Origin of the sequence: Exiguobacterium sp. s101 (genome assembly GCF_018617835.1) — a bacterium.
Taxonomy (GTDB): domain Bacteria; phylum Bacillota; class Bacilli; order Exiguobacteriales; family Exiguobacteriaceae; genus Exiguobacterium; species Exiguobacterium marinum.
Genome location: NZ_JACSKX010000011.1, coordinates 1 through 115,343 on the forward strand (window position 1 = coordinate 1; position 115,343 = coordinate 115,343).

The window sequence follows — 115,343 nt, forward strand, 5'->3', positions numbered from 1 at the left end:
GTCCAACTCAGTGTAGACCATCCAGGGCTTTTTCTTCGGCCGTCGAGGCCTCAGAAAAAGACAAACGGCCGCCAGATGACGACCGTTTGTGTTGCTCGCCCGACGGCGCCCCGACTCCTGCAGGAAAGCAATCCAACGGAGACCCAGCAGCGACCCAAGTCGCGATGCGGCTCCGGAATTGCCTGCGGAAAGCGTGGGCGCCGGAAAGGCGAGCGATATGATTCATGTTAGTCAACAGCCTGATGTCCCTCAAAAAGGGACATCTTTTTTTAGTACAGTGTATGGATTGCTTTATGACAGGTCGGACATATCCATATACCATGCTCATCTGAAAGGTGATACTCCATCAATTTTGTCGCATCACTCCCGTAACGCACTGCGAGGTCAGTTTGACAAATCGAGCACATGGTCGATTGAGGCAACGGTGCGAATTGCTTTTCTCGGAATATATGCGCTTCATAAGTCTCTTTCGTCCATTTAGACGACGGTACGTGATAGCCGTCATTCCACTTTTTCCGCATCGACTCGTACGGTTCATCCACCTGATACATGCCAACCTTTAATAGCGGATGATGAAAGTGAAGTTGTAGCAGATCCACCAAGCTATACGTTGCCAAGCCTTCTACCCCACCACCGAGCCAATATAGATCATCCGGTCGCATAATCTTTTCTTCTAACAAAATCTCCGCTTCCGCCACAATCCCATGTCCAATCACTTCGATAAACGCTGTCGGAGTCGTTACCTTCCCATTTACATAAACCGGACTTTGCTCAAGGAAATAAGTCGGGAATGCGTTCCAGACGTCGTATCGATTCGGGTCGACCTGAAGGACGTTCATTACTTATTGATGAGCTAGCGTGAATTGATCACGCCATTCAGAATCAAATTGATTCGCACGGAACATCTCAATCTCTTGTTTGTATGGAGCAATTTTCGTTTTTTCACTGATTGGGATATATGGTGTCTCTAAAATTTTTGGTAGATGTGCGAATGCCTCATGATGAACAATACGATTTAATGTATCAAATCCAATCTCGCCATATCCGATGTTTTCATGACGGTCTTTTTTCGCACCGCAAACGTTCTTCGAATCATTCACATGAAGTACGCCGAGACGATCGATTCCAACGATGCGATCGAATTCTTCGATTACACCGTCTAAATCACCGACTAAATCATACCCAGCGTCATGAACGTGACACGTATCAAAGCAAACGGACAGACGATCATTATGTGTTACGCCGTCAATGATGGTCGCAAGCTCTTCAAACGTCTTTCCGAGTTCGCTCCCTTTTCCTGCCATCGTCTCAAGCGCGATTTTCACTTGTTCGTCACCCGTCAGTACCTCATTTAGTCCTTCAATGATTCGGGCGAGACCGACTTCTTCTCCTGCGCCGACATGTGCTCCAGGGTGGAGGACAACGTGACGAGCTGCTTGTAGTGCTTCAGCCCGTTTTAATTCCTGTGTCAAAAAGGAAACGGCCAACTCGAACGTCTCTGGCTTTGTCGTATTTCCGAGATTGATGATATACGGGGCATGTACGACAATCTCCTCGATGTCGTGTGCCGACATATGCTTCAGGGCCGCTTCGATGTTCAAATCTTCAATCGGTTTACGTCGTGTATTTTGGGGGGCACCTGTATACACCATCATCGTATTCGCCCCGTACGACACGGCCTCTTCACTACCTGCAAGTAACATCTTTTTACCTGATACCGAAACGTGTGAACCTATTTTTAACATCATCATCTTCCCTTCATATGCTTCTTTCTTTAGTTTACACAAAAAGAAGAACCGACTCCAAGAAGTCGATTCTTTAAATGATTAACGTTTGTTTTTTTTGCGTGCAGCCCGACGATCCGTGCGCTGTTGTTGCATATGCTCGCGTGATGCGGTCTCTTTTAACTTATACTTAAATTTCTTCTTATAGCCAGGCTTCACTTTTTTCTTCGCCTTTTTAATTTCACCAGCCATACGGCTATGTGCCGTATGCGAAACTTTCATTTTCCGGTCTGTTTGGCGACGACGACGTGTTTTAATCGGTTGAATCGAACCGTTACGCAAATCGACGTGTGTGAATTCGAACCCACGCTCTTCGAGACGATTGATTGGCCCATTTTCATGGTCCTCGTATAGCGTATATGCCTCACCTGATGCGCCCGCACGACCAGTACGACCGACACGGTGCGTGTAGAAATCAAGATCTTTCGGGATGCCGTGGTTGATGACGTGAGAAACTCCTGAAATATCAATTCCGCGAGCCGCCAAATCAGTCGCAATAACATATTGATACTTGGCATCATTAATATCTTTGATGGCTTGTTTACGGCGACGGGCTTGCATGTCTCCATGTAACGTACCTACATTTAATCCTGCTTCACGGAACGATGTTTCCAATTCATCCGCTTCTTGTTTCGTATTTGTGAATACAAGACAAACAAAAGGATTAATTGCTTTTGCAATTTCAACAGTCAAGTCTTTGCGGTCACGGTGACGTACCGGAATGACATGGTGTTTGATTTTTGGTGCGACACGATCTTCAGGGCTTGCTTCAGCAAAGCGCGGATCGTGCAAATATTTCTTCAAGAACGGCTCAAGTTTCTCAGGGATTGTCGCTGAGAAGACCATCGTTTGAAGTTTTTCCGGGAGTGACTGCGCGATGCGGTCAACTTCCGGTAAGAACCCCATATCGAGCATTTGGTCGGCTTCATCGACGACAAAATGCGTAACTTTGTGCGAGAACAAAGCCTGCACTTTCATCAAGTCAAGGATTCGTCCAGGCGTCCCGACGATGAGTTGTGGTGGATTTTTCATCTTATCGATTTGACGTTCGCGGTCTGTTCCTCCGACAATCAAACTTGATTTAATGTAATCCGGATTTTTAATAAGAATCGATTTCAATTCTTCATGAATCTGCCAAGCGAGTTCACGTGTCGGGGCGACTACGATAGCTTGAACTGATGCTTCTTCTGGGTTGATCGCTTCGACGATCGGTAACAAGAACGCAAGTGTTTTACCCGTTCCTGTCTGTGATTTTCCAATAATATCTCGACCATTTAATGCAGCCGGAATAATCCGTGCTTGTATATCGGTCGGTTTCGTGATGCGCTTTTCTGTTAAGGCATCAATCATAAACGGTAGCAATTTGAACTGTTGGAAGCTGTTCAATCGATACACCTCCTGTTTCTTTCCACTTTTCCTAGCATAGCGGAATCAAATGATTTGTCAATCAATCTTTTGCCACACCTTCGTATAAATAACTTGCTGAATAATAGTGTTTGGCAATTTTCTTTCCATTTAAATGTAGTTCGAGCGCTTTGAATCCGACTTCCATCATCTCATTCGGTGACTGCACGACAGTCGCATTGACTTTCCCATTTTGAATGAGGGGATAGATATCTGAGATGCCGTCCACCGATACGATGGTCTTGTCAGTCAAACCGTGACTTTCTAAAGCTCGGACGACACCGAACGTATTATCGTCATTGTGCGAAAAGACGGCATCAAAAGGGATATCTTCTTCTAGCCAACGAGACATCTCAATTTCTGCTTGAAACGTATCGTAATTCCCAGTGATCGATGCGATGATTTGAAAATGATTGGCATTTGCCTTCTCATATTCGCGAATCCCGAGGCTGCGGTCCATCGTGGAGCGGACTTTCGGGGTTCCCCTTACCTCTACCACGCGAATCGGTCGTTCGAGATCACTATACTTCGCAGCAATCTGTTCTGCTGCCATTCGTCCGATATCGACATTGTCAGATACGACCGATGTCAAGACACTCGAATGATCAATCATACGATCAATTGCAATAATTGGAATGTTTTCACGTTTAGCGCGTTCTAATGAAGGTTGAATAAACGTATCATCTAACGTCGTTAAAAAGATTGCCTCGACGCCTCGGTCAATCAAAGAATCTAGCTTTTCTTTTTCAAGGACACGTGAGTCCTCACTCGTCGTCGGAATCGGAGTAAACCCTTTTTGATTGGCCGTATGCACAAACGAGTCTAATAATTTGTTCGCATGTTCATGCTTATCACTGACAAACACGAAACCAACTTCTTTTTCCCTTATTTTTTTCTCCGGTAACTGTATCGATGTAATGAGAAGAATAGTCATCGCCCAAATAATCGGCAACCAGAGCCAATAATGTTTAAGTCCCTTCATGAAGCTTGTCTCCTTGGGATTTTGATTAAAATCGCCGTCCCCTTGCCTAACGAACTATCAATCTCCATCATACCGTTCACACTTTTCAAGTACTCTTGAATCATATAAATCCCTAATCCGTTTCCGCTTTCTTTTGTCGTATTAAATGCAGAACCGATTGTATTGAGTTGTTCCTCACTCATTCCAATGCCATTGTCTTCTATTAAGAAACGATATTCCTGTTCAGTAAAGAGAACGGTCACGACCACGCTTCCGTCTGCACCTTTTGATTCGACAGCATCCACGGCATTTTTGAACAAGTTGTAAATGATTTGTACAAGCATATCAAATGACGCATAGAATGGTGGCATATCGTTTGGTACAAGTAATTCCCATTTTGTAGGACGTTTATAACACTCTGCATCCATTAAAAATTCAAGTCGTTTCGCAAAGTCTAGCATGTTGATCCAATCTTCGTTTTTTCCGGCTTGAGCCGGTTTTGCGAGTGTCAGCATCGTCGAGATCAAGTCGTTCGCCCGCTCTAACTCCTGGATTGCGACGTCCACCATGTCTTTACTCCCTTGACCCTCTCGCACCATCTGCAACGTGATATGCACCGGGGTCAGAGGATTACGAATTTCATGGGCAATCCCTGCGGCCAATTGACCGAGTGAGGCCAGCTTTTCTTGATGTAAAATCAATTGCTGTTGACTCAACTGTTCACGCCGTGACGTCTCCATTCGCTGTGCATAATCGTTATAGGTATCGAGTAACGTTTCCACTTCTTTTGAACCAGTTCGTTCCAATGAAATCGTTCCAAGGGATTGTTGCTTTTTGATGCGGTTGACCAGCTCAACAAGGGGGTTTGTCAACGTACGGGAGAGTAACAACCCAACGAGAATACTCAAGAAAAATGTGACGAGTGCGATCATCAAGTATTGCCAACGCGTATCATACACTGTCTCGTAAACCGAATTATTCTGATGTTTCGCGAGCATGCTCCATCCACTGACACGGGCATCTGGTTCATACATCAACGTGTCTTCATCCGTACTTAGAATGGTCCGCGTGTTTCGGCCTAACGTTTCGTCAATGACTTCACGCGAAACACGACGCTCCGCATCTGTGACCAGATTGAATGAGGTAGTCAATACTTCGCCTTGATTGTCTAACAAGTATAAGATCATATCATCATTCGCAGACTCTAACGAACGACGATACAAATCAGAGTTCAAGACACTGATACTCCCGCCAAAGATTCCGACCGGTCGATTGTCTTCGATGACAGGAACATATAAGAAAGTACCCATATCTCCACTGATCATGATGGGGTCACTCATATATAATTCTCTTCCACTAGCAGTCAACACTTCCATGAATTTAGGATCGCGTTTAATAATAGATGAAGAGACCTGCCGTTCGGAGTACCATTTAAACGAATCTTGCCTAGCATCATAATAAAAGATTGATGTAAAACTCGTCCGTTGATTCAAATAACCTGTCCGGATTCGTTCTTCAATCCATGGTTCGTTTCCTACATAAGCGCCAAGGTAAACTAAATCTTCATACAATTTCCCGATTCGGGACTCAATATTTTCAATACTGTCATCAATCGCATAATCAAATTGTTCTTTTGCAAGTTCTTCTGCTCGAGACACCGTGACGCGATCAGCAGAAAAGGCAAGCGATGAAATGACAAGTGCTAAAATAATGATAATAATGAACGTTATTTGGAAAAAGTAAGAATTTCTAAGCTCATGCAATTGTTTCATGCGATTCACGGCGTCCCTCCTTTCTAACCTAAAAATTATAGCATGAATACACGCAAATCTTTTCGTATTTTCGAAACAATGTTAGACTAATACGTATGAAAGCACTTCGAAAGGAGCCTTCGTCTTCATATGAAAGTTAAAAAAATTAGTCCACGCGGATATTGCTATGGTGTCGTCGATGCCATGAAACTCGCAAATGAGGCGGTCGCAAATCCAGATTTGCCACGCCCGATTCATATACTAGGAATGATTGTTCATAATCGTCACGTCACACAGGCATTTGAGGATCTCGGTGTCAAAACGGTCGATGGTGATGATCGGATGCAGGCACTCGAAACAATTGATTGTGGTACGGTCGTCTTCACGGCACACGGAATTTCACCACTCGTTCGCAAACGGGCCATCGAGAAAGGGTTGACGATTGTTGATGCCTCGTGTCCAGACGTACTTGTCACACACGATTTGATTCGTGAAAAAACAGCAGAAGGATATGATGTCATTTACATCGGAAAACATGGACATCCAGAACCGGAAGGCGCAATCGGGGTTGCACCTGACCATGTTCACTTGATTCAATACGAACATGAAATCGATCAGTTACCGAGTCGATTGTTTGAACGAAAAATTCTTGTGACAAACCAGACGACGATGAGTCAATGGGACGTTTCCACATTGATCGAAAAAATCCAGACACGTTATCCGCATATTGAAGTGCATAACGAAATTTGTAACGCGACACAAGTACGTCAGGAAGCCGTTGCTGAACAGGCTGGTGACTGCGATTTACTAATTGTCGTCGGAGATCCTAAATCAAATAACTCGAATCGCTTGGCACAAGTATCAAAAGAAATCGCCGGTACGAATGCGTATCGCATCGGTGACTTGAGCGAACTGGATATGGATTGGCTCGAAGGTGTGGAGACCGTTGCCGTGACGTCCGGTGCATCTACACCTACTCCAATTACTAAAAAAGTGATCGACTTCTTGTCACAGTACGAACCTGAAGATTTGAGCACGCACGATAAAACGCCGTATCTCGAGCTTCGAAGTATCTTACCAAAAGTTAAAGCATTGCGGAAGTGAAGGAATCCCCCATTCTCTTATATGAGGATGGGGGATTTTAGGTTATCTAAACTTAAACGGGTTCGTGTTTACTTCGGAAATCATCAAGTCGACATCAATTTTTGCCTTCAAAAATTTCTCGCTAAGCATATCGACGACTCCTCGTTTCATGACACTCTCGACATGATGACCTGGATCTACTACCGCAAGCCCTAAAGCCATCGCATCATGGGCCACATGGAAGTATAAGTCACCTGTCACATATGCATCCGCTCCTTTAAAATGAGCTGCTGATACATATTTATTCCCATCCCCACCTAATACGGCTACTTTTTCAATTGACCGCTCTAAATCACCAACAACTCGCACGCCTTCTACGCCAAAGCTTGCCTTTACATGATCAGCGAACTTTTCGAGTGTCAGCGCTCGTTCGAGTCGTCCGATTCGTCCTAGACCATACACATGTCCGTCAATCTCATCACGGACCAAGTCATACGCGACTTCTTCATAAGGATGTGCATCTTTCATCGCTTTCAAGACACGCTTTTTCTGACTTTCGCGAACGACTGTTTCAATTTTCATTTCATTCACTTGCTCGGTTTCATGCGAACGCCCAATGAACGGGGTCGTTTCATCAAGCGGAGTAAATTGTCCTGTCCCAGGAACCTGAAACTGACAATCCGCATAGTCTCCGATATGTCCTGCCCCTGCCTTTCCTAGGGCACGGGAGACGTCCTGGGCGTGTGTTTCTGGCACGAATACAGATAGTTTATAGACCGGCTCTTCATACGTCGGAACGAGCACTTTCGTGTCACGCAACCCGATTGCTTCACTCATCCAGTCATTGACACCACCGACACACACGTCTAAGTTCGTATGTGCGACGTAGACCGCAATGTTATGCTGAATGCACTTCATCGTAATTTTTCCTGCCGTGGAGCGATCATTAACTTGAGATAACGGGCTAAAAATCGGGGGGTGGTGCGCAATAATCAAATCGATTTCGTTCTCAATCGCTTCGTCAACGACCGATTCGAGAACATCGAGTGTCACCATAACCCGCTTAACCTCTTTATTTAGCGTACCGATTTGCAAACCAATTTTATCACCTTCGACTGCCAGATGTTTCGGTGCAAACTCTTCAAATAATTGAATCACTTGATTGCCATTCGCCATTACTGACTCACCTCTCTCATCTTGTCACGCATTTTCTTAAATTCGACTTGCTTTTGAATCAGTGCCTCTGACTGAATCCCGTCTGCCATTTGACCGAGAACGTACTCCAACTTATCTGCTTCTCGACTCCATTTGAGCTTGAATGGTTCTGGTCGTTCCTGAATGAGAAAGGGACCGAATAACAATTGCCAATTCCGTTCATTCACTTCTTCACTGTAAATCGTTTCTATCCCTTTTTCGCCCACAAGAATCTCATATACCTTATCGTTCTCTTCCACAATCGCCTCTTCGACAAGGACATAGCCATTCTCAAGCAACCAGCTTCGAACGTGCTGCCCGTCGACGTTAGGTTGAAGAATGAGACGTTCGACCGCACCCAATTTCTCTTTACCTGCTTCAAGGATGGAACGAATCAAACTCCCTCCCATCCCGCAAATCGAGATACAAGTTGCCTCATCCTCTTTCAATACTGCGAGACCATCACCAAGTCGCACATCGATTGCATCAAGGGATTCAATCAGGTCCACTTGTGCTCTTGCAGCCTCCATCGGACCTACATTCACTTCTCCTGCGATTCCTTTTGAAATGATTCCTTGTTGAAGGGCATAACATGGTACGTATGCATGATCCGACCCGATATCGGCGAGCACACTTCCTTTAGGGATATAATCGACAACCTGCTTCAAGCGGCGGTCTAAGATGATACGTTCTTGCATTCAAGACAACTCCTTTGTTCTACTTCTTCCTTAGCGTATCGAATTCTCCGCACTTCGACAACAAAAAACGCACCCCATTATGGAGTGCGCAACCTCTTATTGTTCAATCAACCAGTTCGCAAGCACTTCTGCTTCTTCAGCCGATGCAAGACCTGCTGGCATCGACCCTTGTCCATTGACGATGATGTTTGCGATTTCTTCTGGCGAAAGGCGATCACCTACTCCAGTAAGCGCTGGACCTACGCCACCTTCAAGGTTTCCGCCGTGGCAACCTGTGCAACCCTTCGCTGCGTATAACTCTTCTGGGTTCATTTCAGTGACTGCTGGACCTTCAGCCGCTTGTTGCGCCTGATTCACACCAAAATACGATAATGATACCATGGCAATAATTGCGACGATTGCGATTGCCGCAAACGGTAACAATGGATTACGCATTGTAGTTCCCCCTCATGTTCATTCCAAATTTCTATCCAACACTATTTTACTCAAAAAATAATAAAGAAGGAAGGAAAATCACTCATTTTCCTTCCTTTCTTCTAAAACTTCACACTTTATACAAATATGAAATTAATCGAGGAAGTCTTTCAAGCGTTTGGAACGACTAGGGTGACGTAATTTACGAAGAGCTTTCGCTTCGATTTGACGAATCCGCTCACGTGTGACGCCGAATACTTTTCCGACTTCTTCAAGTGTACGTGTGCGACCATCATCTAACCCGAAACGAAGGCGAAGGACATTTTCTTCCCGGTCCGTCAACGTATCGAGGACATCCTCTAATTGCTCTTTCAACAATTCATATGCAGCCGCATCTTGTGGTGCCATCGCGTCCTGGTCTTCAATGAAGTCCCCGAGATGTGAATCGTCCTCTTCCCCAATCGGTGTTTCAAGTGAAACTGGTTCTTGAGCAATTTTTAAAATCTCACGAACTTTTTCAGGTGTGAGCTCCATCTCTTTGGCGATTTCTTCCGGAGCTGGTTCACGACCGAGATCTTGAAGCAATTGACGTTGAACACGAATCAACTTGTTGATCGTCTCGACCATGTGTACCGGAATACGGATCGTCCGGGCTTGGTCAGCAATCGCACGGGTAATGGCTTGACGAATCCACCACGTTGCGTACGTCGAGAACTTGAACCCTTTCATATAGTCGAACTTTTCGACTGCTTTAATGAGTCCCATGTTTCCTTCTTGAATCAAATCAAGGAAGAGCATCCCACGACCGACGTAACGTTTCGCAATCGATACCACAAGGCGTAAGTTTGCTTCTGCGAGACGTTTCTTCGCCTCTTCGTCTCCTTGTTCGATTCGCTTAGCAAGCTCTGTCTCATCTTTCGCGCTGAGAAGATCGACACGACCGATTTCTTTCAGATACATGCGAACCGGATCGTTGATTTTAATCCCAGGTGGTACTGACAAATCGTTTAAATCAACTTCCTCATCCTCTTTTTTCGCAGGGGTTTCTTCTGCGTCAGCTGCATCTTCTGTGACGCGGATATCTTTCGCTTCTAAATCTTCAATGAAGTTATCGATGAAATCCGAATCAACCTCAAAATGACTGAGGCGATCTTGAATCGCTTGCATTGAGACGACGCCCTTTTTCTTTCCTAACTTTTCAAGCTCTTCTATGGCGTTAAATAAATCCTCTTTCTTCTTCTCTGCCATCTAGCAGTTCAACTCCTTCCAAACTTCATCCACGATCATCGTTCTCGAAGACGACGACTACGGGCAATCAATTCTTGTAGCTTGGACGCCTGGTCTACTATACTTTCGGCGTCTTGAGCGATTTCCCTTTTTGCACGCTCGATTTGACGTTGCTCCTCATAACTGTTTATGACCCGAATGTATTCGTCTAAAACCTCTTCAGACAGTTCATCCGGTCCAGCCATCAGTTGAATTTCCGCAAAGCGCATCGCATAATCGGGGCGTTGATCACAATAACGCTCCATAAAAGGAAGCGTAACTTGATCAAATTCATCTTGTGTCATCGTTTCGGATACAACTTCATACAATGCAGAGCCAAGCATACGATGGGTTTCATCTTGATAACGAAGCCCTAAGCGGTCACGCACGAAACGAACCTGCTCCGGTCCCGTCAACATCGCGCGCAACAAGTTCTTTTCAGCTTTCATCCAACGAGGCTCACCTGTTTTACTCGAACGTTTTCGTATCGGTTCCACAGCGTCAACTGTGCGAGTTGGATTTGATTCGCTTGACGTCGGATGAGGAATTCTCGAACGAAGCGTCTCTAGCGAAATTTCAAACTCATCCGACAGCTTTTTCACATACATATCTCTTCGAATCGAATCATTCGTCTTACCAATCTCTTCAAGCATAGATTCAATAAAGCGAATCCGTTCTCCTTCTCGATTCAAGTTTTTCCCTCGCCTGAGCATCCGATTCATAAAATCAAGAACACTCAATTGTTCAGTTTCGACAAACTGTTGCCAGTGAGTTGCCCCATGTTGACGGATATAATCGTCCGGATCGGTCTTTTCTGGTAGCGGCAAAACTTGTACATCAAGTGGAGACGTTTCTAATAGGCGAATGACTTTTTGAGTCGCTTCTTGTCCCGCGTGGTCCCCATCATAACAGATGACCACTTCTTCCACGATACGAGACAGGGCTCTTGCATGTTGTGGAGAAAATGCGGTACCGAGTGATGCCACGACTTCTTTTGTCCCCGCTTGTGCCACTTGCAAAACGTCAACGTTTCCTTCGACGAGGAAGACACGTTTTTTCTTTCGCATCAATGCCCTCGCCTGGGAGAAACCGAATAACAGTTCACTTTTATTGAATAACGGTGTTTCAGCCGTATTCACGTACTTTGGCTGTCGATCATCAATCGCACGGCCACTGAAGCCCACGATGGTGCCGTCTCGATCCGCAATCGGAAAGACGACCCGTCCTTCAAATCGGTCAAAATATTCACCGGATTTAGACTTCGAAATCAAACCTGCTTCAACCATCACTTCTAAATCGAACCCTCGTCGCTCCAACAACTCGACAGTAAAGCGTCGTTGGTCTGGGGCAAAACCAATCTTATATTGCGCAATCGTCTCTTCGTTTAACTCGCGATTTCGCAAATATGACAATCCCACTTCGCCAGCTTCCGTTTTCATCAATACTTCATGATACAAGTCAGCAACGAGTCGATGCGCATCCCGCATCTGTTTGCGCCATACTTGTTCACGTGTCAATTCTTCGTCACCTTGGATGCCGTCTACTGAAATGCTCGCTCGCGTTGCTAGGCGCTCGACCGTTTCGGGAAAGGATAACCCTTCGGTCTCCATCACAAATGTAAATACATTTCCTCCGGCACCACAACCGAAACAGTGATACATCCCTTTTTCGGGCGAAACGGAGAAGGACGGAGAGTTCTCGGAATGGAAGGGACATAATCCGACCAATCGATGTCCCTGTTTCTTTAATTCGACACGTTCGCCAATCAACTCCACGATATCGGTTGCCTGTTTCACTTCTGCGATAACTTCATCTGGTATCCGTGGCATCTTGACCACTCCCTGTTTCCAATCTCGCAACGAAACGGAACGCTCATCACGTTCCGTTTCACTGTACTGTCAATACTTTATTATATCCTCTCGAAGCAACGAATACTAATTGAAACACTTATTTACTTCAGACGTCTTTAGATTGTTCGAGGTGACGCAGAATGATTCCCGCAGTCTCTTCGACAGCCTTGTTTGTCACGTCGATGACTTCACAACCGACTCGTTCATAAATCCCGCGTGCATATTCGAGCTCACGATTGATTCGCTCGAGTTGTGCATAATCCGCTTCCGGCTTCAACCCGAGTGACTTTAGGCGTTCCATTCGAATTGAAATCAACTTTTCTGGCGAGATGATCAATCCGATACATCGTTCTGCAGGTAAATCAAACAATTCCTCAGGTGGTCGTGATTCCGGGACGAGAGGCACGTTTGCGACTTTATATCGTTTGAGTGCTAAATATTGAGATAACGGTGTCTTTGACGTCCGGGAAACCCCGACAAGCACGATATCGGCTTTTTTCAGCCCGCGTGGATCCCGACCGTCATCATACTTGACGGCAAATTCCATCGCTTCGATTTTTCGGAAGTAGTCGTCATCTAGTCGATAGATGAGCCCCGGTTTCTCTCGCGGGGCTTCTTTCAATTGTCCTGATAATACGTCGAGTAAATCACCGAGCAAGTCGACCGTCTTTACTTGATGCTCTTTTCCGAGTCTCATGAGAAGAGCCCTGTGTTCCTCATTGACGAGCGTATACGCGATAATCGCCTGTTGAGCTCTCGCTTGTGTGACCACATCGATGATTGTCTGTTCATCTTCAACGAACGGGATGCGAAGTGTCTCAATTGCATTCTCGTGAAATTGGATACTCGCTGCTCGGACGACGAGTTCACATGTTTCTCCGACCGAGTCACTTACAACGAACACGAGTTGTTTCATAGTCAAATCGGTTTCCTCCTCAGATTGACTCATCGTTCGCTAACGCAATGAGCACCTTCGTCATGTTAGTTTTCGTCATTCGACCGAGAACAATCAATTTTCCATCCTTCTCTTCAACGACAGGCATGGCATCAATTTGTTTTTCAATCAATTTCATACCTGCCCGAATTAACGTTTCACCCTTCTCACATACTGTAATATTCGGCATACGCGTCATGATGACGTTGACCGGTAATTGGTCCAAATCCTGATTTCCAATCGCAGCACGGAGAAGGTCTTTACGAGATAATACACCGACCAACTCTCGATCACGTCCAACTACGAACAAGGACCCAACATCTTCCAAAAATAGTGTGACAATTGCATCATATACTGTCATTTCATCCCGAACGACTTTTGCAGACGACATGAAGTCCCCTACAGTCAAGGAATCTAGCTTTTCTCGGAGCATTGACGAGTTTCGTTTGCCAACGAACGTGTAGCCGACACGAGGTCTTGCTTCAAGTATTCCTGTCATCGTCAAGATGGCGAGGTCGGGTCGCAGGGTTGCGCGCGTCAATGACAATTCTTGCGCAATTTGTTCCCCTGTAATCGGTCCGTTCTCCTTCACAATCTCAGCAATCTTTTGTTGGCGTTCATTCAGTTGCATAGCCAACCCCCTCTAGTTTGTTTAGAGTACGAGCGCGTTGAAGTCTGCGACACTCTTAATCGTCGTAGCAAGTCGGTTCATTTCATGGAGACGGTTTTGGCGTACTGCCTCGTCCTCACTCATGACCATTGTATGTTCAAAGTACATCATAATTGGTGATTCAAGCATTTGAAGGAGCTCTAACGCTTTTTGATAATCTCCCGCCTGAACAGCATTGTTCGTTTCAGGAGCTATTCGTTCAATCGCTTCATGTAAGGCAATCTCTTCATCATTTTCAAATAATGAAGGGACGACATCTCCTGGCTCACCTTTTTTCGAAATGTTGACGACGCGCGACAATTGCTCAATCAAAGATTTTGCATTCGTCGATACGAAGTGTTGAATTGCTTGTGCACGAGCATCAAGGCGATTGATTGTCAATGTCGTCGTCAATACCGCGTCAATCACATCGTAGCGGACCTTCTGTTCTTGTAGACGGTATTTCAACCGGAGTTTGAAGAAGTCCACCAGCTGATCCTTGACTTGTTCTTTATCGGCTTCGAAGAGTCCTGCCTTCAGCTGTAATTCGACAATTTTTGAAAGCAGCTTGTCGAGTGAGAGATCAATTTTCCAATCTCCAAGAATTTGAACGACCCCTTGAGCTTGACGACGTAGGGCGAACGGGTCTTGCGAACCACTTGGAATCATGCCGATTCCGAAAAATGCTACAATCGAATCAAGCTTGTCCGCTAGAGCAAGTACAGCACCTGTTGCCGTCTCCGGGGACTGATCTCCCGCGAAGCGTGGCATATAATGCTCACGAACAGCTGCCGCCACTTCCTGATCCTCACCTTGCTGAAGCGCGTACTTCTCACCCATGATTCCTTGAAGCTCAGTGAACTCGTATACCATCTGACTGACGAGGTCAAACTTATGAATCGCACCGGCACGGCTGACTTTTTCGATATCTGCGTCAAATAAAGGTGCGAGCATCTGCGCGATTTCAGTCACGCGACGTGCTTTCGCTCCAGTCGTCCCCAATTTTTCATGGAATACGATGCGATCGAGACGAGCGAGTTGGTCATCAATCTTTGTCTTTTTGTCCTCCTCATAGAAGAAGACGGCATCTGCAAGACGAGCACGGATGACTTTTTCATTCCCGCGCGCCACGTTTTCTAGGTGCTCTGCATTTCCATTTCGGACCGTGACAAAGTAGTTTTTCAACGTTTCGTCGATATAAACTGGGAAGTAACGTTGATGCTCTTTCATCGTTGTGATGAGTACTTCCTCAGGGAGGTCGAGATACGCCTCCTCAAATTCTCCGAAGAGGGCAGTCGGCCATTCGACTAAGTTTGTGACCTCTTCGAGTAAGTCAGCATCAAGCGGAACTGTCCATCCTTGTTTTGTGGCAAGTTCCTTAATTTGACGTTCGATTTCAGCTTTACGAGTCTCGTAGTTTGCCATGACAAACGCAGACTCTAATGTCTCTACATACGCTGCTGGTGATTCGACGACAACGTCTCCTTTACTGAGGAAGCGATGACCACGCGTCACGTTGCCGGTTTTCACGCCTTCGATTGTAAAATCGATGATGTCCTTACCAAATAGAGCAATCAACCAACGAATCGGACGCATGTAGCGTAAACTACTCGTTCCCCACTTCATATTTTTTGGGAACGTCAGGCTACGAACGACGTCTTCGAGACCGTTTAACAATGAGCTTGTTTCCTGACCTTCTTCATGACGTTCTGCGAAGACATACTCGACCCCTTTTTCTTCTGCGAAGTACAGGTCCTCGACTGTCAATCCACGACCGCGAGCAAATCCTTGCGCCGCTTTTGACCAGTTCCCTTCCGCGTCCTGAGCAATCTTCTTAGCAGGTCCACGGAGTGTTTCTTTCAAATCCTGTTGCGTTTCGGCTACATCACGAACGATGACGGACAAGCGACGCGGTGTAGAATAAACCTCAATCGACCCAAATTCAACACGAGCTTCTTTTAAAAACGCATCAACACGTTCTGCCAATTGTTTCTCCGAACGCAAGACGTATTGAGCCGGTAGCTCTTCTAATCCAATCTCTAGTAAAAGGTCACGCATTCAAGTCACCTGCTTTCTCTTGTTTCAAAAGTGGGAAACCAAGGCGTTCCCGTTCTTCAATAAATTTAGCAGCACATGTACGTGACATGTTACGTACTCGTTGAATGAATCCGGTACGTTCCGTCACCGAAATGGCGCCTTTCGCATCCAACAAATTGAATGTGTGCGAACATTTCAAAATGTAATCGTACGCAGGGAAGACAAGATTCTCTTCAAGAGCACGTTTCGCTTCTTTCTCATATGTGTCGAATAACGTGAACAGCATGTCGACATCCGATAATTCAAACGTATATTTCGAGTGTTCGAATTCAGGTTGGTAGAAAATATCACCGTATTTGAAGCCGTCTGTCCATACGAGATCGAATACACTCTCCACTTCTTGAATGTAAGAGGCGAGACGTTCGAGTCCGTACGTGATTTCTACGGCAATCGGGTCACACTCGATTCCACCGACTTGTTGGAAATACGTGAATTGCGTGATTTCCATCCCGTTTAGCCAGACTTCCCAACCGAGACCAGCTGCTCCGAATGTCGGGTTTTCCCAATTATCTTCAACGAAACGAATGTCGTGCTCAAGCGGATTGATTCCGATCAACTCGAGACTTTCTAAGTAAAGTTCTTGAATGTTGCTTGGAGAAGGTTTCATGATCACCTGGAACTGATGGTGTTGATACAGACGGTTAGGGTTCTCACCATAACGTCCATCAGCCGGACGGCGTGATGGTTCTGTGTAACAAACGTTCCAAGGTTCTGGACCTAGAGTTCTTAACGTAGTCATTGGGTTCAGCGTTCCTGCCCCTTTTTCAACATCGTACGCTTGCATCGTCAAACAACCTTTTGATGCCCAAAAGTTTTGTAGCGTGAGAATGATTTCTTGCATAGTCATATGCTTCATAAATGACACCTCCAATAGTATTGAAACGACAAAAAACGCCCCTATGTGCCTAGCACATAGGGACGGGATTGATTCCCGCGGTTCCACCCTACTTGCCCCAACATCGGGGCCACTCTTAAAGATGTGGGCGCTCTGGAATCGCCGTTCACCCTTCTCATGACGTTCGGCTCACACTATCCCGAACTCGCTTAACTCATGACAGGAAGAGTTACTTTTTTCCTTCATCGCGCACGCTATTTCATTTGTCTAATCGTAACTCATCGTATCGAATTCACTATAAAAAGTCAATCCTCATTCAGATGAAGTCGAATCATTTGGTCGAGTACACGCTTTGTCTTCAATCGCAACCCACTATACGATTCCATATATGCATCAAATAGCTGACGTAAAAGAATTCTTGACTCGTCTGATAGCGGTACGTTTCGAAATTCTGATAGATTGTGCTTACTCATCAAATAGAGAAGTTTCGCCAGGCGTTCCGACAGCCGAATCGTTCCTTCTTCTTGATGCCTTGCACATAAAAAGCCACCAGATGCAACAGAGAAGTACATCGGGTCCGTTACGTCCCCGCATCGCACACAACCCGTTAATACAGGGGAAACACCTAACAGATGTAAAATGCGTAATTCAATATGATGGGTGATTACGTCTGCATCCATCCCCGCATTCAACGCTTGGAGAGCATCTTGTAAAATTCGAAACAGTGGACGATTCTGCACCCGATCTTCCACAGAGCGGTCGACAAGCTCTAACCAATACATCGCGTACGACATCCGCACAACATCTTTTCGAATCTCCGGGTAGGAGGTGACGACATCGGACGATTTTAACTGAGCCAGTCCCCGGCTAGACGGAAAAATATATATACCTTCTACGAACGGCTGACTCGAAGCGTGAAATCGGCTGCCCGGTTTCTTTGCGCCTCGTGCCATAATCGCAACTTTGCCGAGTTCTTCTGTAAACAATGTCACGACTTTATTCGATTCACCATAATTGACGGTACGAATGACGACTCCCGTGACTTTTTGTAACATGGCTTAATACTCGTCGTCGCGGAAACCGAGGTCACGTAGCTGACCCATCTTGTTACGCCAGTCTTTCTGAACTTTGACCCAAAGGTTCAAATACACTTTCGTACCGAGAAGAGCCTCGATATCGTGGCGGGCATCTGTTCCGATTTCGCGAAGCATCGTCCCTTCTTTCCCGATAATGATCCCTTTTTGAGAATCCCGTTCCACCATGATCACGGCTTCGACGTCGATCATCTCGGAGTTTTCACGTTTCTTAATCGATTCGATGGCCACAGCGATTGAGTGTGGCACTTCATCGCGTGTCTTATGCAACACTTTCTCACGAATCATCTCAGAGATAATAAAACGCTCCGGATGGTCGGTCACTTGATCGGCAGGATAATACATCGGTCCTTCCGGCAATAACTTTTTGATTTCACCTAAGAGCGGTTCGACGTTATTGCCTTGTAGCGCCGAAATCGGGACGTACGCTGCAAAATCCAGTTCATTCGTATACTGTTCAATCACCTTTGGTAGTTCGTCGGGATGAATTAAATCAATCTTGTTCATAACCAAGATGATTGGTGTATCGAGCCCTTTAAGCTTCTCAATGATAAAATCGTCCCCGGCACCACGAGGTTCAGTCACATTCACCATGAAAAGAATCGCATCGACTTCGCGAAGGGCATTCGTCGCTACTTTCATCATGAAGTCACCGAGACGATGTTTCGGTTTATGGATTCCCGGAGTATCGATGAATATGATTTGTGAATCATCCGTCGTGTATACGCCTTGTACTTTATTTCGTGTCGTTTGCGGTTTATCCGACATGATGGCAATCTTTTGACCAATCACGTGATTGAGGAATGTTGATTTTCCAACGTTCGGTCGGCCAATGATCGACACGAATCCAGATTTAAAATCTTCTTGATACATAGTGCACCTGCTTTCTCAATTTCAGAACTCTTAGTATAGCACGTTCCATAGCCTTGGACCGAATATAATGAGTGCCGTTACGCCAGCACCTATAGAGGCGACTAGTACGGCTCCTGCGGCAACATCTTTCGCTTGCTTCGCGAGCGGATGGACATCTTTCGTGACGAGATCGACCGCTCGCTCGATGGATGTATTCATCAGCTCTAAACTAATGACTGCAACCACCCAACCGAGCAGAATCAAATTTTCACGCACCGACGTTTGTAACCATATCGCAAAGGTGAATACGAGTAGGGCCGATATGAGATGAAGCCGCATATTCCGTTCTGCGCGAACGGCATGCAGAATTCCTTCGCACGCCACTCGGAAGGGTCTCACACGTTGCCCCGCTTCAATTCGAAGTGAGTGAGGACTGCCTCTTGCCTTGTAGTCATCTCCGCTTCATCCTCCGCTGTCATATGATCGTAACCTAATAGATGAAGGAATCCATGGATAGCCAAGAAGCCAAGCTCTCGCTCGAACGAATGACCATAGTCAGCGGCTTGCTCCCGGCAACGTTCTACCGAGATGACCAAATCACCAAGGAGGTGCGGCTCGTCTTCGTCGAGTGTGAAGTCCAACTCATCTTCGCCCATCTCATCAAAGGCAAAGCTAATGACGTCGGTCGGGGCATCTTTCCCTCTCCATTCCCGGTTCACCTCATGAATTTCCGCATTTGTTAAGTAAGTGACCGATAATTCGCTCGGCTCTTCCACCTCTTCTAATTGAGCGGCATGTTGTAAAATCGATTCAACGAGCTCAATTTGAGATGTTGTTAACAGTTCATGTTCATCGTTCGAGATGATTTGCATGTAGTTCTCCCTCTTTCTTTAATTCTGGATATTCAATTCGTTCATGGAACAAACCGGTCAATGTCTCACACGCACTTTCTCCGACAAGCCAAATCTCCTTTGTCGTTAACTCGCATTCTTCAAATTGTCCATCCGCTAACTTATCACGGATGATGGAGCGGACGAGCATCCGAATTTTCTCCGGTGTCGGCTGTTTTTGCGAACGGACGGCTGCCTCAATCGAGTCGACAATCATGACGACTGCCGCTTCACGAGTTTGAGGTTTCGGACCAGGGTATCGGAAGCGAGACTCCAAAGCGTCCTTTTCTTGATCTTCTTTCGCCTTCACATAGAAGTATTTCAATAAAGATGTTCCATGATGCTGTTCAGCAATATCGATAATTTCTTTCGGTAACTTATAGCGCCGCAACAAATCGGCCCCATCGTAAGGGTGAGCCATGATGATATCCGCAGATTCTTCAGGTGTCAGCCGGTCATGCGGATTTCCTCCACCTTGCTGGTTTTCAATGAAGTGAAGCGGTCGCTCCGTCTTCCCGAGGTCGTGATAATAACTTGCGACCCTCGCGAGCAAGCCATCTGCTCCAATTGCTTCACAGGCAGATTCCGCCAAGTTCGCCACCATCATACTATGATGATACGTGCCCGGTGCTTCCATTAATAATTTTCGTAATAATGGATGCGTCGGGCTCATCAACTCGATGAGTCGACTAGACGATAAGACCCCAAACCACGGCTCTAGAAAAGGTAAGAACCCGAACGTCAAGACTATGGATAAAAGGGCGCTGATTACGGCAAATCCCGATAGATACATCGCCATTTCCCATGAGATTTGCACGTTCCGCAACAAGAGCAAGGCAATCACCATGATGATGTTCACGAGACCGAGCAACACACCTGACAAGAACAAACGCTTCCGCTGAATTTTAGGTTCGACCAAAAAGACAGCTAAGAAACTTCCTGTCGCAACGTACACCAAGGTCATGAAATTCGTACTTTGTCCAAAAGTGACAACGATACTCCCGGCAATCATCGTTATAAATGCCGATGCGAGCGCCACTCGTTCATCGATGAGAATCCGCAACAATAATACGACGAACGCGGTCGGTGCCAAGATATATGCGTATGTCGTATAGTCGACCCCGATGTATCCGACACCAAAGAAAATGCCGAGTTGTAAGAGTAATAGCCCATACACCGTTACTAAGATTTTTGGACTCAGCAATAGATCTTTAATCTTTGAACGGATGAGCATAAACAAAAATCCACCGGTCAACAACGCACTGAGTAAGAATGACCCAAATAACGGTGCAAGCGAACGGTTCGGATCAATCGCTCCAGAGAGTTCAAGCTTTCGATACACCTCTCGCGTAACGACTTCTCCTTGGTTTACGAGAAGTTGCCCTTCCTGAATGATGACTGGATCGACCGCATCGACGGCTTCCTGTTCCTTTTGACGGGTCGCCTCGGAATCGAATACATAGTTTGGCACGATGAGTTCATCGCTTAATGTTTTTGAGATGGCCCGGAATTCAAACGAGAGCGGCGATTGATCGATAATCGCAGCCGCTCGGTCCCGAGCCTCGGCAACCGCCTCGGAACTCGTTTCAATCCGATCGTCCATCACTTGCTGTAGTGCGGTCACCGTCACATCCTCGACCGTTTGACGGGTATTTTTGTCGGCTTCAAGAAGCGAATTTAATTCTTCATCAGCGAGAGCCCCATTTGCCTCAGTAGAATTCAGACGATTCTTAATATCTGCAAGTTCCGTCTCGTCATCGGTTTTGTCAAAAGCTGCGAACAATTGCTCGACTTTTGCAATTTGTTGATCAGCGAATTCCCGTCTCAGCGAGAACTGGCTCCCCACACCGTTCGTCACTTCCTGCTTCAACCGTTCGGTCGCCACTCGATCCTCGACAGTGATAGGAGACCGAATATCTTGTTCGGCAATCCCTAGCGGTTCCACACTGATGATGGATGGTCGCACTGTGAAATAAAGAATGGCACCTAATAGTAGGAAGAAAATAAGCGAGATGGTCGCGACGGTCCAGTTTTTAGCTTGCTGCATTCGTGCCCCCCCTTTCACGATTTATGACCTCTTTTGTCTGCTTATGTGATATCTGTACTATAAGCATTGATAATTTTCTTGACGAGTGGATGGCGAACTACGTCCGAGGCACTGAAGTGTTCGAAATGAATCCCGTCCACGCCTTCTAAGAGGTGTAGTGCTTCTTGTAATCCCGACGCCTTCCCTTTTGGTAAATCGACTTGTGTCAAATCCCCTGTGACCACCATTTTTGATCCAAAACCAAGTCGTGTCAAAAACATCTTCATTTGTTCTTTTGTCGTATTCTGAGCCTCATCTAAGATAACGAACGCATCTTCTAGCGTCCGTCCACGCATATAAGCGAGAGGAGCCACTTCAATCGTTCCTCGTTCTAACAGACGGTTCGTCTGTTCAACCCCGTATACATCAAATAAGGCATCATATAATGGACGAAGATATGGATCTACTTTTTCTTTTAAGTCTCCTGGTAAAAAACCTAGGTTTTCACCAGCTTCAACGGCAGGGCGTGTCAGGATGATTCGTTTGACTTGGCCTTCTTTTAACGCTCGAGCGGCTAGAACGACCGCCAAATACGTTTTCCCTGTCCCGGCAGGTCCGATTCCAAAAACGAGGTCCCGTCGTTCAATCGCACGAACATACCGACTTTGCCCAACAGTTTTAGCACGAATCGGTTTCCCTTTGTTCGTCGTGAAGACGACCCGCTCATAATGTTCGAGCAGTTCATCCCCTTTTCCGACTTGGATATGTTGGATGACACTAATGGCGTCACTTTCATTTAGACGCGCACCTTTTTTTACCAATTTTTGCAAAGTAAGAATAACTTGTTTCGTCACCTCTAACGCTTCACTCGAATCGGCTTGGATAATCAACTCCTCACCTCTAGGGATGAGCGCTACTTTTAATTCTGTTTCAACCGCCTGGAACACTTCATCTTTCGGTCCGAGTAAAGCTTGCGCTTCATTCGCTTGTTCCATTACGAATGGTATTTTATCAGTCATAATCAATGGATGCATTGCCCCCTCATAAAATCAGATATTCCTCTTTTACTTTAGCACTATCACGCCTATCGTGAAAGAAAGACCGCGTAATTTCCACATGCAAAAGGCAGTAACATCACGTCACTGCCTTCCTGTTACTTTTTTCGTTTCGAGACTGGAGGTTGTAAAACCTCACTCCAAATGACAGCTTCCCGCATCCGTTTTTTCGAAATTTTCGTTTTTCTCGGTTTTATTTCCTGTGGAATCGGTGGAATTTTAACCGCTTGCTCGAACTGAGCACTCACTTTCGGCATCTCGACTTGACGTTCACGAGGAAGTTGTCGCTCTTCCGTTCGCGCCACTCGTCGTCTCACCTTTTGTGATACAGGCTTCTTCTCTGATTCGGAGTCATCAAACGACGATTCAATTTCTTTCATCACGTCCCCGACCGAATCCAAGTAGCGTTTCAGTTCACTGCTTTGAGGACGGTCGTCAGAGGACGATGACTTTTCAAGCCGCTTCATCACTGCCGAGGCAATACCGAAGGCGGCTAACAAAAGTACCCAAAGTCCATCCATATCAATCACTCGCTATCTGATTCAGAATCGACAGGTGATCCAATCGCTTTTCGCATTTCTGTATCCGCTTGAACGTTCAAGTAATTCACGTAATCCATGACACCTAGCTTTCCGTGACGCAATGCTTCGGCCATCGCGAGCGGGACTTCCGCTTCCGCACTGACGACCTTCGCGCGCATCTCTTCAACAGAAGATTTCATTTCCTGTTCGCGGGCAATCGCCATCGCACGGCGTTCTTCCGCCTTCGCTTGCGCAATCTTTTTGTCCGCTTCGGCTTGGTCAGTTTGTAAAACCGCACCGATATTCTTACCGATGTCGATGTCTGCAATGTCAATCGATAGTATTTCAAACGCTGTCCCCGAATCTAATCCTTTTGTAAGAACGGTACGCGAAATCAAATCTGGATTCTCTAATACATGTTTATGATTGTTTTGAGAACCAATCGTCGATACGACACCTTCTCCGACACGGGCGATAATCGTTTCTTCCCCTGCACCACCGACGAGACGGTCGATGTTGGCCCGTACCGTAATGCGTGCTTTTGCCTTCACTTCAATCCCGTCCATCGCTACACCTGCGATAAATGGTGTTTCAATGACTTTTGGGTTAACCGACATTTGTACGGCTTCAAGTACGTTCCGACCTGCCAAATCGATGGCTGCAGCGCGCTCAAATGATAATTCGATATTTGCACGGTGTGCGGCAATCAACGCGTTCACTACGCGGTCGACGTTACCACCTGCCAAGAAGTGACTCTCTAGCTGATTTGTGTTTAACTCGATTCCCGCCTTGACCGCTTTAATCAACGGGTTGACAATCTTTGATGGAACGACGCGACGAAGGCGCATCCCAATCAATGTGAAGATTGAGACATGAACGCCTGCAGCAAACGAACTGATCCATAATCCAACTGGTACGAACGTGAAGAATATGGCAAGTGCAATTAATCCTCCACCTGTAATGAGTAACGTCGTCAGTAATTCTGGTGTCATTCTGTTACATCCTCCTTCGGTTCTACAAAGTTTCGAACGACAATTCGCCCTGAGTCCACTTTATATACCTGAATTTTTGTCTGCTGATCGAGATAGCTACCTTCTGTCACGACGTCGATTCGTTCTCCGTCAATCTCAGCAGTACCTGCTGGGCGAAGTGGGGTCAAGGTGACACCCACCTTTCCGAGAAGTTGTTTTCGGTCTTCATGGGACAGGTAACCTTTTTCGGTAGATGTCGAATCGGTTAAGATCAACCCTTTATAAATGAGCGGACGATTCGTACTCAAGCGGCGATACGCCCAAAATCCAAGTCCTGTGAGCACCGCTGCCGCCAGACCAACCGAAAGCCACAGCTGACCAATTGTCGCACCAGCCATAATCAAACTGGCAACAACCGCCCCAATACCAAGCAAACCGAACAATCCAAAGCCTGCTACGAACACTTCAATTCCAAGAAGGACGACTCCGACGAAAAAGACTGTCAGAATCACTCCGAGACCAAATGTCATCGTCTTGCTACCCCCTTCCAAATTCAAAGCTATCTCCTATCTCTAGTGTATACGAAACAAGATTGAATGTGGTTTCAGAATACGCAAAAAAAGCAGAAACTTTCGGTTTCCCAAAAAGTTTCTGCTTTTTCATCAATTCGTCAACTGTTGTTTGACGATTCGGTTCACAAGACCACCGTCTGCCTTGCCTTTTACTTGCGGCATGACGACGCCCATCACCTTACCCATATCCGATGGAGCAGATGCGTTCGTTTGAGCAATTGCTGCTTGGACGATCTTAGTCACTTCATCTTCTGAGAGTTGTTCAGGCATATAGGCTTCTAGGACGACAATTTCTTCTGCTACTTTGGAAGCAAGGTCTTCACGACCAGCGCTTTCGAATTCTCGGAGGGAGTCTCTGCGCTGTTTCATCTCTCGGTTGAGCACCGTGAGTTCCTCTTCCTCGGTAAGATCTTGACGGCCTAGTTTGATAGCCTCATTTTGGAGCGACGCTTTCACCATTCGGATCGTCGTAAGACGATCTTTTTGTTTAGCGCGCATGGCTTGCTTCATGTCGTCCGTCAAGCGTTCTTGAAGACTCATGAGCCAACACCCTCTCTACAAATGAAACTGGAATCAGAATTTCTTACGCTTACGCGCAGCTTCTGATTTCAATTTACGTTTTACGCTTGGCTTTTCGTAGTGACGACGTTTACGAACTTCGGCAAGTGTGCCATCTTTCGAAACACCGCGTTTGAAACGACGAAGAGCGTCTTCAAGCGATTCGTTTTTACGGACACGAGTTTCCACTAGTTTTCCCTCCCTCCGAATTACACGACTAAGGAAACGTGTTTCACACGTCATATCATATTATAGTGAAATTAAGTCGTGTGGTCAACCACTTATTAATAGTCGCTGTCTGAACGTCCACCAGTGACAATCGCAATACCTGCTGATGCACCGATTCGTGTAGCTCCAGCATCAATCATCGCCTTTGCACCTTCGAAGTCACGAACACCACCTGAAGCTTTTACGCCGAGGTCTGGTCCAACTGTTTCGCGCATGAGGCGAATGTCTTCGACAGTTGCTCCACCAGTTGAGAAACCAGTTGATGTTTTCACGAAATCTGCTCCAGCCTTAACTGAAAGTTCAGCAGCTTTCTTGATTTCTTCTTTAGTAAGCATGCATGTTTCAAAGATGACTTTGACAAGTGTACCGTTTGCCGCTTCAACAACCGCACGGATGTCACGCTCTACGAGATCGTAGTCGCCGTCTTTGAGTGCTGCGATGTTGATGACCATGTCAACCTCATCTGCACCATTTGCGATCGCGTCTTTTGTTTCGAACGCTTTCACCTCAGGTGTGTTCGCTCCAAGCGGAAAACCGATGACCGTGCATACTTTGACGTCATCATCTGATTTGAGCTCTTGCGCAGCATACTTGACCCAAGTCGGGTTGACACAAACACTCGCGAATTTGTACTCGAGCGCCTCTGCACATAGTTTTGTAACCTGGTCTTTTGTTGTTTCAGCTTTCAATGCTGTGTGATCGATATAACGGGCTAATTCCATTATTCATTTCCTCCTCTGACATATAAGTCTGACATCTAACATATTACCATGTTTTTTTGAGATGTAACAGCTTTCAAATTCAAATTAACTGACGACGTTTACGGGCAACGACCCAACTGTTCCAACTGAAGAAGAAAATAGCGAGCCAAATGCAGGTGAAGGCAAAGATATGATACGACGTAAACGGTTCATGGTACATGACGACCCCGATAATCAAGCTAAGTGTCGGTGCGATAAATTGAAGAAACCCGACGAGAGTGAATGGAATCTGTTGTGCCCCATACCCGAACAAAAGAAGTGGTAACGCCGTGACTACGCCCGTCCCGAGGAGCGCAACCCAAATCACAGGAGACACATCAAAAGCGATGTTGTCGGTGACGACTTGATTCCCGAGGAAGAGCAGCGCCACAGGGACGACTGCTAACGTTTCAATCCCTAGGCTGACTGTCGAGGCAAGGGGGCGTCGTTTTTTCACCATCCCATAAAATCCGAACGTACTCGCTAAAACGAATGAGATCCAAGGGAACGAGCCGTATCCTAACGTCAATACGAGTACCCCAACCGAGGCAATTCCGACAGCTATCCATTGGACTCGGTTTAATGATTCCCGAAATACGAGCACCCCTAACACCATACTGACAAGTGGATTTATGTAATACCCAAGAGACGCTTCGATAATATATCCGTGATTGACTGCCCATATGTACACAAACCAGTTTGCGCTAACGATGAATCCGTTTAACATGAATGCGTTTCGCGTAGCACGATGTCGAAGGGCGTAACCGAACTCTTTCCACTGATTTGTCCATCTCAGGACGAGTAAGATAAATAAAAATGACCAAACGATTCGATGCGCCAAAATTTGACCGCTCGGCACTTCTTGTAAAAATTTCCAATAAATCGGAAGGACGCCCCACATGACGTAGGCCCCGATTGTCGTCAACACTCCCTTATTCACACGTTCACCCGCTCTCTTTCAAGTTAAAAACAGTTTAGTCGATGAAAGACTTCCGATACAATACTTTTTTCTCATGAAAAAAGGACGCGAAAACGCGCCCTGACTGTTTATTGCTTCACTTGCTCGATCGCCGACAAAGCTTGCGCCAAATCTTCCATCAAGTCATCAATGTCTTCGAGTCCGACCGAAATACGAACGAGCCCATCGGTGATTCCGAGTTCCGCTCGACGTTCAGCCGGAATCGACGCATGTGTCATGCGGGCCGGAACACTGATCAAGCTCTCTACTGCACCTAAGCTCTCAGCAAGCGTAAAGTATTTCGTCTTCGCGACCATCATTTCCGCCGCTTCCGCTGAACCAACATCGAATGCAATCATCCCACCGAACCCGCGCGCTTGAGATAAATGTATACGTTTCGCTTCTTCACTTGAAACACTTGGGTGGAGCACACGGGACACGCTCTTTTTAGATTGTAAAAATTCGACCAATGCACGAGCATTTGATTCAATTTCCTCCATCCGGACGGCCAGCGTCTTGATGCCTCGAACAACAAGGAAGCTGTCTTGTGGTCCGAGTACTGCCCCAACAGAGTTTTGAAGGAAGGCCAAAGCCTCGCCTTGTTCTTCCGTACGAGCGACAACTACTCCCGCCACGACGTCACTATGTCCACCCAAGTACTTCGTTGCACTGTGGAGGACATAGTCTGCTCCAAGATCGATTGGATTTTGGAAATAAGGCGTCATGAACGTGTTATCCACGACGAGTGGGACGTCTGCCTCATCTGCAATCGTGCGCATCGCGCGAATGTCCGTCACATTTAGAAGCGGGTTGGTCGGTGTTTCGACATAAATCATTTTCGTGTTCGTTTGAAGCGCATTCCGAACCGCTGTTTCATCGGATGTATCGACAAAAGTTGCTTCCAAGCCTCGTGACTGAAATACTCGATTGAATACACGGTATGTTCCTCCATACACGTCAGATCCGACGATGACGTGGTCTCCTGATTTTAGTAGCATGAGCACCGTCGAGATGGCTGCCATCCCAGAACCAAATGCAAAGCCTTGTACACCGCCTTCAATGTCGGCAATGAGTGTCTCGAGCGCTGTTCGCGTCGGGTTTGCCGACCGAGAATACTCGTATCCTTCTCGTAAGTTCCCGATCCCGTCTTGCTTGTATGTGCTCGTTTGATAAATCGGTGGTGTGACGGCTCCTGTCAATGGATCTGTCGTCTTACCGCCGTGAATGAGTGCTGTCTTTGTACGCATGTTCTGCCTCCTTGACAATTCCTTGACTTAAATATCGTTCTGCACTGTCCGGCAAGATTGTGACAATCGTGCCTTCCGTCAATTGATTTGCTTCCTTTACACACGCTGCGATGGCGGCACCTGATGAACTACCGATGAGCAGTCCTTCCTGTTTCGCCAAATGTGCCACATAGTAGAACGCTTCTTCATCCGTGATCGTATGGATCGCATCCACATAAGACCGCTCCAAAAATGGTGGCCATTTCTCAACGCCGATTCCTTCCGTTTTATGAAGGCCCGGTTCACCACCGTTTAAAACCGATCCGACCGGCTCCACAACGACAGTTCTCGTACCGAGAGGTTTCAGCGTTTGCGCGACACCAGTGAACGTTCCTCCCGAACCAGCTCCGGCTATGAACACGTCAATCCGAGGCAGGTCGTTTAGAAGTTCACGAGATAGAATGTCAACGTATGCGTCCGGGTTGTCCCGGTTTGAGAACTGTTCCGGGACATAGGCGTCATGCTCTTTCGCCAATTCGACCGCGTGATGGATTGCGCCTTTCATCCCAAGTTCTGTCGGCGTGTTGACGACCGTGGCCCCCAAGAGTCGCATGAGCGCTTGTTTCTCTTGACTAAACTTTTTAGGGGTTACGGTAAAAAGACTAATCCCGAACCGTTGGCAAGCAAGGGCGAGACCAATCCCGGTGTTCCCGGCTGTCGGTTCGATCACCGTGCCACCTGGTGCGACATCTCCGCGCTCAATTGCTCGTTCAATCAAATTCATGCCGAGTCGGTCTTTCACACTTCCACCCGGATTCATCATCTCGAGCTTTCCGTACACTTTGACATTTGCGGGTACGGGAAGTGAATGGAGTTCAATGAGCGGTGTATCCCCGATGAGCTCGTAGACGTCACGGACAATCATCTTACGCTTCGTCCTTAAAGATAATATGCCACTCGTCTCGCTTTGCGAGCATATCTGAAGCTAACTTCTTTGCTCCTTCAAAATCATGATGGTTTGCGCTTCCACATTGTACGGGGTTTTGTGCCGGCAATTCCTCTGCATTCATCGCATCGCGTAAAGTGGCTTCCACCAAATCGATTATTCGGTCATAATCCCCGTCATTCAACATCGTCCAATAGAATCCTGTCTGGCATCCCATAGGTGAAACATCAACGATATCATTTGAATGATTACGACTGTTTTCCGCAATCAAATGTTCGAGTGAGTGAACCGCACGCATTGGCATGAGGCCTTCGTTCGGTTGAATGAAACGAATATCATATTTATAGATCGTGTCAGCTGACCCCTCTTTCACGCCAGCCAGACAAACATACGGAGCCTGAACTTTCGTATGATCTAAGTTAAAACTTTCAACGTTATATGTTTTCATGTGTAATTCCTCCTCGATACTTAGTGGCTACTACGAGCCATACGAACTTATTTTTTTGCGTCATCATCACGTTATAACCATTCGCTTCTAACATAGAACGAATCGTTGTCGTATATGGATAGTATTCACGATTCAAGTCTTCAACTAGGTCTGAGTAACTGTTAGCCTTCGCCCAATCGATGATGTCCTGACGGGATGCCGGAGATTCAAACATCGTGTCGAGCAACACGAACTTCGGATGTCCCCATTCTCCGACATATTGACGAATCGCCGTCTCCTTTTCAGAATCCTTCAAATGATGAAAAGCATACGACGACACGACCGTATCGACTTGTGAAAAGTCTGGATATCGGAGAAAATCGCCTTCCTGAACTTCAATACCTAATTTGTCAATCGCAATCTGCCGCATCTCCGGAGACGGTTCAATCGCGATCAACGGATGTCCTTTTAGAATGCGACTACTCAGGTTACCCGTCCCTACACCGAACTCAAGCACCGTTCCTTCAACGTGTAGCGCAACTTCATCCAACATTTGTTCATACTCAACAAACACCTCATGATATTGCTCGTCATGACCTTCGACAGCCGTATCGTAATCTTTTGCCCAATCTTTAAAGATGTCCATGAATGGTAAGTTCATAGCGCCACCCCAATCTTTATCCTTACTAATTTGATATGTATTATCGGCATTTAACATTAACGCTAGATTACCAGGTTTTTTTACTCGTTTCAAGTCGTTAGCTAGATTTTTTATTCTATCTATAAAGGATATAGGCCTTATGTGTTAGGCCTTTAGTAATTGTCAGAACATTAAAATTTGTGCAAAAACACTCCCCTATTTTACAAAAAAATCCACCGTTATTATGTTAAATAGCGTTATGATAGTCTTCAATGTTAGGAATCGCTTTTTTACAAATAATAACAAATCACAGGGGGCTAACACGTTGTTACGTAAAAAAATCTATCTGAACGCATCACTCGCCACATGTATCGCATTATCACCAGCACTGATTCAAGCTAGTACATCATCTGTTTCAGCAGAAGCATCCGCAAAACCAAAACTTGTGCTCGAAAAGAAGCAGAAAAAAGTAAGGGTCGTGGTTGAACTCGTAGGAGACCCAGCGATTGCAGAAGCTGCTCAAAAAGGAAAAAAATTTAATGAATTAACAAAATCGGAACAAAACAAGGCTCAAGAATCTGTGGAGTCCGAACAAAAACGGGCCGAGTCTGCTCTAAAGAAACAAGGGGTGACCGCTTCTCCGATTGAAGAGTTCACAACTGTCTTTAACGGCTTCTCAACGTTCCTGTCAACAAGTGAAATTGCTAAAGTCGAAGCGTTACCTGAAGTCGCGACCGTTCACATCGTCAACGAATATGAGCGTCCAGAAGTGAAGCCAGATATGATCACGAGTAACGGGATGGTCCAAGCTGAGCAAACATGGGGTGATTATGGATTTGCAGGCGAAGGGACAGTCGTCGCTGTCATCGACTCAGGAATTGACGCTGATCATCGTGACTACCGAATCACAGACGCAAAAATGGCAGAATTGACGAAATCAGAAGTCAATCAGGCAATTGCATCATTCGATTTACCTGGAGCTTTTGTGAACGAGAAAGTTCCATACGCTTATAACTATTACGATGAGAACGATGATATTAAGGATGATTCTCCAGGCGCATCGATGCACGGTCAACACGTCTCAGGAACGGTTGCCGCGAATGGTGACTTGGAAAATGGAGGCATCAAAGGTGTCGCTCCAGAAGCACAAATCTTAGGTTTGAAAGTATTCAGTAACGATCCAAATTACGCATCTACATATGGTGATATTTATATTAAAGCGATTGATGATGCAATCAAGCTCGGAGCGGACGTCATCAACATGAGTCTCGGTTCTACCGCTGGATTTGTGAATGCTGATTCTCCAGAGCAACAAGCCGTTCAACGCGCCGTCGACAACGGAATCTTCATGTCGATTTCCGCAGGGAACTCCGCATACTTCGGTCACGGATTCGACTTGCCGACCGCTTCAAACCCAGATACGGGCGTCGTTGGGGCACCAAGTGTCAGTCAAGCGTCAACATCGGTTGCGTCTCTTGAGAACGATCAAATTCAATTGGATGCATTTCGCGTCGGGAATGAAAAAATCGGATGGAAGAAGCAAGACGGTCCTGCTTTCAAGGAAGGTACATATGACATCGTATATGTCGGAGACGGACAATCGGAAAATTATGAAGGGAAAGACGTAAAAGGAAAACTCGTCCTCGCCGTGCGTGACGGCGGATACTTCTATTCGAAGATTCAAAAAACTGCTGAGGAACAAGGCGCAGCAGGTGTCATCGTTCGAGGCGCTGTCTCACATGGTGATTATGTATCGATGGCACTCGATCAACCTCAAATCCCAATGGCTTCACTCAGCATTCAGGATGGGAATGAACTTAAAGACAAATTAGCTGAAGGTCCACTTCAAGTAACGTTTGCCGGTGACCGGATCAGTGTCAACAACCGTTCAGCCGGTGCGATGTCTGATTTCACCTCATGGGGTGTCACACCAAACCTTGACTTCAAGCCAGAACTTTCTGCACCAGGCGGTCAAATTTTCTCTACGTTCAACGACAACCAATATGGGTTGATGAGTGGAACATCAATGGCAGCACCGCACGTTGCCGGAGGGGCAGCCCTCGTTCTTGAGCGTGTGGACCGCGACTTCAAGTTGAGTGGAAAAAATCGTGTCACGATGGCAAAGAACTTGTTACTCAACACATCAAAGCCTGTCACGGATATCGGACCATATAACCAGGAATTGAAACAGTCTCTTCCGTACTCACCACGTCGTGCGGGAGCCGGTCTCATGCAACTTCATGCGGCCGTCACGTCCCCAGCTGTCGCGTATGAGAAGAAGACGAAAGAAGCAAAAGTTGCTTTAAAAGAATTATCGAAGAGTAAAGCCTCATTCAAAATCGTCGTTGAGAATATGTCAAACGAATCATTGACGTATGATGTGGCAGCATCTCTGCAAACTGATCTCGCTGTCAAAAACAAAGACGGGGTCATCCAAAATGCAATGGAAGCCCAGGCTCTTCAACAAGCGATCATTAAAATCAACGGTGACAACACGAGTAAAGTCACGTTGAAAGCAAAACAGAAGAAAGAGATTACAGTCTCAATCGATGTATCGAAAGCAAAAGTACTCAACCCTGAAACATTGGACGGAGCCGTATCTGCTAAATCCGTCTTTGAGAACGGCTATTTCGTTGATGGATTCCTTCGTTTGACAGACCCACGTGGGACAGACGGTCATCCATCACTCGTCGTTCCGTTCGTTGGATTCGAAGGAGACTGGGGAAAAGCACCGATCTTTGACGATACGATTTATGGGGAAGGCGCATTCTACGGCGTCTCTGGATTGGTCGATGCAGAAGGAAACTACTTAGGTGAAAAGCTAGATGAATCTATGGCTGGTGAAGCGGTTGCCATCTCACCAGATGGAGACGGATCGAAAGACACTGCAACTCCAGTCTTCTCGCTATTACGTAATGCGAAAGACATCAAATATCGGGTCGTAGATGAGAAAGGGAACGTCCTTCGCACCCTCAAGATGGAAGACGAATTGAGAAAGAATTACTTCGACGGTGGAAGTGGCGATTATTACTATTACGCAGCGGATAACGCTTGGGATGGAAAATTGAATGGAAAGATGGCGCCAAAAGGCACATATTACTATGAGATTGAAGCAAGCATTGATTACATGAAGAAACAGGCTCAAACATTGCGCATCCCTGTCAAAGTGGATTACACAGACCCACGCTTCACCCTTCGTTGGGACGATAACGTAGCAAGCGTCAAAGCATCGGATGACTTTGCGGGAATCAATGGGATTGAATTCCTTCTTAACGGTGAAGTCGTTGAGAAAGAAGCGGACGATACAGCTACCTTCACACTCGATACTCCAATCGAATCAACAGACCAACTCGCTGTTCGTGTATCGGATAATGCTGGAAATGTGATCACTCGAAATGTTTCTACAGAAAATGATGCGGTCAAACCTGGAGTCTTTGTCGATGCACCACTCGCCTTGTCTCCATATGGTACATCGATTGTACCGTTAATCGGTCAAATCAAGGATGCCTCTGAAATCGCCTCGTTCAAAGTAGACGGAGTCGAAGTGCCACTCAAATATGATGCGACGTCAGAACAATACACGTTCAATACGACTCGAACATATAAAGATGGATTCCATAAAGTTCGCTTCATCGCAGAAGATACTGCAGGAAACATGACAAACTTCGTCCGTCCAATCTTTGTCGATTCGACGAAAGCAAAATTATACGTGACAAACGTGCCGAAGAACGTTTCGGCTAAGCAGAACTCTGTAAAAGTCAAAGTCAAAGTGACTGACAATTTTGATGAAATTAAACTTCGTGTCAATGGTGACTTGCAATGGAGCCAATCCATGAAAGAACCATATGCGATGAGAGCTTCCTCACGAACTGGAACAATCACACTCCCTGTGACAACAAAAGGAACAAATACCTTCACATTTGAAGTGACCGACCTTGGTGGGAACGTCACGAAGAAAGTGATTTCGATCAACAAAAAATAAGCGACATCAAAAAACGGATGACCTCAATCGGGTCATCCGTTTTGGTGTCATTTGTTTAGTTCAAGCGCGAAAGAGATTGCAGACAATGCATAGAGCGGCGCCGTTTCAGACCGAAGAATGCGTGGACCGAAAGCACAGGCTGTCGCTCCCGCATCAATCAATTGCTTGATTTCTGTCACATCGAATCCACCTTCAGGTCCCGTGATGACGAGAAGGCGTTGTTTCGGTTTCAGTTGACTTAATAATTGCGCGAACGCAGACTGTTCACCTTCTTTTGCCGACTCTTCATACGCGATGATGACGACATCATAGCCATCGATTTTCTGATTAAGCTCTTTAGGAGAAATGTACGCGCAAGTCGGTACAACGGCACGATATGATTGTTCAGCCGCCTCTTGCATAATCTTTTGAATCCGTTCCACTTTTTTCGGAGCTTTTTTCCCGTCCCACTTGGCGACAGAACGGGTCGATTCGAACAACAGAAGGTGGTGGACGCCAAGTTCGGTCGCTTTTTGAGCGACAAGTTCGACCTTATCACCTTTAGGAAGCGCGTAGGCGAGCGTAACCTCAATCGGTAACTCAGTCGTCGCCTGTCGTGTCGATAGAACCTTCGCTTCTCCAGATTTCCCCTCAAGCGATGTCACGACACACGCATATTCATTTCCCGCACCGTCCAAAAGGACCATCTCATATCCGGGACCTTGCCTTAGGACTGTACCGATATGATGAACCACATCTGGAGGAAGCCTCACCGTTTCACCTGCAAATGATTCTCGTGTCAAAAAGTAACGTTGCATGATTTACCCCTTCTTAGCGATAATCGCGACCCAATCTTCCATCACGCGTGTCTCTTCAATCTCAAAGCCTGCAGCGACCAAGGCGTTCGTTACTTCAGCTCGTTTCTCTCCGATAATTCCAGAAGTGATGAAGTGACCACCAGATTTCGTACGCGCGTAAGCATCTTCGATGAAGAGAAGGATGACGTCGGCGAGAATATTCGCAACGACCAAATCGTACTCTCCTTCTACACCTTTTAATAGATCTCCCGTCGTCACTTGAACGAGCTGTTCGGCACCGTTCGTCTCTACATTTTGACGAGCAGCTTCTACTGCGACTGAATCTAAGTCGAGCGCCTTTACACTCGTTGCTCCAAGTTTAGCAGCCGCAATCGACAATACTCCTGAACCTGTACCAACATCGATGACATGGTCACCCTCTTGGATATAGTTCTCGATTGCCTGGATGCAGAGCATTGTCGTCGGATGTGTTCCAGTTCCAAACGCCATTCCCGGATCGAGGAGAATCACGTTCTCTTCCGGTTGCGGTGTATACTCTTCCCATAGAGGGACAATCGTCAACTGTTGTGAAATCTTGACTGGCTTATAGTATTGTTTCCAAGAGTGCGCCCAGTCCTCTTCGTCGATTTCAGCGACCGTGATTTCACCCGAACCAATATCAAGCATACTGCGAAGTCGTTCGATTTCTTTTCCCAAGTTCGAAAGCACATCTTGAAAATCACTTGAAGCTGGCACATATGCTTTGACGTGTACACCAGAAGTAGGATATGTTTCACGATCTGAAACGTCCCAAATCTCTCCGAAATGGTCTTCGGCCATCATTCGGTCAAAATCTTCGACGTCCTCGATGACGACACCTTGTGCCCCCACTTCGTGTAGTAAATTTGATACGGCTTCTACCGCAAGTTGTGTCGTGTGAACACAAATTTCAGACCATTTCATCGATTGCACACTCCTTTTTTAGTGACTAAAGAACTTTTTCATTTTTTGGAACATACCATGTTCCTCTTCTACCCCAGACTCACCGCTAATTTCTTCAAATTCACGAAGCAATTCTTTTTGACGATCTGTCATATGTTTCGGTGTCATCACGATGACACTGACAAATTGGTCACCGTTTGCGCCTCCGCGTAGACTCGGCATCCCTTTTCCACGTAAACGGAATTTTGAACCGGTTTGTGTTCCCGCAGGTACTTTCAAACTCACGTTGCCATGAACAGTCGGGACTTCGATTTCTGCACCGAGAGCCGCCTGAGCGAACGTGACCGGCATTTCCATTGAAATGTGTTGGTCGACACGGTCAAAAATTTCGTGGGCTCTTACACGAATAACAACGTATAAGTCTCCCGCTGGTCCACCGTTCACACCCGGGCCGCCTTTTCCAGATAAACGAATCTGCTGACCGTTATCGATACCAGCAGGAATTTTAACTTCAACCGATTGCTTCTTCTTCACATGACCTGAACCATGGCAAGTCGAACATTTTTCTTTAATCGTCTTACCTGTACCATGACATTGACTACATGGACGTTGATTGACCATACGACCAAGAACCGTATTTTGTTCGACTGTTTCGACTCCACTGCCGCCACATCGGTTACACGTTTCTGGTTTTGTTCCGGGTTTTGCCCCACTTCCCATACACGTATCACATTCGACTTCGATTTCGAGTTCAATCGTCTCAGTCTTCCCGGTCACACTCTCCATGAAATCAAGATCGACCACGTACTGATAGTCTTCTCCTCGTCGAGGTGCGTTTGGGTCTTGACGGCGTCCGCCGCCTCCGAAGAACATATCAAAAATATCTCCGAATCCGCCTTGGAAATCGCCACCGCCTCCGAATTGATTAGCTCCTTCAAAACCGAATCGGTCATATTGAGCCCGTTTCTGTTCATCAGAAAGCACCTCGTACGCTTCACCGATTTCTTTGAACTTTTCAGCAGCATCTGCCTCTTGGTTGATGTCTGGATGATATTGACGGGCCAACTTACGGTATGCCCGCTTGATTTCTTGTGCTGAGGCCGACTTGTCGAGCCCTAGCACTTCATAATAATCTCGTTTCGCCACTTTTCTCGCTCCTATCCTCACTAACTTCGTATCGATTTTACCGATTCTACCTTAACATGGAAAGAGCCAAAGCAGAAACCTGCTTTGGCGCTCTCCTTTACAACGGCTGGTTATTTACGGTCGTCGAGATCCTCAAACTCTGCGTCCACGACATCATCGTCCTGTTTCGCTTCTGTTTGTGGTTCTGCGCCTTCAGCACCTTGCTGTTCAGCCATTTTAGCATATACTTTTTGTGTCAACTCTTGAACGACAGCTGATAATTCGTCTTTGGCTGTCCGGATTTCCTCAAGGTCTGAACCTTCGAGAGCCGTTTTCGTTTTTTCTTTCGCAGCTTCCGCTTTTTCTTTATCTGCCTCTTCGACTTGCTCGCCAAGGTCTTTGATTGCCTTGTCAGTCGCAAAGACGAGTTGGTCTGCTTCGTTGCGGAGCTCAGCTTCTTCTTTACGTTGGTTATCAGCTTCCGCGTTCGCTTCCGCTTCTTTTACCATGCGCTCGATTTCCGCTTCATCGATACCTGAAGAGGATTGAATCGTAATCGATTGCTCTTTGTTCGTACCAAGGTCTTTTGCCGATACGTGAACAATTCCGTTAGCATCGATGTCGAATTTAACTTCGACTTGCGGCACACCGCGTGGTGCCGGCGGGATGTCCGTCAATTGGAAGCGACCGAGCGTCTTGTTATCAGGCGCCATCGGACGTTCCCCTTGAAGGACGTGGATATCAACAGCTGGTTGGTTATCCGCTGCAGTCGAGAAGACTTGTGATTTTGATGTTGGGATTGTCGTGTTACGATCAATCAATTTCGTCATCACGCCGCCCATTGTTTCAATACCGAGTGAGAGTGGCGTCACATCAAGAAGAACGACATCTTTCACGTCACCTGCAAGAACCCCACCTTGGATGGCTGCACCGAGTGCAACAACTTCATCCGGGTTAACCCCTTTGAACGGTTCTTTCTTCGTAAAGTCGTGGATTGCTTTTTGAACGGCAGGAATACGTGTCGAACCGCCGACAAGAATGATCTTGTCAAGATCAGATGGTGTGAGTCCTGAGTCCTTCAAAGCACGGCGAGTCGGTTCCATCGTGCGTTCGACAAGATCGGCCGTCAACTCTTCAAACTTCGCACGCGTGAGTGTCATCTCCAAGTGGAGGGGACCTGCTTCACCAGCTGTGATGAACGGAAGACTGATGTGCGCACTTGTGACACCTGAAAGGTCTTTCTTCGCCTTTTCCGCCGCATCTTTCAAACGCTGAAGCGCCATCTTATCTTTTCCGAGGTCGATTCCGTTCTCTTTTTTGAATTCTGCAACGAGGTAGTCGATGATTTTTTGGTCGAAGTCATCTCCACCGAGACGATTGTCACCTGCTGTTGCGACAACTTCGAATACACCGTCACCAAGTTCAAGAATTGACACGTCGAACGTACCGCCACCGAGGTCATAAATCAAAATCGTGTGATCTTCACCTTTATCTAAACCGTATGCGAGCGCAGCCGCTGTCGGTTCGTTGATAATACGTTTTACATCGAGACCAGCGATTTTACCTGCATCTTTTGTCGCTTGGCGTTCTGCATCATTGAAGTATGCAGGAACTGTGATAACTGCTTCCGTTACCGTTTCACCGAGATAGTCTTCAGCATCTTTCTTCAACTTTTGCAAGATAATTGCTGAGATTTCTTGTGGTGTGAATTTCTTATCGTCTACGTCAACCGTGTGTGATGTTCCCATATGACGCTTGATTGATTGGATCGTGTTCGGGTTTGTGATGGCCTGACGTTTTGCGACCTCACCTACCTGGCGCTCTTCACCTTTGAACGCGACAACAGAAGGCGTCGTACGGTTCCCTTCTGCGTTTGAGATGACGACCGCTTCGCCACCTTCCATCACTGCCACACATGAGTTTGTAGTCCCTAAGTCAATACCGATAATTTTACCCATCGTTCATTCCTCCATCTCGTTAAGTAATGTTATTCTGCAACTTTTACCATACTCGGACGAATAACTCGACCGTGCATCGTGTATCCTTTTTGAAGCTCCATCGTCACGATGCCTGATTCATACTTATCACTAGGCTCTTGCATGACTGCTTGATGGTAGTTTGGGTCGAACGGCTGTCCGACCGCCTCGATTGCTTCGACTTGCTCAACGTTCAAGACGTCGAGTAATTGACGATGAACCATGTCAACGCCCGCTTGAAGTTGCTTCGCATCTTCTGAAGTTGCCTCTACTTGAAGCGCTCGCTCAAAGTTATCAATAAGCGGAATCAATTTTTCAATGACAGACTGTGAAGCAAATTTGACGCGCTTGGCGTTCTCTTCGTTCGTCCGACGACGGAAGTTGTCAAAGTCGGCGCGAATTCGGAGCTCGCTCGCTTTCAACGCTTCGATTTCTTTTTGTAAGTCCGTCCCCTCAGAACTTTCTTCCACAATCTCAGCATTTAAAACCTCGTCTTCCGTTGATTCAGTTGACCCGTTCTCTTCTGTTTGTGTCGGGTCTACAGATTTTTCTTCAAGCACGTCTTCTTGCTCGCGCCCGTTTTGATGATCTGCTGTCATAATAAAACTCCTTTCCGTCACTCATCTAGTTTCGTTCGTCGCAACGCTTCGATGATTTGCCCCATCATTTGGACCCCATGACGATAATCCATTCGAGTCGGACCGATCATAGCAATCGTTCCGAATGTTTTTCCGTCGAGTGTGTAATCCGAAGTGATGACACTGCAGTTCTGAAGGGCGACAATTCCATTCTCGCTCCCAATGCTCACATAAATCTCGCGATTTGGCAACGATTCGAGCCAGTGGGTCAGCCGTTCCTGCTCATCTATCCATTCCAGAAACGGTCGTAACGTGTCAATGGTTTGGAATTCAGGCTGGTTAAAGATATTCTTTTTGCCTCCGAAATAAAGCGAGGACGGCGTTTGAATACCGACGGTTGATTGAATCAGTTGCATCATATTTTCGTATTGTTGCCGCTGAGCGAGTTGCAATTTCGCAACTTCTTCCCCGATTCGGACTTTCAATTGTCCAATCGACGTTCCGACGAGACGATCATTTAATAATCGAATCGTTTCCTCGATGACTTCAGGAGCTACACGCGATTCAAATATGACCGTTCGATGTTCGACATGGCCTTGATCCGTGACAATGAGAACGACACCTCGTCGCTCATCTAATGGCATAAAGTCCACACGTGCCAACCTCTCCATTTGGCTATTTGGGCCGAGGGCGACCGTTGTGTAACTGGTCAAATCAGAAAGGAGGTCTGCAGCTTGGCGAATCAGAATCTCAGACTCTTTTGAAGATTGTTTTAAACGTTCTTCTAAACGACCAGTCTCTCGCTCGTCGATAATCCGCTTCTCAACAAGATGGTCCACATAATATCGATATCCGACTTCAGACGGGATACGACCTGCAGAAGTATGCGGTTTTTCAATCAACCCCATGTCTTCCAAATCGGCCATATCGTTCCGAATCGTCGCTGAGCTAAACGTTAAGTCGTCTCGTTTCGACAATGTACGTGAACCGACTGGTTGAGCCGTCTGAATGTAATCGTCAATAATTGCTCGAAGAATGAGCAATTGGCGATCTGTCAGCACAACATCACTCCTCTCTGATAAAAGTTACCTCGATTTATTAGCACTCATATTTAGCGAGTGCTAATCACACTTCAAATATTATCACGTTCTCACTATTTGTCAATTCATACACTCCGATTTTTTCACTTTTTTCTGGACTGCAAACCTGAAAAAGAAGAACCGTTTCGTTATGATAGAATATGAGGTGATAAAATGTTTACAACAAAACAATTTGAAGTATTTAAGCGTGAAGGACTCGATTCGAGGATGTCAGGAATTCGTTCTGATATTCAACCGCTTTTCCACAGGATTTATGACGAGGTCGGGCCAGAGCTTGAGGCGGATATCGGTATCCCTCTTTATTTGCATGTCGCAAAACATGCGCGCAGGACTGTGAATCCACCGAAAGATACATGGATGGCAATCTGCCATGACAAGCGCGGCTACAAGAAGCATCCTCACCTACAAGTCGGTCTCTTCGACGATCGTGTGTTCATCTGGCTCGCGTTTATCTATGAGATGCCGAATAAAAACGCGATTGCGAAGCGATTACAGCAGATTGATATTAAATCAACTTTCCCCGATTTCCACATCGCGGGAGACCATATGAAGAAAGAGGCGTTCCTCGTTGAAGATACGTCAAATGAAGACGTTCAAGCATTACTAGAACGATTCGGAAACGTCAAAAAGGCTGATTTCTTAATCGGGCGACAACTACCGGCCGATGCATCGATTCTTCAAAATGAGGATGCATTTCTTGCGTTGGTCGAAGATACGTTCGGTCGACTCACACCGCTCTATCGCGACCTTGTCTTATAATTCTACAATAAAATGGACAAGTTCCTCTTAAATAAGGGACTTGTCCATTTTTTATGAAGTGGCGTGATCGAGTTTCGCTTCCCCGATAAAGGCAGCGAATGCCTCATTGGCGAGCGGGAGACCAGACGCCGTCAAACGGATGTGTGAATCCGTACGCTCAATCAGTGCTTTATTCACTAAATCATCGATTACGTGACCAAACACATCATCGAGTGTTCGACCATATTTCTCGGCGAACGTCTGAAGCGAGACTCCAGAGTGCATGCGTAGTCCAAGGAATAATTCTTCTTCCATTTTTTCCACTTCTTCAAGCTCATTCACCCGCTTCACCGGGATTCCCTCTGCTTTAATATAGTGAGAGATCGGGGCAATATTGGCACGCCGCGTCCCGTTCAAGTAGCTGTGCGCGCCTGCCCCGAATCCGTAGTACTCTTCATTTCGCCAATAGACCTGGTTGTGACGGCTCTCCCGATCAGGCAGACTATAATTCGAAATCTCATACTGCTTGAGCCCATGACGCTCAAGCGTCTCCATCACCTTTAGATACATCTCTACTTCGACGTCTTCCCCCGGTAAACGGAGCTTGCCTTTTCGGTCTTGTATCGCAAACACGGTATGTGGCTCGAGAATCAAAGAATAAGAGGATACATGTTGAATCGGTAGTTGAAGGGCTAACGTCAAATCGTGGTCAATCTGCTCGAGTGTCTGTTCAGGTAAGCCGAACATGAGGTCAATCGAGATATTCTCAAAGCGTTTCGCCGCCTCGTTCACGGTTTCAAACACATCTTCCGCCCGATGTGTTCGACCGATTCGTTCTAGTCCACCATCATCGAATGTTTGCACCCCGAAGCTAAGCCGATTGACTCCCCCGGCTTTCATCGCATCAAGTTTTTCTGCGCTTACGAAATTCGGGTTCGCTTCCACCGAATATTCAAGGTCATCCGACGCGAGCGGTAGCAGGTGTCGACGGACCATGTCCATGAGCCGGACCATCTGCGCTTCGTTAAGTGCGGTCGGTGTCCCGCCTCCGATGAAAATCGTATCGATTCGCTCTGTCGGAAACGCTTCAAGTGTTAACATCATTTCTCGTTCTAATGCATCTAAATATTCCTCAACAGGTTGGTTTTTCAAAAACACCTTGTTGAAATCACAGTAATAACAAATATGTTCACAAAATGGAATGTGAAGATATACGGCTTTAGCCAATACGGCCACCCCTTTCTTCTCATTCCATTTATAACGCTTTTCGTTCATTCTTTCCAGCCTGCACCATCAATCGAATCGGTGAATGAACAGACCGCTCTTCAATTTCGGTTCGAACCAAGTCGATTTTGGAGGCATCTGTCCCCCGTCATCAGCCACACGCATCAGCTGAGACATCGTCGTTTCATGACACGTAAGGAGTAAGCGATCTGGTGACTTCACCAATTGCTCCAGCTCTGTTATCGATCGGTTCCCCCCAATGAAGTCGACTCTGGCATCAGTACGAATATCTGCGACGTTGAAATATGGAGTGAGGATATCACGCTGTAAGATTGCGACATCGAGAGCCGCATCCTCTTTTCGTTTCGTTATCCTGTAAAATTTCCCTCGATATGCAGCTCCAAATACTCCGTGTTCCTTTGGAAGGACAAGGCTAACCTCGGGCTTCACCTCGTAAGAAAATGACAGTCCTTCTAGCATATGCTCTACTTCTTCTGGGGCAATATGCGACAACAGTCGATGATAAGGCAAAATCATCAACTCATCGCTTGGAAACAGCACACCCAAGAAATGCGACCGCTCGTTTTTTTGCGCATCGTCTTTATTTATCCCCGCCACGACTGCCGCTGCTTTCGCACGATGATGTCCATCTGCAATATAGACGGACGGAATCGTCGCTCCAATCATCATGACTCGCGCAAGTTCGCGGTTCGGAATCATGAAGCCTTCGTGTTTTACACCACGTTCATCCGTAAATGAAAAGAGCGGGGGACCCTCTGTCGCACCATGTAAAATCTGTTTCAGGCTCGCATGAGAGGGATGGCTGAGTAAAATTGGTCCAGTGTGTGCTTTTGTCGTCTGGACATGCTCGATTCGTTCCCGCTCCTTCGTCTCACGGGTATGTTCATGAATCTTGATTCGACCCGCTTCGTAGTCCATCACTGAAAACGTGGCGACCAACCCGGTCTGTTGATGCTGCTCTGATGTCAGCCGATACACATAAAATCCGTTTGGGTGATCTGTTAATTCGTGTTCATACAAGCGTTCTAACTCTTCTCGTGCAAGTTTTCCCCATTCATCAAGTGGAAGGTCTGACTGGAGTGCTTCCGGCTTATCGACAGCTAAAAATGAGTCACGGTTTTTTGAAAGGATTGCTTGTGCCTCTTCCACCGATACGACATCATACGGGTCTGCGGCGACATTTTCTGGATGTTTTGGCATGTATGGGCTGAACGGTTTAAATACGACCATAGTTTCCTCCTTAAAATTCTCGGACGCGAATGACGCCCTTGATTTCGTACAGTGCGTGAATCGATAACGGTTCATGTTCGAAGTTGTCTAAATCGATTAACGTATATGCCATTTCCCCACGGCTGCGATTGACCATATTATCAATATTCACTCCGTGTGATGCGAGCTCACCTGTGATTTGACCGACCATATTCGGGACATTCCGGTGTAAAATTCCAAGGCGCCGTTTTCCAGTATACGGAAGTTCAACGTTCGGGAAATTGGCAGATGATCGAATGTTCCCTGTCTCAAGATACAATTTTAGCGTTTCGGCGGCTTGAATTGCACAGTTAACTTCTGATTCCCTTGTCGATGCGCCAAGATGAGGCAGTGCCATCACTTGCGGATGACCGATGAGCGCATGACGCGGGAAGTCGGTCACATACAATCCGACATGGTGATGAAACGCCTTTAGTAGATCATCATCTTTCACGAGCTCACCACGCGCAAAGTTTAAGACGGTCATGCCTGGTTTCATCCGTTCAAACCAACTTAAATCAATGCTGTACCGCGTCTCCTCTGTCAATGGCATATGAATCGATAACAAGTCGACCGCTCCGAGCACCTCACTCAAATGTTTGGCACGTGTTACATGTTTTGAGATATTCCAAGCGGCATCGACCGAGAGATGGGGATCGTATCCGATGACATCGACCCCAAGTTGGAGAAGATCGTTGGCAAGTGACGCACCGATAGCTCCGAGACCGATGATGCCTACTTTTTTCCCCCTCAACTCTGCTCCGAGGAACTGTCGCTTTTGTCGTTCCATCGCTTCCTCTAATTGAGATTGCGACTCTGATACTTGTTCGTTCACCCAAGTAAATCCCTTAAGAATGGGACGTACTGAGAGAACCATGCTAGCAAGGACGAGTTCCTTCACGGCATTCGCATTCGCTCCTGGTGTATGAAAAGCGACGATGCCTTGTTTTGCGAGTCGGTCGAGTGGAAGATTGTTCACACCTGCCCCGGCCCTTGCGATGGCAAGCAAGTGAGGTGGAATGGTTTCATCGTGTACATTATGACTTCTCAACACCCAGGCATCTGCTTGATCTGATGCGTTGATGACATACTCACTCGACCCAAAACGCTTCAGACCGGCAGCAGCGATTTGGTTAAATGTTTTGATGTGATACATACGTCTCCTCCTCAAAAGCTTTCATGACTTCGACAAGGCGATCTACACCTTCGATTGGCATCGCGTTATATAAACTCGCGCGCAGTCCACCGACGGAACGATGCCCCCCCAGTTCATGCAATCCACGTTCCCGTGCAAATTGCTCGAAACGCCGATCACTTTCACTGTCACTTGTCGTGAACGGGACGTTCGTCAACGAACGACGCTTCCCCGACACAAGAGAAGAAAACAGATTCGATTGCTCAAGGAACGTATAGAGCGTCTCACTTTTTTTACGGTTCAATCGTTCCATCGCTTCAACGCCTCCATAGTCCTCTATCCACTTCAACACACGTTCGGCCACATACATACTGAACGTCGACGGTGTATTAAATAACGTATCGACATGCGACGCATAATGAAGATAGCTTGGTAATTCAGCGGATTGAATCAAATCTCGACGTATAATAACGACCGTCAGTCCTGCAGGTCCGATATTCTTCTGGGCTCCGGCATATATGATGCCAAAACGTTCGACGTCGATCTGTTCGGCGAGAATATTGGATGACGCATCTGCGATGAGCGGGACGTTCGTTTCCGGAATGTCGGTGAACCGGGTTCCTTCAATCGTATTATTGAGTGTCACATGAAGATAATCCACCTCTTGAACCAGACTTTGGTCAAATGACATCTCACCTGTTTCGTCTATACGTGGATAGAGGAGATCGACCTGTCCGAAGAGTCGAGCATCTTTAATCGCTTTTTTGGACCAGATGCCTGTATCGACATAGGCAAATCGATTTCGCCTCCGCAAGTTCATCGGGATCATTGAAAACTGAAGGGTCGCCCCACCTTGAAGCCATAAGACCGCATAATTCTCAGGAATTTTCATGACTCTTCTGAGTCTCTCTTCAAGCGAGTCGACTATTTGTTGAAATGACTCGGAGCGATGACTCGTTTCAATAATCGAAATTCCTTCGTGCTCAAACGTCAGTAGATGTTGTTGCACCTCTTGCATCACTTCTTTTGGTAGCATGCTTGGGCCCGCGGAATATGTATACGTCGACACAGTGTTACCTCCTCTATAGACTGTCTAAGGGTGTAACCTTCCTTAACTGAAGTGCTATTTCCTGCCTAAAACAAAAAAACGCCCTGATCCGGAGATCAAGGCGACTGGCTATAATCATTCTTCGTCCATGGAAAGTACAGACATGAACGCTTCTTGTGGGACTTCGACCGACCCGACCATCTTCATGCGTTTCTTACCTTCTTTTTGCTTCTCGAGGAGTTTCCGCTTACGCGAGATATCTCCTCCGTAACATTTAGCCAAAACGTTTTTACGAAGGGCTTTAATCGTAGAACGGGCCACGATTTTTGTACCGACGGCAGCTTGAACCGGAACTTCGAACTGCATCCGAGGGATAAGTGCCTTGAGCTTCTCAACGATGACCTTCCCGCGCTCGTAAGCGAAGTCGCGGTGAACGATGAAGCTGAGGGCATCGACAACTTCGTTATTGAGCAAGATGTCCATCTTCACGAGACGCGATTGACGATAGCCGATCAATTCATAATCGAGAGACGCATAGCCTTTCGTGCTAGATTTCAACTGATCGAAGAAGTCATAAACGATTTCACTAAGTGGAATCTCATAAGTGATTTTAACACGTGTCGTATCGATGTATTGCATATCGATGAACGTCCCGCGTTTCTTCTGACAAAGCTCCATGATGGCACCAACATAGTCATTCGGTGTCATGACCGCTGCCTTGACGTATGGTTCTTCAATCGATTCAACTTTCTGTTGTTCCGGCATTTTTGATGGGTTATCGACATGGATGACTTCGCCTGAAGTCGTCGTCACGTGATAGATAACCGATGGTGCCGTCGTAATCAAGTCAATTCCAAATTCACGTTCAATCCGTTCCTGAATGATTTCCATGTGGAGCATTCCGAGGAACCCACAACGGAAACCGAATCCGAGCGCTTGTGACGTCTCAGGCTCAAACTCGAGGGCCGCATCGGAAAGTTGAAGCTTTTCGAGCGCCTCACGTAGGTCGTTGTAGTTGGCTGCATCAATCGGATACAATCCGCAGTACACCATCGGATTCATCTTACGGTAACCAGGAAGTTGTTCGATTGACGGGTTCTTCGCCAATGTAATCGTATCTCCGACCCGAACATCCCCGACCGTTTTGATGGATGCAGAGAGCGTACCAACATCACCGACATTCAATTCTTTGACCGAGACCGGCTTAGGCGTCGACACACCGAGGTCAGTCACTTCGAACGTTTTCCCTGTCGCCATCATTTGAACTTTATCTCCTACTTTGACTGAGCCGTTGACGATTCGAATCGAAGCGACAACACCACGGTAGGCATCATAGTATGAGTCGAAGATCAATGCTTGTAAAGGTTCTGACGGGTCACCCGTTGGAGGTGGAACAAGTTCGACGATTTGTTCAAGGATTTCTTCGATTCCGATTCCTGCTTTTGCAGAAGCCGGGACGGCATCACTCGCGTCAAGTCCGATAACATCTTCAATTTCTTGACGAACGCGCTCCACATCCGCTGATGGCAAGTCGATTTTATTGATGACCGGAATGATTTCAAGGTCGTTATCGAGTGCTAGGTAAACGTTCGCAAGTGTTTGTGCTTCAATACCTTGTGCAGCATCGACGACGAGAATCGCACCTTCACATGCCGCAAGCGAACGTGACACTTCATACGTGAAGTCGACGTGTCCTGGCGTGTCAATCAAATGAAGGATATACTCTTCTCCATCTTTTGCGGTATAGTTCAATTTGACGGCGTTCAGTTTAATCGTAATACCTCGCTCGCGCTCTAAATCCATTGCGTCGAGTGTCTGCTCTTTCATCTCACGAGCTGTGAGTGCACCAGTTTTCTCAAGAATACGGTCAGCGAGTGTCGACTTTCCATGATCGATGTGCGCGATGATGGAAAAGTTACGAATCTTCTTCTGACGATTCTCTAATTCTTGTTTGTTCATATATGGGTTCACCTATCCTTCTCATACATACCGTGTCATTATATCAAAATCCTAAAGTAATGTGTACGACCTACTACAACAATACCACAGATAGTTTTCAGAATAATCATCAAGTGGTTGCTTTTCATATAACCGTTTGCTACAATTGTGCTTGTTCTGTTGAATGATTACTTGAAGTAATAAGAACATACACTTTCTTGTTTCAGGAGGTGACAAACAATGGCAAACATCAAATCAGCAATCAAACGTGCAAAAACTTCTGAAAAGCGTCGTGTTGCAAACTCACATGAGAAAGCGGCAATGCGTACAGCAGTAAAACGTGTTGATGCTCTCGTACTCGAAGGAAACAAAGAAGCTGCTCAAGAAGCTTTCGTCCTCGCTACGAAGAAGCTCGACAAGGCTGCATCAAAAGGCCTTATCCACAAAAACAAAGCAGGTCGTGATAAATCACGCCTCGCAGCTCGTATCGCTGCTCTCTAATTAGAGACCACACGAAACAGCCGCCTCCTATCCGGAGCCGGCTGTTTTTTTGTACACCATGACGTAATGTGTACCGATTCCAGGGATGTCGAACGCCTCTCCGATTCGCACAAGACCGTTCCGCTCATAGAAACGAACGGCCACTTCACGGGCGTTACACCACCATGAGTCATCTAACTCTTCATGCAAAGCGTGTAAAAAACGAGAGCCAATGCCTTGCCCTGCCAGACACGGATCTGTCGCCATTCCGCGAAGCTGGAGCGGCACCGATTCGCCATCAATTTGTCTCGGTGACGTCATGACAGTCGCAACAGACTGTACATGCCCTTCGACCACCCAAGCAAAATGTCGAGTCGTCGAAGCTTCATCCCCTTCAAAATAACAAGCCTCAATCCCTTTACCTGGTCTGAGCACAACATGCCGAAGCGGAATCACATCCTCAATGGCTACTTGTTTGAATCCCATCTTCTCACCTCACAATAAAGCCAACTGACAGACAAGCGTATCGAACACGATTTGCTTGTCGCCGCGACCCGTCTTCATCGCTTCGTCCGCATCTGCGATCAAGGTCAAGGCTTGGGCGAGTTGCGCTTCAGAAAAGCCGCGGCTCGCTTGTGTCGCCAGTTTGATGGTGTACGGGTGAGCACCGATTTTTGATGCGATCTGTTTCTCTCCGTACCCCGCTTCCGTCAACTGCTTCGCCAAGTACATGTTTCGATATTGTCTTGCCAACAAACCGAGAAGTCCAATCAACTCTTGCCCTTGCTTCTCTAAGTCACGTACTAACCGAAGTGCTGCATCGGCACGACGTTTGACGAGAAGCTCCGATAACTGAAACACGTTATCCTCTAGCGTTCTTGGCACCAAATCATTCACGATATCAATCGGAATCATGGCTCCTGGCCCTGCATACAATTGTAGCTTCTCTAATTCTCGGACTAATTTTCCCCAGTCATCCTGACATAAAAATAAAAGTCGCTCCATTGTCGCGCGCTCCATTTTTTGTTGTTCACGACTCAAAGCATCGTTCACGTATCGCATCAATTCAGCTTGGCTCGGCTTTTTCGCTTCTAATACGATGGCACGTTCTTTCAGACGCTTCACGATTTTCTTCCGTTCATCGAGTTTTTCCGACTCGATGATCAAGACAAGAACTGAGTAGGTCGCCGGTTGCACAACATATTCCGCCAGCCGATCAACATTTTGCTTTTGCTTCTCTTTCGTACCCGTCAAGAACTGGGCATTTTTCACGATAACCGTGCGATATTCACTAAAGAAAGGGACCGTCTCCGCTTCATCAAGTGCCGTATCGAGTGACGTCTCTTGAAGATCTAATTGCATGACATCAAATTGATCACCGGATGGGTTGGCTGCCTTCACGATTTCACGTTCCCACGTCTCTAACAAATATTTTTCGGTGCCATGAAGAACATAGACGCTCGCCAGTTTTCCATTATGTAACCACGGTTCATTCAAAACACACACCACTTTCACAATTTATTCTCATCTAAACATAGATTATCTTCCCATGATTCGCTATACTTATAAAGGAAGTATGATAAGGAGGGACCTAATATGCAAATTAACTCAGTTCGCCCACCGAGTGAAAACCCGTTTGAAAATGACGTTCAATGCAAACGTAACGACGCCATCGACTCTGCGATCGGCTTCATCGTCCCGTTCGGCTTTTTCTTTACGATTTTCTTTATCGGTGTCATCATCAAATTCTTAAGCCTATAAGTTTTCAAACGATTGCCCCGGGGGAGCAATCGTTTTTTAGTGTATCACATTTAATCACATGCTACTCGATGATCCCACGACACATCTTTTTTTCACAGACGATCATCCCATTTGTGTCAGTTCGTAATAAACGTCGTCCCGCGAGCCTTTGTAACGTCTCCTCATGTGGATGGCCATAGCGATTGTTTGCTCCGACGCTCGCGATTACCCATTCCGGATTGGTGCGTGCAAGCAACGCTTCGCCTGAAGACGTGTTCGACCCATGATGCCCTAACTTAAATACATCGACGTCGAGTTTCGGTAGTGCTTCCTCTTCCTCTATCGGCAAATCACCTGTCAATAGATATTTCATGCCCCCTACGTTCATATAAAGGCTGATCGAATGACTGTTTTCGTCTTCATGAGGTTTATCCGGTGCAACAATCCACATCCAAGACATTGGTCGATCTCCTGCCTCGAGATAGCGGATGGACGATCCGTAGCTTGCCGCTAACCGAAGAATCTCTTCACGTTTCTCTGCATTCACCACTTCTTTCGATAACCATATTTCCTTAACATGAACGAACTTTAATAACCCTTCTAAACCACCGATGTGGTCATGGTCTGCATGGGTAAGCATGACGAAATCGAGTGACCGCTCCCCCCGCTTCCATATATAAGGAGCTACAACGTCTGCACCTGGGTCATATACCGTTCGCTTTTGCTCATTCGGGTCTTGGAATACTCCACCGACATCAATTACACCGATTGTTTCCCCTGATTCTACAACAATCGCATCGCCTTGACCGACATCTAAAAGTGTCACCCGTGGAGACTCTGACCAGTCGGACCATCCAGCGACTAATCCACACGTCACAATCGCCACTATCCATCCAATGCACCGTTTTTGTTCGATGATAATGAAGCTTATCCATATCCCAACCCATAAAACGACTTGGTACGGGAATGTGAGTTCGTGCAACGGCGTCCACAGTCGACCAGTATTGTGGATTGAGAAAATCCCGTTTATCGCATCCAAAACACTCATGAACAAAGGGGCGGTCTTCGGAACCAACCAGCTGACGAGAGCCAGAGGTATCATCACCCATGATATACAAAAAGCCATCACAATATTTAATAACGGTGCAACGATAGATAAAATCGGTTGAACTTGCCAGAGGACCAATAAACCAAACAACTGCGCGAATACAGACAATTCCAACAACCCAGTCCAGATTTTTCTCGTGACTAATAAGAAAAAAGTCATGCCTACCGTTAATTGAAACCCTAAGTTTGAGAGAAGGTGTGGTTGAAAGGCAAGCATGGCGGTCGCGCACCAACTTAGCAGGCGAATCGGGTCCCTTACCGATACACCAAGTAGAGAAAGGATTAGCAACACATCTGCCACGAGGACAGCTCGTGCGACCGGTGGTGAGAAGCCTGTCAGCCATCCGAACGCCGTAATCGTCAATAGAATCAACATCGTCTTCGTCTCTCGTCGAATCGGGATTGGTCGAAACATTGTTTGAAGGGCAACAATCAGCAGGGCAATGTGTGAACCTGAAATGACGAGAAGATGCAGGAGACCCGTCACTCGATATGAAAAAGAGGTTTGTTCATCAAGCATCCGACTCTCACCGAACAATAAGGCCTCTATGTATAGCGCGACATCACCGCGATATTGTTGTTCAATCTGTTGGAGACGTCTTTCTTTCCACCTCAGCATCCAACCGTCCATCCCTGCTGTCGGACGGCACTCGTCGATTCGCTTGATCTTTCCTTTAAAGGATAAGTTCGCGCTTGCCGCCCATTTCTGTTCGTCAAATCCTCCGATGTTCCGTAGCGGCTGAAACGGTTCGTGTTCAATTTCTACGAGACAAGTCTCACCAGGTCTACCAATAGAGAGATCTCTCCCCCGCAACACACCTTGATGAGTTGCCACGTTCCCATATAATCGGGTCGTTTTCCCGTTCTCTTTACGACTTTCAATCGAAAACACCACTTTGTCTGTCGGTGTCCATTCCGCTGTATCGGCGTGCAACCATGCAATCAGGACGAAGAGAATAACACCGAGTTTCGCGTACAGATGTTGTCCGCCTCGTGACGCAACGTATAACACACCGGAGACGATTGTGACGATGTAGACTCCTTCAGTCACTCCGATCACCATCAATACCGCAAATAGTGGAAATAACGGCATCTCATGGTACCAATAAGTAAGGTTTCATACTTTCTAATGTCTTCTCTCCAAATCCTTTCACATTACCTAAGTCCTCGTATGATTTAAATGGACCATTCTCTTTCAGGTGGTTCAGAATCGCGTCTGCTTTAGCAGGACCAATTCCAGGGACCGACATTAACTCGTCTTTCGTGGCACTATTCACGTGTACCCCATTTGGTTCCAGCTCTGTGCTTGGTACCTCTTGCGCAACAGGGGCATCCCCTTTTTTCGGTACGATGATTTTCACCCCGTCCACGAGTAGTTGCGCCAAGTTTAACTGTTCCGGGTCAGCTTCATCTGTTAATACTGCCAATGAGAGAACATCCCCGACTCTTGCGCCTTCTGGCACGGTATAGACGTTCGGAGACTCGACCGCGCCTGTGACATAGACGACGATTTCTAATCGCTCTACTGTCTCAGACGGAACCACTTCTTCTGATTCTACAACGAATTCATCGACGACACGTTCTTCTGATTCTTTATTATAAAATAAATAACCAACACCTAAAAACAGGACGACGACAACACCGATGATGACCTGCTTCCACTTTTCCAAGACGATTCTCCCCCTGTTTCGACTATTGAATCTAGTATGCCGAATCCAGAGTGACTACACTTTTCCCGTTCTCGATATTAATCTATTCTCAACAAAGTCGTTTGACTGCCTGCTATGTACCCGACCTTCATACAATCTGAAAGATAATCATCCATTTTTTTAGGACAACAAATTAAGGATCCCGAAACATTCGAAACAACAAAAAACCGAAAACCAATGAGTGGTCTTCGGTCCTTCTGCATACGGATGATTATTCTTCTTCGAAATGCTGAACCTGGTCAGCGAGTGCTGCTGCTTGTCCTTCTAACTCTTGCATTAACGTAAAGATTTGATCGAAGCTCGCTTGTTGCTCTTTCATCGAGGCTGCCACTTCTTCGTTACCAGCCGCCAATTCTTCCGTCACGCCAGATACTTCTTCGACACGACGTAAGACATTGTTTACTTCGTTACTTGATGTGAGCATCTCTTGTTCAATCGTACGGACAAATGAAGCGACATGATCTGTACGTTCATGGATGCGATTGAACGCTTCTTTCGTCAATCCAAACGCTTCGAGTTGCGCTTCCTGCTCACGCTTCGACTCATTCACCGTCTCTGTCAAACGAACAACTTCTTGTTGGATTGTCTCAACGACATGGAAAATCGAACGGGTCGCCTTATTACTCTCTTCCGCCAACTTCTTCACTTCACTTGCTACAACAGCAAACCCTCGTCCCGCTTCACCTGCACGGGCCGCTTCAATTGCCGCGTTGAGGGCAAGTAAGTTCGTCTGAGCCGCGACATCTTCGACAAGCTTCGCCATCGCTTCAATCTCTGCTGTTTGTCTTGCAAAGTGATCCATACGCGTGACAAGCACTTCATTTCGTTCACTTGAACGGTCTAAGATCTGTTCTTGATCGGTTAATGTTTCAATCCCCGTCGCTACTTCACGTGTCATTTCTGACGTTTCTTCTGTCGTCTGTTTCGTTTGATTCAAACTCGTCTCAAACGAAGTCGCCATCGTGTGAACTGAACTGAGCGTTTCCTGCAATTCATTGGCGATGGATTGCGCACCGTGTGCCATTTCATCAACCGCGTTTGTAATGTTCGAGGTCGTACTGACGACCGCTTCATTTTCAGAAGCTGCTGTTTCTGTCATGCCATTCACTTTCATAGACGTGACACGAATTGAGCCGATTACCGTTTGAAGTGACGCCGTCATGTCGCGCATCGCACGCTCTAGACGTCCAATTTCATCATTGCGAGTAGACTCCGGCAACGTGACGAGACGTCCCGCTGCGATGGCTTCCGCCATTTTCACATTACGCTTGAGCGGTCGAGTGATCGAACGAGCAAAGAAGAAGTTGTAAATCCCGAGCGTTAAGATGACAAGGATTGTCAGGAGAACAGAAATCAACAATAGACGTTCAGTCTCATCTGCTGCTTCAACTTGAAGTGCTTCATAAAATGAACCGTTCTTCGCGATCAACGTATTCACATCATTTAATAAGCCTTCCAATTTTGCTGCCTGAATTCGGGCAGCAATGCCCCCTTCAAAGGCAGATTCGACATCTTCGTTCACTTTCTCATACTTCATGGTTGCACGGTCTAAATGATTCGAAAATGCCGGAATCAAGTAAGATTGTTTCAAGTTTTCAAACGTCTCCGCGTTCGTCACACGGATGCGTTCAAGTTGTGTAAGTGTAGATTGATTCGATTGCTCGCCGAGTGACGTCCAGAGCGACTGTTCCTGTAAGAGCGACGTCTCTAGCTGGGACAATTCAATCATTTGACTTCCATACTGTTCATTGTAAGTCTGTAAACGGTTCAAGGTCGACAAGACATAAGTCATCATAAGTATGATCAAGACGACAGTGAACACGGTTGAGAAGATAAATCGTTTACGCAAACTCATTACAGTGTCCCCTCCTTCAACTGACGTTCTACCGATTCATACTCGGATGCTTCTTTCTCATCCCACTGAATGCGGCGAAGTGGGGCTAAACCGACGCCGCCTTCTTCAATCCCAAGAATGATATGGTCATTAAATGGTTCTTCGGTAACACGACCAGCGATTTCTACAATCGCCAAATCGATTTGCTTTAACATCGAAGTGACGACCGCATCGGGGGCAATCATGGATTGGTCACTATCAACCCCGATTGCTTTAACCCCATATTTTTCAGCTGTCTCGAGTACGCCAACACCTGTCAGCCCGGCCGCAGCATAGAGCACGTCTGCTCCTTCTTCAATCTGTTTTTCGGCAAGTTCACGACCGAGTTCTGGTGAAGCAAAATCATTTGAGAAATTAACGAGTATCTCAACGTCCTCATTCACAGATTTCGCCCCACGTTCAAATCCTGCTTCAAATTTCTGAATGAGTTCAATATCCATCCCACCGATAAAACCAATTGTCTCAGACTCTGTCTCAAGACCAGCAACTGCGCCGGCAAGCGTACTGCCTTCACCTTCTTCAAATGTGATGTTCAAGACGTTCGAAAGTGCTGACACACCATCGATGAGAGCAAATTGTTGATTTGGATGCTCTGCCGCTACCGTTTCTAGCTCTTCCTGACAAGCAAAGCCAAGACCGACAATCACATCATGTCCTTCTTTTACCAGCTCTTCGAACCCGACTTGATACGTCTCTGTCTCTGATAATTCACGATAATCAACGAACCAACCGCCCGTTTCACGTAACTCGCCCATACCACGCATCGCAGCATCACTGAATGATTGGTCCCCGAGACCCACATCAGATAAGACGACACCCATCGACTGACGTTCCTCTACAGTGGCATTCGGATCGTCAATTACCGACTGACAGCCGGATAACCAGAGTGCACTCGCCATGATCGTACTAAACATTATGTTTTTCTTCATGTATTCAATTCTCCCTCTCTATTGGTCTGACAACTCTTATATCGACCGAGAGAGCTTTGTTCTCCATATTTTTTTTAAAAAGTTGTGGGAATAAAAATGAGCCATAGACATTGTCCATGGCTCATGTTGTTTGTTCTTCTGATGCAGCGACTGTTGAATCGACTAACCCTTGCTCAGATACTGGTGTCTTCGCAACGTTCCCTTTTCCGGCAAAGTTTTCGAGCAAGTCTTTCATATCGATGCCCGATGATGCTTTTAATGTTTGTTGCAGCGATGCCATAAGATCAGTAGCATATCCTGTCACTTTCCCAGCACCACCATTCTGACCACCGCCTGTATCGACGACTGTGATTTGATCGATGTTACCAAGTGGCGCAGCAATCTCCTTCGCATAGTCAGGAAGCATCTTGACGACCATATCGAGGATTGCAGCTTGTCCGTATTGAGAGAAGGCTTCGGCAATTTTCTCTTTCGCTTCCGCTTCAGCAAGACCGGTCAAGCGAATAATTTCAGCTTCCGCTTCACCTTTCGCACGTTCCGAATCGGCTTCAGCAAGACCAGCCAACCGAACACGTTCAGCGTCCGCTTTCGCTTGGGCTTCAATGCGATATTTTTCTGCATCGGCGCCTGCAATTTGACGCGCTTTATCCGCAGCTGCTGATTGTTCGATCGAGTAACGGTCCGCATCGGCTTTTTTCTTCACTTCTGAATCGTATTGCTTCTCACGACGCATAATTTCCTTCTCTTCGAGCTCGATTTGTTTTTGACGCTCGATGATTTGAACTTGCATCTGTTGTTCAGTAACTTCTTGTTTCGCACGTGCTTCTTCAAGCTCATACGCCTGGTCGGCCCGAGCTTTGGCGACGTCTTGTTCACGACGGTAAGCCGCAATCCGGAGCTGGTTTTCTTTTTCTGCCTCAGCAATTTCAGACGCGCGCTCGAGCTCTGCCTTCTTCGCATCTTTCATGGCTTCCGCCTGTTTGATACGCGTCTCTTTGTCCGCTTCCGCTGTCGCGATATCGGCATCACGCTTTACTTGTGCAATACGAGGCTTTCCGAGTGATTCTAAATAACCGTTCTTATCTCGAACATCTTTGATGGTAAACGATACGATGATTAATCCCATCTTCGCCAAATCTTGTGATGCAACGCGTTGCACTTCTTGAGAGAACTTGTCACGATTTTTATAAATCTCTTCGACCGTCATTGACCCTAAAATCGAACGTAAATGTCCTTCAAGTACTTCTCGTGCTTCGTTCTCACGTTCAATTTTAGGTTTACCGAGGAACTGTTCAGCCGCTGTCGCAATTTCACTGATTGAACCGCCGATTTTAATGATGGCTGTCCCATCCGCCATGACCGGTACACCTTGTTCTGTGTATACTTCAGGTGTCGTGACTTCTAATTTGCTCGAGAGCAAGCTGAGTGGTTCTGCTTGTTGGAATACCGGAAGGACGAACGTACCGCCACCTCGAATAATTTTGACACGATTTCCGGATGCGTCACTATGTACATTTTTTTTGCCTAAATAACTACCTGTTACAATCAAAGCTTCATCAGGTCCGACTGTGCGATATTTCAATACGAATACAAACACGAGTGCGAGGATGATGACCCCGACGATGATGCTGACTAAAATAGCCGTATTCATGTGTTATTTCTCCTCTCGAATCGTAGGTTCGTCATATATCATGACGATTGCAATATTGCCTTTCACTTCAATGATGACTACTCGATGATCAGTCGAAATCGTTGTCCCGTCCATACTTTGGGCTGTCTTCAAAAGAGATCCGGTCACCGTCTCAATCATGACTTCGCCGTATCCCCCTTCAGGAATAGGGACAGTCAGTCGACCGACTCGTCCAATTAATGCCTCATCCGTCAAACCGATTGATTCTTCAGCATTTGATAGTGGTAACAGGACAAACAAGTAAAGCAGCGTTGTCAATGCGAAAGATCCAACTAACGCGACAGCGAGTCCAATCATCGGAGAGACATGCGCCAAAGCATTTAAAATAAGTCCGATTCCTGCTCCAAGCGCCAAGAAAGATAAGATAACCGCAGGGTTAAACCATCCCTCAAACATATCGAACGCATCGGAGAACAACATGTAAATAAAGGTTCCAAAACCAGCGATGATCAACACCCACCAATACAGTTGATCGATTGCTTCCATTACCACTCCTCCTGTCGACGTCTTCGTTCCATCATCAACACACGCCGAAGTTGTTCGACTTCTAGTGCGAGCTTATCTTCAATCGCATCCCATTCTGAAAGCGGTGACGTGGATAAGTCGTTCGCTTCCCGAGCCCGACCGATGGACAGTTCAATACGTCGTCGATTGTAAAGGTCGACAAGTTCTTGACGTTCAAGTCGCATCATGTTTAAAAAATATTCAACTTCTTTTTGAACTTGAATAACTTGTTCCGTCACGTCCTCAGAAGAATCTTGCATCAGTAGCCGACGCACTCTCACTTGATGAGCCACTAATTTAGCAATCCTCGCCTCGAGTTCGAGAATGTGCTTGTATAATTCCTCTACCTCATCTTGATGCGTGTCATCGCGCCACCACACGTCCACCTCACCTCACTTTTCTCTAATCACTTTCATATACGTTAAAACTTCATCTTCGGTTTCAAAAAAACATAAAAAAATGTAAAATGAATTTGCCAGGAAGAAAGGAAGTGCTCATTTTGGGCAACCAAGTGATTAAACTATCAACCGCATCACAAGAAAAATTAAAAAATTTGTATCATAAGTATGCTGTCACGCCACCACCATATGCGACATTCAGTGCAAAGACACCCGGATTTGTCGTGACGATTTACCAATCGGGTAAAGTGATGTTCCAAGGAAAAGATGCTGAGACCGAGGCAGTCAAATGGGGGACGCCAGACAAGAAAAAAAAAAGCATCCGCACCAAACACGATATTGCCTGAAGGATTTTCAGATTGGTCAGTCATCGGAAGCGATGAAGTCGGAAAAGGAGATTATTTCGGACCGCTCGTCGTCGTGTCAGCATTTGTCTCACGCGATCAAATCGCTCTCGTCAAAGAACTCGGTGTCAAAGACTCGAAACAGTTATCTGACCCGGAAATTGTCCGCATCGCTAGAGATTTGCACGCCACGATTCCTTATCAGAAAGCTACGCTTCATAATTCAACCTACAACAAGATGCAACGGACAATGACGCAAGGGAAGATAACCGCAATTGCCCATAATGCTGCGCTTCATACATTGATTGAAAAACTCGAACAAAAACCCGATGCCATTTTAATCGACCAGTTTGCTGAAAAGCCGGTTTACTATCAACACCTGCGATCAGAACACGATGTCGTTCGCGATGATGTTTACTTTTCAACGAAAGCTGAAGGTCTTCACGTATCGGTCGCAGCCGCTTCAATTTTAGCTCGTGCATTCTTCTTAAAAGAGATGGACAAGTTAAGTCAACAAGTCGGTGTCACTCTCCCAAAAGGAGCAGGCGCCAAAGTCGATCAAGTGGCCGCAAAAATCATCCATCATCATGGTCAAGACTATTTACAAAAGATTGCCAAAGTCCATTTTGCAAATACAAAAAAAGCAATCAACTTGAACGAACGTCGCTTGTAGAGGTACAGCGTCAAATATGATATACTCATTTTACGGTTAAATGAACTTAAAATTTTTGGAGGATAGCGTTCATGTTGCATTATAAAACCTATACGATCAGTGATGACCATCCTTGGGTCATCTTCATACACGGCGCCGGTGGAAGTTTGTCACATTGGTATCGTCAACTTCGCCCATTCCGTAAAAAATATAATGTGTTACTCGTCGATTTGCGTGGTCATGGTGGTTCTTATGATGAGGAACAATCGCTTAATCAACCCTTGAACGCCTATACATTTGATGTCGTTGCAAAAGATGTAATCGAAGTCATGGACCACTTAGATATCGAGAAAGGTCACATGGTCGGTCTCTCTTTAGGGACGATTGTGATTCAAGCGATGTTCGAACATTATCCGCATCGCATCGCATCAGTCATCCTCGGAGGAGCGATCGTCAAATTCAATGTCCGCTCCACGATGCTCATCCGTCTCGGCAGTCTCGTCCAAAATTTCGTCCCTTATATGTGGTTATACAAGTTATTTGCGTGGATTTTACTTCCTAAAAAACGTCATAAAAAATCACGGATGATGTTCGTTCGCGACGCAGCGAATTTGTGTCAGCGTGAATTTATCCGTTGGTTCAAGATGACGGAAAATATCAACCCATTATTGAATCAGTTCACATCGATACAAACGAACGTACCGATTCTGTATATAATGGGGGACGAAGACTATATGTTCCTCGAAGCTGTCGAACGAACGGCAAAACATCAGCCTACGGCAAATGTTGAGATTGTCACAGATTCTGGACATGTCGTAAACGTAGATCAGCCCGATCAATTCAATACATTGTCGATGAACTTTATCGATGATCAGATTCAAGCACTCTCGTTAAAAATGAGCTAATATGGACGAAGTTCGGTAACCTCGCACTCGAAATCCAATAAAATAAGGAGCGTTGTCACATGTGGACAACGCTCCTTATTTTTTATGCCCGTAGTTCAGCCCCGTGCTCAGCACGTACTGCCTCCACGATCGTTTCATATGTTGCCGTTACTTCTTCGTCTTGTAACGTTCTTGACGGGTCTTGGAACTTGAGTGAGAAGGCAATCGACTTCTCATCCTCTCCAACATTCTCACCTGTATAAACGTCAAACAAGACGAGGTCAATCAAGAGTGGCCCAGCCGCTTGGCGGATGGTTTGTTCCACTATCCCAGCCGGAATCGCATGTGGTAAGACGAGTGCCAAGTCTCGTGAAATCGATGGATACCGTGGTACGTCTTGATAAAGAAGCGTTTCGTCCCCGCGAAGTGCTAACAGGTCGAGTTCGAATACATACACTTCTTTCATACCGTAGACGTCTTTCGAAGTTCCTGGATGTACTTGTCCAACATATCCGATGACCTCTCCGTTCATCAAGATGTTCGCCGTACGGCCTGGGTGCATATCGGGCATCGCTACGGCCTCATACGTGACATCAAGGCGAAGCGTTTGGACTAACGTATCGACAATCCCTTTTGCGACGAAATAGTCAACCGGGACCCGTGTTCCTTGCGAACGATGGTCCATCCAAAGACCTGTGACAACGCCAGCCACTCTTTCTTTTTCACGCGGTAACGTATCGCCATGCTCCGTGTAGACGCGTCCCGTCTCGTACAGTGCGACGTTCGATTGTTGACGCGCCGTGTTATAACGTGCCGTCTCCAACAACCCTGGAACGAGCGACGTACGAAGGACAGAGCGTTCTTCACTCATCGGCATCGCCAGACGAACAAGCTGACTGGCTTCTCCTCCGAAGCGTGTCGCATGTGCCTCACTCGTTAACGAGTAAGTGATGGCTTGTGATAAGCCGACACCTTGCAACAAGCGACGTGTCTGTCTGCGCAATCCGTTGATTGCTGGCAAGTAGCCTTTCGATTGAGAGGCAGGTAACGTCGACGGGAGACTATCATATCCGTATAGACGCGCCACTTCTTCTGTAATGTCAGCCGGAAGTTCTAAGTCCGGACGACGTGAAGGAATATGAACCGTCAGCACGTCATCCCCTTCTGTCGTGAGACCGAGACGCTCCAGGATTTGAACAATCGTCTGACAATCGAGTGACATTCCTAAGCGCTTATTGATATAGTCAATCGACACTTCGATTTGGCGGGCACGTGATTCTGCTTCACCCGAACGTACCGCATCTTGAACGGTCCCTCCACTGAATTCCACAATCAATTGCGCAGCGCGGTCAAGCGCGAGCATGACACGTTCTGGGTCTATCCCTTTTTCGAAGCGAGCACTTGAATCTGAACGAAGACCGAGCGTACGGCTTGTCTTACGAACGGATGCCGGATCAAAGTATGCTGACTCTATGACGATATCTGTCGTTTTGGCATCCACTTCTGTGTTGGCACCACCCATGACGCCTGCGATTGCGACCGGGGCTTGCCCGTCCGTAATGACCATCATCGATGAATCAAGCGTGCGTGTCACGTCGTCAAGTGTGATTATCTCTTCTCCATTTTCAGCTTGACGGACCACAATCGAGTTGCCGAGTTTTTTCGCATCGAATGCGTGAAGCGGCTGCCCGATTTCAAGCATCACATAGTTCGTCACATCGACAATGTTGTTGATTGGACGGACACCTTCTGCAATCAAGATGTTTTTTAGCCATTGTGGCGATTCTGAAATCGTTACTCCTTTCACTTCACGAGCTGCATAGTACGGACAGTTCGGTGTAGCGAGTTCGATGGACACATCAGATGGTGATGACGATGTGACATCTGCTGTCGGCAACGTGTATGAACGTTCCAAGATGGCCGCAACCTCATGAATGATTCCATAAAGGCTCAAGCAATCTGAACGGTTCGGAGTCAAACCGAGTTCGATGACCTCATCGTTCAAGTCTAGTAAATCGAGTACATCCGCACCGACTTGTACAGATTCACGGAATGTATGAATCCCGTCCTGCTCGTCTTCCCGAATTTGTTTCTTCTCGAATCCAAGCTCCTCGAGTGAACAAATCATCCCTTGTGATTCGACACCACGAAGTTTGGCTTTTTTTATTTTAAGTCCTGGTAAGCGCGCGCCAATTTTGGCCACAATCACATGTTGCTCTTCGCGTACGTTCGGTGCACCGCAGACGATTTGAACAGGGTCACATTCCCCGATGTCTACTTTCGTCACATTTAATTTATCTGCTTCTGGATGTTTCTCACATGAAAGGACACGACCGACGACGATACCAGAAAGTCCCTCTCCGCGATTCGTCACACTTTCGACTTCAATCCCGTTCTTCGTGATCAAGTCACCGAGCGCTTCTCCGCTTAAATCGGATACATCAATATATTGATTCAACCATTTTTTTGAAAGTAACATCTGTCTTCCTCCTTAGAATTGCTCGATAAAACGTAAGTCATTTGTGTAGAAATGGCGGATGTCATCGACACCGTGTTTGAGCATCGCCATACGCTCAACCCCGATTCCGAATGCGAATCCTGACACAATTGATGAGTCATAGCCGGCCATCTCTAGTACATGTGGGTGGACCATCCCGCCTCCAAGAATTTCAATCCATCCGGTTCCTTTACAGACGTTACAGCCTTTCCCACCACATTTGAAGCAAGAGATATCCACTTCGACCGATGGTTCCGTGAACGGGAAGAAGCTCGGACGGAGACGAATCTCGCGCGCTTCACCGAATAACTGCTTCACGAATACTTCAAGCGTCCCTTTTAAATCTGCCATCGAGATGGATTCATCGACAACGAGTCCTTCGATTTGCATGAACTGATGCGAATGCGTCGCATCGTCCTCATCACGACGATACACTTTGCCTGGGCAAATGATACGAATTGGCTTCCCGTTCGCCTCTAACATCGTCCGAGCCTGCACAGGTGACGTATGGGTACGGAGCAACGTCTCCTCCGTGATGTAGAACGAGTCTTGCATGTCTCGTGCCGGGTGGTCTTTTGGTAAATTGAGCATTTCAAAATTGTAAAGATCTGTCTCGACTTCAGGACCTTCTGCGATTGTATACCCGAGTCCAACGAACAAGTCTTCCATTTCGTCGATGATTTGTTGTAAGAGATGACTTTGTCCAGGAGTCGATGTACGCCCTGGAAGTGTTACGTCAAGCGTTTCCGCTTTTAGTTTCTCTTCGAGTTCAATCGCCTTCACTTCTTCAATTCGAGCATCTAGTGTGCTTTGAATCGCTGTACGAACTGTATTGGCCAACTCACCGATGACAGGACGTTCCTCAGCAGATAACTTGCCCATACCACGAAGTACCTCAGTCATCGGTCCTTTTTTACCTAAATACTTGATACGGACATCATTTAATGATTTTTGTGTGGATGCCTGTTTGATTTCTTCTAACGCTTCCACCTGTAACTGTTCTAATTGTTCTTTCATGTGTTTGCTTCCTCCTCTACATAAAAAAGTCCCTTCAGTCGTTGACTGAAGGGACGAATCATCGCGGTACCACCCTACTTGGCCAATTCATGGCCCACTTGAACAGCATCGATATCGTGATGCCAAACCGGTGTTGTCTCCAACACGACTCCAGAGTGAATTCAGCGACGAATCCGGCAAAGGCTCTCAGTCACGGCCATTGCTCCCTGAACGGAATCGGTCATTCGCTTACTATGTTCTTTCAACGTCATATCCTATTCATCGATGTGTTTAACCTATCACGTTTTTCACGCGCTGACAAGATTATTGTAACGCGATGCGATACATTAAAATACCGGCAGCGACCGCTGCATTGAGCGATTCTGCGTCACCGAGCACCGGAATATGCACACGGGTGTCACAGAGTGACAACACATCATTGTGCACACCTTGCGCCTCGTTCCCGATGACTAGGGCCACCTTGTCTTCGAATGCAACTTGTTCATACGATGTCGCTTTTGAGAGGGCTGTCCCATATACGTGGAATCCATCCTCTTTCAGCTCGGGCAATTTTTCAAGCAAGTCGACCGAGGTCACGTTCACGTGAAACAAGGACCCTTGTGTGGCGCGTACAACTTTAGCGTTGAACGGATCGACCGTCCCTTTCCCGAGTAACACCGTATCGAACCCGGCAGCATCTGCCGTCCGAATCATCGTACCGAGATTACCCGGGTCTTGTACTCGGTCTAATACGAGTACTTTCTTCATCTTCCGTTCAACCGGTGTCATCTTGACAACGGCAAACACACCTTGTGTCTTCTCCGTTTCTGAAAGAAGGTCGGCGACGTGATCGGATAACTCGAGAACCGGCATATCTTCTAGTCGCCACGTTCCTTTTGGTGCATACGACTCAGCCATGATGAGTTGAACGAGTCGACCGGCACGAATGGCCTCATCTACTAAATGTTCTCCTTCTACAAGGAATTGACCCGTTTCTTGACGACCCTTTTTTGTCATGAGTCGTTTTAATCGCTTAATCGTCTCGCTCTTCGTAGACGTAATCTTCGTCATATTATCCCTCTTTCAACCATTGGACCGTCTCGTGGTCTAAACGTTTCGTCAATGCGACGACGAGTTGTACGGCTGCCTCGTAATCATCTTGATGGATGATTGACACGTTCGTGTGTAAATAGCGGACCGGCACTGTCAATGCGATGGCTGGCATCCCGATTCCAGAAAGGTGGAATCGCCCAGCATCCGTTCCGCCACCTGGCGTTAAGTCCAATTGATACTTAATGTCTTGCTCTTTGGCCACGTCAACGATGAGATCGACAAGGCGTGGGTTCGTTATAGTAGTCGCATCAAAGAAGATGACTTGAACCCCGTCACCAAGTTTTGATAAGCCTTCTGCTTGCGTCATTCCTGGCGTATCACTTGGAATGCCCGTATCGACTGCGATTGCTACATCTGGTTGAATCAAGTTAGCCGCCGTTACGGCTCCACGTAATCCGACTTCTTCTTGTACGGTTGCCCCTGTATAGACGACACCTGGGAACGATTCTTCTTTCAACCGTTTCGCAGCTTCAATCGCAATCGCGCATCCAATGCGGTTATCCCATGCTTTTGCCATCAAGAAGTTTTCATTTTTCATGACTGTGAATTCACAATGTGGAACGACTGTGTCACCCGGACGAATTCCCCATTCAGCTACTTCGTCTTTAGACGTTGCTCCGATGTCTAAGAACATATCTTTGATTTCAACCGGTTTTTTACGTGCTTCAGGCGGAAGTACATGCGGTGGTTTCGCACCGATCACTCCTGGAATTTTTTCACCAGCACGTGTCACGACATTCATTCGCTGTGCTAAGAGAACTTGGTTCCACCAGCCACCGAGCGCCTGGAAACGAAGGAAACCGCCTTCTTCCACACGCGTCACCATAAAGCCGACTTCATCCATATGACCCGCAATCATGACACGCGGACCTTCAGCGTCTCCTGTCACTTGTCCAAACAGACTGCCGAGCCCATCCTGTTCAAACGACTCGACATGCGGCTCGAGGTATTCACGCATCAATTGACGGACTTCCCCCTCATTTCCCGGGACTCCCGTCGCATCCGTCAAACGTTTTAACATATGTAACGATTCATTCATACCCATCCGCTCCTTTATATTAATATCCTTGATTTTGTCGCTCATGGTTTACTTCGTTTTTATTCATGTACGCCATTAATATGAGTTGCTCATTAAAACCGAGTGTATAACCAAGTTCAAGATAAGCTGCCATCAGCGTCTCGTACATGGCTTCTGTTTTCGAAAGACCAAAGTTCGTCACTTTTCGATAAATATCTAAAAAAGCATCAGTCGCATCAAGATATGAGCTTCCTGTAGGAAAGACGTCTCGTTCATATCCGAGCGCAAGTCCAAGTGATAATAAGAAATGAATACCGTCCACATATTCTTCTAAGATCACATCTTGAGGCGACGGTCCTTTCTTCGACCAAAACTTAAAGCTACGTGTTTCGTTAGCCAGTTCACCGAGCTCGACAAGCAGCGCCAGTAACCGTTCATCGAATTGATTACCGGTTAATCCATGTTGTTCTTTGATCCGCTCGTCTAATTCGCGCTGTCGATCAAACAATGTTGTCCAGTTCACCGGATGTTCCTCCTCTATTTCAACTTATAGCAGTACTAAAATCATTAAAGACCAGCCCACCGCTAAAATCAATACTTGTAATTGGAGCAATTTTGGGGCATGAACAGTCTTTTTGCGAGTCAAATGAAGACCGAACAAGGCACCAATGGCTCCTCCCGCATAAGCGTATAGTACGTTGAAATCGCCATTGCCGTGCGTATACCGTTTGGCTTGGATATAGGTGTATATGTTCAAGACGATGAGCGCAAGTGCAACGATTGCCACAATCGATTGATTCATAAACGTTCCTCCTTCTCTTCATTCTAAAAAATTTTTAAGAAAAAAGAAAGCGCCGAGAGAGTGTCTCGGCGCTGTCGATTGAACGATTACGCGTTCAATTTTGATTTAGCTGTTTCAGCGAGTGACGCGAATGCCTGTGCATCTGTCACAGCAAGCTCAGCAAGCATCTTACGGTTGATGTCGATTCCTGCAAGCTTGAGGCCGTGCATCATACGGCTGTATGAGAGACCGTTTGTACGTGCTGCCGCATTGATACGTGTGATCCAAAGACGACGGAAATCACGTTTCTTTTGACGACGGTCACGGTAAGCGTACATGAGTGACTTCATGACCTGTTGTTTTGCTACTTTAAATAGAATGTGTTTCGAACCAAAGTATCCTTTGGCAAGTTTAATTTGCTTTTTACGACGTTGACGAGTCGTATAACCGCCTTTTACGCGTGGCATATGGATTCCCTCCTAAATTGTTTCTGTATTACTTCGCGATCATGTTGCGAATGCGTTTGAAGTCTCCAGCTGATACGATAGCGCCTTTACGGAGCTTACGTTTCGCTTTAGTCGATTTGTTCGCGAACAAGTGACTAGTGTAAGCGTGTGAACGCTTGAGTTTACCTGATGCTGTACGTTTGAAACGTTTTGAAGCACCGCGGTGCGATTTCATTTTCGGCATGAGTATTTCCTCCCCACTGAGAATCGATGATTAATCTTCTTTGTTCGGAGCCAGCACTAAGAACATGCTGCGTCCTTCCATCTTCGGCTTTTGTTCAACTGTTGCCAAATCGGCACATTCCACTGCCATTTTGTCCAAAACACGTTTCCCGATTTCCGAGTGTGTGATGGCACGTCCGCGGAAACGAATCGAAGCCTTCACTTTATTTCCTTTTTCAAGGAACTTGCGTGCGTTACGCAATTTTGTTTGGAAATCGTTGTCCTCGATTGTTGGACTGAGACGTACTTCTTTCATTTGGATAACTTTTTGGTTTTTACGCGCTTCTTTCTCCTTTTTCTGGAGTTCGAAACGGTACTTCCCGTAATCCATAATTTTAGCGACCGGTGGATTTGCTTTATCCGCGACTAAGACCAAGTCTAGTTCCGCTTCTTCAGCTAAACGTAACGCATCGTTACGTGATTGTACACCGAGTTGTGCACCGTCTGCGCCAATGAGACGTACTTCACGGGCACGAATGTTTTCGTTGATAAAGAGCTCTTTGCTAATGGTTAGCACCTCCATCGTGCAATTGCACGAGATTTAGATTGACAAGACAACATGGCAATAAAAAAAGCGTCGGCAGTTTCCCACCCACACATCAGTTGAGGTCATAAAACGTCACACGACGCCGAATGAACCAAGAACTTGATGGACCTGCCTGATGACTCTCAGACGAGGTGAAAAGCGGGTGCTTCTACTTTGTTGTTTTTAATCACTATGTCATCTTAGCACTAGCAGGAAAAGATGTCAAGATGTCGCGCATGAATAATTGGTAGCTCACACTTTTATGATGATACCAGTCATTCTCTCGTTTCGCAATACCTTTTCAAAGGGAATAATTAAATATTAAAGGAGGGATTTACATGAATTGGCGAAAAGACGTCTCGCGAGAACATGACTATCACGAGCAAGTTCAGCAGATTGTCAGTAAAACAATGCAAGCACACGGCTTAGAGGACGAAAAATTGCAAGCTGTATTAACGGACTTATTAGAAGAAATGAATCGTATCACATTGAAAATCGTCGATGATCACGAGTCGGCACAAAATTATATTCATAAACGGTGGTATTAAAAAAGGGCAACGCCCTTTTTTTAATACCCTTTAGTTCGTGAGCGATTTGAAGAAGTTACTGATTGCCTCAAACAAACGAGCAAAGAATCCTTTTACTTCTTCTTGCTCGAGGAAAGCCTGAACGTCTTGTCCCGCATCTTTCAATCCATTACTGATTGATGACCAATCTAAATTTGCTTGTTGCATATTCTCGAACAGGGTTGTCAATTGATCGAGCTGCCCTTCAGATAGCTGAACGTTATTTTGATTCAATACTTGAATGACGATGTCACGAATCTCAACATTGGTCTCCGGCATTTGGTTCGCGATTTCAGCCTTAATGTCATTCATGAGACCGGCCACATCCTCTTGACCGACCGTCTTACCGATTTCAGACGTGACCGCAAGTTCTTCTTGCGCGAGCTCTTTTCGTTCATCAGACAATTTGATCCCCGTTTCGGCCGCAGTTTGGTCATACGCCTTCATGATTCCTGTCAATGCGGACGTACCCGTCACGTTAATTGGCGACGTGATATAAATATCCGCATCCGTTACACCAGCTGTGACAAGGGCGTTCGCATACATATCTTTCGTGACCCACGTCACATTCTCCGTTTGAATATCGAGGCCGGTCCCATCTGTCAATTTGATTCGGGCCGAAGAATACATGCCGCCCCCACGTTGCGCCTGTGGGACGGAGTCTCCTAAATATTTCTCTTCATCCGCGGCAGTCGCGATAATCGGTTCGATTCCTTCTGGTGCTTCCATGCGCTCAAGTACCCATTTCTCTTGTTCTGAAGATAAAGATTCACCAAGCGTCACAATCGTGTCGTTGACGATCGCTTCCGCCCCGACTTTCGGAAGCGCACCCGTAAAGACGATGGTCCCGATGGTAAGTGCCAATACTGGCTTCATATAATTCATCAATTATCACTCCTTATGTTTACGATACGTGTAGATGACCAAATACACATCCGTCTATAGACCGAAAAAAACCACCTTTCTGGTTGGAAAGGTGGTCCCTCACTTAGCGTGAACGATTCGCAATCTCTTCTGTGAGCGATGCGATGAATTCATCAAGTGACGCAGAAACTTGTTCCTGCTGACCGTAGCGGCGAATGTTGACCGCACGTTCATCACGCTCTTTGTCTCCAAGAACGAGCGTCATCGGAATCTTCTTCATTTGTGCTTCGCGAATCTTATAGCCGAGTTTTTCGTCACGGAGATCCGTTTCGACACGGACACCACGTTTGACGAGTTCTGCCTTCACTTCAGCGACGTATTCGTCGTGAACATGCGAGACAGGAATCAATTTCACTTGAACCGGTGCAAGCCACGTTGGGAATGCACCTTTGTATTCTTCAATCAAGTATGCAACAAAACGTTCCATCGTCGAGACGACACCCCGGTGCAATACGATCGGACGGTGGTCTTTCCCGTCCGGACCAGTGTACGTTAAATCAAAACGTTCTGGAAGTAAGAAGTCGAGTTGGACAGTCGAGAGTGTCTCTTCCTTCCCGAGCGCCGTACGTACTTGTACATCAAGTTTCGGTCCGTAGAATGCCGCTTCTCCTTCTGCCTCGAAGTACGGAAGCTCAAGCTCGTCCATCGTCTCTTTCAATTGGCTCTGCGCCATCTCCCAAATCGCATCGTTATCGAAGTACTTCTCTTTATCGGCGGAATCGCGATACGAGAGACGGAAACGATAATCTTTAATACCGAAATCAGCATATACTTCTTGAATCAAATGAACGATGTCTTTAAACTCCTGTTTCATCTGTTCTGGTGTGACAAACGTATGCCCATCATTCAAGACCATGTAACGGACACGTTGTAATCCTGTGAGTGCTCCAGACATCTCATAACGGTGCATTCCCCCGAGCTCAGCGATACGGAGTGGGAGTTCACGGTACGAACGTGGCTCGTGTTTGTAGATCGTCATATGATGCGGGCAGTTCATCGGACGAAGGACGAGTTCTTCGTTGTCCATCTCCATTTTCGGGAACATGTCATCTTGGTAGTGGTCCCAGTGCCCAGAAGTCTTATACAAGTCGACCGAACCGAGAACCGGCGTGTACACGTGTTGATATCCGAGTTCAAGTTCTTTATCGACGATATAGCGTTCAACCGTACGGCGAATCGCTGCTCCTTTCGGAAGCCACATTGGAAGACCTTGACCTACTTCTTGTGAGACGAAGAAAAGGTCGAGTTCCTTTCCGAGTTTACGATGATCGCGCTCTTTCGCTTCTTCAAGAAGACGCAAGTGTTCTGCGAGTTGTTCTTTCGTCGCCCAAGCCGTTCCATAAATACGCTGTAGCATCTTGTTGTCAGAGTCACCACGCCAGTATGCACCGGCCACGCTCATCAATTTAAAGATTTTCAACTTCGAAGTCGATGGGACGTGTGGCCCTCGGCAAAGGTCGAAGAATTCACCTTGATGATAAATTGTGAGTGTCTCCTCAGCTGGAATGTCTTCAATCAATTCGATCTTAAGTGGATCTCCGAGCTCTTTATAACGAGCGAGCGCCTCATCGCGAGAGACAACTTCACGTGTAATCTCTAAGTTTTCATCGACGATGCGTTTCATCATTTTTTCAATCTCAGGAAGGTCTTCCTCGTTGATTCGACGGTCCATTTCGATATCGTAATAGAATCCGTTCTCAATTGTTGGACCGATTCCAAAATAGATATTGTTGTCTTCTCCATACAGACGCTTAATTGCCTGTGCCATCAAGTGTGCTGAAGAGTGACGCATCAAATCGAGGCCATCTTCTGAATCTGGCATGACGAGTTCGATTTTTCCGTCATGTTCAATCGGGCGACGGTAATCGATGAGTTTCCCGTCAATCTTTGCTGCGATTGCTTTTTTACGAAGTCCCGGGCTGATTGAGCCTGCGACGTCTTCTGCTGTGATGCCGGCCTCAAACTCCTTTACGGCGCCATCTGGAAATGATAATTGAATCATGTACATCTTGTCCCCTCTCAAAAAAAGAATATAAAAAAAGCCCATCCCTCAAAAAGGGACGAGCTTTGATTCTCGTGGTACCACCCTCGTTCCCAAGCAATATGCTTGGCTCGAACACACGATAACGAGTGTGAATCGCCGCACGATTAGCCCGTACGGTGCTCGGAGGGAGTAAATACATCGTCGTCGTTAGGAAGCTTGCACCGCCCTTCCCTCGCTAAAACTCGTCTCAATGATTCATATCCTCTTCTATGCATCACTTATATGGTTCTTAGTATAGTCAACTTGGCCAATAAATACAATCCTTTACCGACGGCGATTTTCACCCTTTAGTTCAATTTGGGTCGTCGTCGTTGAAATCCGTTGCATGAGACGCTGCGCCTTCATTTTATTTTGCGCGGACCCATCGATTGAAAAATGTGTTTCAAGTTCTTCTCCACTAAAATTCGAACTATAGAGCGTCGGTAATCGATGCATCATTCGATATTGAAGAACGATCCCAAACAGCTCATCACGTACCCAAGGACTAATCGCCTCAGCCCCGATATCATCAATCAACAGAACAGGAACATGTTGAAACGATGTTAAAAACGAATCGAACGAGTCTGTGCGGATTTTCCGTTTCGCTTCTGATACAAAGCCAGGGGCGTGGACCAAAATCGTCTCGACATCCGCTACTTTCAACTCGTTGGCGATTGCTGCGAGTAGATACGTTTTTCCTACGCCGAAGCTACCATGTAGATAGAGGCCGTTCACTTTTTGTCCCGACTTCATTCCCGTTACGAAGCGCATGGCTTCACGAAGTGCGATTTTACGTGCATCATCTGCCCAATCAAATGATTCGAAGCTCGCCTCGCGCACTTCCTCCGGCAAAAATAAACTCTTAAACTTCCGGTCCATCTCCTTTTGTCGTCTTGCTTGCCGATGGGCGACCGTTTCTTCGTAACGAATCGCAATCTGCCCTAAATCGACATAAAGCACAGGTTGATGACCCGGGATGACAGCCTGTTCGTCGATGAACGTTTTGCCATCCATCTGTTCAGCATACTCACTCAGTTTCGTGAATCCGATTTCAATCGCTTTCTCCTCTAACTCAGGATGAGCGTTTAAAAAAGCAATCACACCCGGGTGATTTAAAGTTCGTTTGCGAATCGACTCATACGCCTCACGCACTTCTTTTCGATTCATCAACTGAGACAGCGCTTGGTTGATTCGTTCCATCCCCTCACCCCTTCTCTTTCAATTCATTCAATAGTTTCACAAGCTCCGCATCATCTGGGACAGACGATTCGAGTTCCTTCTTCCTTGCCTGATCGTAAGACCGTTGTTGTTTCGCTTCATCCTCGAGCCACTTCGGCATGTCTCCTTGTTGGTTCTTACGACGTGACCCAACAGTCGTTCGTTGCCCATTTTCTCGTTTTTGCTGTTTCTTCTCAATCAGTGCATCTTGTGTCTCTTCACGCTCTAGCGCTTCTTTCGCATTCGTATAGCCTGCTGTCTTCCAGCTTGTCGCAATGCGAAGGACGTAGTTCTCGTTCAGACGAGTCTGCTTCTTCACTTCAATGCAATAATAGAAGAGCGCGTTGATGACACCCGGAGCGAGACCGAGTGTATCGACAAGTTCGATGACTAACTGCTCGTCACTTTTAGAGAGTTGTGGCGTCTTTCGTAAAGTAGACACGTATTGATGAGGGTGCGCGGACTCCATCACCTCTGGGTCATGAAGATCCCCAAACTTCGTCTCCTCAAGTTCCACCGTTTTCTCTTTTCGGTGACGGGTCTGTTTCTTCTTCAGCTGCAATACCATTTGACGACAGCCGTCCCGTTTTTCTTGTTCACTGAGCGGAAGATATGCTTCGTGGACAAAATATTCTTTCAACATCTCAGCCATCGTCTCTTCATCGAGTTGAGAAACATACGCAAGTTTCGTAATTGTTTCATCTAATTTTTTTGTAAAAAAGCCAACTGGGAAATTCGTCAGTTTTTTCACAATGCCCATATCGAACGAATAGTTAATTTCAATCTTCGCACGATCCGGTTTTTCGTAATTTTTTTGAGTGAACGCCCGGTGATTGACTCCTTTGACGTCGAACACTTCATTGAAGTCTTTCGTTACTTCGACGATACCGGCCGGCAATGGGTCGATTGTAAAACGTCCTTGCAGTTGCTTAAAACGCACTTCTCCAACTTTATAAAAAAGGAAGCTTGATAACAGCCCATCATTTAAAAACGTGTGCGGTGCGAGCGGAACTCGCAACTGATAAACATATTGAGTTAATCGGGCATCTTTCGTTTTGTAGGTACGTACTAATCCGATTGCTTCTAGCCGGAATAAACTATCGGTCAATTCATTGATTGAGTACTCTAACATCTCACACAATGCACTGTGTGACATATAGTTCGATTTCATTTTACCGGGCTTCAATTCGCTCCATAGCGTCTGATAAAGCGCGAGCGCCTTCACCCCGATAACCGGTTGATATAGGTGATAGAGGGACTGATACGATTCACGGTCGACAAGACCTGTACTCATAATCAATAGTTCGTCTGTCCCAAAAATTGTACGTTCTTTCTCCATGGCTCTCTCCCTTGAAAAAGGGCGACCAGCAGGCCGCCCTTTAGTTGGTCGAATTTTCTTGCTTCATTAAATCTTCAAGTTCTTTAAAGAACACCGTGATGTCTTTAAATTGGCGATAAACTGAGGCAAATCGAACATATGCGACTTCATCTACACGCGCCAGTTCATTCATCACCAGCTCCCCCACTTGCTCACTCGGAATCTCCGACTGCGCGAGGGCTCGAAGTTGCTGTTCTACTTTTGTCACAACTCCTTCAAGTTGCTCTAAGGTAACCGGTCGTTTTTCACACGCCCGAATGATCCCGCGGAGTACTTTTTCACGACTGAACTCTTCACGATTCCCATCTTTCTTTACAATAATGAGAGGTGTCTGTTCGACTGTCTCAAATGTCGTAAACCGATAGCCGCACTTTTCACATTCACGACGACGCCGAATCGAATAATGGTCTTGCACCGGTCGGGAATCGAGCACTCTCGTTCCATTGTGATCACATTTCGGACAACGCATGCTCAAGCCTCCTTATCGTTCGACAGTTTTATTTCCTATAGCACGTAGCGGGAATTGCTGTGAGAGTGCCTCGTAGTAGTGAGATACAATTTGTGCAAGGTCTACACCGAGGCGCTGTTCACGATTCAGTGTGAAGTCAACCGCTGTACGCCCCCCGTCAACTTGTACGATTGTGACGAGTCCATCCCATCCTTCTCCGATGAATGAAAGTTCTCCACGGTTCGTATCGATTCGACGTACCGACTGACCTTTTGATTGAATGAGTTCTTCTAGCCACTGTATGATGGCATTCGGAGATGCCGCATAGTAGCGTGTCTGTAATGACTCGTTTTTATGAGTGTCTTTCGTTTCAATATGTGTTTGTAACTTATCTAACAGTCCCATAATTCACCTCAACGCTTGAGTTATATACGTTAAGCATATCAAAATTAAGGCGACAACAAAACATTTAAAAGGGCTGACCGTTAAACGGCCAGCCTCAAAAGGTTCTTCAGAATTATTTAGTTAATGCAACTTGTGCTTCAGGAACACGAATTGGTCCCATTCCACGTTCAAGTTTAACATCTTCACGTACTTTTGCATCCAAGCCTTCGGCGATATACTGCGATGCCGTAGCCGGATCGATTCGATCTCCACATGTGAACACGTCAACTGACGCGTACCCATGTTCAGGGAAACTGTGAATCGTTAAGTGTGATTCTGAAATGATGACGACTCCACTCACGCCGTGCGGCGCAAATTTGTGGAATGCGACTTCGCGGACTTCAGCGCCCGAACGAAGAGCAGCATCGACGAACAAACGCTCGATGTAGTCGATATCATTTAATTTGTCGGGATTGCACTCCCAAAGTTCTGTAATAATGTGACGTCCCATAGTATCCATATTAGTGGATCCCCCTTTACATCAATGGTCTCAAAGTAGTTGATGATCACTCACTTTGTGCCTGAATCGCCCACAACCACGGGGGAAAGTTAGTCCTAAGAGGTCCTAACCCTTTAAGTTGCGTTTGTCAGACCAATTGAAGTTCACGAAACTGAGTGTAACGTGTTTAGGACGTCGTTACAAGACATTTGATTAAAAAAAATCAGAAATATTTTTTTCTTCGTAATATTTTTTATACGTGTGTTTCTCGTTGTCCAATTTGTAGATAGCTAGCCACCATGTCTAATAAGTCCACGACACGGCATGAATACCCCCACTCATTATCATACCAAGCGAGCACTTTAACATGGTTCCCTCCGAGGACCATTGTCGAATCCATATCGATAATCGAAGAACGATCGTCCCCGTTAAAATCAATCGACACGAGCGGTTCTTGGGAAATGCCTAAAATGCCTGTCATTTCTCCGAACGCTGCCCGTTCGAACGCTTTATTGACTTCATCGATTGTTACATCTCGGTGGAGTTCCACGACTAAGTCGACGAGTGACACGTTAGGTGTCGGAACACGGAGCGCCATTCCGTTCAATTTCCCTTGAAGTTCGGGCAATACGAGCCCAATCGCTTTCGCCGCTCCCGTCGATGTCGGGATAATCGAATTACCACAAGCACGCGCCCGCCGTAAGTCTTTATGCGGATTATCAATATTGTTTTGGTCATTCGTATAGGCGTGTACGGTCGTGATTAGTCCCGTCTCAATACCGAACGTCGAATGCAAGACTTTCACGACCGGTCCGAGACAGTTCGTCGTACACGATGCGTTTGAAATAATATGGTCTTCTTCAGGACGATAATCACGATCATTGACCCCCATCACGATCGTACGCAAATCTCCTTTACCCGGCGCAGTCAAAATCACTTTTTTTGCCCCTGCGTCCAGATGAAGTCTAGCTCCGACATCAGAGTTGAACTTCCCTGTCGCTTCAACCACGATATCGATTTCAAGGTCCGCCCAAGGCAAACATGACGGATCGCGTTCTGAAATCAGTTCAATTCGTTTCCCATCGACTTCGAGCGTATCCCCATGCGCGCGAACGGTCAACTCAAATGGTCCATGGATAGAATCATGTTTGATGAGATGCGCGAGTGTTTCCGCCGGATAACTTGCGTTAATCGCCACCACTTCATGACGCCCCTCGATCATCAATTTCCGAAATACCATTCTCCCAATTCGACCAAATCCATTAATCGCCACTTTTGTCCCCATGCTAGATCCCCCTTTTTCTACATTACGGTTTCATTATAACGGATACTTGTAAGCGTTTTCACTATGAATCGTCACATTTCTTTCACTTTTCTTTGTTTATTTTTTGAAAATGAGGGAAATTTCTTCTCGTAAAGCAAAAGAGAAAGGAGGCGTCGTGATGTTTGATTGGGGAGATATCGATAAATTTTTCATTTCGTTCTTCATCATTTTACCGATTGTGACGTTGATTCACGAGTTAGGACATTATTTCTTCGCAAGATTATTCGGAGGCACTCTCGATATGCAAATCGGGACCGGAAAAAAATTGTTTAAAATAGGGCATCTACAAGTGAATCGTGTCTACTTTTATGATGCATGGTGTCAGTTTTCAGATTTGAAGTGGAGCAATAAAGTTACTCGCTCTCTCGTTTACGGTGGGGGCGCAATTTTCAACTTGGCGAGCATTCTCATTTTAAACGGATTTATTCTTCAACAAGAAATCGAGCCTACTCTTTACACGTATCAATTCGCCTATTTCTCGTTCTACTATATCTTTTTCTCTCTCTATCCAATTTATTATTCAAGTGGTCACCCAAGTGACGGCCGAGCGATTTATGATACATGGAAAAAAGGATCGCCTGAATCCGACCCTTTGAATTAAAAAGAAGGCAATCATTCGATGGCACTGAAAAACCTCTGCTCTTGCCTTACAGGAACAGAGAAAAAGCAAGGAATACAGAGGAGCGTCATCCCTGATTGGGACGACGCTCCTCTGTTTAGAATCATTTAGGATTTTTCAGTGCCTTCAATCATTCGCCTTTTTTTATGGATTTAAATTGATCGACTAAGCGGTCAATTTGGGAAGGTAACTCCCCCAATGCCCCGTTGTTATTCACAAGATAATCAGCCTGATGCTTTTTATCTTCAATCGGGATTTGCGAATGGATGCGTGCGAGCGCCTCTTCTTTTGTCAACCCATTCCGTTCCATGAGACGCATCAATTGAATTTCTTCGCGACAATAGACGACTACAGAATAGTCGACGAGGTCAAGCATTGTTCCTTCGAATAAAAGGGGAATGTCAAAAATGACGACCGGTTCACCGGCTGTCTCGTGTGTTCGCATCTGTTCTTTCATCTCTTCGCGAATCGCAGGATGCATTAGTTGGTTTAATTGCTGACGCTTCGTTTCATCATGAAAGATTTCACGTCCTAATGCAGGGCGATTCAATAGATCACCATCAAAACATTTCGGGAATGCCGCTTTTACGCCTTCGATTGCCTTTCCTTCAGGCTCAACGACCTTTCTCGCAATCAAATCAGCATCGATAATCGGAATCCCTCGCTCTCGAAACAGTCGAGACACTGTGGACTTTCCGGTTGCAATCCCACCCGTTAATCCAATTTTCAACATATTCGCCCACCCCTTAACGTTGTTGACAGTTCGGACAAAAATGCGTACCACGCCCGCCTAGTTTCATCTTTTCAATCTCATGACCACAACGACGACACGGCTCACCGGCTCGCCCGTATACATACAGCCTCTCTTGGAACGTTCCAGTCACACCGTCCGGGTTCGTATAACTACGTATCGTACTTCCCCCACGTTCGATTGCCTCTGTTAGGACAGCGACCGCTTCAACCCGTACACGCTCTACTTCTTCACCTGATAGACTCGCGGCCGTTCGTATCGGATGTATACCAGCACGAAATAGCGTTTCGTCTACATAAATATTACCCAATCCAACAAAAATCGATTGATCGAGGAGGGCGGTCTTGATGGCACGGGTCTTCATCCGCCCTAAACGCTGATGTAGTGCCTCTCCGGTCACGCGCTCGTCAAACGGCTCGTAAGCAAGCAATGAAAGTGGCGGCGTCGTATGAATCGTTTCGTTTGTCCGCAACTCCATCGTACCAAACTTACGTACATCATTATAATGCAAGGTAGATTGGTCAGTGAATGTGATGACGATATGTGTATGTTTCACCGGTTCTGTGAATGTCTCGTACGGAAAGAATTTCCCTTCCATGCGTAGATGTGAGACGAGGTACCCGTTCGTTAATTTAAACAAGATGAATTTCCCTCGCCTTTCTACATTCATAATAGTCTCTCCAACCAAGTGGTGAACCCACTCTTCTGCATCGAGTCCACGAATAATTTTAGAGTCGAGCACATCGACGGCCTGAATCGTCTTTCCTGAAACGACAGGTCGCAGTCGACGACAGACTGTTTCAACCTCTGGTAATTCTGGCATACTTACTACCTTCCTATCCTCTTATTTCGTATCGAACCAAGTGGCTCCTACTGCACCGTCAGCGCGTAATGGTACATCGAGTGTAACCGTATGTTCCATCGCTTCGGTCACCAGTTTTTCTAATGCTTCCATCTCTTCAGCAGGACCCTCAAAAATCAATTCATCGTGTACTTGTAACAATAGTTTTGACTGAAGGTGTGACGTTTTGAGGGCATGATTGACATCAATCATCGCTTTTTTGATAATATCGGCTGCCGTTCCTTGAATCGGGGTATTGATGGCAGTACGTTCAGCAAATCCACGCAAGTTGAAATTACTAGAGTGAATATCCGGGATGTTTCGACGGCGTTTTAACATCGTTTCAACAAATCCATGTTCTCGAGCACGTTCAATAGCCGCATCCATGAATGTCTTTACACCAGGGAACTGTTCGAAATACGTATCAATAAACGTTTGTGCTTCTTTACGTGTAATTCCAAGATTTTGCGAAAGTCCATAATCACTGATTCCATAGATGATTCCAAAGTTAACCGCTTTCGCCTGACGACGCATAAGCGAAGTCACTTCTTCTTTCGAGACTTTAAAGACGTTCGCCGCCGTCGATGTATGGATGTCCTCATCGTGTAAGAATGCCGCAATCATTTTTTCATCTTGCGACATGTGCGCCATGATGCGCAGTTCGATTTGCGAATAATCGACCGCATAGAGTACCCAGTCTGGTTCACTTGCAGTGAACGCCTTGCGGATGCGTCGTCCTTCTTCTAATCGAATCGGGATGTTTTGAAGATTCGGGTTGACCGACGAGAGTCGTCCAGTTTGCGTCAACGTCTGTGTGTATCGGGTGTGGATTTTGCCGTCTTCCTTCACGACTTTCTGTAATCCCTCGACATAGGTCGACTGCAATTTACCAAGTTCTCGATAATGCATAATTTTCTCGATGATCGGGTGGAGCGGCGCTAACTTTTCAAGCACATCAGCCGCTGTCGAGTATCCCGTCTTCGTTTTTTTCACGGGAGGAAGCGCTAATTTTTCGAACAAGATGACCCCTAGTTGCTTTGGTGAATTGATGTTGAATGGTTCTCCGGCCAACTCATGAATCGTCACCTCAAGCGTACTAAGACGTTCTCGAAGGTCCGCCTCCATATGTTGAAGCGTTTCGATATTAACATGTATGCCTGCCCATTCCATTTCTGCTAAAACAGACACGAGCGGTTTTTCGAGTGCCTCATACAGTTCTGTCTGTTCATTATCCTTCAACTCGGAGAGGACACGTTCAAATAACGTATAAATCGCATGTGCTTTCTCAGCGAGATGTGAATGGAACTCGTCTTCCTCAGGAACTTTAATTTTTGCACCTTTCCCATAAACCATTTCATCTTCTTCAAGATGATAGGCGAAATGAGAAGCAATCGAACTAAGTGACGTTCCACCAGATAGATTTAGTAAGTATCCGGCAACGAGTAAATCCTCGTAACCTTGAAGCGATAGCTGTTGACGTTTCAACTGAATGATTGTCTGTTTGGAATCGAGACAAACCGTCGCCCTAGATTCATCTTCAATCCATTCCTTGACCGGCTCTTCTTGTAACAAAGTCACGTCACCAATCGTCACCCCACGTTCTGATGCAATCGCCACCCCGACAACTTCTTCTTCGAAATAATCATCGTGCAGTTGCTCAAGAAATAGGACCGCTCGAGATAAATCTTGTTCAGAAAGGTCGATTGTCGGCCGCGCTTCTTTTTCGATCGTTTCTTCTGTAGCTCTGTCCGACAGTTTTCCGATTAACGATTTGAATTGGAGTTCCATGAATAGAGGCTTCACGACGGAAGCGTCATACGATTTAAAGACGAGATCGTCTACAGACACATTCAATGGAACGTCCGTATAAATCGTTGCCAACTGTTTTGACATTTTTGCTTCTCGCTCGTTCGCCTCAACTTTTTCTTTTTGTTTCCCCTTTAGCTCATCCGTATGTTCGTAGAGGGCTTCGACCGTGCCATACGTTGAAATCAACTTCAACGCCGTCTTCTCCCCTACACCTGGAATACCGGGAATATTATCGGACTTATCGCCCATTAATCCTTTCAAGTCAATCATCTGAATCGGATGTAGACCTTCATATCGCTCTTGGAAAGCCGCCTCGTTCATTTTCTCGACATCCGTGATGCCCCGCTTCGTCAAATAAACGGTCACTCGCTCATTGATGAGCTGTAGTAAATCTTTATCTCCCGTCACAATCGTCACTTGATCAAATGATGTATCTTTCGAGAGTGTCCCGATGATATCATCCGCCTCATATTGTTCAAGCTCAAGGACAGAGATGCCGAACGCGCGACAGACGTCACGTACGAGCGGGAACTGTTCTCGTAATTCTCCAGGAGTTTTTTGACGTCCACCTTTATACTCAGCAAACGTATCATGACGAAACGTCTTTTTCGACGCATCGAACGCAACAGCGAAATGCGTAGGTTGTTCGTCCTCCATCAATTTTAACAACATCATCGTAAAGCCGTACACCGCATTCGTATTCCGACCCGACGCGTCCGACATCGGAGGCAGTGCAAAAAATGCACGATATGTTAAGGAATTCCCATCCAAGATTAGTAGTTTACTCATTCAATCGACCTCCATTCTTCTCTTCGTCCATCATACCATACGGGTACATGCGTTCGAAAAAAAAGGCCCTTTTCTACGAATAGAAAAGGGCCTAATTCTCGACCATGTGGAGATGAGCACCGATCGAGTCACGAGATGATGAAGAGGTCTCACTCATAGAATAGCAAGGTTTTGTAAAGTAAATATGAATGAACGATAAAGGAATCGTTAAACCCGCGGAAACGTGATGGTGAACGTCGTTCCTTTGCCCTCAACGCTATCGACATGGATGGTCGCATGATGCAAATCGATGATGTGTTTCACGATGGCAAGCCCGAGTCCGGTTCCACCGGAGTTGCGACTTCTCGCCTTATCGACACGATAGAAGCGCTCAAAGATTCGACTCACTTCTTTTTCGGCAATTCCGATTCCGTTGTCTCGCACTCGAAGTTTGTAGGAATCCGGATTCGCCTCTACAGAAATCTCAACGCGACTTCCTTCAGGTGAATAGTTGATCGCGTTGGCGACCAAATTCATGATCACTTGTTTCATTCGGTTCAAATCGGCCTGCAATACAACTTCTCCATTGTGTTGTGTCTCTAGATGAATCGACTTCTTGTTCGCCTTTTGACTGAGTAGGAGACACACTTCGTCGACGAGTTGATTCAAATCGACGGACACCAGCTCCATTTGGAAATCATCTCGCTCCAATCTCGAAAGTTCAAGGAGATCTTCGACAAGCATCTGCATTCGCGTCGCTTCTTTTTGAATGATGTCTAAGAACTGGTCACGAAGTTCAGGTACTTCTTTTGCCCCGTCAAGAAGCGTTTCGCTAAATCCACGAATGGACGTAAGGGGTGTCTTCAGTTCATGACTGACGTTCGCCACAAAATCTTTCCGCATCTTCTCGAGCCGCTTTAGCTCTGTGATGTCGTTGAATAGTAACGTTGTCCCGCGAAGCATCCCTGTGTCACTGAATATCGGTGCAGCGGACACCATATACGTTTTCTGATTGAAACCTGTTCGAATCGACAATTGACGACGGTTAACCTCTTCTGTCAGATAGACATCCTCAATGAGCGATTCGACATCAGGACTCGGCAATATCCCATGATAAAATTGTCCAATTGATAAATCATCGTATTGGAACATCTCCCGATACGATCGGTTGACCAATGTGACGATGCCGCGTTCGTCAACTAGAAGAAGCCCCGCTCCCATATATTCGATGAGCGACTCAAGTCTCGCCCGTTGAACCGATTCTCCAAGGGAGATAGACTCTAAACTTCGGGCAAGGACGTTAATGGAACCTGCCAGACTGCCAGTCTCCTCATCATTTCGCAGTTCATACACACGAGCGCGATAATTCCCATCCGCTAACTCTCGTAAGACGATGGTCGCCTCGTCAATCGGTCGAATGAATTGGTTCGTCAAATGCTGTAGGACGAACAAGATGATGAAGAACGAGAAGACGAGCGCGAGCGCAATCGTCAACCAGATCCGATCATATACCCCTTCTAGGTCAGACACATAACGGATAAATGTCAGGTATACGGTATCACCTGTAGCGAGATCGATCGGTTTCGTGAATTGAATCAATGCATCTTCGTCCGCCTCACCAAATGTTCCGTCATTCGGTACTAAATTCGGATCAATTTGATAATCGATTGTACCGACACGAAACGGTGTTCCTGCAATTACTTCCATCCTGCTGTTAAGGAGTAAAATATCAAAACTACTCCCATCATCGATTTGACCGACATACTCACGAATTTCATCCAGTTCTCCGTCTTCTAGATAAAGGGCTGCTAGCTGAGCGTCCTCTTTCAACCGGTCTCGTTCGGAATCTAAATAGAAGTCTTTGAACAGTTGTCCAAGCACGATGCCGAGCATAAGAAGGACGCCCGTGACGAGCAGAATAAGTGTCGTCATGAATCTAGAACGATACGTCTTCATTCCGAAATCGGCTCCTCCATCTTATACCCGAGTCCGCGAATCGTTTTAATGTAGGTTGGTTTCTTGGTCACCGGTTCAATTTTTTCACGAAGGTGACTAATATGGACGTCGACGATCCGCGTGTCACCGACAAAGTCATAATTCCAAATGGCCGATAGTAATTGGTCACGTGTCAGCACACGACCTTTGTTTTTTGCCAGATAGGCTAACAGTTCAAACTCTTTCGGCGTTAATTCGAGCCGTTCTCCTTGTTTGAACACTTCGTAGTTTGAAGCTACGATTTTAACGTCACCGATTTGGATGACATCCTCTTCAACAGCCACCTCTTGTGGGCCTGAACGTCGTAAAATCGCTTTGACACGGGCGACCACTTCACGTGGGCTAAACGGTTTTGTTAAATAATCGTCTGCGCCAAGCTCAAGACCGAGGACTTTATCAAATTCATCGTCCTTTGCCGTCAGCATCAAAATCGGTGTATTGACTTTTTGTTGTCGAAGTCGCTTGCAAACTTCAAGTCCGTCCATTTCTGGGAGCATCAAATCGAGCACAATGAGCACGGCGTCCTTTTTTTCAGCCAGTTCCAACCCGGTTTTTCCATCATGTGCCGTTTCTACTTCAAAGCCAGCTTGTTCTAAATTAAATTTTAATAACGTCGCGATTGATACTTCATCGTCGACAACAATTACTTTATCAGCCACACTTCTTCCTCCTCTTGATCCACCAAATGTCACTCTCTATTTTACAAATCAAACCTTGATACGACCAACCTCAAAGCAAATCTTTACAAAAACAAAACAAATCCACTTTCAGTGTAGCATGCCCTACAAGATACAAAACGCAAAAAAAGATGCTTCCTGCATATTTGCAGGAAGCATCTTCCTCTTATAAGACGCCTAATACCGAGCGGACAGAGTCAGCAGACTTCGAAAGTGCTGCTTTTTCTTCATCTGTCAAGTCGAGCTCAAGCACTTGCTCAATTCCATGTTTACCAAGAATCGTCGGGACACCAAGATACAAGTCATTGAATCCGTACTCCCCTTCAAGGTATGCTATGGCAGGTAAAATCCGACGCTGATCTTTCACAATCGCTTCGACCATCTCCACGATAGCAGCAGCTGGCGCATAATACGCCGAGCCATCCCCCAATAGTTGGACGATCTCGCCACCACCTTTGCGCGTTCGCTCCACAATTTGCTCGATTCGTTCATCTGAGATGAGTTTTTCGAGCGGGATTCCCCCAGCGTATGAGTAGCGTACAAGAGGAACCATATCGTCCCCATGTCCTCCGAGAACGAACCCGGACACATCTTTGACGGATACGTTTAACTCTTGTGCTACAAATGTACGGAAACGAGCCGTATCCAGAACCCCAGATTGTCCGATGACACGTTCTTTCGGGAACCCCGACTCTTTAAACGCAGCATACGTCATCGCATCGACGGGATTGGTCAGAACAATCAGAATGGCTTCTGGAGAATGGATGGCAATCTCTTTCACAACCGAGCGCATGACGTTTGCGTTCGTTGCGACGAGGTCGTCCCGGCTCATCCCTGGTTTGCGGGCAATCCCTGCAGTAATCACGACCACGTCTGAATCGGCCGTATCGGCGTAATCTGATGTCCCTGTGACCCAAGCATCAAACCCTTGAATCGGAGCCGTTTCTTGCATGTCGAGCGCTTTTCCTTTCGTCGGTCCAACTTTTTCTTCCATATCGAGCAGAACGACATTCCCTAGCTCGCGCTGAGCCAAGTACAGTGCAGTAGTAGCACCGGTGAAGCCACTTCCAATTACAGAAATTTTGTTACGACGAATCATGAGCTCTCCCCCCTCAATTGACTCTTTCGAATGACTTACATGTTTTTGATTAATTCATCAGCGAACTCAGAACACTTCACTTCTGTCGCTCCGTCCATGAGACGAGCAAAATCATACGTGACGACTTTCGAAGCAATTGTTTTCTCCATCGAACGGGTGATGAGATCAGCCGCCTCGTTCCAGTTCATGTGACGGAGCATCATCTCACCAGAAAGGATGACTGACGATGGGTTTACTTTATCAAGACCTGCATATTTCGGAGCCGTACCATGTGTCGCTTCGAAGATTGCATGTCCTGTGATGTAGTTGATATTCGCACCAGGTGCAATCCCGATTCCACCCACTTGTGCAGCAAGGGCATCTGAAATGTAGTCACCGTTCAAGTTCATCGTCGCAACGACATCGAACTCACGTGGTCGTGTCAAGATTTGTTGAAGGAAGATATCAGCGATTGAATCTTTGACGATGATTTTCCCTTCAGCTTCTGCTTTTGATTGTGCTTCGTTCGCAGCCGCTTCACCAGACTCTTCTTTAATGCGGTCGTATTGTGCCCATGTGAAGACTTTGTCGCCGTACTCCGCTTCAGCAAGAGCATAGCCCCAGTTTTTAAATGCGCCTTCTGTGAACTTCATGATGTTCCCTTTGTGAACGAGTGTAACGGATTTACGGTCGTTCGCAATCGCATACTCGATTGCAGCACGGACTAAACGTTCTGTTCCTTCAGAAGAAACCGGCTTGATGCCAATCCCTGATGTCTCTGGGAAACGAATTTTATTGACGTTCATCTCATCTTGCAAGAAGTTGATGAGCTTTTTCACTTCATCGCTTCCTGAAGCGTATTCGATTCCCGCGTAAATATCTTCTGTGTTCTCACGGAAGATGACCATGTCTGTATCTTCAGGACGTTTTACTGGTGATGGAACACCTGTGAAGTAACGAACTGGACGAAGGCAAGTATACAAGTCAAGTTCTTGACGAAGCGCAACGTTCAATGACCGAATCCCACCACCGACTGGTGTCGTGAGTGGTCCTTTGATCGCAATCAAGTACTCGCGGATTTGATCGAGTGTCTCTGTCGGAAGCCATTCGCCTTTTTCGTTATATGCTTTCTCACCAGCGTATACTTCCATCCATTCGATTTTCTTGTCGCCGCCGTATGCTTTTTCAACTGCAGCGTCAAATACACGAACAGCCGCATTCCAAATGTCAGGGCCCGTGCCGTCACCGATAATAAATGGTACGGTCGGTACGTTTGGTACGTTCAATACACCGTTTTCAACTGTAATCTTTTGTCCTTGTGTCAACATAATGAATCCCCCTAAGTACATTACTGTAGGTCGACGCGTGCGCCGACCTACGTCACTTGTTAGTTTACCAAACTTTTGTCTAAAATGTGTCCCGAATTAACGTTCGTTCACAGGAACATATTTACGGCTCGTTTCACCGACATATTCCGCACGTGGACGAATCAAACGGTTGTCCGCGTATTGCTCAAGGATATGTGCGATCCATCCAGACATACGAGATACAGCGAAGATTGGTGTGAATAAATCTTCTTCAAGACCGAGCGCATAATACGTCGAAGCTGAATAGAAATCGACATTCGGCTTCAATCCTTTTTCTGTTTCGACGAGATGATCGATTTTCTCAGACATCTCATACCATTTCGGTTCGCCGATTTGAGCAGTCAATTGGCGACTCATTTCTTTCAAATGCTTCGCGCGCGGGTCGCCGTCCTTATAAACACGGTGACCGAAGCCCATGATTTTTTCTTTGCGCTCGAATTTACCACGAACATATTCTTCAACTCGATCAACCGAGTCAATCTCGTGAAGCATTTTCATAACTGCTTCGTTCGCCCCACCGTGAAGTGGTCCTTTGAGTGCTCCCATCGCCGCCGTGACGCCAGAGTACATGTCTGATAGTGTCGCCACACAAACGCGTGCTGTGAATGTCGAGGCGTTCAATTCATGGTCTGCATGTAAAATGAGTGCCTTATCAATCGTTTTTTCTGCTACTTCGTTCGGCTCTTCCCCGTTTAGCATATACAAGAAGTTACCCGCATAAGAAAGACCTTGTTTCGGGGCAACCGGTTGTTCCCCTTTACGAAGACGAGCGAAAGCTGTCACGATTGTCGCAACTTGAGCTTGCAGACGAATCGCTTTACGCATGTTCGCCTCGTCACTCATGTCTTCAGATTCTTCATCATATAGAGCGAGTTGTGAGAGTGCTGTACGAATCGTCGCCATCGCATTGGCTGATTTCGGTGCACGTTTTAACGTATCAATCACCTCTTCAGGTAATGTCGCTTCTTTTACAAGCGATTCTGATAGCGCTGTCAATTCCTCTGCATTTGGTAAGCGGTCGTTCCACAATAAGAAAACTACTTCTTCAAATGTGGCGTGGTCCGCTAAATCATCAATGGTGTATCCTCCATAAGTTAATTGACCGTCAATAATTGAGCTGACTTTTGAGGCTGCTGCCACAATACCTTCTAACCCTTTTGTCGTTGACATTCATAACTCCCCCTCAGTCTTGTTTAAAAGTGATCGACCGTAAAAACAGTCTGTTTGTAGGGAATAAGGATACGGGATGGGCCTTTCCCCTTCATTTGCCCAGTCTCCGTTTACCCTGTCCTTTATATAGTATAAACAATTTATTGCAAAAAAGAAATGTAAGCGGCTTCAGTTGTCAGAAAATATCAAAACCATTTTTCAATGATTTGATATCCACCTAAAATCAATGCTGCAATCCCAGCTCCGACAAGCGGTCCGACCGGTATCCCTTTCATGAATCCAACCGCTAGAATCGTACCTGCGAGGAGGGCCGTCGTAACGACAGGGTCGACACGCATCAACTGCACACCTTGTCCCGCTGCAATGGCGACGAACATTCCTGAAGCAAATGCCACGATTCCGACCGGCCCTTTAATACTATTCCACAATTCTTTAAACCCGATGTCTCCGGTTGCAATCGGAACAAGGACAGCAATCGTTATGATGGTCACGCCCCAACTGATTCCTTTGGATGCGAGTGTGGGGAATAATTGATCTCCGAAACCGATCGCTTTAATAATTAGCAAAACACTACTTGCGATAATAACCGATTGATTATTTGAAATGACACCGATTAATACGAGCATCAATAAAAAAAGATAAGCACTCATTATGTTTCCTTTCTTTGAACGGAAAAAAAACCGACCTTTGAAGAAGGCCGGTTCGATTGTCGTTCAATTATGCGTTGTAGATTTTACCTGTAAGTGGGTCGATTGAAATCATTTGACCGTCACGAAGTGAAGATGTTGCTGCCTCTACACCTACGATGACCGGTTTACGGAGTGATGGTCCAACAATACCTGCATGGCTCGTCAATCCACCGTCTTCTGTGATGATTCCAGCCGCTTTTTCGATTGCAGGCATCATTTCTTTATCTGTGAATGGTGCGACGAGAATCATTCCGTCTTTCGCTTTTGCGTTTGCTTCATCCGCATTATTCGCGACCACGACTTCACCGACCACACCGCGCTCGCCAATACCACGTCCGTCAGCAAGAGCATGACCGACGATGTGGACTTTCATCATGTTCGTCGTACCAGCTGTTGCCGCAGGAATTCCGGCTGAGATGACAACGAGGTCACCGTCAGTAACAAATCCTTCATGACGAGCTGCTTCAGATGCTTGAACCAACATTTCATCCGTGTTGTTTGGCATCGTCTCAGCCACGATTGGGTATACGCCCCATACGAGGTTCAATTGACGTGCTACGCGCTCAGATTCAGTTACCGCAATGATGTTCGCTTCAGGACGATACTTCGCCGTACGAGCAGCCGTGTAGCCTGATTGTGTCGGCGTCAAGATTGCTTTTGCGTTCAAGTTGATTGCTGTGTGGGCAACCGCTTGTGAGATTGCATCCGTCACCGTGTGCTCACTGCGTTTCTGACGATCTTTCAACAAGTTTTTGTAGTCGAGCATGCGTTCTGTACGCTCAGCGATGGCCGCTTGCGTTTGAACTGACTCGATTGGGTAGTCACCTGCTGCTGTCTCACCAGAAAGCATGACCGCATCTGTACCATCCAAGATTGCGTTTGCTACGTCTGATGCTTCCGCACGCGTTGGACGCGGGTTACGTTGCATCGAATCGAGCATTTGTGTCGCTGTGATAACAGGTTTACCAAGGTCGTTACACTTCTTGATTAGTTCTTTTTGAACCGGTGTTACTTCTTCCGTCGGGATCTCGATTCCGAGGTCACCACGGGCAACCATCAAACCATCAGAGATTGCCAAGATTTCTTCGATGTTGTCAACACCTTCTTGGTTCTCGATTTTCGGGTAAATCTTGATGTGTGATGCATTATGTTTTTCAAGAAGTTGACGGATTTCTACCACGTCTGATGCACGACGTACGAACGATGCTGCGATGACGTCGATATCTTGTGAGATCCCGAACTCGATGTCTGCGATATCTTTATCTGTAAGGGCAGGAAGGTTTACCTTGACGTTTGGCAAGTTTACACCTTTCTTCGTCTTGATGATTCCTTCGTTTTCAATGACGCAGCGGAGGTCACGGTTTTCAAGCTTTTCAACGACACGGAGTCCGATGAGACCGTCGTCGAGCATGATGTGCGAACCGATTTCTACATCATCGTAAAGTCCTTCATACGTCACAGAGAAACGATCTTTCGTTCCGACGATTTCTTCAGTTGAGACGATTGTGACTTCTTTTCCTTTTTCGAGAAGTGCTTTTCCATCTTCAAACGTATGAGTACGGATTTCTGGACCTTTTGTGTCAAGAAGGACTGTTACCACTTTACCAGCAGTTTTTGCAGCTTCACGGATGTCACGGATACGTGCGCCGTGCTCTTCATAGTCACCGTGTGAGAAGTTGAGACGGGCAACGTTCATTCCAGCTTCAATCATTTCAGGAAGACGCTTCTCTGAAGCGGGTCCAATCGTACATACAATTTTCGTTCTACGCATAATATAAAAACCTCCTAGGGGATATGGTGCAACTTACATATGGAAAACGGGGAGCCTTTGACCGGTTCCCGTCTACCTACATGGTGAATCGTTTAAATCGACAACTGATTGACAAGGTCGATCAATTGCATATCAATCGTGTGCTTGTTGTTGTCGAGCGCCTCATCGATGTCAAGATCCAACATCTTGTTGTTACGGATTCCGACGACCCGGCCCGCTTTTCCTTCAAGTAAAATCTCAACAGCGTATGCGCCCATACGACTTGCAAGTACACGGTCAGCAGCAGTTGGGGAACCACCACGTTGAATGTGTCCAAGAATCGTGACGCGTGTTTCTGAGTTCGTCTTCTCGGCAATCAATTTACCGATTTCTTCCGCACTTCCCGCACCTTCAGCAACGATGACGATCGAGTGTTTCTTACCGCGTGCAATTCCGTGGTTAATTCGTTCCACGATTGCGCTCAAATCTTCTGGACGTTCTGGAACGAGAATCGACTCTGCACCACCAGCAAGACCAGAATAGAGTGCGATATCACCAGCATCGCGACCCATCACTTCAATGACATACGTACGTTCATGAGATGAAGCCGTGTCACGAATTTTGTCAATCGCATCAAGTGCTGTGTTGAGCGCTGTATCAAAACCGATTGTCGCATCCGTTCCCGGGATATCGTTATCGATTGTACCCGGAAGGCCGATTGTTGGGAACCCAAGATCTGTTAATTTTTGAGCTCCACGATAAGAGCCATCTCCACCGATGACCACGAGAGCATCGATGTTGAATTGCTTCAACTGTTCAACTGCTTTTGCTCGACCTTCTTCTGTTCTGAACTCAGGACAGCGTGCAGAGCGAAGGAACGTACCTCCACGTTGAATGATGTCGCCGACTGATCCAAGGTTTAACTCGACTAGATCACCTTCGATTAATCCTTGATAGCCGTTATATACACCATATACTTCAAGACCTTCGAAAATCGCTTTTCGAGTCACTGCACGGACAGCTGCGTTCATTCCAGGAGCGTCTCCTCCGCTTGTTAATACCGCAATACGTTTTAAATTCACGTCACTCACCTCTTATGTGTTTTAACGAAATCTGAAAATAAAATACCATGTCTGACCTTTGTTTTACAACACAAGTATGTGAAAAAAATGCATAGGGTATGTTATAAAGCAGTCACTTCATGAATGAATAAAGCCATATTCAAAGCCATTGATACCGTTTTCACTCACTAATTGTGCCAATTTGATGATATTTGGTCGCCCGCCCTTGAATCAGTTGAGAAGTCGACTGACCGAGCAACTCATTCATATGCTGTAATAATACAGTCTTTAAGAGCGATGACTGTAATGACACATCAACATGTGCACCCCCATACACTTCTCCCACAACCTCATCTACAATCCCTAAGTTGAGCAAATCTTGCGCTGTAATTTTCATCGTTTCTGCCGCGCGTTCCGCTTGCTTCGCATCTTTCCATAGAAGTGCCGCCGCACCTTCCGGCGAGATGACCGAATACGTACTATTCTCAAGCATCAATAAACGATCGCAAACGCCAATTCCAAGTGCGCCTCCAGAACCACCTTCTCCAATGACGACGGACACGATCGGCACTTTCAGCGTCGCCATCTCAAACAAGTTTCGAGCAATCGCTTCGCTTTGACCGCGTTCTTCAGCGGCTTTTCCGGGGTAAGCCCCTTTCGTATCGATAAATGTTAAAATCGGGCGATTGAACTTTTCAGCTTGCTTCATGAAGCGCAATGCTTTTCGGTATCCTTCCGGATGCGGCATCCCAAAGTTCCGCCTCATGTTCTCTTTCGTATTCCGACCACGCTGGTGACCGATGACCGTAACCGGCACCCCTTCAAATGTCGCAAGTCCCGAAACAATCGCTGCATCGTCATACCCATGCCGGTCTCCATGAAGTTCCAAAAAATCAGGGAACAGATGCTGAATATAATCGAGCGTTGTCGGTCGTTTCGGGTTTCGAGCTAGTTGAACGCGGTCCCACGGTTTCATATTCCCATAAATATCTTTTTCTAATCGGTCGAGCTTTAACTCGAGATGGCGAATCTCACGGGACAGATCGATACCTTTTGTTTCGGCCGTTTCACGTAGTTTATTTAATTGTTCAGTCACTTCTTTGATTGGGTCAAACATGACGAACACCCCCATCGTGTAATCCAATCATTTTCTTCAAGAACGAACGCATCTGTTCGCGATGAATTACCGCATCTAGTTGCCCCGACTCGAGTAGAAATTCTGCTGTTTGGAAGTTCTCCGGGAGTTTTTCCCGAATCGTCTGTTCGATGATTCGGCGTCCTGCAAACCCGATCAGCGCTCCTGGTTCTGCGACGTTCAAATCGCCAAGCATCGCGAAACTTGCTGAGACGCCGCCTGTCGTCGGATGTGTCAAATACGCTATATATAGAAGCCCGGCCTCATCATGTTCTTTTAATGCAATGGATGTATTCGCCATTTGCATCAAGCTGACCATTCCTTCTTGCATCCTAGCTCCGCCTGACGCCGTGAATAAGACAACCGGTAGACCGAGAGATGTTGCTGTACGGACAGCGGAAGCGATAGCTTCTCCCACGTAAGCCCCCATTGACCCCATTCTGAATCTGGCATCCATTACGCAGATGACAAGCGGTAGTCCATCAATCGTCGCCCTTCCACAAATGACTGCCTCCTCAATTCCGGTCCGTTCCCGGTCTTTATCCAACTTTTCTTCATAGTCAGGAAAATTGAGCGGATTCGTTTTGACAGAAGGTCCTGCAAAACGTTCAAACGACCCTTTGTCGACAAGCATATCAATCCGTTCTTGTGCATGAAGCGGAAAATGATAACCACAGTCACATACTTTATGATTTTCATTTAACTGTTTTGTATAGTGCATATATTTACAAGATGGACATTTCGTCATTAATCCCTGTGGTGCGTCAATCTTTGGCTCTCTTTGACGCAATGGCATGTATCGTTTTGGTTTCTTGAAAAAAGCAGTCATCGCTTCCCCCTCGTTCATTCCGGCATCCCCATTCCACGCCACATCTCGAGAAATCGTTTTCGTTCCTCGAGGGTATATAGATCTCCAGCGTCTAGTCCGTCAAAAAATCGATTGAGTTCGCTCCAAATTCGAATAAACAATTCATTCTTTAATTGAAAGATGATTTGCTGACGAAACAATCGATCATTATCAATCACGGCTTCTAATTGAGTCAGCCGTTCCATTGTCGGTTCAACTTCTGAAAACGCCATTCGTTCTAACAAGCGAAGCATCTCGATAATATCGGACTCTTTCGTCTGTTTGGTCACAATGAACTCTGATAAAATCTCAATGTAACGGTGTCGGTCTTGTTCACATAAAAATGTACCACCACCACGTCTCGTCTCCACGATGCCTAAAAAGCTCAATGCTCGTAACGCTTCGCGAACAGAAGCACGGCTAATCGACAGTGTTTCGGCGAGTTCACGTTCGGACGGAAGCCGATCACCTGGAACTAAAGACGATTGAACGATTAACATTCGTATTTTTGAAATATTTTCGTGAAATGAGGATGCGTATTTTTCATGCATCTGACCGTTCAACTCCCTTTTTGAATCACTTATCACACTCAAGTGGTCAGACCAATTAGTACGATTATATCACTTTTTAGGACTTGGTACTAGTTTTCGGACCATCCATTTTCGTATCGATTCGTTTTAACACAACATTTTCTTCGCCGAATTTTTTCTTCGCCTCAGCCACGTACTCCTCATTCGGGTTGATTGAGTAAGCTGACGCCAACTGTTTCACTTCCTTTGAATCCGTGAATCGACAGACAACCGGGACATCTCCCTGAGCACGTTGTATCCAATCTTCGAGTTCGGGGAATCGATCTGATGTAAGCCTTACAAACAATGCCTGCCCATGCAACGGACGTATCCGTTCGACAATCAGTTGTTTTCGTCCATCTCGTTCATTCGTATGAACCTCAAGTAATAAAATATTACCGACATAAAGGGAGCGTCCGAATTGACTAAATGTTCGTGGAAATACGACGACTTCTTCTTGTGTCATACCATCGTCAACCATGATGATTCCCATTCGTTCCTGCTTTTTCGTTAGAAATGTACGCACGTCATCTACGTAAACGATAAGGTAACCATTCGTCCCGTTTATGATGTTGTCAATTGTAGACGGTTCAATCCCAACATTCGAAATAGCGGTCAGTGGAGAGTGCACCACCCATGTTCCGAGCGCTTCTCTCTCTTCTTCAGACCAATTTGGTTCTTTTACTTTCTTCTGTTTGAGTCCAAGCGATGACAGTTCGTCGGGCAAAAAATGCGTTCCTGCCTCTTCTCGCAAACGTTCGACTGCTTCAAAAGCACTTGTCCGGTCGCCGTGATACATCCGGTCGAGCGCGCCCGCACCAAGTAAACGACGTAATTTAAACTGGTCTTTATTCTTCCACTCCATAGCTTCTTGAAGAGTTCTGACATCTTTCAATTGCCCATTCAGCTCAATCAGACGTTCGACATCACGTTTGGTCAATCCTTGGATTGCTTTTAACCCGAGTCGGACGCCAGGTCCTTCAAGCGTCGCCTCGGCGTGACCGTGTAAGACGTCTGGTGGATACACCGGAATTTGATCTTTTCGCAACAATCTGACGAGTTCACTCGTCTTTTCCGATGTCACCACATGAAAGACACGAGGGAAATGTGCTTTGACATAAGCCAACCGGTAGCTGATCAAACTGTAGGCGACAGCGTGGGATCGGTTGAATCCATATCCCGCGAACTTTTCAATCCAAGAAAAGATTTGCGTCAACACATCCCGGTTATTCTTTTCTGCCTGTTTTAAAAATCGTTCCCGTTCTCGCTCAATCGTGCCAATATCTTTTTTAGCAATCGCTCGTCTGACCAAATCCGCCTCAGCGTATGAATAACCTCCAAGCTTTCGAAGTAGTCTCATGACCTGTTCTTGATAAACGAGTACCCCGTACGTAGGTTTCATGACGTCTTCTACGGCTGGATGAATTTGTTGGTAAGGCAAACCATTCTTTCGTTTGGCATACGTTTCGATGAACTGCATTGGTCCCGGGCGATAGAGTGACATCGTCACAACGATATCTTCAAACTCAGTTGGCTTCACTTGCCGAAGCGCTTGTTTCATCCCAGTCGACTCGAACTGGAAGATGCCATTTGTCTCTCCTCTAGCTAACAAACGATATGTCCGGGCATCGTGTAACGGAATGGTTTTCAGTGAGAACAGGGCATCACTTTCTCGAATCAAATCTTCCATCTTTCGTAAGCGACTCAAGTTCCGCAAGCCTAGTAAATCGATTTTCAGCAGCCCGACCTCTTCCAAATCCTTCATATTATATTGTGTTACATACTCTTCTATTCCAGGTTGGAGCGGCGTCACTTCTTCAATCGGCTGGCGACTAAGAACGATACCGGCCGCGTGAACCGATGATTGGCGAGGCAAACCTTCTAACTGCTTCGCAATTTGTAACAATTGCTGCCGCTTTTGACTACCAACGAACCATTTCATTTGTTTCGGGTTCGACATCAATTCGTCTAACCCACCCGATTTCACTTGTTTACTTGCAGCCTGTCCTTCTTCTAATGTCATGCCGAGCGCTCTGGCGACGTCTCGAATCGCTGCCTTTGCTCCAAACGTCGCGAGCGTCCCGATTTGTGCCGCATGCGTTTCCCCGTATTCTGACAACACGTACGATACGACTTCTTCTCGACGCTCATCTTCAAAGTCTAAATCAATATCTGGCATCGACACGCGTTCAGGATTTAAAAATCGTTCAAATAACAATCCGTAATGAACCGGGTCGACTTCTGTAATATGGAGGGCAAAACTAACGAGTGAACCTGCCGCCGATCCCCGACCCGGTCCCACTTCAATACCAGATTCTCGGGCGAATCGAATGATGTCTTCGACGATCAAAAAATAGGAAGAAAATCCGGTCTTTGCAATGACATCCAGTTCGAACTTTGCTCGCTCGATATAAGGTTCCTTTAAGAGTTCCATCGATTTCAGGCGTTCACCCACGAGTCGTTTCAAGTTTTGGTCAGCATCAGGCAGTTCTGGAATCGCCCCTTCCGCATGAGGAAGTTGATCGAGTTGAATACGTGATTCAAATCGATTGAGTTCCGCTAACTCTTCTATTGTGAACCAGTCGTTCATCTCGCTCGGAAGACGAACATGTAACCCTTTTTGTCGCACGTCTTCATTCGACATCACATCCCCCTCACGAATTGCAGAGACGGCTCGAAACCCTTCTATATCCTCTGGTCGCATATACCTTGTTTCAGGGGCAGGAATCAATTGAACAGCAAGCTCTTCGCGCATGAGACGAAGTTGCTTCAACACTTGCACTTGCTCAGTCGTCTGAGGTGCTGGGAGTCCGAGCCAGAGCTTATCTTCATCTACATAGGAGAGCAGTTGATGATAAAGGCGACGCCGATGAACCGGATCATTCGCCTTCCAATTTTCAGGAAGGATAATGAGCGGCATCGTCGTTCGGTCTTCAATTCCTCCCATTTTGATGATTCGATATTGTTCCTGAAGCTCTGCTTCGTTCGACGCATATGCAAGCACCGAAACATCTAGTCCGTCTAAACGGAGGATTGTCCTCAGTCCAATGAGCGGTTTCACCCCATATCGTTTACAATAGGATAAAAATGTCGGGACACCATAAAAGGCATCATCTGCAATCGCAACTGAACGACTTCCACGCTCGGTCATCTGCAAGACGTATTGTTCTAGTCGAATTGTACTTTGTAGTAAGCTATAAGCAGTTCTGACATTCAGATGAATCATCGTTGTCCTCCTTTCTATATTAATTGAATTGTCAAACTCAATTCATCACTTCTCTGATACAATAATTATAGACAAAACTCATGACAAAAGGGGGTAAAAGCGTATGATTATCAATCGGGGACAGATTGCACGCGATAAGTTAGAGAAATTACAGAACGGCCAAACCGTTTTTGCGGACAGTCCGGAAATCATCGACCGGCTTCGAAAGTATATTACAGAGTATCAACTCGATGTCGTCGAAGACGTGACCGACCGCGGCACATGGTTCATTCCAAAAGAAAATGGAGACAAATGAAGAGAGCTGACCGCGGTCAGCTCTCTTCATTTTCTTCAAACGTGAATCCGTCCGCTACTTCATTCAGAGCAGCAATGACGTCATCCATCTCTTCCCACGTATCAACCGTAGCTCCAGCCGCCATCGGATGGCCACCTCCACGGTATCGTTTGGCCACTTCGTTGATGACAGGGCCTTTAGAACGAATCCGAACACGAATCTCTTCTTTGTTCTCTACGAACATGACCCAACATTTCAATCCTTCAAGACCCGAAAAACTATTGACGAGTTGAGACGCCGCTTCTGGGGAAGCGTGAAACGCCCTTAGTACATCCTTGTCAATCTTCACATAACCGACACCTTCATCAGTGACGTTGACATGCTGCAGTACGTAACCTTGTAATTGAAGAGTCGCTAAGTTGGTCTTATACATTTGGCGATACAACTTGTTTGTGTCGATGTCTTTTGCAATGAGCGACGAAGCAATTTCAAACGTTCGCGCCGTTGCATTTCGGAACTGGAAGCGCCCCGTATCGCCCACGATTCCGGCATAAAGTAAAAATGCCGCTTCTTGATCGATTGGATAACCCCAAAGATTGGCAAGCTCCACAATCATTTCAGACGTTGAGCTGACCGATGTGTCTACAATTTGTGTCATCGCATATGGGTCTTCATCAGGGTGGTGGTCTATTTTGATGATCGACTTACCATTCAACGCAAAAGGTCCATCAATTCGCTCTTGATTTGCCGTATCCAAAATGAGGACGAGCGCGTCCCGGTACATTTCTTCCTCGACGTGCTCCATCTTCCCTAAAAACTCGAGGTCAGGAACCATACCACCGACCGCATAAATTTGTTTTTCCGGATGAACCGATTTTAAAATACGCTGTAACCCAAGCTGGCTCCCTAATGCATCAGGATCCGGTCGGACGTGGCGGTGAATGAAAATGGTGTTTGCCTTCTCTATTTCGGATTTGATTGTATCCGCTTCATGCCATTGCGTCATGATGATTCCTCACTTTCCTACACACTATTATGGTATGATGATAACAGATTATGAGATAGAAAGGGGTTCCTTCACTTGCAACTTGTCATGATTGGACTCATTTTGTTCGCGCTCGGAGCGTACCTTGTCTTCAAGCGCCGTGCTTTTTTGACAAAGACGCCAAACCGTAAGGCTTTGTTCAACACACAAGCTTTAATCTGGTTAAGTTTATTCCTTGCGTTATTCGCTGCGAACCAAATGGTTGGTGGATTCGGATTGAATTCGACTGTCGGTTGGATTGTCAGTATCGTCATGTTGGTCGTTGGCTTGGGTAATGCGATTGTCGGATTTATACGTTACCGAAAAATCTATCCGCACGCCGCGGAAGAACCTACGAATACACCTTCATAAAAAGAGCACCGCTACAAATGTAGCAGGTGCTCTTTTCGTTAGCGATCAATCAATTGTGCCGTGACGAGTGCCTTGGCAACAAGTTGTGTACCTTGTGTCATTTCTACGTCGACTTTCCCGAACTTTCGCCCAAGGTCGAAGACGTTCGCAGACACCCGAATCTGACTTTCAATCTGAATTGGTTTCATGAAATAAACTGTGATGTTCTCCACCACCAGGTCCCCTTTTTTCATGTGACGCAGACTACGCGTCGCCCCTTCTACCAACAAAGTCGTCAACACACCGGAAGAGGCGGTTCCCATATGACTCGTCATTTGTGGTGCGACTTCAACCGTGAAGGCCGTTCCGTTCGATGCAGGGTCTTCCTTTAGTTGATTCGTGATCATATTATCGAACGTTTCGCCGACTTGTGGTTGACGGTTCGCCAGCTGCAACGCCTTCAGTACATCCTGACGACTGATGATGCCGAGGAGGCGCCCATAGTTATCGACGACAGGAAGCATCTCAATCCCTTCCCAAACCATCTGGTGCGCCGCATTGGTCACACTAGTCTGCACCCCGACCGTAATTGGACTTTTTGTCATGACCTTCTCGATATCATGATCATGTGATTTGTCAATCACATCCTTCGCAGTAATCACACCGACCACTTTCATCTGTTCATCGATGACCGGATAACGATTATGCTTCGTCCGTTCGTTCAATTCATGCCAACGTTTCAAAGTGTCATCAGCCTTCAAATAAAACGTGTCATGGAGTGGGATGACAATGTCCGAAACAAGTAAAATCTCTTTCTTGATCAGTCGGTCGTAAATGGCGCGGTTGATCATCGTAGCGACGGTAAAACTGTCATATGATGTAGAAATCACAGGCATGTCGTACTTATCTGCCATTCGCTTCACTTCGTCCGTCGTATCAAACCCACCCGTGATCAACACAGCCCCGCCTGATTGTAAGACAAGTTCATGCGCTTTTTCTCGGTTCCCGATGATGACAAGCGAGTCGACATCGATATATCGCATCATCGCCTCAAGCTTCATAGCACCGATAACAAATTTCGATAGCGTCTTGTGCAATCCGTTCCGTCCACCTAACACTTGTCCATCCACGATATTAACGACTTCAGCAAATGTGAGTTTCTCGATATTCTCTTTTTGTTTACGCTTGATTCGAATCGTCCCCACACGTTCAATGGTAGAAACGAAGCCCAGGTTCTCAGCTTCTTTGATGGCCCGGTAAGCCGTACCTTCAGACACAGCCAATTCTTTTGCAATTTGACGGACCGATATTTTTGACCCGACATCGAGTGATTCGATATGTGCTATGATCTGTTCATGTTTTGTGGTCATACGCGGAGTCCCTTCTCTCAATACATTTTCTACTATGTTCATTATACTGTATCAGTCAAACATGTTCAAACTGTACCAATAAAATTGGAACATTTCCTTTCTGTTTTCGAAACAGCTATAATAGACGAGAAGTCAACGTAAGAGGTAGAAGGGAAGGGATTCATCTTGAATCAACGCACTAATCAAATTGCACAATCTCTAGCAACAAAAGGCTTAGATGCGGCATTTATTACATCGAAAGCGTCCGTATTTTATTTCTCGGGAGTATATGCGGAAGCCCATGAACGATTAATCGCCGTCTTGGTCTTAAAGAACGGGACAACTGCCATTATCTGCCCTGCTCTTGAAAAAGGGATCGTCGAAGCGACTGACTGGTCAGGTGAGATCGTGACGTATATGGATCATGAGAATTCATGGGACAAAATCGTCAAGTTATTCCTCGACAACCAAATCGTTCCTGAACGAATCGGTATCGAAGGAGAGCATTTGACATTCAATCGAGTCGAACAACTCCGCGCCGGTTTTGCCGGCTTGTCTATCATTGATTTGACTGACGAACTTCAAACGTTACGTATGATCAAATCACCGGATGAAGTTCGCGTTATGAAACGGGCTGCCGAGCTAGCAGATATGGCAATCGAAGCTGGAATTCGCTCCCTGCGCGAAGGCGTGACTGAGCTCGAAGTCATCGCCGACATCGAGTACGCCATGAAACAGCAAGGGGTTCGTGAAATGTCATTCGATACGCTCGTATTGTTCGGCGAGAATAGCGCTGACCCTCATGGGGTCCCAGGCAATAACCGTTTGAAAAAAGGAGATTTCGCATTGTTTGACCTCGGTGTCGTCTGGCAAGGATATTGCTCCGATATCACACGTACAGTCGTTTTCGGCGAAGCGAGTAAGAAACAACGTGAACTTTATGAAACGGTTCTACAAGCTGAAGAAGCAGCAATCGAGATGGCGAATGTCGGAACGACACTCGGTGCAATCGATATTGCAGCCCGTCAAGTCATTACATCCGCCGGGTATGGCGAATACTTCACCCATCGAATTGGCCACGGAATCGGAATCGAAGTGCATGAACACCCATCGATGGCAGCGAACAATGACACGACCGCCCAAGTCGGTATGACTTTCACAGTCGAACCAGGGATCTATTTACCAGGAGTCGGCGGTGTCCGCATCGAAGATGACCTCGTTATGACCGAGAGCGGTCCGATCACATTGACGAGCTATCCCAAAACACTGCAAGAGATTGAATGACAAAAAAGTGCGGTCCATTCAAGGATCGCACTTTTTTACATGACTTCTTTTAATAGAATAAGCGCATCATGACATCTCGTTGAGGAACCTCATGGCGTTCCATCTTTTCTAAAAATGTACGTTTATCGTAAGGGACTGCTTTTAAATCAAGTCGGATTCCGGTCTCTCCCTCTGACAATATAGCAAAGCGAGCAAGTTCATCCCGCGCAACACCGAGCGCACCGGGATTGACATAGCGTTTCGTATCATCTTCAAACAAATGAACAGGATGGTGATGTCCGAATAAGATGACATCTCCAGCGTATTCACCGTATAGTCGTTGCATATTTTCAAGTGTTGGTTCAAGAATATCGTGAAATGGTTCTTCGACAATCGTGGCTTCCCAATTTTCATTAGGGATGTGGTAGTGGATACCGAATGCCGTTTGCCCCGCTAACTCGGTAGTGATCGTTCGAGGTAGCGACTCCAATACGTCCATATAGTTCGTATCAAGGTGACGCGCGACCCACTCATGATGAGGACGCGTATGGGCGTAACTGTCTGGGTGACCGTGTCCAGCCAAAAGCGAGATGACTGCTTCGTCATGATTTCCAGAAATCATATGCGCTCCCCGATCCAGCAATCGCTCCATGACCGCATTGGAGTCCGGCCCCATAGCAATCATATCACCAAGTGACCAAACGACGTCAACTCGTTGTGCATCCATTGCGTGAAGCACCGCCTGTAACGCTTCTAGATTTCCGTGAACATCCGTCACAATCCCAATCTTCATCCTTCTACCCCTCACTTCCGATACTGATGCACGACGTTGACCCCGCCTGTCACATCGATGACGGCACCAGTGATCATATCCGATTCTTCTTGTAACAAGAAGGAAATCAGACGGGCGATATCTTCTCCCGTACCGTGCCGGCCTACTGGCGTTCCTTCATCCACTTCAGCTTCCTCGATTCGCATCTCTTTTTGAGACCCGACGATATTTCCCGGGTTGACCATGTTCGCCGTAATTCCGAACGGGGCCTCTTCTAACGCGACCGATTTCGTCAAGCTGACGAGCGCCGTCTTTGCAGCAGCGAACGCAGAACGATGAATCCAACCAGGTGCCGACCCACTCTCCGGAAAACCATAAGAGATGATGCGTCCGAACCGATTCGTTCGCATTGAAGGAATCGCACGTCGCATCAACCAAAATGAGGCAGATAGGTTGCCGGTGAGCACTTCGTCCCACTCTTCATCCGTCAACTCAACGAGCGGCTTGCGCTCAAAGATGTATGGACCTGCATTTAAAATCAAGGCGTCCGGTTCACCAAAGCGTTCGACCGCTTCATCATAGGCCGAGAGCAGTTGTTCGCGGTCCGTCAATCCCGCCTCGATCATATGTATATGTTCGTGCTCCCAGTCGATTGGGTTTCGTTGCAAGATGCTGACGTACCAACCATCTTGTATAAGACGTTCTGTCACGACGCGACCGATTCCTTTCGCACCAGATGTAATCATCACATGTTTCATCGCCTTACCTCCTCCGCCTTATTTTACCCGTTCTAACACACGAATTCCAAACTTGGACATGTCGTGAACGACATCATGAAAAAATTCACTCATTTTCATAACGAAAAAGCGTGAAAACTGAAAGAAGTGGTATACTATATATGTAAGCCGAACGTATATTTCGAGCGAAAGGTTGGGATTCACATGGCAATTGTATACAAACACATTTTATCTGCCGTTGACGGCTCTAAAGAGGCGGAACGCGCATTTGAGACAGCAATCGATGTCACGATTCGTAACGAAGGAAAACTGTACGTCGGTCACGTCATTGATACACGAACGTTTGCGACTGTCGAAGCATACGATCGGACAATCACTGAACGTGCTGAGACATATGCCAGAGAATTGCTTGAAGACTATGTGAATCGAGCTAAAGAACGTGGTGTAAAAGAAGTTGAAACCGTAATAGAATATGGTTCCCCTAAAGTAACTATCTCTAAAAAGATTGCGCCTAACCATGATATTGACCTTATTATTTGTGGCGCGACCGGTTTGAACGCGGTCGAACGATTCTTTATCGGAAGCGTATCTGAGAGCATCGTCCGTTATGCGAAGTGTGACGTTCTCATCGTCCGCCAATAACTGTTCATTTATTTTAAAAAGGGTCTTGCGCAATCGCAAGACCCTTTTGATGTGGAATTATAGCACCTTAACGGTAACCGTTTTGCGACCAAATTGAATCGCAGCACTGTGTGAGTACATTAAGATATCGATTTTATTCCCTTTAATCGCGCCGCCTGTGTCAGCCGCTGTATATATGCCTAACGACTTGCTTCCCACGTATACTTGAACTTTAGTACCGAGTGGAATGACACGAGGGTCCACTGCGATAACATTACGCTTTTGAGTGCGGACATTCCAACCGAGTGCCGTTTTACCAGAACATCCCCTGCAATACGGAGTATATGCTGATGCTTTCATCGTATATGTTTTAACGCTTGCTGGTTTGATTGGTTTTGGAGCACTCACCGTACGTAAGTTTTTTGTCGGAATCCATCCGGCCTTCCCATTATAGTTCACGCGAATCCAAGCACCTCGAGAGCCCGTTCGTTGAAGACGATCACTCGCCTTAATCTTCCCAATCACTCGTGCATTCGATTTCCCCTCTGCATATACCAATTTCGATCCTGATTTCGTTGCAACATATACTTTTTTTGTAGCTGCTTCCACTGGTGAAGTTGGTAAAGCAAATGCAAACACGGCGATGGCGAGAAGTAATAGCGTCATGATTTTTTTCAACATACGTTTTTCGTCCTCTCTTCGTCAATTTGTTTAAGATTCGATTTCATCACTTATATGACAGATGAACTTCATGTTCTAATGAATATTTCGTCCAAATAACTATATGATGAAATATCCGTTAGTGCCGTTACACTTCCTGTTCATTTGAGTGACACAAACATTACAAATTGATGTCAAAACGAACGATTTGTTACGTTGAACCGACCGTCTGTAACGAAAGAGAGATTTTTATATAATTAACATCCAATAAATGGTTCGTTCATGACTCAAACATTACAATACAATCAAAATAATACACCTTATGTTACATACAAAAAATCCTTTTTCCTATTCACGCTTCGTTTAATTAGGAAAAAAGACCTAAAAAACCCCCACATTACTTGAAGTAACGTGGGGCAGATTTATTTTATGCGTGTTCTTCGACGAGGTTCGCGATGCGAACCGTGTCCCGTGCGATAACCAATTCTTCGTTTGTCGGGATAATGATGACCTTAACTGGTGAGTGTGGATAGTTGATGAACAATTCTTTACCACGTGCACCGCTGTTAAGCGAAGGATCCCAGTACACTCCCATAAATTCAAGACCACGGAGGATACGCTCACGGATGACGTCAGAGTTCTCACCGACACCTGCTGTGAAGATAATGGCGTCGACACCATTCATTTCAGCGGCATATTGTCCGATATAACCATGAATGCGGTTCGAGAAGATTTTCAACGAAACTTCTGCACGATGGTTACCTTCTGCAGCAGCTTGCTCGATGTCACGCAAGTCACTTGAAATACCAGAAAGACCATAAACACCGGACTCTTTATTCATGACATTCAACACATCTTCAGCAGACTTCCCTGTTTTTTGCATCAAGAAGGGAATGAGCGCAGGGTCCAATGAACCTGAACGAGTTCCCATTGTAATTCCTTCTAGTGGTGTGAAGCCCATTGTTGTATCGATTGAGCGACCACCTGCGACGGCTGCGATTGATGCACCGCTACCTAGGTGACATGAGATTAAACGTAAATCTTCGAGCGGACGGCCGAGAAGTTCTGCCGCACGTTGTGTGACATACTTGTGGCTAGTACCGTGGAAACCATACTTTCGAACACCGTGTTCTGTGTAGTATTCATACGGAAGACTGTACAAGAAGTTCTCTTCTGGCATCGACTGGTGGAATGCCGTATCGAACACTGCAACTTGTGAAACATTTGGCAAGATTGTTTGGAAAGCACGAATCCCAGTCAAGTTCGGCGGGATGTGAAGTGGTCCGAGCTCTGTGAAAGACTCGATATTCTTCATCACTTCTTCGTCGATGACGACCGAATCAGCATACAACTCTTTTCCGTGTAACACACGGTGACCTACGCCAGAAATCTCGTCGAACGATTGGATGATATCGAGTTCGATTAATTTCTCCAACGCCAATTCAACCGCTTCTTTATGTGTGTGAAGTGGCGTGACCACGTTGAACTTCTGTCCTTCACCATACTTGATTGTAAAAATTGCATCTTCTTTCCCTACACGCTCAACAAGTCCGACTGCGAGCAACTCTTCAGAAGGCATCTCGAGTAATTGGAACTTGAGCGATGAACTACCAGCATTGACTGCCATAATTTTCGTCATGTCATACACCTCTTAACTTTCGTTTTAAACGCTTTTATTTATCTGTTCAATTTAAAACTGATAACTGTATCATAATGAAGATACTTGATTCCGCATACCTTTTTCAAGTATTTTGTCCATTATTTTTGTGTTGTTTTGAACCATTCGTCAATCTGTTTCACCACATTGGCAACTGCTCTTACATCTGTGAACGATGGAAGTTCAACAAATAGTGCTTGTTTCGGACGCGTGACGCCTTCCCCTACTTTTTGAAGGAGCAACAAACTTTTCGCATAACGTTCATCTTTAAACATCGTCGTCGGGAGCTGGATGACCCCTTTGATGACGGCCTCGCGGTCCATCCATTGTTTTAATTTCCCTTCATCATCCTGTTCAAACAAATTGTTCGGAATGACAAACAATCCATGACCACCCGGTTTCGTATGACGAATCGCTTGTTCCATCATAAGAAAATGAGAGTACGAATGACCTTCTTCTCGCTCCATATCATATTCGGCGGCGACTTCATCGTTCGGATAATACCCGATCGGTAAGTCGGCAATCGAAAGATCGCTCGGCTCGACAAATAGAGGAGCGAGGGCGTCTTGATGGAAGTATGATACCGGCTCCCCTAATAAGTTACTTATAGAATAGGAAAGGCGGAGTAACAATTCATCGACTTCGACTGCTTGCGCTGTCGCATCTTTCAACTGGGAAAGGACGGCATGCGATAGTGTACCCGTTCCGCTACCAAGATCAAGGATTGTCGCCTCGTCCTTAAGTAGCTTTGTTGCCAAGTAGCCTATGAACAAACTGACCGCATCTGGTGTCGGTTGATTGTTCGGCGGAAGTTGTGTCGTTTCTTCAAGCACGAGCAAGCTGATGGCTTTGCGCACATCATCCATTTTTTCTTTTTCAATTTCGACGTGGTCAAACACTTGTACAAGCGCCTCAATCGGTAATACATCTAAGTCGTTGACGAGCTTTTTCGCTTCTGTTTTCCAATCACGATACAGTTGTTCAAAACGTTCCATTTTTCGTTCATCCTTTCCATACAAAACCGGCCCCCATAAGAGGACCGGTCGGTTCACATACTAGTGTAAGCTATTTTAATCAATTTCGCCAAACGAATCAATTCGTTTGTTCGAACGCTTGTAATGCCGCTTCAAAATCGACTTCATCTGTCATTTCATCCATATATTGAACATACTTCACAGTTCCATTTGAATCGACGACGAACACAGAACGTGCGAGAAGACGCATTTCTTCAATTAAGACTCCGTACGCTTTCGCGAATGAAAGATCGCGGTGGTCGGAGAGTGTGACCACGTTATCTAGACCAGATGCTGAACACCAACGGCGCTGTGCGAATGGTAAGTCGTTCGACACGGTCAAGACCGTTCCGCCAAGTGAAGAAGCTTTCTCATTGAATTCACGCGTTTGTGCGTCACATACGCCTGTATCAATCGAAGGAATGACGCTGATCAGTTTTTTACCCGGGTAACTTGCTAATGTCACTTCTTCTAAAGCGGTCGTTAAAACACGGAAATCAGGAGCCTCGTCTCCCACTTTCACTGGATTCCCTTGTAATGTCACGTTGTTCCCTTTAAATGTTGGCATAAACTCATCCCCTTTGTTGTAGGTACTTGTTCATCATATCGATGAATTCGAGCCTTTGACAAACTTCCTGCTTTTGGCTCTGTTTCAGTTTTCCCTATATTGGTCAGAAGAAACACGTTATAATAAAGGAGACACCATTGACAAAGGGGATGACTCAGATGAGAAACAACGTCTATTTGTACCATCGTAACGTCAACGAATTCACTAAAGAAGTGAAAAAGTTAAAAGAAATTGGGGAAAAATACGGATTTAACATCGTAAATCAACCTGAGGACGCGAACATTATCGCAGCAGTCGGCGGGGACGGCGCATTCTTGCAGGCTGTTCGTTACACCGGTTTCCGTCAAGATGCCATTTATGTCGGATTCGGACGCGGATTGAACGAGTTTTATTGTGATTTTGATATACATAAACTCGATGAAGTTGACCGACTCTTCTCAGATAACTCGACGCGGATCGAAGAAGGCATCGAAGTACGGAAGTATCCGCTTCTCTCTTCATCAATCAACGAATCGACACCGCTTCTCTGTTTAAATGAAGCTTCGATTAAATCTAGTATCATCAAATCACTCGCCATCGAGGTATATATCGACAACTTACATTTCGAAACATTCCGTGGGGACGGAATGGTGGTCTCGACTCCGACCGGTTCGACTGCTTATAACAAATCATTGAGCGGTGCGGTCGTCGATCCACTCATCCCTTGCATGCAAGTGAGCGAAATCGCATCGGTCAACAATAATCGGTACCGTACGCTTGGCTCTTCGTTCATCGTCCACGACTCACGTAAGCTATCGCTTCGTATCGTCGAAGACGGAAATGACTATCCGATCATCGGTATGGATAACGAGGCACTTAGTTTAAAATATACAGACCGAATTGATATCGAGCTTTCAGACCAAGTCATCAAGACCGTCAAGCTCCGGACCAACTCGTTCTGGCACAAAGTACAACGTTCATTCTTCTAATAAACAAGAGGAGTCGATTCATCCGACCTGGATGAATCGACTCCTCTTTAATAGTTTACGATGTGATAACTTCTGCCTCGTATACCGGCTTTCCTTCGACGACCGTCATGACGAGACGATTATGAAGAATGTCTTCTCCGCTTAATTTAAAGAAATCCTCATCCCATACTGTGAAATTGGCATTGTAACTTTGAATCAACAGCCCATTCCTACCATGTGTATCGGTTGCAACATGAGGTGAATAAGTGAAGCTACGGAGTGCTTCATACATCGATAGGCGTTCGTTTGGATTTAGTGTGCTCGAACCTTTGAACGACTGTCTCGTCACTGCACCGAACAACCCCTTTCGAACATCGACGGATGAAATCGGAGCATCACTTCCTCCTAATAAGAGGGCCCCCGTATCTAGTAATGATTTGAACCGATACACATCATGAACGCGTTCATTCCCTAACCGTTCGAATAACATATCTAAATCATCCGATAAAAATACAGGTTGTGCGTCTATCAACACGGGTAGCGATTTGATGCGGTTGATGAGTGAATCATTTAATAGCGAAGCGTGAATAATTCGATCTCTCGTTCCTTTTTTAGCAGGATATTTTTCGAGTAAACCGACAAACTGTTCGACCGCCGCATCCCCGATCACATGTGCCGCCACATTCATTCCATATGTCCGCGCTTTTTTCACGAGCGCTTCGAGATGGTCCGGTCGATGCACTTCGATTCCGCGCTGACTTTGATCATCCGCATAAGGAACGGATAAAAGAGCGGTGCGTCCACCGAACGAACCGTCCACAAACAACTTCATCGCGCCAAAATCAAACCGTTTTCGCTTTGTCATCGCATCCTGTTGAATAATACGGTCCACCGCTTGCTCATGAACGAGAAGATGCGCCTGAAACGGGATGTCTTCTAAAACATCCTCGTACGCTTGAATCGTCTCAAGTGGGTCTCCATGATAAAATAAGTCTTCGGTGTGAGCACCCACGATGCCGTGCGAGAACAATGAATCGATTGCGCGACGGAGCGAGGCAGCATTTTTCTTTCGATTCCCACTCAGTTCTTTATAAAGAAGGTCTAAGGCAGCATCATATAAGACGCCGTTCAACTTTCCTTCCTCGTCTCGGCCGAGTTTCCCACCTTCGATGACCGTATGATGAATCAAACCGAGGCGTTCAAGTCCTTTCGAGTTCACAACCGCCACATGACGACAGACACGCTTCAAGACGACGGGACGATCCGAGATGACTTTATCAATCATGTCTCGCGTCGGCATTTCACCGAGTAATCGATCATCAAATCCCTCTGCGACCACCCATTCACCATCTGACCCTTGTTGTTTCATCGTCTCAAGTAATTCTCGAAGGTTGGTCGCTTCGCTTGCATCGACACGATCCAATGCTTCTCCGTAGCCGACGAGATGAATATGTGAGTCAGTGAAGGCTGGATATACACTTTTCCCTTCCAAGTTCACAATCTCTTCAATCCGACCGGCGTATGTACGACGGAGATGCCCTTCTTTTCCCATTTTCAAGACCCGACCATGCTCTACAAACATGGCTCGCATCATCTCACCTGGTTTATTTAACGTATAGATGTTCCCATTGACCCATAACGTACCCATCTGACGATTCCTCCTTGATTGAAAAAAGATTGACGTCTACGTTTTTCCCGTTTCTGTCAATCTTCATGCATCGATTATTTTTTTAGTAACTCTTGTTGCTCTAACCCTTTATCCACACGTTGACGAATTTCATGCGCCCCATTTTCTTCAAATCGCCCAAGCACCCGCTCACCGATTTCAACGGCAGTACCGTACTCACCATGCAAAAATTTATTCTCTGCAAGCGTCAGAGCAATGTGCACTTCGTTGTCACGACGACGGAAACGGTTCGCATACTGTAATAACTGTTCGGCATACGTCACTTGGCGAATGAGGGCATGTACACGGTCACGGAAATGGTCCATCATTTCTTCCACGTCATGACTGAGCCCTACGATGTATGTCATATTGAACGGCGCCTTATCGAACTGTTCATCTAACGACTGGACACCTTTTTGAAGTTGACGTAAGTCGTTCGACAAGTCGCTTGGTACAACCGGCATCGCACTTTTTGCCAAGAGTCGTCGGTGGCCAGACAATTCTTTCTTCCACGTCTCTAACTTGTGTCGTACTTCAAGTTCTTCTTTTCTTAATGAATTCGTGTCTTCAATGAACCGTTCGTGCATCGCATTGAATTGGTCGAGTGATCGTTTCGCTTCCTGCACTTTAGATTTAATCATGCTAAACGGCAACATTTGAGCGGCAAGAGCTTGTTCGATGTCAAGGACGTTGGCCGTAAGCTCCGTCAGTTCACGTTCTAGTTGTTCAAACTCTTCACCGACGCGGGCATTGATTTCATAATTACTGACGAGTCGAGACATTTCAGTTTGTAGGTTGTTCATGATTTCAGTGGATTGACGTTCTCGTTCCTGAATCGCTGCAAATTCTTTTTTCACGTATTGACGAGCATCGACTTCCGTTCGGAATGCTTCAAATAGTTGGTCGATATCCGAACTCAATTGTTGCATGTCCTCTTCGAAATGATCGAATTCCAATCGCTCGATTCGAGTCATCAATTCCTCACGACGTTCTTCCGCTTGGTCGATTTCATCCATCAGCCCGAGCGGTTCGAGCGCATATCCGTCCATTTGCATTTCTTTATGTCCAGCCCGCAACTGTTGGAGTTGTTGTTTTAACTCAACTTGAACAGTTCGTACAAATTGAGGAATGATTCGAATCAACTCACGGATATGTCCGACTTTGTCCGAAAGTGCTTGTCCGGTTTCAAATGCTTCAGATACTTGACCGACTTGCTTTAAGTTGATCATCTCACTTCGCTTCGCCTCAGCGGTTGCAATCTCTTGTTCGACAAGATCATAGGTCGGTCCGAATGCATGGTTTTGAGAGTTCAATGTTTTGCGGAACTGATATAGTTCTTTCTCATCTTGCTTCACAATATCCATTAGCGAAGTGTGGTGTGTTGTAAACTCATCCATCTCATCGAGCATGGCGTGCACCATCGCCTCGAGTTCTTCGATGAGTTGCTCTGTTGCATTTAAGTCGGTCTTCACTTTCATAAAGCGATATTTATCAAGATCTTCTTCAGCTCCATATAACGCTTCATCAATTTGACCTGTATGCACACTGACCAGCTCATCCCAAGACTGATGCCAACGATCAAACTTTTCCTTTGTTTCCCCTTCCATCGGCCATTGTTTGAACTTTTGGAGTTCAACAGGTACGCTCGCACTGAGCACACTTTGTTTCCTCATATCCAAGTCATCAATTTTTTGATAAAAGTTCCTTCGAATGAGCATACTGCCCAACATACCGCCTAATACGACGACGATGATCCCAATGATCAATCCATAAATTCCGTAATCCATCTTTGTCACAACCTCCAAGCCGCTTTCGTGGACTTATGTACCTTATATTAAAAAGAAGTATTTTATAAGAATAGATATACTTAATCATATTATAGAACCAATGATTTGCATAGGTTTTCCAATGGTTTCAATGGAGATTGTTCATTTTTTCAGAACTTTTCCGCAAGACAAATCACTAATTTGCGTGTACCATAATTCTAAATTCTAAAAACATGAAAGACGGAGGGGATTTGCTATGTTCCAAACGACATCGTATTCAGGTGATTTAGCTGCAGGTTATGAACTATTAAATAAGCAACTCGCTGCACTATTAGAAGGTGAGACAAATGAAGTGGCTAACCTAGCTAATGCGAGTGCTTTACTGAATCAATTTTTAGATCGCATCAACTGGGTTGGATTTTATGTGACAAATTCTGAGGATAGTCTCATCTTAGGACCTTTCCAAGGGCTACCGGCCTGTGTGCACATCGCATTTGGAAAAGGCGTTTGTGGAACGGCAGCGTCTACACAAAAAACTCAGCTTGTGGCCGATGTCCATCAATTCCCGGGACATATCGCTTGTGATGCAGCTTCAAACTCGGAAATCGTTGTCCCTCTCGTGCGCGACGGTAAAACAATCGGCGTCCTCGATATCGACAGCCCTGAATTTAATCGATTCTCCGAAGTCGATCGTCAAGGACTCGAACATTTTTGTGAGACATTACTTCACTATATTTGATTGACAAGCATCACGTTTCATCGTATACTCATCTTTGTGCATGAAATGACGATAGCAGTCACTGACAAACGTATCCACCTTTCGGGCCTCGACTTAGTCGGAGGGGCATCTCGTAGCTTCGCTATCAAGTGAAGGTGCTTGCACCTTGAAAGGGGCGTTACTCGTCTTTGACACCGTTGTTCTTTTGTGCAAAATACATGAACAACAAGGAGGAGTCCAAACATGGCTCGTTACACAGGTCCAGCATGGAAACTCTCGCGTCGCTTAGGCATCTCGCTTAGCGAAACGGGTAAAGAATTAGTAAAACGTCCTTACGCACCAGGTCAACACGGAAATGGTCGTAAGAAAATCTCAGAATACGGTCTTCAACTTCAAGCGAAGCAAGCACTTCGTCACATGTACGGAGTGAACGAGAAGCAATTCAACCGCATCTTCAACGATGCTGGTAAAATGCCAGGCATCCACGGTGAGAACTTCATGTTCTTGCTCGAATCACGCCTTGACAACCTCGTTTACCGTTTCGGTCTCGCTCGCACACGTCGTGGAGCACGCCAACTCGTCAACCACGGTCACATCACAGTTGACGGATCACGCGTAGACATCGCGTCTTACCGCGTAAAACCTGGTCAAGTTATTGCAGTTCGCGAAAAATCGAAAAACGTTAAAGCAATCGCTGAAGCTCTTGAAGTAGCACCAGCTACAAAAGACTTCGTATCGTTTGACGCTGAGAAACTCGAAGGTACATTCGTACGTCTCCCAGAACGCGCTGAACTTAACGACCAAATCAAAGAGCAACTCATCGTCGAGTACTACTCACGTTAATGCTTTTAATCCCCTTCTTCGAGAAGGGGATTTTTTATTTCTTTAAGATTTCTTGTCGAATATGTCCCATCTGTGTGTCGAGGGCATCGGCCATAAAAGAAGCCTCAATGAGCTCTTCTTTGGACGATTCCGGTATCGCATGCTGATATTTGTATTGAAGCTTATGTTCCGTCGCTGCCCAAAAATCCATGGCGAGCGTCCGAATCTGAATCTCGGCCGGCACCCAGATAATTCGTTCGGCCAAATAGACTTTTGTCTTCACAATGAGATGTAAGCTGCGATACCCGCTTGGCTTCGGATGCTCGATATAATCTTTGACTTCGATAATCTCCAAATCATCCCGCGCCTCTAAATGACGTAAAATCGCATATATATCATCTCGGAAGCTCGTAACAATCCGTATTCCCGCTACATCATGCACATGTTCCCAAAGCGCCTCGATTTCTAACGGCAATTCTTTGCGCCTCATCTTGCGTACGATGGACGGCAACGTCTTCATCCTCGTCTTCACATGTTCAATCGGTGAATACCCAAGTCGCGTCTGCCAATCCAAGTCGATGATCCCGAGGTCGCTCTCAAGTTCTGTGATGGCCATCTCATAGTATCGAAAATGTTCGCGCCATTGATGGAACTGATCACCGAAAAACTCTTCTATTTCCATTATCATCCCTCCTACCTCATCATTTTATCAAATCACCATAGCTGAAAAAGGGTTAAAAAAGTCCATTCCTCAACAAAAAAAGAACGGACGGACATGATGATTATACGTGACGAATCACAAAGTATTTTTTCTTACCACGACGAATGATTGTAAATTCGCCGAGTGTGTCAGCACGCGTCATGACTTTATCAAGTGCCTGTTCACGCTCGCCGTTCAAGTAAATCGCCCCGTTCGTCACGTCTTCTCGTGCCTGACGTTTCGATGGTGAAATCTTCGCTTCGACGAGGAGGTCGACAAGGTTACGTTCCCCGTCAAGTTCAAATTGCGGCATTCCTTTGAATGCGTCCTCCATGTCTTCCGGTTGAAGTGATGTCAGATCACCACTGAAGAATGCTCTCGTGATGCGTTCAGCTTGCTCAAGCCCTGCTTCACTGTGGACGAGCTTCGTCATCTCTTCTGCGAGACGTCGCTGTGCCACACGTTTCTCAGGTGCTTCCGTCACTTCAGCTGCAAGTGCTTCGATTTCTTCATGAGACATGAACGTGAAGTATTTGATGAACTTGATGACATCGGCATCGTCGACGTTAATCCAAAACTGGTAGAACTCGTACGGTGAAGTCTTGTCAGCATCCAACCAAACTGCACCGCCGGCCGTCTTCCCAAATTTCTGACCATCCGACTTCGTGACGAGCGGCACCGTGAGTCCGAACGCTTTTTCCGAATGGCCGAAACGACGGATCAATTCAAGACCTGCTGTGATGTTTCCCCACTGGTCACTGCCTCCGACTTGAAGACGACATTTTTCAGTCTCATATAATTTCAAGAAATCGTATGATTGCAGCAACATGTATGAAAATTCAGTGTAAGAGATCCCGTTCTCCATGCGCGAGTC

At 46.2% G+C, this 115,343-nt stretch carries 110 protein-coding genes and 1 pseudogene (1 of these 111 running past the window's edge); 16 read left to right on the forward strand and 95 right to left on the reverse strand.

Annotated elements, in window-relative coordinates; translation table 11 throughout:
* Nucleotides 1–269: 269 nt before the first annotated feature.
* From KNO76_RS10065 to KNO76_RS10085, 5 genes are all read right to left on the reverse strand, one after another.
* A complete protein-coding gene (locus tag KNO76_RS10065) occupies nucleotides 270–839 on the reverse strand; it encodes a hypothetical protein (protein WP_214885206.1) in 570 nt (189 codons plus the stop codon).
* A gap of 3 nt (nucleotides 840–842) precedes the next feature.
* On the reverse strand, nucleotides 843–1,745 hold the full coding sequence (locus KNO76_RS10070) for a deoxyribonuclease IV (RefSeq protein ID WP_214885314.1): 903 nt from the start codon (nucleotides 1,743–1,745) through the stop codon (nucleotides 843–845).
* Between the two features lie 81 nt (nucleotides 1,746–1,826).
* Nucleotides 1,827–3,170 carry a DEAD/DEAH box helicase gene (locus KNO76_RS10075; protein WP_034770978.1) on the reverse strand — a complete coding sequence of 448 codons (1,344 nt, stop codon included), beginning with the start codon at nucleotides 3,168–3,170 and terminating at the stop codon, nucleotides 1,827–1,829.
* Nucleotides 3,171–3,231: 61 nt separating this feature from the next.
* Nucleotides 3,232–4,170 carry a sugar ABC transporter substrate-binding protein gene (locus KNO76_RS10080; RefSeq protein ID WP_214885207.1) on the reverse strand — a complete coding sequence of 313 codons (939 nt, stop codon included), beginning with the start codon at nucleotides 4,168–4,170 and terminating at the stop codon, nucleotides 3,232–3,234.
* Nucleotides 4,167–5,921 carry a sensor histidine kinase gene (locus tag KNO76_RS10085; protein WP_251127984.1) on the reverse strand — a complete coding sequence of 585 codons (1,755 nt, stop codon included), beginning with the start codon at nucleotides 5,919–5,921 and terminating at the stop codon, nucleotides 4,167–4,169. The genes KNO76_RS10080 and KNO76_RS10085 overlap by 4 nt, the downstream gene beginning before the upstream one ends.
* Nucleotides 5,922–6,050: 129 nt before the next feature.
* Between KNO76_RS10085 and KNO76_RS10090 the strand changes: the two genes are divergently transcribed.
* Nucleotides 6,051–7,004 (forward strand): 4-hydroxy-3-methylbut-2-enyl diphosphate reductase, encoded by a 954-nt coding sequence (locus KNO76_RS10090; RefSeq protein WP_214885211.1) that lies wholly within the window; start codon nucleotides 6,051–6,053, stop codon nucleotides 7,002–7,004.
* 42 nt (nucleotides 7,005–7,046) lie between these two features.
* Here the strand turns inward: KNO76_RS10090 and KNO76_RS10095 are convergent, their stop codons facing one another.
* The 26 genes from KNO76_RS10095 to KNO76_RS10220 all read right to left on the reverse strand — a co-directional run bounded on the left by KNO76_RS10095 (nucleotide 7,047) and on the right by KNO76_RS10220 (nucleotide 30,645).
* The gene (locus KNO76_RS10095; RefSeq protein WP_214885213.1) at nucleotides 7,047–8,159 is read right to left on the reverse strand and encodes a Nif3-like dinuclear metal center hexameric protein; all 1,113 of its coding nucleotides are present in this window, start codon (nucleotides 8,157–8,159) and stop codon (nucleotides 7,047–7,049) included.
* The gene (locus KNO76_RS10100) at nucleotides 8,159–8,875 is read right to left on the reverse strand and encodes a tRNA (adenine(22)-N(1))-methyltransferase (RefSeq protein ID WP_026825680.1); all 717 of its coding nucleotides are present in this window, start codon (nucleotides 8,873–8,875) and stop codon (nucleotides 8,159–8,161) included. Before KNO76_RS10100 ends, KNO76_RS10095 begins: the two co-directional genes overlap by 1 nt.
* A 96-nt stretch (nucleotides 8,876–8,971) precedes the next feature.
* Nucleotides 8,972–9,310 (reverse strand): cytochrome c550, encoded by a 339-nt coding sequence (gene cccA, locus KNO76_RS10105; protein WP_026825679.1) that lies wholly within the window; start codon nucleotides 9,308–9,310, stop codon nucleotides 8,972–8,974.
* Between the two features lie 132 nt (nucleotides 9,311–9,442).
* Nucleotides 9,443–10,537, reverse strand: coding sequence for an RNA polymerase sigma factor RpoD (rpoD, locus tag KNO76_RS10110; protein ID WP_026825678.1), 1,095 nt, complete (start codon nucleotides 10,535–10,537; stop codon nucleotides 9,443–9,445).
* A gap of 35 nt (nucleotides 10,538–10,572) precedes the next feature.
* The gene (gene dnaG / locus KNO76_RS10115; protein WP_214885215.1) at nucleotides 10,573–12,384 is read right to left on the reverse strand and encodes a DNA primase; all 1,812 of its coding nucleotides are present in this window, start codon (nucleotides 12,382–12,384) and stop codon (nucleotides 10,573–10,575) included.
* Nucleotides 12,385–12,511: 127 nt separating this feature from the next.
* Complete coding sequence (locus tag KNO76_RS10120) at nucleotides 12,512–13,321, reverse strand: pyruvate, water dikinase regulatory protein (protein WP_034770974.1); 810 nt, start codon at nucleotides 13,319–13,321, stop codon at nucleotides 12,512–12,514.
* A 19-nt stretch (nucleotides 13,322–13,340) separates the two neighbouring features.
* Nucleotides 13,341–13,970 (reverse strand): transcriptional regulator CcpN, encoded by a 630-nt coding sequence (gene ccpN, locus KNO76_RS10125; protein WP_026825675.1) that lies wholly within the window; start codon nucleotides 13,968–13,970, stop codon nucleotides 13,341–13,343.
* A 21-nt stretch (nucleotides 13,971–13,991) separates the two neighbouring features.
* Complete coding sequence (gene glyS, locus KNO76_RS10130) at nucleotides 13,992–16,046, reverse strand: glycine--tRNA ligase subunit beta (protein WP_214699049.1); 2,055 nt, start codon at nucleotides 16,044–16,046, stop codon at nucleotides 13,992–13,994.
* Nucleotides 16,039–16,932 carry a glycine--tRNA ligase subunit alpha gene (gene glyQ, locus KNO76_RS10135; RefSeq protein WP_200868294.1) on the reverse strand — a complete coding sequence of 298 codons (894 nt, stop codon included), beginning with the start codon at nucleotides 16,930–16,932 and terminating at the stop codon, nucleotides 16,039–16,041. The genes glyS and glyQ overlap by 8 nt, the downstream gene beginning before the upstream one ends.
* Nucleotides 16,933–17,225: 293 nt before the next feature.
* On the reverse strand, nucleotides 17,226–17,975 hold the full coding sequence (gene recO, locus KNO76_RS10140; protein ID WP_026825672.1) for a DNA repair protein RecO: 750 nt from the start codon (nucleotides 17,973–17,975) through the stop codon (nucleotides 17,226–17,228).
* 3 nt (nucleotides 17,976–17,978) lie between these two features.
* Nucleotides 17,979–18,887 carry a GTPase Era gene (gene era, locus KNO76_RS10145; protein ID WP_214885217.1) on the reverse strand — a complete coding sequence of 303 codons (909 nt, stop codon included), beginning with the start codon at nucleotides 18,885–18,887 and terminating at the stop codon, nucleotides 17,979–17,981.
* Between the two features lie 30 nt (nucleotides 18,888–18,917).
* Nucleotides 18,918–19,250: a diacylglycerol kinase family protein gene (locus KNO76_RS10150; protein ID WP_353047885.1), complete on the reverse strand. Its 333-nt coding sequence runs from the start codon at nucleotides 19,248–19,250 to the stop codon at nucleotides 18,918–18,920.
* Between the two features lie 11 nt (nucleotides 19,251–19,261).
* Nucleotides 19,262–19,738, reverse strand: coding sequence for an rRNA maturation RNase YbeY (gene ybeY / locus KNO76_RS10155; protein ID WP_214885221.1), 477 nt, complete (start codon nucleotides 19,736–19,738; stop codon nucleotides 19,262–19,264).
* Complete coding sequence (locus tag KNO76_RS10160) at nucleotides 19,716–21,803, reverse strand: HD family phosphohydrolase (RefSeq protein ID WP_214885222.1); 2,088 nt, start codon at nucleotides 21,801–21,803, stop codon at nucleotides 19,716–19,718. The genes ybeY and KNO76_RS10160 overlap by 23 nt, the downstream gene beginning before the upstream one ends.
* 41 nt (nucleotides 21,804–21,844) lie before the next feature.
* Nucleotides 21,845–22,816 (reverse strand): PhoH family protein, encoded by a 972-nt coding sequence (locus KNO76_RS10165; protein ID WP_026825667.1) that lies wholly within the window; start codon nucleotides 22,814–22,816, stop codon nucleotides 21,845–21,847.
* A 119-nt stretch (nucleotides 22,817–22,935) separates the two neighbouring features.
* Nucleotides 22,936–23,358, reverse strand: coding sequence for a hypothetical protein (locus KNO76_RS10170; protein WP_026825666.1), 423 nt, complete (start codon nucleotides 23,356–23,358; stop codon nucleotides 22,936–22,938).
* A gap of 5 nt (nucleotides 23,359–23,363) precedes the next feature.
* Nucleotides 23,364–24,350, reverse strand: coding sequence for a flotillin-like protein FloA (gene floA, locus KNO76_RS10175; RefSeq protein WP_026825665.1), 987 nt, complete (start codon nucleotides 24,348–24,350; stop codon nucleotides 23,364–23,366).
* A complete protein-coding gene (locus KNO76_RS10180) occupies nucleotides 24,347–24,886 on the reverse strand; it encodes an NfeD family protein (RefSeq protein WP_235181834.1) in 540 nt (179 codons plus the stop codon). Before KNO76_RS10180 ends, floA begins: the two co-directional genes overlap by 4 nt.
* Before the next feature lie 105 nt (nucleotides 24,887–24,991).
* Nucleotides 24,992–25,441 carry a GatB/YqeY domain-containing protein gene (locus KNO76_RS10185; RefSeq protein ID WP_026825663.1) on the reverse strand — a complete coding sequence of 150 codons (450 nt, stop codon included), beginning with the start codon at nucleotides 25,439–25,441 and terminating at the stop codon, nucleotides 24,992–24,994.
* 33 nt (nucleotides 25,442–25,474) lie between these two features.
* Complete coding sequence (gene rpsU / locus KNO76_RS10190; protein ID WP_029334745.1) at nucleotides 25,475–25,669, reverse strand: 30S ribosomal protein S21; 195 nt, start codon at nucleotides 25,667–25,669, stop codon at nucleotides 25,475–25,477.
* Between the two features lie 74 nt (nucleotides 25,670–25,743).
* Nucleotides 25,744–26,409: a deoxyribose-phosphate aldolase gene (gene deoC / locus KNO76_RS10195; RefSeq protein ID WP_026825662.1), complete on the reverse strand. Its 666-nt coding sequence runs from the start codon at nucleotides 26,407–26,409 to the stop codon at nucleotides 25,744–25,746.
* 79 nt (nucleotides 26,410–26,488) lie between these two features.
* Entirely contained in the window at nucleotides 26,489–27,367 is an 879-nt protein-coding gene (gene rarD, locus KNO76_RS10200; RefSeq protein ID WP_026825661.1) for an EamA family transporter RarD, read from the reverse strand.
* Between the two features lie 107 nt (nucleotides 27,368–27,474).
* On the reverse strand, nucleotides 27,475–28,632 hold the full coding sequence (locus KNO76_RS10205) for a bifunctional cystathionine gamma-lyase/homocysteine desulfhydrase (protein WP_214885225.1): 1,158 nt from the start codon (nucleotides 28,630–28,632) through the stop codon (nucleotides 27,475–27,477).
* Entirely contained in the window at nucleotides 28,598–29,536 is a 939-nt protein-coding gene (locus KNO76_RS10210) for a PLP-dependent cysteine synthase family protein (protein WP_214885226.1), read from the reverse strand. The genes KNO76_RS10205 and KNO76_RS10210 overlap by 35 nt, the downstream gene beginning before the upstream one ends.
* A gap of 1 nt (nucleotide 29,537) precedes the next feature.
* Nucleotides 29,538–30,005: an S-ribosylhomocysteine lyase gene (locus KNO76_RS10215; RefSeq protein WP_214885228.1), complete on the reverse strand. Its 468-nt coding sequence runs from the start codon at nucleotides 30,003–30,005 to the stop codon at nucleotides 29,538–29,540.
* The gene (locus KNO76_RS10220) at nucleotides 29,992–30,645 is read right to left on the reverse strand and encodes a class I SAM-dependent methyltransferase (protein WP_214699069.1); all 654 of its coding nucleotides are present in this window, start codon (nucleotides 30,643–30,645) and stop codon (nucleotides 29,992–29,994) included. The genes KNO76_RS10215 and KNO76_RS10220 overlap by 14 nt, the downstream gene beginning before the upstream one ends.
* Nucleotides 30,646–30,949: 304 nt before the next feature.
* Between KNO76_RS10220 and KNO76_RS10225 the strand changes: the two genes are divergently transcribed.
* The gene (locus tag KNO76_RS10225; protein WP_214885231.1) at nucleotides 30,950–34,606 is read left to right on the forward strand and encodes a S8 family serine peptidase; all 3,657 of its coding nucleotides are present in this window, start codon (nucleotides 30,950–30,952) and stop codon (nucleotides 34,604–34,606) included.
* A gap of 47 nt (nucleotides 34,607–34,653) precedes the next feature.
* On the opposite strand, the gene KNO76_RS10230 is transcribed toward KNO76_RS10225, so the two are convergent.
* From KNO76_RS10230 to hrcA, 6 genes are all read right to left on the reverse strand, one after another.
* The gene (locus KNO76_RS10230) at nucleotides 34,654–35,403 is read right to left on the reverse strand and encodes a 16S rRNA (uracil(1498)-N(3))-methyltransferase (protein WP_214885232.1); all 750 of its coding nucleotides are present in this window, start codon (nucleotides 35,401–35,403) and stop codon (nucleotides 34,654–34,656) included.
* 3 nt (nucleotides 35,404–35,406) lie between these two features.
* On the reverse strand, nucleotides 35,407–36,345 hold the full coding sequence (prmA, locus tag KNO76_RS10235; RefSeq protein WP_214885233.1) for a 50S ribosomal protein L11 methyltransferase: 939 nt from the start codon (nucleotides 36,343–36,345) through the stop codon (nucleotides 35,407–35,409).
* An 18-nt stretch (nucleotides 36,346–36,363) separates the two neighbouring features.
* Nucleotides 36,364–37,470: a molecular chaperone DnaJ gene (gene dnaJ, locus KNO76_RS10240; protein ID WP_026825653.1), complete on the reverse strand. Its 1,107-nt coding sequence runs from the start codon at nucleotides 37,468–37,470 to the stop codon at nucleotides 36,364–36,366.
* A 110-nt stretch (nucleotides 37,471–37,580) separates the two neighbouring features.
* Nucleotides 37,581–39,407, reverse strand: coding sequence for a molecular chaperone DnaK (gene dnaK / locus KNO76_RS10245; RefSeq protein WP_026825652.1), 1,827 nt, complete (start codon nucleotides 39,405–39,407; stop codon nucleotides 37,581–37,583).
* Between the two features lie 29 nt (nucleotides 39,408–39,436).
* Nucleotides 39,437–40,024: a nucleotide exchange factor GrpE gene (gene grpE, locus KNO76_RS10250; protein WP_026825651.1), complete on the reverse strand. Its 588-nt coding sequence runs from the start codon at nucleotides 40,022–40,024 to the stop codon at nucleotides 39,437–39,439.
* Between the two features lie 17 nt (nucleotides 40,025–40,041).
* Nucleotides 40,042–41,064, reverse strand: coding sequence for a heat-inducible transcriptional repressor HrcA (hrcA, locus tag KNO76_RS10255; RefSeq protein ID WP_214885235.1), 1,023 nt, complete (start codon nucleotides 41,062–41,064; stop codon nucleotides 40,042–40,044).
* A 192-nt stretch (nucleotides 41,065–41,256) separates the two neighbouring features.
* Between hrcA and KNO76_RS10260 the strand changes: the two genes are divergently transcribed.
* Complete coding sequence (locus tag KNO76_RS10260; protein WP_026825649.1) at nucleotides 41,257–41,862, forward strand: DUF1054 domain-containing protein; 606 nt, start codon at nucleotides 41,257–41,259, stop codon at nucleotides 41,860–41,862.
* A gap of 51 nt (nucleotides 41,863–41,913) precedes the next feature.
* Here the strand turns inward: KNO76_RS10260 and hemW are convergent, their stop codons facing one another.
* From hemW to lepA, 5 genes are all read right to left on the reverse strand, one after another.
* Complete coding sequence (hemW, locus tag KNO76_RS10265; RefSeq protein WP_251127978.1) at nucleotides 41,914–43,116, reverse strand: radical SAM family heme chaperone HemW; 1,203 nt, start codon at nucleotides 43,114–43,116, stop codon at nucleotides 41,914–41,916.
* Between the two features lie 18 nt (nucleotides 43,117–43,134).
* Nucleotides 43,135–44,316: a DUF1015 domain-containing protein gene (locus KNO76_RS10270; protein ID WP_214885236.1), complete on the reverse strand. Its 1,182-nt coding sequence runs from the start codon at nucleotides 44,314–44,316 to the stop codon at nucleotides 43,135–43,137.
* 10 nt (nucleotides 44,317–44,326) lie between these two features.
* Nucleotides 44,327–45,490, reverse strand: coding sequence for a phosphoglycerate dehydrogenase (locus KNO76_RS10275; protein WP_026825646.1), 1,164 nt, complete (start codon nucleotides 45,488–45,490; stop codon nucleotides 44,327–44,329).
* Nucleotides 45,468–46,505: a 3-phosphoserine/phosphohydroxythreonine transaminase gene (serC, locus tag KNO76_RS10280; protein ID WP_251127981.1), complete on the reverse strand. Its 1,038-nt coding sequence runs from the start codon at nucleotides 46,503–46,505 to the stop codon at nucleotides 45,468–45,470. Before serC ends, KNO76_RS10275 begins: the two co-directional genes overlap by 23 nt.
* 147 nt (nucleotides 46,506–46,652) lie before the next feature.
* On the reverse strand, nucleotides 46,653–48,476 hold the full coding sequence (lepA, locus tag KNO76_RS10285) for a translation elongation factor 4 (RefSeq protein ID WP_214885242.1): 1,824 nt from the start codon (nucleotides 48,474–48,476) through the stop codon (nucleotides 46,653–46,655).
* Between the two features lie 219 nt (nucleotides 48,477–48,695).
* Between lepA and rpsT the strand changes: the two genes are divergently transcribed.
* A complete protein-coding gene (rpsT, locus tag KNO76_RS10290) occupies nucleotides 48,696–48,956 on the forward strand; it encodes a 30S ribosomal protein S20 (RefSeq protein ID WP_026825643.1) in 261 nt (86 codons plus the stop codon).
* Between the two features lie 27 nt (nucleotides 48,957–48,983).
* Here rpsT and KNO76_RS10295 read toward each other — a convergent pair whose 3' ends face one another.
* On the reverse strand, nucleotides 48,984–49,421 hold the full coding sequence (locus tag KNO76_RS10295) for a GNAT family N-acetyltransferase (protein ID WP_026825642.1): 438 nt from the start codon (nucleotides 49,419–49,421) through the stop codon (nucleotides 48,984–48,986).
* Nucleotides 49,422–49,430: 9 nt separating this feature from the next.
* The gene (holA, locus tag KNO76_RS10300) at nucleotides 49,431–50,441 is read right to left on the reverse strand and encodes a DNA polymerase III subunit delta (protein ID WP_274357776.1); all 1,011 of its coding nucleotides are present in this window, start codon (nucleotides 50,439–50,441) and stop codon (nucleotides 49,431–49,433) included.
* Nucleotides 50,442–50,531: 90 nt separating this feature from the next.
* Here holA and KNO76_RS10305 point away from each other — a divergent pair, with 90 nt between their 5' ends.
* Entirely contained in the window at nucleotides 50,532–50,696 is a 165-nt protein-coding gene (locus KNO76_RS10305; RefSeq protein ID WP_012726678.1) for a YqzM family protein, read from the forward strand.
* 61 nt (nucleotides 50,697–50,757) lie between these two features.
* Here KNO76_RS10305 and KNO76_RS10310 read toward each other — a convergent pair whose 3' ends face one another.
* From KNO76_RS10310 to KNO76_RS10340, 7 genes are all read right to left on the reverse strand, one after another.
* Nucleotides 50,758–52,875, reverse strand: coding sequence for a DNA internalization-related competence protein ComEC/Rec2 (locus KNO76_RS10310; protein ID WP_214885246.1), 2,118 nt, complete (start codon nucleotides 52,873–52,875; stop codon nucleotides 50,758–50,760).
* A gap of 1 nt (nucleotide 52,876) precedes the next feature.
* Nucleotides 52,877–53,452: a helix-hairpin-helix domain-containing protein gene (locus tag KNO76_RS10315; RefSeq protein WP_214699093.1), complete on the reverse strand. Its 576-nt coding sequence runs from the start codon at nucleotides 53,450–53,452 to the stop codon at nucleotides 52,877–52,879.
* A gap of 250 nt (nucleotides 53,453–53,702) precedes the next feature.
* Nucleotides 53,703–55,346 carry a methyl-accepting chemotaxis protein gene (locus KNO76_RS10320; RefSeq protein WP_214885248.1) on the reverse strand — a complete coding sequence of 548 codons (1,644 nt, stop codon included), beginning with the start codon at nucleotides 55,344–55,346 and terminating at the stop codon, nucleotides 53,703–53,705.
* Nucleotides 55,346–56,314, reverse strand: a complete 969-nt coding sequence (locus KNO76_RS10325; RefSeq protein ID WP_214885250.1) for a BMP family lipoprotein — start codon at nucleotides 56,312–56,314, stop codon at nucleotides 55,346–55,348. The genes KNO76_RS10320 and KNO76_RS10325 overlap by 1 nt, the downstream gene beginning before the upstream one ends.
* 121 nt (nucleotides 56,315–56,435) lie before the next feature.
* On the reverse strand, nucleotides 56,436–57,965 hold the full coding sequence (locus KNO76_RS10330) for a flotillin lipid rafts scaffold protein FloT (RefSeq protein WP_214885252.1): 1,530 nt from the start codon (nucleotides 57,963–57,965) through the stop codon (nucleotides 56,436–56,438).
* A 3-nt stretch (nucleotides 57,966–57,968) separates the two neighbouring features.
* Complete coding sequence (locus tag KNO76_RS10335) at nucleotides 57,969–58,490, reverse strand: NfeD family protein (protein WP_026825635.1); 522 nt, start codon at nucleotides 58,488–58,490, stop codon at nucleotides 57,969–57,971.
* On the reverse strand, nucleotides 58,490–58,888 hold the full coding sequence (locus KNO76_RS10340; RefSeq protein WP_214885254.1) for a hypothetical protein: 399 nt from the start codon (nucleotides 58,886–58,888) through the stop codon (nucleotides 58,490–58,492). Before KNO76_RS10340 ends, KNO76_RS10335 begins: the two co-directional genes overlap by 1 nt.
* Before the next feature lie 119 nt (nucleotides 58,889–59,007).
* On the opposite strand from KNO76_RS10340, the pseudogene rnhC reads away from it, so the two are divergent.
* Both rnhC and KNO76_RS10350 read left to right on the forward strand, forming a co-directional pair.
* Nucleotides 59,008–59,923: pseudogene (gene rnhC, locus KNO76_RS10345) on the forward strand (ribonuclease HIII).
* A gap of 71 nt (nucleotides 59,924–59,994) precedes the next feature.
* On the forward strand, nucleotides 59,995–60,807 hold the full coding sequence (locus tag KNO76_RS10350; RefSeq protein WP_214885256.1) for an alpha/beta fold hydrolase: 813 nt from the start codon (nucleotides 59,995–59,997) through the stop codon (nucleotides 60,805–60,807).
* Nucleotides 60,808–60,889: 82 nt separating this feature from the next.
* Here KNO76_RS10350 and pheT read toward each other — a convergent pair whose 3' ends face one another.
* The 9 genes from pheT to infC form a co-directional block, all read right to left on the reverse strand.
* Nucleotides 60,890–63,265, reverse strand: coding sequence for a phenylalanine--tRNA ligase subunit beta (pheT, locus tag KNO76_RS10355; protein WP_214885258.1), 2,376 nt, complete (start codon nucleotides 63,263–63,265; stop codon nucleotides 60,890–60,892).
* A gap of 12 nt (nucleotides 63,266–63,277) precedes the next feature.
* Nucleotides 63,278–64,300, reverse strand: a complete 1,023-nt coding sequence (gene pheS, locus KNO76_RS10360) for a phenylalanine--tRNA ligase subunit alpha (protein ID WP_026825630.1) — start codon at nucleotides 64,298–64,300, stop codon at nucleotides 63,278–63,280.
* A gap of 303 nt (nucleotides 64,301–64,603) precedes the next feature.
* On the reverse strand, nucleotides 64,604–65,350 hold the full coding sequence (locus KNO76_RS10365; protein WP_026825629.1) for a TrmH family RNA methyltransferase: 747 nt from the start codon (nucleotides 65,348–65,350) through the stop codon (nucleotides 64,604–64,606).
* Nucleotide 65,351: 1 nt separating this feature from the next.
* Nucleotides 65,352–66,431: a M42 family metallopeptidase gene (locus KNO76_RS10370; RefSeq protein WP_214878457.1), complete on the reverse strand. Its 1,080-nt coding sequence runs from the start codon at nucleotides 66,429–66,431 to the stop codon at nucleotides 65,352–65,354.
* A gap of 19 nt (nucleotides 66,432–66,450) precedes the next feature.
* Complete coding sequence (locus tag KNO76_RS10375; protein ID WP_026825627.1) at nucleotides 66,451–66,933, reverse strand: dUTP diphosphatase; 483 nt, start codon at nucleotides 66,931–66,933, stop codon at nucleotides 66,451–66,453.
* A gap of 24 nt (nucleotides 66,934–66,957) precedes the next feature.
* The gene (locus KNO76_RS10380) at nucleotides 66,958–67,212 is read right to left on the reverse strand and encodes a hypothetical protein (protein WP_026825626.1); all 255 of its coding nucleotides are present in this window, start codon (nucleotides 67,210–67,212) and stop codon (nucleotides 66,958–66,960) included.
* 86 nt (nucleotides 67,213–67,298) lie between these two features.
* The gene (gene rplT, locus KNO76_RS10385) at nucleotides 67,299–67,658 is read right to left on the reverse strand and encodes a 50S ribosomal protein L20 (protein WP_012726696.1); all 360 of its coding nucleotides are present in this window, start codon (nucleotides 67,656–67,658) and stop codon (nucleotides 67,299–67,301) included.
* 28 nt (nucleotides 67,659–67,686) lie between these two features.
* On the reverse strand, nucleotides 67,687–67,881 hold the full coding sequence (gene rpmI / locus KNO76_RS10390) for a 50S ribosomal protein L35 (protein WP_012726697.1): 195 nt from the start codon (nucleotides 67,879–67,881) through the stop codon (nucleotides 67,687–67,689).
* 30 nt (nucleotides 67,882–67,911) lie between these two features.
* Nucleotides 67,912–68,442, reverse strand: a complete 531-nt coding sequence (infC, locus tag KNO76_RS10395) for a translation initiation factor IF-3 (protein ID WP_034770961.1) — start codon at nucleotides 68,440–68,442, stop codon at nucleotides 67,912–67,914.
* A 341-nt stretch (nucleotides 68,443–68,783) separates the two neighbouring features.
* Here infC and KNO76_RS10400 point away from each other — a divergent pair, with 341 nt between their 5' ends.
* Nucleotides 68,784–68,993, forward strand: coding sequence for a hypothetical protein (locus KNO76_RS10400; protein WP_026825624.1), 210 nt, complete (start codon nucleotides 68,784–68,786; stop codon nucleotides 68,991–68,993).
* Nucleotides 68,994–69,023: 30 nt separating this feature from the next.
* Here the strand turns inward: KNO76_RS10400 and KNO76_RS10405 are convergent, their stop codons facing one another.
* From KNO76_RS10405 to KNO76_RS10440, 8 genes are all read right to left on the reverse strand, one after another.
* Nucleotides 69,024–69,896: a DUF1002 domain-containing protein gene (locus KNO76_RS10405; RefSeq protein ID WP_214699121.1), complete on the reverse strand. Its 873-nt coding sequence runs from the start codon at nucleotides 69,894–69,896 to the stop codon at nucleotides 69,024–69,026.
* A gap of 103 nt (nucleotides 69,897–69,999) precedes the next feature.
* The gene (gene thrS, locus KNO76_RS10410; protein ID WP_214885261.1) at nucleotides 70,000–71,943 is read right to left on the reverse strand and encodes a threonine--tRNA ligase; all 1,944 of its coding nucleotides are present in this window, start codon (nucleotides 71,941–71,943) and stop codon (nucleotides 70,000–70,002) included.
* 300 nt (nucleotides 71,944–72,243) lie between these two features.
* Nucleotides 72,244–73,158: a primosomal protein DnaI gene (gene dnaI / locus KNO76_RS10415; RefSeq protein ID WP_214885263.1), complete on the reverse strand. Its 915-nt coding sequence runs from the start codon at nucleotides 73,156–73,158 to the stop codon at nucleotides 72,244–72,246.
* 4 nt (nucleotides 73,159–73,162) lie between these two features.
* Complete coding sequence (locus tag KNO76_RS10420; protein WP_214885265.1) at nucleotides 73,163–74,515, reverse strand: DnaD domain protein; 1,353 nt, start codon at nucleotides 74,513–74,515, stop codon at nucleotides 73,163–73,165.
* A 40-nt stretch (nucleotides 74,516–74,555) separates the two neighbouring features.
* Nucleotides 74,556–75,023 carry a transcriptional regulator NrdR gene (gene nrdR / locus KNO76_RS10425; RefSeq protein WP_012726705.1) on the reverse strand — a complete coding sequence of 156 codons (468 nt, stop codon included), beginning with the start codon at nucleotides 75,021–75,023 and terminating at the stop codon, nucleotides 74,556–74,558.
* Nucleotides 75,024–75,035: 12 nt separating this feature from the next.
* Nucleotides 75,036–75,407, reverse strand: coding sequence for a hypothetical protein (locus KNO76_RS10430; RefSeq protein ID WP_026825619.1), 372 nt, complete (start codon nucleotides 75,405–75,407; stop codon nucleotides 75,036–75,038).
* A gap of 112 nt (nucleotides 75,408–75,519) precedes the next feature.
* Entirely contained in the window at nucleotides 75,520–75,906 is a 387-nt protein-coding gene (speD, locus tag KNO76_RS10435; protein WP_026825618.1) for an adenosylmethionine decarboxylase, read from the reverse strand.
* A gap of 232 nt (nucleotides 75,907–76,138) precedes the next feature.
* The gene (locus tag KNO76_RS10440; protein WP_214699136.1) at nucleotides 76,139–77,170 is read right to left on the reverse strand and encodes a glyceraldehyde-3-phosphate dehydrogenase; all 1,032 of its coding nucleotides are present in this window, start codon (nucleotides 77,168–77,170) and stop codon (nucleotides 76,139–76,141) included.
* Nucleotides 77,171–77,327: 157 nt separating this feature from the next.
* On the opposite strand from KNO76_RS10440, the gene KNO76_RS10445 reads away from it, so the two are divergent.
* A complete protein-coding gene (locus KNO76_RS10445) occupies nucleotides 77,328–77,810 on the forward strand; it encodes a site-2 protease family protein (protein ID WP_026825616.1) in 483 nt (160 codons plus the stop codon).
* Between the two features lie 148 nt (nucleotides 77,811–77,958).
* On the opposite strand, the gene coaE is transcribed toward KNO76_RS10445, so the two are convergent.
* The 15 genes from coaE to dnaE all read right to left on the reverse strand — a co-directional run bounded on the left by coaE (nucleotide 77,959) and on the right by dnaE (nucleotide 97,561).
* Entirely contained in the window at nucleotides 77,959–78,561 is a 603-nt protein-coding gene (gene coaE, locus KNO76_RS10450; RefSeq protein WP_214885267.1) for a dephospho-CoA kinase, read from the reverse strand.
* A gap of 13 nt (nucleotides 78,562–78,574) precedes the next feature.
* The gene (gene mutM / locus KNO76_RS10455) at nucleotides 78,575–79,402 is read right to left on the reverse strand and encodes a DNA-formamidopyrimidine glycosylase (RefSeq protein WP_214885269.1); all 828 of its coding nucleotides are present in this window, start codon (nucleotides 79,400–79,402) and stop codon (nucleotides 78,575–78,577) included.
* Nucleotides 79,403–79,423: 21 nt separating this feature from the next.
* Entirely contained in the window at nucleotides 79,424–82,018 is a 2,595-nt protein-coding gene (polA, locus tag KNO76_RS10460; RefSeq protein WP_214885275.1) for a DNA polymerase I, read from the reverse strand.
* 207 nt (nucleotides 82,019–82,225) lie between these two features.
* Nucleotides 82,226–83,953, reverse strand: coding sequence for a two-component system histidine kinase PnpS (gene pnpS / locus KNO76_RS10465; RefSeq protein WP_214885277.1), 1,728 nt, complete (start codon nucleotides 83,951–83,953; stop codon nucleotides 82,226–82,228).
* The gene (locus KNO76_RS10470) at nucleotides 83,950–84,651 is read right to left on the reverse strand and encodes a response regulator transcription factor (RefSeq protein ID WP_214885279.1); all 702 of its coding nucleotides are present in this window, start codon (nucleotides 84,649–84,651) and stop codon (nucleotides 83,950–83,952) included. The genes pnpS and KNO76_RS10470 overlap by 4 nt, the downstream gene beginning before the upstream one ends.
* Nucleotides 84,652–84,835: 184 nt before the next feature.
* Nucleotides 84,836–85,768 (reverse strand): malate dehydrogenase, encoded by a 933-nt coding sequence (gene mdh / locus KNO76_RS10475; RefSeq protein ID WP_214699146.1) that lies wholly within the window; start codon nucleotides 85,766–85,768, stop codon nucleotides 84,836–84,838.
* A 35-nt stretch (nucleotides 85,769–85,803) separates the two neighbouring features.
* Nucleotides 85,804–87,072, reverse strand: a complete 1,269-nt coding sequence (icd, locus tag KNO76_RS10480) for an NADP-dependent isocitrate dehydrogenase (protein WP_026825609.1) — start codon at nucleotides 87,070–87,072, stop codon at nucleotides 85,804–85,806.
* A 99-nt stretch (nucleotides 87,073–87,171) separates the two neighbouring features.
* Nucleotides 87,172–88,284: a citrate synthase gene (gene citZ, locus KNO76_RS10485; protein WP_214885280.1), complete on the reverse strand. Its 1,113-nt coding sequence runs from the start codon at nucleotides 88,282–88,284 to the stop codon at nucleotides 87,172–87,174.
* Nucleotides 88,285–88,469: 185 nt separating this feature from the next.
* Nucleotides 88,470–88,934 carry a DUF441 domain-containing protein gene (locus tag KNO76_RS10490; RefSeq protein WP_026825607.1) on the reverse strand — a complete coding sequence of 155 codons (465 nt, stop codon included), beginning with the start codon at nucleotides 88,932–88,934 and terminating at the stop codon, nucleotides 88,470–88,472.
* Nucleotides 88,935–89,001: 67 nt separating this feature from the next.
* On the reverse strand, nucleotides 89,002–90,744 hold the full coding sequence (pyk, locus tag KNO76_RS10495) for a pyruvate kinase (protein ID WP_214885282.1): 1,743 nt from the start codon (nucleotides 90,742–90,744) through the stop codon (nucleotides 89,002–89,004).
* A gap of 92 nt (nucleotides 90,745–90,836) precedes the next feature.
* Nucleotides 90,837–91,805, reverse strand: a complete 969-nt coding sequence (pfkA, locus tag KNO76_RS10500; protein ID WP_214885288.1) for a 6-phosphofructokinase — start codon at nucleotides 91,803–91,805, stop codon at nucleotides 90,837–90,839.
* Between the two features lie 160 nt (nucleotides 91,806–91,965).
* Nucleotides 91,966–92,901, reverse strand: coding sequence for an acetyl-CoA carboxylase carboxyltransferase subunit alpha (locus tag KNO76_RS10505; RefSeq protein ID WP_214699156.1), 936 nt, complete (start codon nucleotides 92,899–92,901; stop codon nucleotides 91,966–91,968).
* Nucleotides 92,894–93,748 (reverse strand): acetyl-CoA carboxylase, carboxyltransferase subunit beta, encoded by an 855-nt coding sequence (gene accD / locus KNO76_RS10510; protein ID WP_214885316.1) that lies wholly within the window; start codon nucleotides 93,746–93,748, stop codon nucleotides 92,894–92,896. Before accD ends, KNO76_RS10505 begins: the two co-directional genes overlap by 8 nt.
* A 14-nt stretch (nucleotides 93,749–93,762) precedes the next feature.
* Nucleotides 93,763–94,317 carry a FadR/GntR family transcriptional regulator gene (locus KNO76_RS10515; protein ID WP_214885293.1) on the reverse strand — a complete coding sequence of 185 codons (555 nt, stop codon included), beginning with the start codon at nucleotides 94,315–94,317 and terminating at the stop codon, nucleotides 93,763–93,765.
* A 76-nt stretch (nucleotides 94,318–94,393) separates the two neighbouring features.
* On the reverse strand, nucleotides 94,394–97,561 hold the full coding sequence (dnaE, locus tag KNO76_RS10520) for a DNA polymerase III subunit alpha (protein ID WP_214885295.1): 3,168 nt from the start codon (nucleotides 97,559–97,561) through the stop codon (nucleotides 94,394–94,396).
* A 103-nt stretch (nucleotides 97,562–97,664) separates the two neighbouring features.
* On the opposite strand from dnaE, the gene KNO76_RS10525 reads away from it, so the two are divergent.
* The gene (locus KNO76_RS10525) at nucleotides 97,665–97,856 is read left to right on the forward strand and encodes a YtzJ family protein (RefSeq protein WP_026825601.1); all 192 of its coding nucleotides are present in this window, start codon (nucleotides 97,665–97,667) and stop codon (nucleotides 97,854–97,856) included.
* 16 nt (nucleotides 97,857–97,872) lie between these two features.
* On the opposite strand, the gene KNO76_RS10530 is transcribed toward KNO76_RS10525, so the two are convergent.
* Nucleotides 97,873–98,841: a DHH family phosphoesterase gene (locus KNO76_RS10530; protein ID WP_214885296.1), complete on the reverse strand. Its 969-nt coding sequence runs from the start codon at nucleotides 98,839–98,841 to the stop codon at nucleotides 97,873–97,875.
* A 75-nt stretch (nucleotides 98,842–98,916) separates the two neighbouring features.
* On the opposite strand from KNO76_RS10530, the gene KNO76_RS10535 reads away from it, so the two are divergent.
* Nucleotides 98,917–99,231 carry a YtpI family protein gene (locus tag KNO76_RS10535; RefSeq protein WP_034770953.1) on the forward strand — a complete coding sequence of 105 codons (315 nt, stop codon included), beginning with the start codon at nucleotides 98,917–98,919 and terminating at the stop codon, nucleotides 99,229–99,231.
* Between the two features lie 38 nt (nucleotides 99,232–99,269).
* On the opposite strand, the gene KNO76_RS10540 is transcribed toward KNO76_RS10535, so the two are convergent.
* Nucleotides 99,270–100,580: a DRTGG domain-containing protein gene (locus KNO76_RS10540; RefSeq protein WP_026825598.1), complete on the reverse strand. Its 1,311-nt coding sequence runs from the start codon at nucleotides 100,578–100,580 to the stop codon at nucleotides 99,270–99,272.
* Between the two features lie 165 nt (nucleotides 100,581–100,745).
* Here KNO76_RS10540 and KNO76_RS10545 point away from each other — a divergent pair, with 165 nt between their 5' ends.
* Nucleotides 100,746–101,843, forward strand: coding sequence for a M24 family metallopeptidase (locus KNO76_RS10545; RefSeq protein ID WP_214885297.1), 1,098 nt, complete (start codon nucleotides 100,746–100,748; stop codon nucleotides 101,841–101,843).
* Nucleotides 101,844–101,892: 49 nt separating this feature from the next.
* On the opposite strand, the gene KNO76_RS10550 is transcribed toward KNO76_RS10545, so the two are convergent.
* Nucleotides 101,893–102,615, reverse strand: a complete 723-nt coding sequence (locus KNO76_RS10550) for a metallophosphoesterase family protein (protein WP_214885298.1) — start codon at nucleotides 102,613–102,615, stop codon at nucleotides 101,893–101,895.
* 11 nt (nucleotides 102,616–102,626) lie between these two features.
* Nucleotides 102,627–103,352, reverse strand: coding sequence for an SDR family oxidoreductase (locus KNO76_RS10555; protein ID WP_214885299.1), 726 nt, complete (start codon nucleotides 103,350–103,352; stop codon nucleotides 102,627–102,629).
* Nucleotides 103,353–103,535: 183 nt separating this feature from the next.
* On the opposite strand from KNO76_RS10555, the gene KNO76_RS10560 reads away from it, so the two are divergent.
* Nucleotides 103,536–103,973 (forward strand): universal stress protein, encoded by a 438-nt coding sequence (locus tag KNO76_RS10560; RefSeq protein WP_214885300.1) that lies wholly within the window; start codon nucleotides 103,536–103,538, stop codon nucleotides 103,971–103,973.
* 57 nt (nucleotides 103,974–104,030) lie between these two features.
* Here KNO76_RS10560 and KNO76_RS14195 read toward each other — a convergent pair whose 3' ends face one another.
* From KNO76_RS14195 to tpx, 4 genes are all read right to left on the reverse strand, one after another.
* Entirely contained in the window at nucleotides 104,031–104,633 is a 603-nt protein-coding gene (locus tag KNO76_RS14195; RefSeq protein ID WP_214885301.1) for a 3D domain-containing protein, read from the reverse strand.
* 406 nt (nucleotides 104,634–105,039) lie between these two features.
* Nucleotides 105,040–106,251: an acetate kinase gene (locus KNO76_RS10570; RefSeq protein ID WP_026825592.1), complete on the reverse strand. Its 1,212-nt coding sequence runs from the start codon at nucleotides 106,249–106,251 to the stop codon at nucleotides 105,040–105,042.
* A 119-nt stretch (nucleotides 106,252–106,370) separates the two neighbouring features.
* Nucleotides 106,371–107,264, reverse strand: a complete 894-nt coding sequence (locus tag KNO76_RS10575) for a class I SAM-dependent methyltransferase (RefSeq protein WP_214885303.1) — start codon at nucleotides 107,262–107,264, stop codon at nucleotides 106,371–106,373.
* Between the two features lie 97 nt (nucleotides 107,265–107,361).
* Complete coding sequence (gene tpx / locus KNO76_RS10580; protein WP_214885305.1) at nucleotides 107,362–107,850, reverse strand: thiol peroxidase; 489 nt, start codon at nucleotides 107,848–107,850, stop codon at nucleotides 107,362–107,364.
* Between the two features lie 149 nt (nucleotides 107,851–107,999).
* On the opposite strand from tpx, the gene KNO76_RS10585 reads away from it, so the two are divergent.
* Nucleotides 108,000–108,818: an NAD kinase gene (locus KNO76_RS10585; RefSeq protein ID WP_214885317.1), complete on the forward strand. Its 819-nt coding sequence runs from the start codon at nucleotides 108,000–108,002 to the stop codon at nucleotides 108,816–108,818.
* Between the two features lie 55 nt (nucleotides 108,819–108,873).
* Here KNO76_RS10585 and KNO76_RS10590 read toward each other — a convergent pair whose 3' ends face one another.
* Both KNO76_RS10590 and ezrA read right to left on the reverse strand, forming a co-directional pair.
* The gene (locus KNO76_RS10590; protein ID WP_214885307.1) at nucleotides 108,874–110,445 is read right to left on the reverse strand and encodes an amidohydrolase; all 1,572 of its coding nucleotides are present in this window, start codon (nucleotides 110,443–110,445) and stop codon (nucleotides 108,874–108,876) included.
* A gap of 74 nt (nucleotides 110,446–110,519) precedes the next feature.
* On the reverse strand, nucleotides 110,520–112,250 hold the full coding sequence (gene ezrA / locus KNO76_RS10595) for a septation ring formation regulator EzrA (protein WP_214885309.1): 1,731 nt from the start codon (nucleotides 112,248–112,250) through the stop codon (nucleotides 110,520–110,522).
* A gap of 235 nt (nucleotides 112,251–112,485) precedes the next feature.
* On the opposite strand from ezrA, the gene KNO76_RS10600 reads away from it, so the two are divergent.
* On the forward strand, nucleotides 112,486–112,968 hold the full coding sequence (locus tag KNO76_RS10600; RefSeq protein ID WP_026825586.1) for a GAF domain-containing protein: 483 nt from the start codon (nucleotides 112,486–112,488) through the stop codon (nucleotides 112,966–112,968).
* 222 nt (nucleotides 112,969–113,190) lie between these two features.
* Nucleotides 113,191–113,790: a 30S ribosomal protein S4 gene (rpsD, locus tag KNO76_RS10605; protein ID WP_026825585.1), complete on the forward strand. Its 600-nt coding sequence runs from the start codon at nucleotides 113,191–113,193 to the stop codon at nucleotides 113,788–113,790.
* A 34-nt stretch (nucleotides 113,791–113,824) separates the two neighbouring features.
* On the opposite strand, the gene KNO76_RS10610 is transcribed toward rpsD, so the two are convergent.
* Nucleotides 113,825–114,451, reverse strand: coding sequence for a GTP pyrophosphokinase (locus KNO76_RS10610; protein ID WP_214885311.1), 627 nt, complete (start codon nucleotides 114,449–114,451; stop codon nucleotides 113,825–113,827).
* Between the two features lie 100 nt (nucleotides 114,452–114,551).
* A protein-coding gene (gene tyrS, locus KNO76_RS10615) for a tyrosine--tRNA ligase (protein ID WP_214885312.1) crosses the window boundary here: on the reverse strand, nucleotides 114,552–115,343 show its 3' portion. 456 nt of this gene lie beyond the right edge of the window; only the last 792 of its 1,248 coding nucleotides appear in the window; the start codon falls outside the window, past its right edge; its stop codon occupies nucleotides 114,552–114,554.

Excerpts from the sequence above, each read along its gene's own strand:
- KNO76_RS10065 (WP_214885206.1), bottom strand. The coding sequence starts at position 839 with ATGAACGTCCTTCAGGTCGACCCGAATCGATACGACGTCTGGAACGCA.
- KNO76_RS10070 (WP_214885314.1), bottom strand. The coding sequence starts at position 1,745 with ATGTTAAAAATAGGTTCACACGTTTCGGTATCAGGTAAAAAGATGTTA.
- KNO76_RS10080 (WP_214885207.1), bottom strand. The coding sequence starts at position 4,170 with ATGAAGGGACTTAAACATTATTGGCTCTGGTTGCCGATTATTTGGGCG.
- KNO76_RS10085 (WP_251127984.1), bottom strand. The coding sequence starts at position 5,921 with ATGAAACAATTGCATGAGCTTAGAAATTCTTACTTTTTCCAAATAACG.
- KNO76_RS10090 (WP_214885211.1), top strand. The coding sequence starts at position 6,051 with ATGAAAGTTAAAAAAATTAGTCCACGCGGATATTGCTATGGTGTCGTC.
- KNO76_RS10095 (WP_214885213.1), bottom strand. The coding sequence starts at position 8,159 with ATGGCGAATGGCAATCAAGTGATTCAATTATTTGAAGAGTTTGCACCG.
- KNO76_RS10100 (WP_026825680.1), bottom strand. The coding sequence starts at position 8,875 with ATGCAAGAACGTATCATCTTAGACCGCCGCTTGAAGCAGGTTGTCGAT.
- cccA (WP_026825679.1), bottom strand. The coding sequence starts at position 9,310 with ATGCGTAATCCATTGTTACCGTTTGCGGCAATCGCAATCGTCGCAATT.
- rpoD (WP_026825678.1), bottom strand. The coding sequence starts at position 10,537 with ATGGCAGAGAAGAAGAAAGAGGATTTATTTAACGCCATAGAAGAGCTT.
- dnaG (WP_214885215.1), bottom strand. The coding sequence starts at position 12,384 with ATGCCACGGATACCAGATGAAGTTATCGCAGAAGTGAAACAGGCAACC.
- KNO76_RS10120 (WP_034770974.1), bottom strand. The coding sequence starts at position 13,321 with ATGAAACAACTCGTGTTCGTTGTAAGTGACTCGGTCGGAGAAACATGT.
- ccpN (WP_026825675.1), bottom strand. The coding sequence starts at position 13,970 with ATGCAACTGAATGAACGCCAACAAAAGATTGCTGAGATTGTGAAGGAG.
- glyS (WP_214699049.1), bottom strand. The coding sequence starts at position 16,046 with ATGCGTGACCTTTTACTAGAGATTGGATTAGAAGAGCTACCGGCTCAA.
- glyQ (WP_200868294.1), bottom strand. The coding sequence starts at position 16,932 with ATGACTATGCAAGAAATCATTCTCACGCTACAAAACTTTTGGGCATCA.
- recO (WP_026825672.1), bottom strand. The coding sequence starts at position 17,975 with ATGTTACAAAAAGTCACGGGAGTCGTCATTCGTACCGTCAATTATGGT.
- era (WP_214885217.1), bottom strand. The coding sequence starts at position 18,887 with ATGTATCAAGAAGATTTTAAATCTGGATTCGTGTCGATCATTGGCCGA.
- ybeY (WP_214885221.1), bottom strand. The coding sequence starts at position 19,738 with ATGCAAATCATCTCGAACGATGAACATGAACTGTTAACAACATCTCAA.
- KNO76_RS10160 (WP_214885222.1), bottom strand. The coding sequence starts at position 21,803 with ATGCAGCAAGCTAAAAACTGGACCGTCGCGACCATCTCGCTTATTTTC.
- KNO76_RS10165 (WP_026825667.1), bottom strand. The coding sequence starts at position 22,816 with ATGCATCCATTGATTATGACTGATAAAATACCATTCGTAATGGAACAA.
- KNO76_RS10170 (WP_026825666.1), bottom strand. The coding sequence starts at position 23,358 with ATGGATGGACTTTGGGTACTTTTGTTAGCCGCCTTCGGTATTGCCTCG.
- floA (WP_026825665.1), bottom strand. The coding sequence starts at position 24,350 with ATGACACCAGAATTACTGACGACGTTACTCATTACAGGTGGAGGATTA.
- KNO76_RS10185 (WP_026825663.1), bottom strand. The coding sequence starts at position 25,441 with ATGAGTCTTCAAGAACGCTTGACGGACGACATGAAGCAAGCCATGCGC.
- deoC (WP_026825662.1), bottom strand. The coding sequence starts at position 26,409 with ATGGAATTAGCCCGTTATATCGATCACACAGCATTGAAAGCTGAAACA.
- KNO76_RS10205 (WP_214885225.1), bottom strand. The coding sequence starts at position 28,632 with ATGCGTACAAAGACAGCACTCATTCACGGCGGTAAGACGACAGATCCA.
- KNO76_RS10210 (WP_214885226.1), bottom strand. The coding sequence starts at position 29,536 with ATGATTGTCCGTGACGTCTACGAGCTCATCGGGGATACACCGCTCATT.
- KNO76_RS10215 (WP_214885228.1), bottom strand. The coding sequence starts at position 30,005 with ATGAAAACATATAACGTTGAAAGTTTTAACTTAGATCATACGAAAGTT.
- KNO76_RS10220 (WP_214699069.1), bottom strand. The coding sequence starts at position 30,645 with ATGAACTTACCATTCATGGACATCTTTAAAGATTGGGCAAAAGATTAC.
- KNO76_RS10230 (WP_214885232.1), bottom strand. The coding sequence starts at position 35,403 with ATGCAACGTTACTTTTTGACACGAGAATCATTTGCAGGTGAAACGGTG.
- prmA (WP_214885233.1), bottom strand. The coding sequence starts at position 36,345 with ATGAAATGGTCTGAAATTTGTGTTCACACGACACAACTTGCGGTAGAA.
- dnaK (WP_026825652.1), bottom strand. The coding sequence starts at position 39,407 with ATGGGTAAAATTATCGGTATTGACTTAGGGACTACAAACTCATGTGTG.
- grpE (WP_026825651.1), bottom strand. The coding sequence starts at position 40,024 with ATGACAGCAGATCATCAAAACGGGCGCGAGCAAGAAGACGTGCTTGAA.
- KNO76_RS10260 (WP_026825649.1), top strand. The coding sequence starts at position 41,257 with ATGTTTACAACAAAACAATTTGAAGTATTTAAGCGTGAAGGACTCGAT.
- hemW (WP_251127978.1), bottom strand. The coding sequence starts at position 43,116 with ATGAACGAAAAGCGTTATAAATGGAATGAGAAGAAAGGGGTGGCCGTA.
- KNO76_RS10270 (WP_214885236.1), bottom strand. The coding sequence starts at position 44,316 with ATGGTCGTATTTAAACCGTTCAGCCCATACATGCCAAAACATCCAGAA.
- KNO76_RS10275 (WP_026825646.1), bottom strand. The coding sequence starts at position 45,490 with ATGTATCACATCAAAACATTTAACCAAATCGCTGCTGCCGGTCTGAAG.
- serC (WP_251127981.1), bottom strand. The coding sequence starts at position 46,505 with ATGCTACCAAAAGAAGTGATGCAAGAGGTGCAACAACATCTACTGACG.
- lepA (WP_214885242.1), bottom strand. The coding sequence starts at position 48,476 with ATGAACAAACAAGAATTAGAGAATCGTCAGAAGAAGATTCGTAACTTT.
- rpsT (WP_026825643.1), top strand. The coding sequence starts at position 48,696 with ATGGCAAACATCAAATCAGCAATCAAACGTGCAAAAACTTCTGAAAAG.
- KNO76_RS10295 (WP_026825642.1), bottom strand. The coding sequence starts at position 49,421 with ATGGGATTCAAACAAGTAGCCATTGAGGATGTGATTCCGCTTCGGCAT.
- KNO76_RS10305 (WP_012726678.1), top strand. The coding sequence starts at position 50,532 with ATGCAAATTAACTCAGTTCGCCCACCGAGTGAAAACCCGTTTGAAAAT.
- KNO76_RS10310 (WP_214885246.1), bottom strand. The coding sequence starts at position 52,875 with ATGCCGTTATTTCCACTATTTGCGGTATTGATGGTGATCGGAGTGACT.
- KNO76_RS10320 (WP_214885248.1), bottom strand. The coding sequence starts at position 55,346 with ATGAGTTTGCGTAAACGATTTATCTTCTCAACCGTGTTCACTGTCGTC.
- KNO76_RS10325 (WP_214885250.1), bottom strand. The coding sequence starts at position 56,314 with ATGAAGAAAAACATAATGTTTAGTACGATCATGGCGAGTGCACTCTGG.
- KNO76_RS10330 (WP_214885252.1), bottom strand. The coding sequence starts at position 57,965 with ATGAATACGGCTATTTTAGTCAGCATCATCGTCGGGGTCATCATCCTC.
- KNO76_RS10335 (WP_026825635.1), bottom strand. The coding sequence starts at position 58,490 with ATGGAAGCAATCGATCAACTGTATTGGTGGGTGTTGATCATCGCTGGT.
- KNO76_RS10350 (WP_214885256.1), top strand. The coding sequence starts at position 59,995 with ATGTTGCATTATAAAACCTATACGATCAGTGATGACCATCCTTGGGTC.
- pheT (WP_214885258.1), bottom strand. The coding sequence starts at position 63,265 with ATGTTACTTTCAAAAAAATGGTTGAATCAATATATTGATGTATCCGAT.
- pheS (WP_026825630.1), bottom strand. The coding sequence starts at position 64,300 with ATGAAAGAACAATTAGAACAGTTACAGGTGGAAGCGTTAGAAGAAATC.
- KNO76_RS10365 (WP_026825629.1), bottom strand. The coding sequence starts at position 65,350 with ATGACGAAGATTACGTCTACGAAGAGCGAGACGATTAAGCGATTAAAA.
- KNO76_RS10370 (WP_214878457.1), bottom strand. The coding sequence starts at position 66,431 with ATGAATGAATCGTTACATATGTTAAAACGTTTGACGGATGCGACGGGA.
- KNO76_RS10380 (WP_026825626.1), bottom strand. The coding sequence starts at position 67,212 with ATGAATCAATCGATTGTGGCAATCGTTGCACTTGCGCTCATCGTCTTG.
- rplT (WP_012726696.1), bottom strand. The coding sequence starts at position 67,658 with ATGCCACGCGTAAAAGGCGGTTATACGACTCGTCAACGTCGTAAAAAG.
- rpmI (WP_012726697.1), bottom strand. The coding sequence starts at position 67,881 with ATGCCGAAAATGAAATCGCACCGCGGTGCTTCAAAACGTTTCAAACGT.
- infC (WP_034770961.1), bottom strand. The coding sequence starts at position 68,442 with ATGGAGGTGCTAACCATTAGCAAAGAGCTCTTTATCAACGAAAACATT.
- KNO76_RS10400 (WP_026825624.1), top strand. The coding sequence starts at position 68,784 with ATGAATTGGCGAAAAGACGTCTCGCGAGAACATGACTATCACGAGCAA.
- KNO76_RS10405 (WP_214699121.1), bottom strand. The coding sequence starts at position 69,896 with ATGAATTATATGAAGCCAGTATTGGCACTTACCATCGGGACCATCGTC.
- thrS (WP_214885261.1), bottom strand. The coding sequence starts at position 71,943 with ATGTACATGATTCAATTATCATTTCCAGATGGCGCCGTAAAGGAGTTT.
- dnaI (WP_214885263.1), bottom strand. The coding sequence starts at position 73,158 with ATGGAACGAATCAACCAAGCGCTGTCTCAGTTGATGAATCGAAAAGAA.
- KNO76_RS10420 (WP_214885265.1), bottom strand. The coding sequence starts at position 74,515 with ATGGAGAAAGAACGTACAATTTTTGGGACAGACGAACTATTGATTATG.
- nrdR (WP_012726705.1), bottom strand. The coding sequence starts at position 75,023 with ATGCGTTGTCCGAAATGTGATCACAATGGAACGAGAGTGCTCGATTCC.
- KNO76_RS10430 (WP_026825619.1), bottom strand. The coding sequence starts at position 75,407 with ATGGGACTGTTAGATAAGTTACAAACACATATTGAAACGAAAGACACT.
- speD (WP_026825618.1), bottom strand. The coding sequence starts at position 75,906 with ATGGATACTATGGGACGTCACATTATTACAGAACTTTGGGAGTGCAAT.
- KNO76_RS10440 (WP_214699136.1), bottom strand. The coding sequence starts at position 77,170 with ATGGGGACAAAAGTGGCGATTAATGGATTTGGTCGAATTGGGAGAATG.
- KNO76_RS10445 (WP_026825616.1), top strand. The coding sequence starts at position 77,328 with ATGTTTGATTGGGGAGATATCGATAAATTTTTCATTTCGTTCTTCATC.
- coaE (WP_214885267.1), bottom strand. The coding sequence starts at position 78,561 with ATGTTGAAAATTGGATTAACGGGTGGGATTGCAACCGGAAAGTCCACA.
- mutM (WP_214885269.1), bottom strand. The coding sequence starts at position 79,402 with ATGCCAGAATTACCAGAGGTTGAAACAGTCTGTCGTCGACTGCGACCT.
- polA (WP_214885275.1), bottom strand. The coding sequence starts at position 82,018 with ATGAGTAAACTACTAATCTTGGATGGGAATTCCTTAACATATCGTGCA.
- pnpS (WP_214885277.1), bottom strand. The coding sequence starts at position 83,953 with ATGAAGACGTATCGTTCTAGATTCATGACGACACTTATTCTGCTCGTC.
- mdh (WP_214699146.1), bottom strand. The coding sequence starts at position 85,768 with ATGATTCGTCGTAACAAAATTTCTGTAATTGGAAGTGGCTTCACCGGT.
- citZ (WP_214885280.1), bottom strand. The coding sequence starts at position 88,284 with ATGTCAACGACAAAAGGGTTAGAAGGTATTGTGGCAGCAGCCTCAAAA.
- KNO76_RS10490 (WP_026825607.1), bottom strand. The coding sequence starts at position 88,934 with ATGAGTGCTTATCTTTTTTTATTGATGCTCGTATTAATCGGTGTCATT.
- pyk (WP_214885282.1), bottom strand. The coding sequence starts at position 90,744 with ATGCGTAGAACGAAAATTGTATGTACGATTGGACCCGCTTCAGAGAAG.
- KNO76_RS10505 (WP_214699156.1), bottom strand. The coding sequence starts at position 92,901 with ATGTTTGACCCAATCAAAGAAGTGACTGAACAATTAAATAAACTACGT.
- accD (WP_214885316.1), bottom strand. The coding sequence starts at position 93,748 with ATGACTGCTTTTTTCAAGAAACCAAAACGATACATGCCATTGCGTCAA.
- KNO76_RS10515 (WP_214885293.1), bottom strand. The coding sequence starts at position 94,317 with ATGCATGAAAAATACGCATCCTCATTTCACGAAAATATTTCAAAAATA.
- dnaE (WP_214885295.1), bottom strand. The coding sequence starts at position 97,561 with ATGATTCATCTGAATGTCAGAACTGCTTATAGCTTACTACAAAGTACA.
- KNO76_RS10525 (WP_026825601.1), top strand. The coding sequence starts at position 97,665 with ATGATTATCAATCGGGGACAGATTGCACGCGATAAGTTAGAGAAATTA.
- KNO76_RS10530 (WP_214885296.1), bottom strand. The coding sequence starts at position 98,841 with ATGACGCAATGGCATGAAGCGGATACAATCAAATCCGAAATAGAGAAG.
- KNO76_RS10540 (WP_026825598.1), bottom strand. The coding sequence starts at position 100,580 with ATGACCACAAAACATGAACAGATCATAGCACATATCGAATCACTCGAT.
- KNO76_RS10550 (WP_214885298.1), bottom strand. The coding sequence starts at position 102,615 with ATGAAGATTGGGATTGTGACGGATGTTCACGGAAATCTAGAAGCGTTA.
- KNO76_RS10555 (WP_214885299.1), bottom strand. The coding sequence starts at position 103,352 with ATGAAACATGTGATGATTACATCTGGTGCGAAAGGAATCGGTCGCGTC.
- KNO76_RS10560 (WP_214885300.1), top strand. The coding sequence starts at position 103,536 with ATGGCAATTGTATACAAACACATTTTATCTGCCGTTGACGGCTCTAAA.
- KNO76_RS14195 (WP_214885301.1), bottom strand. The coding sequence starts at position 104,633 with ATGTTGAAAAAAATCATGACGCTATTACTTCTCGCCATCGCCGTGTTT.
- KNO76_RS10570 (WP_026825592.1), bottom strand. The coding sequence starts at position 106,251 with ATGACGAAAATTATGGCAGTCAATGCTGGTAGTTCATCGCTCAAGTTC.
- KNO76_RS10575 (WP_214885303.1), bottom strand. The coding sequence starts at position 107,264 with ATGGAACGTTTTGAACAACTGTATCGTGATTGGAAAACAGAAGCGAAA.
- tpx (WP_214885305.1), bottom strand. The coding sequence starts at position 107,850 with ATGCCAACATTTAAAGGGAACAACGTGACATTACAAGGGAATCCAGTG.
- KNO76_RS10585 (WP_214885317.1), top strand. The coding sequence starts at position 108,000 with ATGACTCAGATGAGAAACAACGTCTATTTGTACCATCGTAACGTCAAC.
- KNO76_RS10590 (WP_214885307.1), bottom strand. The coding sequence starts at position 110,445 with ATGGGTACGTTATGGGTCAATGGGAACATCTATACGTTAAATAAACCA.
- ezrA (WP_214885309.1), bottom strand. The coding sequence starts at position 112,250 with ATGGATTACGGAATTTATGGATTGATCATTGGGATCATCGTCGTCGTA.
- KNO76_RS10600 (WP_026825586.1), top strand. The coding sequence starts at position 112,486 with ATGTTCCAAACGACATCGTATTCAGGTGATTTAGCTGCAGGTTATGAA.
- rpsD (WP_026825585.1), top strand. The coding sequence starts at position 113,191 with ATGGCTCGTTACACAGGTCCAGCATGGAAACTCTCGCGTCGCTTAGGC.
- KNO76_RS10610 (WP_214885311.1), bottom strand. The coding sequence starts at position 114,451 with ATGGAAATAGAAGAGTTTTTCGGTGATCAGTTCCATCAATGGCGCGAA.